Here is a 111,479-nt window from a genome sequence, read left to right on the forward strand (position 1 = left end):
GGCCAGCGCCCGTGCCGCGGCGACCATGGTGGCGGTGGCTCCGACGCTGGACGCCAGGTCCCAGCTGTCCGCCTCGGATCGCGTCATCGTCAGGCCTCCTTCAGCACACCGCTCACGTACTGCAGTTCGCCGAAGTGGGCCGCGTCCTCGTTGTCGGCGACGATCGGCGGCAAGCCGTTGGCGGCGAACAACTCCCCAACGCTGCTCCGGCTGATCCGCCAGCCGTGGTCGGCCAGGTAGGCGGCCGCCTCATTGCGATCGCCGAGGTAGATCAATTCGGCGAAGTCGAGGTCGAAGCCGTGGTCGCGCCACTGCGCGGACGCGGCCTGCATGCGCTGGATGGCCGCTTCGTGGTCGTCTGGGTTGATGTTCGGCACACTTTCCACCGCTACCCGGCTTCCGGGTGCGCTGAGTTCGGTGATGGTGTCCAGCAGTCGGTCCTGCGCGTCGGGTGGCAGGTAGCCGAGCAGGCCCTCGGCGCTCCACGCCGTCGGTTGGTTCGGGTCGAAGCCCTCTTCGATCAGTGCGGACGGCCAGTCGTATCGCAGATCCATCGCGACTGTTCGGCGGTTGGCGGTCGGCTCGGCGCCCAAGTCGGCGAGCGTCTTCGTCTTGAACTCGATGACCTCGGGTTGGTCGATCTCGTATACCGTCGTCCCCGCAGGCCACGCCAGCCGGTAGGCGCGGGCGTCCAGCCCTGAGGCGAGAATCACCGCCTGCCGGATGCCCGTTTTGGTAGCGGTCAAGAAGAACTCGTCGAAGAACTTGGTCCGTACCGCCATGTTGTCGGTCATCCGCTGCATGCCGACCGTCTCATTGTCGCTGTCGAGGTGCTCCGGGCGAAGCTCACCGGTGACGAGGCGGGTGAAGAAATCCACGCCGACCGCGCGCACCAGCGGATCGGCGAACGGATCGTTGATCAGCGGATTGTCGGCCGCGGTTGCCATCGCGCGGGCTGCTGCCACCATGGTGGCGGTCGCGCCCACGCTGGTTGCCAAATCCCACGTGTCGTTGTCCGTACGTGCCATTCCCTCGACCCCTATCGACATGTTCCACAGTCGTTACTTAGGTGATGTAACGACCAGGCGCCGACTGTACGCTCCGATCCTGAATGCCCGCTTGTACGCGGTTGCCCGCAAGCGATGCGGGCCGGGCGAACCTCAACTGTTAGTCTCGTAGACTGTTTGACGCGTGACTTCGCAGGCTGCGCGCCTGTATATGGTCCGCGCAGGACTTAAACCAAGACGCTGGTCAGACCAGCCCCATTCGCACGCCGGGATCTACAGGTCGGCTGCGCAGGAGGAAGAGTGCTCTCGGCTTTCATCTCTTCGCTCAGGACAGTCGACCTGAGGCGAAAGATCCTGTTCACCCTGGCCATCGTGATCCTGTACCGGCTCGGTGCCTCGATCCCGTCGCCAGGCGTCAACTTCCCGAACGTGCAGAAATGCGTCGCGCAGGTCAGTGGCGGGGACTCGGCCCAGATCTATTCGTTGATCAACCTGTTCTCCGGTGGTGCGCTGCTGCACCTGACGGTGTTCGCGGTCGGCGTAATGCCCTACATCACCGCAAGCATCATCGTGCAGCTGCTGACCGTGGTGATTCCGCGCTTCGAGCAGCTACGCAAGGAAGGCCAGTCGGGTCAGGCGAAGATGACGCAGTACACGCGTTATCTGGCGATCGCGCTGGCAATTCTGCAGGCCACCAGCATCGTGGCGCTGGCCGCGAACGGCGGGCTGCTGCAGGGCTGCACCCTCGACATCATCCAGGGCCAGAGCGAGGGGCTGAACATCTTCACGCTCGTCGTCATCGTGCTGGTGATGACCGCAGGCGCGGCCCTGGTGATGTGGATGGGCGAGCTGGTCACCGAGCGCGGCATCGGCAACGGCATGTCGCTGCTGATCTTCGCCGGTATCGCGGCGCGCATCCCGGTCGAGGGCAAGACGATCCTGGACAGCCGCGGCGGCCTGGTCTTCACCGCGGTATGCGCGGCCGCACTGGCGATCATCATCGGCGTGGTGTTCGTCGAACAGGGCCAACGCCGCATCCCCGTGCAGTACGCCAAGCGCATGGTGGGCAGGCGGATGTACGGCGGCACGTCGACTTATCTGCCGCTGAAGGTCAACCAGGCCGGCGTCATCCCGGTGATCTTCGCGTCCTCGCTGATCTACATCCCGCACCTGATCACTCAGCTGATCACGAGCGGAAACCCGAATGCGAGCAACGGTTGGTGGTCGCGGTTCGTCGCCAACTACCTGACCAACCCCGCCGACCCGGTCTACATCGCGATCTACTTCGGGCTGATCATCTTCTTCACGTACTTCTACGTGTCCATCACGTTCAACCCCGACGAACGTGCCGACGAAATGAAGAAGTTCGGCGGCTTCATTCCTGGCATCCGCCCCGGCAAGCCGACCGCCGACTATCTGCGCTATGTACTGAGCCGAATCACCCTGCCAGGCTCGATCTACCTGGGCGTGATCGCCGTGCTGCCGAACCTGTTCCTCGAGATCGGAAACGGCGGCGGCGTGCAGAACTTGCCGTTCGGCGGCACCGCGGTGCTGATCATGATCGGCGTCGGGTTGGATACGGTCAAACAGATCGAGAGCCAGCTGATGCAGCGCAACTACGAAGGGTTCCTGAAGTGAGACTCGTTCTACTCGGGCCGCCAGGTGCAGGCAAAGGCACGCAGGCGCAGAAGCTGTCCGAGAAGCTCGGCGTCCCGCAGATCTCAACCGGCGACCTGTTCCGCAAGAACATCAGCGAGGGCACACCGCTCGGTGTCGAGGCCAAGCGCTACCTCGACGCGGGCGACCTGGTGCCCGCGGAGTTGACCAACAAGCTGGTCGAGGACCGCATCGAGCAACCCGACGCCGCCGACGGGTTCATTCTCGACGGCTACCCCCGCTCGGTGGAGCAGGCCAAGGCTCTCGACGAGATGCTGAAGAACCACGACACCAAGCTGGACGCGGTGCTGGAGTTCGCCGTTTCCGAGGAGGAACTGCTCGCAAGGCTGAAGGCACGTGGCCGTGCCGACGACACCGAAGAGGTCATCCACAACCGGATGCAGGTGTACCGGGACGAGACCGAACCTCTGCTGGAGTACTACCGCCACAACAACCTGCAGACCGTCGACGCCGTGGGCGCACTGGATGAGGTGTTCGCCCGAGCCCTGCGGGCGCTCGGTCGGTAGCACCGGATGATTGGCCTTCCCGGGCTGCGCAACCGAAAGGTCGTCGCGCAGCGCACCGCCGCTGAACTCGACGCGATGGCAGCGGCGGGTTCGCTGGTCGCCTCCGCGCTACTGGCCGTTCGGCAGGCCGCCGCGCCCGGGGTGTCCACGCTGGCGCTCGACGAGATCGCGGAATCCGTGATCCGTGACGGCGGCGGAATTCCGTCGTTCCTCGGCTACCACGGCTTCCCTGCCAGCATCTGCGCATCGGTGAACGACCGTGTCGTACACGGCATTCCGTCGGCCAGCGAGATACTCGCGGCGGGCGACCTGGTCTCGATCGACTGCGGCGCGATCCTCGACGGATGGCACGGTGACTCCGCGCTCACGTTCGGCATCGGCGCACTGATTCCCGTCGACGAAATGTTGTCCGAGGCGACTCGGGAGTCCATGGAGGCCGGGATCGCAGCGATGGTGCCGGGTAACCGGTTGACCGACATCTCCCACGCCATCGAGGCCGGTACTCGCGCCGCCGAGGCTCGCTATGACCGCAAGTTCGGCATCGTTGCAGGCTACGGGGGGCACGGCATCGGCCGACAGATGCACATGGACCCGTTCCTGCCCAACGAGGGTGCGCCTGGCCGTGGGCCCTACCTCGCGCCTGGCTCGGTGCTGGCCATCGAACCGATGCTGACCCTGGGCACCACGAAGACCGTTGTATTGGACGACGAATGGACCGTCGTCACCGCCGACGGTTCCCGCGCCGCGCACTGGGAGCACACCGTCGCCGTCACGGACGACGGACCGCGAATCCTCACCCTCTGACTTTTCGCGCCATCGCGGGTATCCACGCCACATTCGCCAAACGGCCGCCGGCACACGTCAACCGGCGTAGTAATGAACCCGATCGCCGCCGACGTCGTGTCTAAGACGGAGGTTGGTAGTGGACGATCCAGAGGCCGCCATGATGCGGGTGCTGTATGACGAGCACGCCGCCGCTTTATGGCGATATGCCCTGCGGCTTACCGGCGATCAGGCACGCGCCGAAGACGTGGTGCAGGAGACGCTGCTGCGGGCATGGCGTCATCCCGAGGTGACCGACGACGTCGAGCGGTCGGCACGGGCATGGCTGTTCACGGTGGCGCGAAACCTCATCATCGACGAGCGTCGCAGCGCGCGATACCGCAACGAGGCGGGCACACCAGACCTGGAGCAGGTCGCCGACCGCGCGGCACCCGACGAGGTGGACTCCGCGCTGGACCGCCTGCTACTGGGCACCGCATTGAGCCAACTGTCAGAGGAACACCGCGCGGTGATCCGCCGGTCCTATTACCAAGGGTGGACAACAGCACAGATCGCCGCCGATCTCCAGATCGCGGAGGGCACGGTGAAGTCCCGGCTTCACTACGCGGTTCGGGCATTGCGGCTCAATCTGCAGGAAGTGGGGGTGACACGATGACACAATTCGGTTTTCCCCTAGGCGGTGATCTGTTGAGCGGCGATCGCTACGTGACCTGGGACGCGGCCTACGTCCTTGGTTCGCTGACGAGCAACGAACGCCGCGAATACGAGGCCCACCTGGAAACCTGTGAGCGGTGCCGGTCGGCGGTCGCCGAGATCAGCGGCATCCCAGCGCTGCTTGCGATGCTGGATCTCGAGGATGTGCGCGCGCTGGACGAGGAAACCCCGGAAACCCCGCCACTTCGGCCCCAGGTACTCGAGTCGATACTCGACAAGGTTCGGTGGCGCCGTAGGCGGTCGCGGTGGTTGACGTCGGCCGCGGTGGGAGTCGCCGCCGCGCTGCTGGCGGTCGGAGCGGTGATCGCCATCCGTCCGGAGATCGTGGGTCTGGAGAACTCCACACCGCAGCCAGTGACCCAGGCGTTGGAGATGGCCAAGGTCGCCGATACGCCGATCAATGCCTCGATCACGCTCACCGGCTACGGGTGGGGCACGCGGATCGACATGGCGTGCTCCTACGGCGAGTGGGGCCAGAGCGCCAGCATCCCTCCGCAGAACCTGGGCATGGTCGTGGTGGGCCGTGACGGCAGCCATACCCAGGTGGCGACATGGCTCGGCATATCGGGCGCGACTGCGCTGCCGAGTGCGACCACGCCGATGCAAAAGGACGATATCGCTGCGGTGCAACTGGTTTCGCCTGAAAACGGAAAGGTCCTTCTCGAGAAGCATCTGTGATCCGGCCACCCGGTGAACTCAACTCCGTTCGGAGTCGTGTCACTAGGAGGTCGGGGAGAAGCGAGTGAGGATGATCAGCAGGCATCGCGTCGTCGATCACATCGTTGCGCAATTGGCGGCGAGCGGCGTCCGATACATCTTCGGTGTCGACGGCGCGAACATCGAAGACCTTTATGACGCCGCCTTTTTCCGAGACGACATCACCGCCGTGCTGGCGAAGCACGAATTCTCCGCTGCCACAATGGCCGACGGCTACAGCCGCAGTGGCGCCGGCCTCGGTGTGGTTGCCGCGACGTCCGGCGGTGGCTGTCTGAACACTGTGCCGGGCCTGGGCGAGGCGTTCGCTAGCCGAGTGCCGCTGCTGGCGCTCATCGGCCAGCCGCCGACAGCCCTCGACGGCCGCGGCTCATTCCAGGACACCAGCGGCCAAAACGGCGCGCTGGACGCGGAGGCGCTGTTCTCGGCGGTGTCCGTGTCCTGCCGACGCGTCGCCCGGCCCGAAGACATCTTGACCGCGTTGCCAGAGGCTATCGCCGCGGCGCGCACCGGCGGGCCCGCGGTCCTGTTGCTGCCCAAGGATATTCAGCAAGCAGCTGTGGGTCCCAACGGTGCCGGGAGCGAACCGGCCGCGATAGCGTCGGGCGATCCCGAGGTGATCGCGTCCGCGCTGCGCAGCGCGGACGGCTCGGTCACGATTATCGCAGGCGAGCAGGTGGCTCGGGATGACGCGCGCGCGGAGCTCGAAGAGCTACGGGCGATGTTGCGCGCACGCATCGCCACGGTGCCCGACGCCAAGGACGTCGCGGGCACACCGGGCATGGGCTCGTCGTCCGCCCTCGGTGTCACCGGCGTGATGGGTCACCCGGGAGTCGCCGACGCCATTGCCGAGAGCGGCGTGTGCCTGCTGGTCGGTACGCGGATGAGCGCGACAGCGCGCGCCGGCCTGGACGATGCGCTGGCCTCGGTTCCCGTGCTGTCCATCGGGTCGGCGGTGCCGTACGTGCCGTGCACCCACGCCCACGCGGACGACCTGCGGGCCGCACTGACCCAACTGGGAATTCGCTTGTCGCAGAATGGGAAGCCGCTGAGTGTGCGAGTGGCCGACAATGCCCCGCGACGGGAGCTGCAGCCGCCACCGTTCAACGGCCCCGGGATTCGGTACCGCGACGCGATGACCGTGTTGGATTCGGCGCTGCCGAACGGCACAGACATCGTCGTCGACGCGGGAAACATCGGCGCATCGGCGATTCACTACTTGCCTGCCCGGCGCGACGGCCGGTTCGTGGTCGCACTCGGTATGGGCGGCATGGGATACAGCTTCGGCGCCGCCCTCGGCATGGCCTTCGGGCGCGGGCGCCGAACGGTGGTCATCGCGGGCGACGGATCCTTCCTGATGCACGGCATGGAGGTTCACACCGCGCTGCACTATCGGCTGCCCGTGACATTCTTGATCTTCGACAATCACGCGCACGCGATGTGTGTGACACGCGAGCAAGTCTTCTACGGCGACCGCTACAGCTACAACCGCTTCGGTCCTAGCCGGTTCGGCGCGGGCCTGGCCGCGATGTTCCCCGGCCTGCCCGCCGTCGATGTCGACGACCTCGAAAACTTGGTCAACGCGTTGCCCGATGCGCTCGGCGCCGACGGCCCTTCGATGGTCAGCATCGAATGCTCACCCGACGAAATACCGCCATTTGCAGCATTTCTCAGCAAAACCGCTCAGAAGGAGAACCGTCCCAATGTCACTACCCGCCCTTGACGACATCACCGCCCACCGGGGGACTGCGGAACCGCTCGACGACGTGATCAGGATCGAGACCGCGCCGCGTGAGAAAGCGACCCCGATCATCATGGAGATGATGCGCTCGGTGTATCCGCACGACCAGGTGTTCGGCGAATTCTGCACCGTCAACAGCTATATCGAGTGTCCGCCAGATGAACTGTTCGACTACATGTCCGACACCCGGTGTCTGGAGGAATGGACGTACAGCCTGCGCGGTTTCACCCCAACCGAGGAGCCCGGGCTGTGGCTGGCCTATGACCGGTTGGGTTCGGAGACACAGATCTTCACCCGCACCGTGGCGAACAAGGCTGCGATGACCGTGGACTATCACTGCGCGTGGGACCAAGGCAAGCACCTGTGGATGATCTACCTGATGCGAATCGTGGACGCGCAGAATGTGTTCGACAAACCAGGCTCGGTCGTGTTGTGGACCAATTGCCACCATCCGTTCTACGACCGCAACCCCTATCCGGAGTCGGCGCCGCCAAAACGTCCCGTGTGGGTCGGCGATTTCTGGGACATGTTCGGTCCCGGCCACCTGCTGGAACTGAAGAACCTCAAGGCGATCGCCGAATACCGCCACCTCAACGGTTTGCCGGTCACGCCGGCCTGGATGAAATGAGAATGCAGTGACCGTAAGCCTGATAGACGTCTCGACTTATCTGCCCGGTGAGCCGATCAGCGCCGACTACTATGCCCAATTCGCCGAGTCCGACGATTTGCGCGACAACTTGATGTTCCGGGCCCCCAAGTTCCGCCACCACGTGGCCGAGGATGAGACGGCCATCGACATGGTGGAACGTGCCGCCGCTGGGTTGGTCGAACGCCACGGTCAAGATGTGATCGCGAACGTCGACGTGCTGATCACCCACACCCAGGTGCCCGATATGCCGTTCTACGGCGGCGGCGGGGGAATGGCTCATCGCCTTGGCATGAAACCGAATTGGGTGCTCGACGTCCACAACGGGGGATGCGCGGCATTCGTGCTGGGCCTGCAGATGGCCCGGCAGTTACTGTCGTCGGGCGCCGGGAAGACCGCACTGATCGCGATCGCGCAGAACGCCGCGGGCCAGGTGTTCGACCAACAAACCGTCCGCCCGAAAGCACAGGCCGCGGTGCCCGGCGACGGTGCGGCGGTCGGCCTGGTCACCTTGTCGGACCAGTCCCCGATCCTCGACGTCGAGTGCCGGACCTACGGCGAGTACGCGGGCGAGATGACGATCATGAACGACCCACCGCGAAAGTGGTGGCAAGCGGGCCCCGGTGAGCACTACATCGGCTTCACCGAGAGCAAGATCACCAAGGTGCTCGCCAGGGGCAACCGTCAGGTACCTGAGGTGGCGTACGCGGTATGCGACCGAATCGGGATGCAGCCCAAAGACCTTGACGTGCTCGTCACCAACCAGCCCAACCGGGTGTTTCTGCGGAACTGGCGCGAGGCGCTGGAGTTGCCCAAGGAGCGCCATGTCGACACGTTCGACAACTGCGGAAACCTCTTCGGCGCAGGCATTCCCGTCAACCTGGACCGGGCCATCTCGACCGGCACGCTGAATAAGGGCGACGTGGTGTTGATGGCGGCGTTCGCGCACGCCGGCGACTTCGCCGGGGCCGCCGCGGTCAAGTGGGGCGGCCGCTGATGGGCACGCTCAAGCGCGAGGCGGCCGAAGCCGTCGGCGCACTGCCCAGTGCACTGAACCCGCTGGCGTTGTCGCTGAACGAGAATCCGTTTCCGCCGCTGCCCACGGTGCGCTCGGCGCTGATCGCATCGATCGATGCGGCCAACCGTTATCCGGAGTTCCTTCCAGAAAAGTTGCGCTCGTTGATCGCCGGACGGGTCGGTGTCAGCGATGAGCAGGTGGTGATCGGCGCGGGCGCGACGGGCGTGATCCTGCAAGTGCTGCATGCGGTCAGCAGCCCTGGCGAGAAGATGGTGATGACGTCGCCGACGTTCGACGGTTACCCGATCTTCGCTCAGATGGCGCGCTTGGAGTCGGTCACTGTGCCATTGGATGCGCACGGCCATCACGACCTAGACGCGATGGCCGACGCCGCGACGGAGGCGCGCGTGGTCGTCATCTGCCGACCGCACAATCCGACCGGCACATTCGAGCACGCCACCGAGATAGAGCGGTTCTTGCGTCGAGTCCCTCAAGGCACGGTGGTGCTGCTGGACGAGGCGTACGTGGAGTTCCTGTCACCCGAGTGCCGGATCGATGCACCCGCGCTCGTCGAGCGCTATCCGAATGTCGTAGTGCTGCGGACATTTTCGAAGGCATACGGTTTGGCCGGACTGCGGGTCGGTTACGGTTTCTGCGCGGCGGACCTGGCGCGTTCGTTGTGGACCATGCAGCCGCCGTTCGGCATCGGGATCACCAGTCTGGTTGCGGTGGCCGCCTCCTACGACGCGGAAATTCAACTACGCCAACGTATCCGGATGATCGCGTCAGAACGCCGCTATCTGCGCATGCGGCTGAGGGCGATGGGCGTGTACAGCGCCGACACGCACGCCAACTTCGTCTACCTGCCCAGTCGGCAACAACCGTGGCGGGAGGTGTTCGACGGGACCGGTTTACAGGTTCGTCATTACGCCGATGGCGGCGTGCGGATCAGCGTCGGCAACCGACAGTCCACCCGCGCAGTGCTGGCCGCGGTGGCACCGCTGGCCGCCGCCGGCTGACGACCTCGGCGCCATTTGCCGACCGCCGGCCTGCGCGTGCGGTAAGAAGAGGCGTGCCCTCGGAATCCGATAAGCGTGATCCGATCGCGCTGGCGCGCGCCAATTGGCAGCGGGCGGGCTGGGGTGACGTCGCCGACGGCATGGTCGCGGTGACGTCGGTGATGCGGGCCCACCAGATCCTGTTGGCCCGCGTCGAGACGGCGCTGCGCCCGTACGACTTGAGCTTCTCCCGCTATGAACTGCTGCGACTGCTGGCGTTCACCCGCTCCGGCGCGTTGCCGATCACCAAGGCCTCCGACCGCTTGCAGGTTCACGTCACCAGCGTCACGCACGCGATCCGACGGCTGGAAGCCGACGGGCTGGTCGAGCGGATACCGCACCCGACCGACGGCCGCACCACACTGGTGCAGATCACCGATCTCGGCCGCTCCACTGTCGAAGACGCCACCGTCACGCTGAACAACGAGGTGTTCGCCGACATCGGGATGACCGATGAGCAGTCGCGGGCGCTTGCAAGATCGATCGAGACGTTGCGCCGCAATTCCGGCGATTTCTAGTCCGGTGACGACGGCAGCGGAATCGTCGCCGTCACAGCGGTCCCTGAGCCGGGCCGCGAGCGGATGTTGAGCCGGCCGCCGACGATCTCGGCGCGTTCGGCCATCGACAGCAGGCCGTAGCCGCCCATTTCGTCGCCGCCCAGCGGATGCTCGAACGTGTCGAAACCCACGCCGTCGTCGACGATCTCGAGGCGGGCCGCGTCGTTGCCGGCGAAGAAGGTGAGCCGCGCCCGCTTGGCGTTGGCGTGCTTGACGACGTTCTGTAGGCACTCCTGCGCGATGCGGTACAGCGCCAATTCGATGTGGTCGGGCAACCGGGTGTCGTCGAGGTCGACCTCGATGTCGAGCTGCGGGACGGAGCGGGCCAGGCTGGCCAGCCCGCCGGACAGACCCAGGTCGTCGAGCACCGGCGGCCGCAGACCGCTGATCGCCGCACGGGCTTCCTGCAGGGTCAGATCGACCAACTCGCGGGCCTTGCTCAGTTGTTCCGCCATCATCTCCGGATCGTCGACGGCCCGGGTCGCCGCGTCCAGTCGGTACGACAGGGTGACCAGACGCTGCGAGATGCCGTCGTGAATGTCGCCTGCGAGCCGGCGCCGCTCGATCTCCTGCGCCTCGATGACCTGCTCGACGAAATTCTCGTGCGCGCGTTCGCGGGCGACCAACTGCCGGTGCAACCGCGCTTGGTGCAACGCGCCCGCAATCAGCCTGCCGATCACCAGCAACAGTTCGACGTCGCGATCGGTGAACTCACGACGCTCGACCGTGTGGACGTTGAGCACGCCGACAAGGCCTCCGGGGTCCGTCTCCATCGGCACCGACACCATCGACGTGAAATCCTTGCCGCGCAACGACTCGAAGGGCATGTATCGCGGATCGGCTTCCTTGTCGTGACTGATCACCACGGGTTCCCGGTGACTGGCCACCCAACCCGAGATGCCCTGCCCCAGCGGCAGCCGCACCTCGCCGACCGCGGCGTCGAACGGCGGCGTCGCCCCGGCCAGCGTCAGCGACCGTTCGGTGTCGTCGAGCACGTGCACGAAGCACACGTCGCTGGCGGTGGCGGCGGTGATCATTCGCGCGGCGGCCGCGGCCAGCGGTTCGACGCCGGGCCCCTTCGAGGCTGCCTGGATCAGCTCGCGCAGCAGGGCTAGCTCGCGGTCGGCATCGACGAGGTCTCGAACATTGGCGCCGGTGCTGGGTGGGTGCGGCTTCATCACTGATAGATCCCCTCCCGCAACGCGGTTGCGACGGCGCCGGTGCGGTCGCTGACGCCGAGCTTGCGGTAGATCGATCGCAGATGAGACTTCACGGTCTCGTCGCCGATCACCAGCTTGGTGGCAATGGCCCGGTTCGACAGGCCGTTGACGACGAACGACAGGATCTCGCTCTCACGCTGGGTGAGGCCCTGCCGTGCGCCGGGCCAGAACTCGTCGCGCTGCAACCTTGCCGCAGTGTCGACGGCCCGCGCGGCCATCCCCGGATCGATCGCTGTCTCACCGCTGTGCACGAATTCCAGCTGGCGGACGAGTTCGTCGCTGCTGATGCTCTTGAGCAGATAGCCCGACGCGCCGACCCGCAACGCCTGGAACAGGTACTGCTCGTCGTCGTACACCGACAGCATCACGACCTTGCGCTTCGGGTCAGTCTCGCGGAGCTTCAGGCACAGATCCAAACCGCTGGCGCCCTGCATGCGTACGTCGCACAACACGATGTCCGGGTCGAGCTCCTCGATCACGCTGAGCGCCCGCTCAGCGCCGACGGCATGGCCGACCACCTCGACGCGGTCGGAGAACGCCGCAAGCATCGCCTTGAGGCCTTCGATGACCATTTCGTGGTCGTCAACCAGCACAAGCCGCACTGGAGCCCCAATGGAAGTCATGGCACCACCTTAGAGCTGGCATTTCCGGAGGTAGAACAACTTGGCCTGCCCGATCCCCCAATTGGGGGACGACCGACGGCTGTGATGTGCGACACCCTATCCGCATGCCTATGACGCAGGAGAAATCGTGGCGTGCCGGTCGCTTCTGGTGGGATGCCAGCGCGCCGGCACGAAGCGCGGTGTATCCGCTGCGCGCCGTGATCTTTGACCTCGACGCGCTGACCGACATCGAGTGCGACGGTCACCGGGTGGCGTTCAACGCCGCGTTCGCAGCGCATGGCCTGGACGTCGAGTGGACACTCGCCCGCTACCGTCAGCTTCTGGCCCTGCCCGACGAGCGGCAGCGCGTCTCAGCAGAACTGCGCAAGCGCGGAATCGCCACCGAATCCGATGTGCTGACCGCGCTGCTCGCCGACGAGATCTGCTCGACCAAGACGATCATGTTCGACGAGTTGATCCACGACGCCGACCTGGTGCCGCAGCCCGGCCTTGTCGACCTGGTGATGGATGCGTTCGCCGCAGGCATCTGGGTGGGGGTCGTCGCCAACGGAGCCCGTCGTTGGGCTGAGCCGCTGATCCGGCAACTCGTCGGCGACGGGTTGGTGGAGACGGTGGTGACCACTGACGACGTGAAGAAGCCGGTTCCGGACCGCGAGGCCTTCCAGAGCGCGCTGTGGGAGCTGGGGATACCCCCGGAGAACGCGTTGGCGATCACCGGGTCCGCGTCAGGGCTGCGCTCGGCGACATGTGCCGGCCTCGCCACGGTCGTCGTCACCGGCGACGGCACCCCGGACATCCCGGCGGCGGTAGCCGTCCGTAGCGACTACGCCGGCGACACGCCATTGCGCATAGCCGATTGCCAACGCCTTCACGGCAGCTGGTGGGCTGCCCAGAAGAGATCCGCCGCCTGACTTCGCGCACAGTCGGCGCGATTAGTATTCGCGCTGACATGGCTGCAAGACTCAAGATCTCGCCCGAACTCATCGGTGGTGACGCCGACGAAGGCTACGGAAAAGTCGCCGACGCGTTCCGCCGCAATCTGCTCAGCGGTCGAGAATTCGGTGCGGTCGTCGCGGTGTACCACGAAGGTCGCAAGGTGGTCGATCTCTGGGGTGGTTACCGCGACGCCACCGCGCGGGCGCCATGGGAACGCGACACGCTGGTCACGGTGTTCTCGGCCACCAAGGGGGTCTCCGCGCTGACCATCGCGGTCGCGGCATCGCGTGGGCTGATCGACTACGACGCCAAGGTGGCCGAGTACTGGCCGGACTTCGCACAGGCCGGCAAGGGCGCAATCACTGTGCGGCAGTTGCTTTCTCACCAGGCCGGTCTGGTTGTCATCGACCCCCCGCTGACGTTTGCCGACCTCACCGACCCCGTGGCGATGTCGGCCAAACTCGCCGCACAAGCCCCACTGTGGTCACCCGGCACGCGGCATGGCTACCACGCGCTCACCCTCGGGTGGTATGCGTCGGAACTGATTCGCCAGACGGATCCGCGTGGCCGTACGATCGCGCGGTTCTTCGATCAGGAGATCGCGCAACCTCACGAGTTGGACTTTTACATCGGCTTACCGCCCGACATCGGTCGGGACCGGGTGGCAGACATGGTCACGCCGACCAAAGCCACGGCGCTCAAACAACTGATCAAGTTGTCGCCGAGTCAGGTTCTCGCATTGGTGAATCCGTTCGGCTTGAGTAAACGAGCCATTGCGCTCGCGGAGGGCTACGAGGACGTCGACATCAACAGCAACGAGATACGCGCGCTGGAGATCCCGGCGGGCAACGGCACCGGCACCGCGCGGTCTCTCGCCAAGCTCTACGGCATCGCAGCGACCGACGGCGCGGAATTGGGGTTGACCGCTGGCGTCCTCGATGCGTTGAGGGCACCGGCGGTGATGCCCACCGGGGGAGCGCGTGACTTCGTGAGCCGCGCCGAGACGTCGTACTCGCTCGGTTTCAACAAGCCGACGTCCGAATGGGTGTTCGGGTCGTCGAGCACCGCGTTCGGAACACCCGGCGCGGGAGGCTCTTTCGCGTTTGCCGATCCCGACACCGGAGTCGGGTTCGCCTACCTGATGAACCGGATGAATGTGTACCCGTTCAGCGACCCGCGTGAGCTGACCCTGCGCCAGGCATTGTTCCGCGATGTGCTCGGCGTGCGCGAGCAACACTGAGCTGGTCATTCCCACCCGCAGCGATCGCGGTGTAGCTACCATCGCCGGGCATGGGCGGCCGAATCACGATCTCGCCGGACCTGATCGGCGGCGATGTCGAGGAGGGCTACGGTCCGGTTGCCGATGCGTTTCGGCGCAATCTGAGCGGCGGCACCGAGATCGGTGCCGCTGTCGCGGTCTATCGCGACGGCCGCAAGGTCGTCGATCTGTGGGGTGGCTACCGTGACAGTGGCATTCGGGCGCCGTGGCAACAGGACACCATCGTCACCGTGTTCTCCACCACGAAAGGTGTCGCCGCGCTTGCCATCGCGGTCGCCGCATCGCGTGGGGTGATCGACTACGACGCGAAGGTGGCCGACTACTGGCCTGAGTTCGCGCAGGCCGATAAGGGTGCGATCACCGTGCGACAGTTGCTTGGTCATCAGGCTGGGCTGCCCATCATCACGCCGCCGCTGACCCTTGCCGACATCGCCGAACCGGAGAGGTTGTCGAAAAGGATTGCGGCTCAGACTCCTTTGTGGCCGCCCGGCACCCGGCACGGCTACCACGCGATCACGCTCGGCTGGTATGAGTCCGAACTCGTGCGACACGCGGATCCCCAGGGGCGCACACTGGGCCGGTACTTCGCCGACGAGCTCGCAACCCCACTCGACTTGGACTTTCATATCGGGCTGCCCTCGTCTGTGGACCGCAACCGCGTCGCGGTGTTGCACCCGTTCGACAGCCTTGACACGCTGAGGCATCTCAGGGCTGTGCCGCCCCGGCTCGCGGCTGGGTTCGTGAACCCGCGGAGCCTGGTCAGGCGTTCGTCGACGCTTGCCGCCGACGTCAAGGACTTGGGTGAGTTGAACCGACACGAGTTGCGGACGCTCGAAATGCCAGGAGTGAACGGCATGGGGACCGCGCGGTCGATCGCCAGGCTCTATGGCGTCGCCGCAACCGGTGGATCCGAACTCGGCTTGAGCCCGGCCGTCCGTGAGGCGCTTGAAGGCCCCGCAGTGCCACCGACGATGGGCGCGCGGGACAAGGTGATGCACTTCGACACGTCGTACTCGCTCGGGTTCGGTAAGCCCACATCCACATTCGTGTTCGGCTCCTCAGACAAGGCGTACGGATGGCCGGGCGCCGGTGGATCATTCGGCTTCGCCGATCCGGACACGGGTATCGGCTTCGGATACGTCATGAACAACATGCGGTTTGCCCTGTTGGACGACCCACGGCACGTGGCCCTGCGTCAGGCACTTTTCCGCGACGTGCTCGGCGCGCGGCCGCAGCGCTGAAGCGGGCACTCAGCGCTTCGCGTCGCGCCAGTCGACCAGTTTCTCCACCATGCTGAGGTCGTACTTGCCCTCCGACGCGCGCACCTCGGTATGGAACAAGGTGGCGCCTGCGGCCAGGTAGGCGTCGGCCGACTGCGGATCGGCCCACAACGTCGAACGCTCGATATCGCTATCGGCACGCCCGAATCCGGCGGCCAACTCGCCGAGGCGAGCACTGGCCTCGCGGTAGGAGTCGATGGGCAGGAAGGTGTGCCAGATGTCGGCATGGCGTGCGACGGCGGGCAAGGTCCGCTTGGGGCCCGATCCGCCGATCAGGATCGGTATCTTGCGCAGCGGCGCCGGTTGCAGCAGGTCGAACCGGCGCTCGATGCGTAGCAACCCGTCGTCGAAGAGGTCTGCCCGCGATTTGACCGTTCCGTATTCGAAACCGTAACTGGTGTAGTCCTTCTCGTACCAGCCGGCTCCGACGCCGAGGATGGTCCGGCCGCCGCTGATGTGGTCGACGGTGCGCGCCATGTCCGCGAGCAGATCGGGGTTGCGATAGCCGATGCCTGCCACCAAAAGACCGATTTCCGCACGAGTGGTGATCTCGCCCCAGGACGCCAGCGCGGTCCAGCCCTCGAAGTTGTTCACATCCGGCTGCACCTCGGCTAACACTGGCTTCGCATCCGCGATCGACTCGATGAACGGCGCATGGAAGTGGTCATAGCCGAAGATGACATCCACCCCGATGGCTTCGGCATCCAGCACAGCCTGCCGCCAGGTGGCGTAGTCGGGGGTATCTGCGGGCTGAATCTGGACGGCAACACGCACGGGAAAGGTCACACACGCGACAAGCAAGGCTCACCGCGATTTATTCCGAACCGGCGTTGTCAAGCCCAAATATGTTGAGGGACAGAATCTGTGGATGAACACGTGACTGTGGACAACTTTCCCGGATGGTCGATGGTCGGTGGCATAGTCGCACGTATGTTCGGCACCGAGTTCTCGACGGCGGATGACGCGACGGTCGTCGCCGCCATCGAGGAGGGCGCGCGAGCAGAAGCCGCTGCCGGGGCTCGTCGGCTGGCCGCCATCGCTGAGCTCGCCCGTCGCCGGGTGGATGACGATGACGAGCGGACGAATTGGGCGTTCGACGGCTGGGCTTCGGCGGCCGCGGAGGTGGCTGCCGCCATGACGGTGGGACAGCGTCGGGCCTCTGCGCAGATGCGGATCGCGGTCGCGCTGCGTGACCGTCTTCCCCGCGTGGCGGCGCTGTACTGGCAGGGCGCGCTCAGCTCGCGGGTGGTCGCCGCCATCACCTGGCGCACGCAACTCGTGGAAGACCCCGACGCGCTGGCCCTCATCGACGCCGCCCTTGCGGAGGGGGCGACCAATTGGGGGCCGCTCTCGGAGGAGCGGCTCGGTCAGGTGATCGACGCGTGGATCTTCCGATTCGACCCCGCGGCGGTGCGCCGCTCTGAATCCTCCACGCGCAGTAGGGACTTCTTGATCGGAGACCTCGACGATCCGGCGGAAACCACCTCGGTGTGGGGCCGGCTATTGGCCACGCACGCCGCCGTGCTCAAGCGTCGCGTCGCGCAGATGGTGCAGGGAGTCTGCGACAACGATCCTCGCCTCATGGGCGAGCGCCGCTCGGATGCGGTCGGCGCCATCGTGACAGGCAGTTTCCATCTGGCGTGCCAATGCGGTTCAAAGACGTGTCCAGCAGGCGAACCACCGACTTCCTCCAACGTGGTCATCAGGGTCCTGGCGGATCAATCAACGATTGACGCGGCAACTGGGTCCACCGACGCTGCAACGGCGGTCGACACCGACGCTGGCGCTACCGCAACGCCTGCGGTGGCGCCGCCCCCGGCTCTGATCGTCGGCGAAGGCGTCGTGCCGGCGCCGTTGCTGGCACAGCTGATCCGCGGCGGCGCCAAGGTCCGCCCTATCACCATGCCCAGCGACGAGCCAGAACCCCACTATCGACCGTCGGCGGAGCTGGCCGAGTTCGTGCGGATGCGCGATCTGTACTGCCGCGCGCCCGGCTGCGACGTGCCAGCCGATCGTTGCGACCTCGACCACACCATCCCCTATCCGATGGGGCCCACCCATCCGTCAAACATCAAGTGCCTGTGTCGAACCAATCATCTGATGAAGACGTTCGGCGGATGGCATGACATTCAGTTGCCCGATGGCACGGTGATATGGATTTCGCCGAGCGGCAGGAGATACATCACCAAACCTGGCAGCAGGCTGTTCTTTGAAACATGGGACACCACTACCGCCGACCTTCCTCCGCCGTCGCTCGTGGTGCCGACTACCGGCGATCGCGACCTGATGATGCCCCGGCGACGACGCACCCGCGCTGCCGAACACGCCGCATGGGTCAGGGCCGAGCGCGCGCGTAATGAAGCGCTCGCACAGGCTAACCCTTACGGATCAATTCGATGACCGCGCTGAAGTCTTTGTCGGCGTGATCGGCGGCGAACTTGGCGTAGATCTCGGCGGCGTGGCTGCCTAACGGCGCCGATGATCCGGTCGACTTGACGGCGTCCATGGCCAGGCCGATGTCCTTGTTCATCAACGCCGTTGCAAAGCCGGGCTTGAAGTCGTTGTTGGCCGGCGACGTCGGAACAGGGCCCGGTACCGGGCAATTCGTATGGATGGCCCAGCAGTTCCCGGTCGCTCCGGTGATCACATCGAACAGCGACTGCGCGGACAAGCCCAACTTCTCGGCGAGTACGAACGCCTCGCCCGCCACAATCTGCTGCACAGCCAACACCATGTTGTTGCACAGTTTCGCGGCCTGCCCGGTGCCTGAGGCGCCACAGTGAATGATCTTGCCTGCCAAGGGCTCCAGCACAGGACGCGCACGTTCGACCGCCTCATCCTCACCGCCGACCATGAACGCAAGCGTCCCCGCTGTCGCGCCCTTCACGCCGCCGGAGACCGGGGCGTCGAGTTGGGCCAATCCACGTTCGGTCGCCTGCGCGTGGATCTCGCGGGCATCGTCGACCGAGATGGTCGAGGTGTCGATGAACAGTGTGCCTTCTCGGGCCGCGGGCACCACCTCCGCGTACACCGCCTTGACGATGCCGCCGTTGGGCAGTGAGGTGATCACCGCCTCGGCTTCAGTGACCGCCTCGGCGCCACTGTCGAAGACTTGTGCGCCCGCCTTGGCGGCGGCGTCCTTGAGCGCGGCAACGGGATCGAAGGCACGCACCGTGTGCCCCGCCGCGACGAGGTTCGCCGCCATCGGACCGCCCATGTGGCCCAACCCCAAGAACGCAATATTCATCTGATCTCCTAGGACGCGCGGGCTGCTGCTGTTGAAATGCGAGCTCGGCCCGCCACAGCCCGACCGATCACCACGCGCATGATTTCGTTGGTTCCCTCGAGGATTCGGTGCACCCGCAGATCGCGGACGATCTTCTCCAGCCCGTACTCACGCAGATAGCCATAGCCGCCGTGCAACTGCAGCGCCTGATCGGCCACCTCGAAGCAGGCGTCGGTGACGTAACGCTTGGCCATCGCGCACAACTCAACCTTGTCGGGGTGGTTGTTGTCGAGTGCGGTTGCCGCGCGCCACAACAGCGTTCGCGACGTCTGCAACGCTGTTGCCATGTCGGCAAGGGTGAACCTGATGGTGGGTTCGTCCAGCAACGCACCGCCGAACGCCTGCCGGTCCGCCAGATAGCTGACCGCTTTGTCATAGGCGGCCTGCGCACCGCCGAGAGAACACGCGGCGATGTTGATCCGGCCGCCGTTGAGCCCGTTCATCGCGATGCCGAATCCAGTGCCTTCACCCTCGGCACCGCCGAGCATCGCGTCGGCAGGGACCCGGACACCTTCGAAGACGACCTGCGCCGTGGGTTGCGCGTTCCATCCCATCTTTTGCTCGTCGGCTCCGAAACTGACTCCGGGCGTGCCTTTTTCGACGACGAACGCCGAGATGCCGCGCGGCCCCTCGGCGCCGGTGCGGGCCATCACGACGTAGACGTCGGACGTCCCGGCGCCGGAGATGAACTGCTTCACCCCGTCGATGACGTAGTCGCCACCTTCGCGGACCGCCTTGGTGCGCAAGGCACCGGCGTCGGAACCGGCACCCGGTTCGGTCAGGCAGTAGGACGCGATGGCCTCCATCGACGCGAGTCGCGGTACCAGCGATTTACGTTGCGCGTCGGTACCGAAGGTGTCGATCATCCACGCGCACATGTTGTGGATCGACAGGAACGCCGCGATGGTCGGATCGGCCTTCGCCAGTTCCTCGAAGATGCGCACGGCGTCGAGTCGCCGCAACTCGCTGCCACCGACGTCGTCGCGGCAGTAGATGGCGGCCATGCCGAGTTCGGCGGCCTCACGCAATGCGTCGGTGGGGAAGTGGTGCTTCTCGTCCCACTCCAATGCGAAAGGCGCGAGGCGCTTCTCGGCGAACGCGGCCGCCGTCTCGGCGATCACGCGCTCGTCGTCGTCGAGCCCGAAGTAGTCCATTTATTTCATGGTCGGGATGACGAACTCCGCACCGTGGCTACCCGCGGGCCAGCGCTGCGTCACCGTCTTGGTCTTGGTGTAGAACATGATCGACGCCGGGCCGTGCTGGTTGAGGTCACCGAACCCGGACCGCTTCCAGCCGCCGAAGGTGTGGTAGGCCACCGGAACCGGAATCGGCACGTTCACGCCGACCATCCCGACCTGGACGCGGGACACGAAGTCACGCGCGGTGTCACCGTCGCGGGTGAAGATCGCCACACCATTGCCGTACTCGTGTTCGGTCGGTAGCGCGAGGGCCTCCTCGTAGTCCTTTGCCCGAACGATGCACAGCACCGGTCCGAAGATCTCGTCGGTGTAGATCGACATGTCGGGGGTGACGTGGTCGAACAGGGTAGGGCCGATGAAGTACCCGCCCTCGAGGCTGTCGTCGCCGAATTGCAGGTCATCACTGGCACGTTCGCGCCCGTCGACGACCGCTTCGGCGCCGGCCTCGATGCCCTGGGCGATGTAGTCCTTGACCCGGGCCAGGGCGGCCTCGGTGACCAGAGGGCCATAGTCGGCCTTCGGGTCGAGGCTGTGACCGACGCGCAGACCGTTCACGCGCTCGATCAGCCTGGCGCGCAGCCGGTCTGCGGTCTGCTCGCCGACCGGAACGGCAACGCTGATCGCCATGCACCGCTCACCGGCGCTGCCGTAGCCCGCGCCGATCAACGCGTCGACCGCGTTGTCCATGTCGGCGTCGGGCATCACGATCATGTGGTTCTTCGCGCCGCCGAAACACTGCGCGCGCTTGCCGTTGGCCGCGGCGCCGGAGTAGATGTACTGCGCGATATCGGAGCTGCCGACGAACCCGACGGCCTGGATGACCGGGTGCTCGAGGATCGCGTCGACGGCTTCCTTGTCGCCGTGCACCACCTGGAATACACCCGGCGGCAGGCCCGCTTCGAGGAACAACTCGGCCAGTCGCACCGGCACCGACGGGTCGCGCTCGCTGGGCTTGAGGATGAACGCGTTGCCACACGCCAGCGCGGGGCCTGCCTTCCACAGCGGGATCATCGCCGGGAAGTTGAACGGCGTGATGCCTGCGACCACGCCAAGCGGCTGACGCATCGAGTACACATCGATGCCGGGGCCCGCGCCCTCGGTGTACTCGCCCTTGCTCAGGTGCGGGATGCCGATCGCGAACTCGATGACCTCGATGCCGCGCTGGATGTCACCCTTGGAGTCGGCGACCGTCTTGCCGTGCTCGAGCGACAGCATCTCGGCCAATTCTTCGACGTTCTGGTTGACCAGGTCGATGAAGCGCATCAGCACGCGCGCCCGGCGCTGCGGATTCCATGCCGCCCATTCCTTCTGCGCCTCGGCTGCGCCCGCGACCGCGGCGTCGACATCGGCCGCCGAAGCCATCGGCACCTTGGCCTGCACGGCACCGGTACTGGGATTCATCACGTCGGCGGTGCGCGCGGATTGGCCCGCGGTGCGCTTGCCGTTGATGAAGTGCGAAATCTGTGTGGTCATGAGCCTGTCCCTCGCCCGAATCGCTGAATACTAGGATATCCTAGTAACTGGGCGACGCGCTTGGCAAGAGACGTGGCCCTGCCCGCCGCTAGAACTCCAGGCGAGTGATGAAGTCTTGGGTCGCGTCCCAGGTGGGCAGTAGTCCCTGTGCCTGCACCTGCTCGAGTGAGGGCGCCTCGCGGTCGCGGTCGGACATGATCGGGTCGCCGTGCACCGCGGGCCATGCGATGTCCAACGCCGGGTCGAGGGCGTTGATGGTGTGCTCGCGGCCCGGCGCGTAGTCCGCCGAGCACAGATACATCACCGTCGAGTCATCGTCGAGAGCGAGGAAGGCGTGCCCAAGGCCCTCCGACAGGTAGACCGAGCGACGGTCGCGCGGGTCCAGCATCACGGCGTCCCACTTGCCGAACGTCGGCGACCCGACCCGAATGTCGACCACGACGTCGAACACCGACCCCGATAGGCAGGTGACGTACTTGGCCTGGCTGGGCGGTAGTTGCGCGAAGTGCACTCCGCGCAGCACGCCCGCGGCGGACACCGAACAGTTGGCCTGCCTCAAATCGAGGCGGTGCCCTGCGAACTCGGTGAACGCCGAGTCGGTGAACCACTCGAAGAACAGCCCCCGCGAATCGGTGTGCATCTGCGGGGTGATCTCCCACGCGCCCGCGATGGACAGTTCGCGAACCTTCATTGACCCCGCTCCTCGTAGCCGGCTTCAACGGCATCTTTCAGTGGGCGCCACCAGGATTCGTTATCGCGGTACCACTTGATGGTGGCGCGCAGGCCTTCTTCGAAGTCGGTGTGTTTCGGACTCCAGCCCAGTTCCTGGTACAGCGGCGTCGGATCGATCGCGTACCGCAGATCGTGTCCGGCGCGATCGGTGACGTGGTCGAAGTCGTCGGGTTCGCGGCCCATCAGCCGCAGAATCGTCTGCATCACGGACAGGTTGTCCCGTTCCCCTTCTGCGCCAATGAGATACGTCCGACCGATCTGGCCATCGGTGAGGATCCGCCATACCGCGCTGTTGTGGTCGTCGACGTGTATCCAGTCGCGAACGTTGGCACCAGCGCCGTAGAGCTTTGGTCTGCGCCCGGACAGCACGTTGGTGATCTGTCGGGGGATGAACTTCTCCACGTGCTGATATGGCCCGTAGTTGTTGGAGCAGTTCGAGATCGTCGCGGCCACGCCGTATGACCGGACCCAGGCGCGTACCAACAGGTCGGCCCCAGCCTTGGTCGACGAGTACGGGCTGGACGGGTTGTACGGCGTGGACTCGGTAAACCGTTGTGCCGAACCGAGTTTTAGGTCGCCGTACACCTCGTCGGTCGACACGTGGTGCAGGCGCACACCGTGTCGCCGCACTGCCTCGAGAATCGTGAAGGTGCCGACGACGTTGGTGTGCACGAACGGCTCGGGATCGGCCAGCGCGTTGTCGACGTGGGTCTCCGCGGCGAAATGCACAACGGCATCGGACTCGGCGACGAGCTTGGACACCACATCAGCGTCGGTGATGTCGCCCTGTACCAGTCGGATCTGGTCCTCGACCGCGGCCAGCGATTCGCGGCTGCCCGCGTACGTCAGCGCATCCAGCACCGTCACGCGGTTCTCACGCGCGGTACCATGCACGAAGTTGGCGCCGATGAAGCCGGCGCCCCCGGTGACCAGCAACCGCATGGATAGAACCCTAGCGGGCCCGCCGCGGATGCCTAGCGGGGACGGCCATGCCTGACCGGAATGCGGACAGGGCCAGGGCTCGACGGTGGATCAGTCACACGCGCCTTATCCCGCAATGCCGCGTAAGCGGCCATTATCCGTCGGAGCTTTTCGTCCGCGGCCGGATCCGGGGGCGTTGCGGCGTCCCTGGTGTCGGGATGCAGGGCGCGCAGCTTGCGGCGATAGGCATGAGTGATCTGTTCCCGGCTCGCCGTGGCCGGCACGTTCAGGATCGCGTACGGATCAAAGGCCTTGTCGTCCACGATGTCACTCTTTTGCGCTGACGCAGTTGACCCAAGACATGTTGGGCGCGCCCCGGCCGATGGTTGCGCGGCCGGGGCCTCGCCTAGTGAGAAGCTCGCGTGCCAAGGCCTGTGCCACTATCGCTGGCTCGCGTCCGTCTCTTCGGATGACGACCTCGCTATCGTTCAAAGGCCTCTAGCACAGCGGATTTGGTGAACATGACGTGTTCCTGCGTGCATCACCTCCAGCGGTCGAAATCTCGGATCTCTGTCTGGTGCTATAGATTTGTGATAGCACTAGCGCCAAGTCTTGGCAAGGGAGGTGTCGGCATTGAGAGCCGACACCGCCGCGCTCGCGGCGGGTCGCCTGCGCTCAGCCCTTCAGCCCGAGCGGACCCGCCAGTTCGGTCAGCGACGGCAACAGCTTGTCCGGCCCGCCGAGCACCTGGATCAACACGGAATCGGCACCCGCATCCAGGTGTTCGTTGAGCCGCTTGGCGACGTCGTCGGCGCTGCCGTGGGCCACTACGGCGTCGATCAGCTTGTCGCTGCCGGGCTTCGCGATGTCCTCGTCGGTGAACCCCAGTCGCTTCCAGTTGTTCAGGTAGTTGCTCAAATTCAGGTAGAAGTCCACCGTTTCGCGGCCGATCGCCCGGGCCTGTTCCGCGTCCGTGGTCAGCACGACTTTGTGCTCAGGTGCCAAATACACGGTGGGACCGATCCATCCGCGCGCCTGGGCGGTGTGCTCGGGCGTCGTCAGGTAGGGATGCGCGCCCGCGCTGCGTTGCGCCGCCAACTCGTGCACCTTCTTGCCAAGCGCGGCGACTACGCGTCGGCTGGTCGGCACCTTCTTGGCGTCGAGCGCGTCGAGGTATTCCACCAGCGCGTCGTAGGGCTTGCGGTACTCCTGCGTGTGTTCCGGGTGACCGACACCGACACCGAGCAGGAAGCGGCCGGGGAACGCCTTCTCGATGCGGTGATACGAGTCGGCGACCTCGTTCGCGTCGGCCGTCCAGATGTTGACGATGCCGGTGGCAACCTGCAACGTCTCCGTCTGTTCGAGGATCGGCTCGACGAACGCCAGATCTGCCGCGGGGGAGCCGCCGACCCACAGTGCGCCGTAGCCGAGCTTCTCGATTTCGGCGGCTTGTTCCGGCCCCGGTGATCCGAAGGTCCAGACGCCGTAGCGGCCGAGGTCAGGCTTCAATTCCGTCATGCGAATTCCCCTTATGTCTGCTGCGGCGTCTATTTCAGGCCGAGCGGCCCGGCCAGTTCGGTGAGAGCAGGCACCAATTTGTCCGGCGATGTCAGCACCTGCACCGGAACGTGGTCGGCTCCCGCATCGAGGTGTTCTTTCAGTCGCGCCGCAATCGCGTCGACCGTGCCGTACGCGACGACCGCGTCCACCAGACGGTCACTACCCGGTTTGGCGACCTCTTCATCACTGAATCCCAGACGTTTCCAGCTGTTGAGATAATTCGTCAGGTTGAGGTAGATCTCCAGCGCCTTGCGCCCGACCGCCCGCGCCTTCTCGGCGTCGGTGGTCAGCACCACCTTGTGCTCGGGTGCGATGAACGCGTCGGGGCCCAGCAGTTCGCGCGCCTGCGCGGTGTGCTCGGGCGTCGTCAGGTACGGGTGCGGTCCGGCGGCGCGACGCGCGGAGAGCTTGAGCACCCGCGGACCCAGTGCCGCGACCACCCGGCGGTCTTTCGGCACTCCATGCTCGTCGAGCTTGTCGAGGTACTCCGCCAACGCATCGAAGGGCTTGCGGTACTCGTGGCCCGCTTCGGGGTGGCCGACGCCGATGCCCAACAGGAAGCGTCCGGGATAGGCCTTCTCGATGCGGTGGAAGGAGTCCGCGACCGGGCCGGCGTCTGCCGTCCAGATGTTGACGATGCCCGTGGCGACCTGCAGGGTGTTGGTCGGCTCCAGAAGCGGCTCAACCCAGGACAATTCCGCTGCGGGCGATCCGCCAGCCCAGATCGCTCCGTAGCCGAGGGCTTCGATGTCTTGCAGTTGCTGTGGGCTCAGTTGTTGCCACATCGAATGGTGGCCGAATACGCCGTAGGGGCCGAGGCTGGGTTTCGTCATGGTTCGGTCAACTCCGACCTGTGTCGCGGGTATTCCTACCTACGCCGTGCCTAATTCCATGCCGGCAGGAAGTTCGGTGGGGGTCGGCAGCTCGGGAGCGGGCGCCTGCAGTGGCAGCGTCACGATGAACTTCGTCTCACCGGGCCGTGACTCGACTCGCAGATTGCCGTGGTGCTTCTCCACCACGATGCGCCACGCCAGATCGAGGCCGAGGCCAGTGCCTTCGCCGAACGGTTTCGTGGTGAAGAACGGGGTGAAAATCCGGTCGATGATGTCGTCTGGGATGCCGGGGCCGTCGTCACCGATCTCGACGCGGATCATGTCGTCGCCCTCGCGCGCGGTTCGCAGCGTCAGCGTGCCGTTACCGTCCATCGCCTGGATCGCGTTGTCGATGATGTTGGTCCATACCTGGTTGAGATCGCCTGGGTAGCAAAGCAATTCGGGCAGCGACTTGTCGAGGTCCTTGACGCATTTGATCGGGCCCTCTTTGTTGTTGATCTTCTCGCCGAACATCATCAGCGTGCTCTTCAACAGATCGTGGATGTCGGCCGACTGATACGGCGCCCTGTCCATCTGCGAGTACTGCTTGGTGCCCGCCAGCAGCGCCGAGATCCGCTTGCTCGCCTCGGCGATCCGGTTCACCGAGAGTTCGGTGTCAATGGTGTATTTCAGCCAGCCGATCGCGCTTTGCAGCGTGGCAGAACAGTCGACGTCGTCGATCGACGCTTCGACCCGCTCCAGCCAGTCGATGTCAAGGCCGGCTTCCACGAATGTCGGCGCGTAATCCCATCCGCTGGCGATGCCGTGATCTTCGAGCCACTCGCCGATCTCGTCTTCGCGGTCCGAGGTCTCCAGCGGACTGAGTTCGTGCGTCTTCGCCTTGGCGACTTGTTCCGCCACCTCGTCCTGGATGCTGATTAGCACCCGCAATGCCTCCGGGGTGAACTTGCCGTCGGCGAGCATCGACAGCTTGTGGCGCATCTTGCCGACGTTCTCACGTAGGTCTGAGACGTCCCTCGAGATGGCGGCGGCCGGGTTGTTGAGCTGATGTGTCAGTCCCGCCGTGATGGTGCCGAGCGCGAGCAACTTTTCACGCTGGCCGATGATCTGGCGCTGTCGAAGTCCACCGACCATGTGGCCCTCGAGGAGATGCACCGCCATGGGGAACTGGGTCTTCATGAAGGTGGCGAACGCCTCCGCATCGAGCACGAAAAATCGCGACGGCTTGGTTACTCGTACCGATGCCTCATAGAGGTGCTCCTCCGAGGGGACGTATGCCGACCAGGCACCGCAATAGACGCCGCGCTGTGAGGTTCGGCCGGTGACGATATCGACGCCCGCTGACCGCTTGGACATGATCAACTCGCCGTCGAGAAGGACGTAGAAGCACGTGGCTGGCTCGCCTTCGACGACGATTGGGCCGGGCTCGAAGGACTGGATATGGCCGTTCTCGCAGAGCATCTGCAACTGCTCGTCGTTCAGCGCCTCGAACAGGAAAAGGCTCCGCAGTTCGTCAGGCAGGCATTTCTCGCCCATGTCAGCTTCTCTCTATGCTTCCGCCAGGTAGCGGTGCACCAACATCACCGCCATCGACCCTTCGCCGACGGCTGCTGCCACCCGTTTCGCGGATTCGGCTCGCACGTCCCCTGCAACAAACACACCGGGCACACTTGTTTCCAGATGGTGCGGCGGGCGATCGAGTGACCAACCGGAGACGTCCTTGAGGTCTGGGCCGGACAGGATGAAACCGTGGTCGTCCTTGGCCACCACGTCGAGCCAGTCGGTGCGCGGCTCGGCCCCGATGAAGCAGCACAGCCGGTCGCAGTTGACCGTCTCGTTCTCGCCGCTCTGTTTGTTGTGCAGCACCAGACCGGTCAGATGATCGTCCTCGCCGATGGTGTCGACGACCTCGGTGCACACGCGAACGGAGATCTTGTCGTTCTTCTCGATCTGTTGGATGAGGTAGTAGGACATCGACGCCTCCAGTGATGGCCCGCGCACCAGCAGCGTCACGTGTTTCGCCGAGCGGGACATGAACATCGCCGCCTGTCCCGCCGAGTTCGCCCCGCCGACGATGTAGACGTCCTCGCCGGCACATTCCGAGGAATCGGAAACCGATGCTCCGTAGAAGACCCCGCGGCCGATGTAGTTGCAGGTGTCGTCGTCGGGGTCGTCCCAGCAGCCGGGAACGTTCTGCAGCTGACGGTAGGAGACGCCCGTGGCAAGAATCACCGCCTGCGCAGCGATCGTGCTGCCGTCGGCGAACTCGATGGTGCGCGCGGTGCCGCTGTCGCCGGCGTGCAGCCTGACCGCCTTGCGAGTGGTGATGACTTCTGCTCCGAAGCGCTCGGCCTGGCGACGCGCCGAAGTAGTCAGCTCCGCACCCGAAATGCCCATCTCGAAGCCCAGGTAGTTCTCGATCCTCGAGCTGCGACCGGCCTGCCCGCCCGTGGTCGTCTCCTCGATCAGCACGGTCTTGAGGCCTTCGGAAGCGCCGTAGACGGCCGCGGCAAGGCCCGCGGGACCGCCACCGATGACCGCCAGTTCGTACATTTCCAGCGACGGGGTCGTGGACAGGCCGAGCATGCCTGCGAGTTCGGCGTCGGTGGGTTCGACGAGCGTCTCGCCCTGCTCGGTGATCACCACGGGAAGCTGGAAGCCGTCCAGACCCGCCGCGTCCAGGAGTTGTCTGCCCTTTGGCTCGTCCGCGTTGAACGAGCGGAATGAGTGCTGGTTGCGGGCCAAGAACTGGCGCACTTCCCACGACCGCTCGTTCCAGCGATGGCCGATCACCTTGGTGTGCGGGATCGCGCGGTCGCCGGTGGCATGCCAGGCCTCCAGCAGGCCGTCGATCACCGGGTACAACTTCTCCTCCGGCGGGTCCCACGGCTTGAGCAGGTAATGGTCCAGATCGACGACGTTGATCGCGTCGATCGCGGCATGGGTATCGGCGTACGCAGTGAGCAGCACCCGGCGGGCCAGCGGGTAGATGTCCATCGCCTCTTCGAGGAACTCGATGCCACTCATCTGCGGCATCCGGTAGTCGGCGACGAACACCGCGACGGTGTCGCCGCGCAGCTTGAGTTCGTTGAGGGTTTCCAGGGCGTCCGGGCCCGATTCCGCCCGGACGATGCGGTAACGGTCGCCGTAGTGGCGGCGCAGGTCGCGAGCGACCGCGCGGGAGACCGCGGGGTCGTCGTCGACGGTCAGTATTACGGTTTTACGCGGAGCAGAGACTGGTGCAGTCATCGGTTATCAGTATGCTCCCGTCGTCCAGCGGATATCGGACTAGGATGGCGGCGCTGGCCTGGCCCTTCGGCGATTTTGGGGCACGCCGCCGAACGGGTATCATAGATCGACGGTGCGGTTCACGCGCCGGCTCTTGCGTGCTCTCTGTCCTCGAACGCTGGAATTTCTGGCTACAGGCCCACGTTTTGTAGTCGGACGATAGCTGCGCTTCGATAGTTTGTCGCCGCTCGCGGCGACGCAGGCGCCAACGATCTACAGGACACGGAGGATCTCCGAAAGATAATGGCCAAGAAAGACGGTGCCATCGAGGTCGAGGGCCGCGTGGTCGAACCTCTGCCCAATGCGATGTTCCGCATTGAGCTGGAGAACGGACACAAGGTGCTCGCCCACATCAGCGGCAAGATGCGGCAGCACTACATCCGCATCCTGCCCGAGGACCGTGTCGTGGTGGAGTTGTCTCCCTACGACCTGTCCCGGGGCCGCATTGTTTACCGATACAAGTAACCAACAGAGCAAGAAGGATCGACGACAGCCGTGAAGGTGAACCCGAGCGTCAAGCCCATCTGCGACAAGTGCAGGGTGATCCGTCGGCATGGGCGGGTCATGGTGATCTGCTCAGATCCGCGCCACAAGCAGAGGCAAGGCTGAGCCAGGGCTCGGATCGCGACCGACAACTCAATGATGAAATCCCAGTACCACTGAGCGGATTGGCTGCTCAACAGCGATGAGCGCTCGCGCGAAGAGCATCATCCAACGTTCGGCACGGAGGCCGGACCCTGCGCAGCAGGAACGGACTGGGACCAGACCTCCGCATAGAAGAAGGAACACCGCCTGATGGCACGCCTCGTGGGCGTCGATCTTCCGCGCGATAAGCGCATGGAGATCGCGCTGACCTACATCTACGGCATCGGCCGTACCCGCTCCCAGGAAATCCTGGAAGCCACCGGCATCGACCGGAACCAGCGCACCAAGGACCTGACCGACGATCAGGTGACCCAGCTGCGCGACTACATCGAAGCCAACATCAAGGTCGAGGGCGATCTGCGCCGCGAGGTGCAGGCCGACATTCGCCGCAAGATCGAGATCGGCTGCTACCAAGGCCTCCGGCACCGCCGTGGCCTGCCGGTGCGGGGCCAGCGGACCAAGACCAATGCGCGCACCCGCAAGGGCCCGAAGCGCACCATCGCCGGCAAGAAGAAGGCCAGGTAACCCGAGATGGCTCAAGCCAAGAAGGGCGCGCCCAAGAAGGGTGCCGCCAAGACCCGCCGCCGGGAAAAGAAGAACGTCCCGCACGGCGCCGCGCACATCAAGAGCACGTTCAACAACACCATCGTGTCGATCACCGATCCGCAGGGCAACGTCATCGCCTGGGCGTCGTCGGGTCACGTCGGCTTCAAGGGATCGCGCAAGTCGACCCCGTTCGCCGCACAGCTGGCCGCCGAGAACGCCGCCCGCAAGGCGCAGGAGCACGGCGTGAAGAAGGTCGACGTGTTCGTGAAGGGCCCGGGTTCGGGCCGTGAGACCGCCATCCGGTCGCTGCAGGCCGCCGGCCTCGAAGTCGGCGCCATTTCCGACGTCACGCCGCAGCCGCACAACGGTTGCCGTCCGCCGAAGCGGCGCCGGGTCTAGGTCTAGGAGGAGACAGAACTCATGGCTCGTTACACCGGACCCGCGACCCGCAAGTCGCGCCGTTTCGGCACCGACCTGGTCGGTGGAGATCAATCGTTCGAGAAGCGCCCCTACCCGCCCGGCCAGCACGGCCGTGCCCGGGTCAAGGAGAGCGAGTACCGCCTGCAGCTGCAGGAAAAGCAGAAGGCTCGCTTCACCTACGGCGTGATGGAGAAGCAGTTCCGCAAGTACTACGAAGAGGCCGTGCGCCGTCCGGGTAAGACCGGTGAGGAGCTGCTGCAGATCCTCGAGAGCCGGCTCGACAACGTCGTGTACCGCGCGGGCCTGGCCAGGACCCGCCGGATGGCGCGTCAGCTGGTCAGCCACGGACACTTCACCGTCAACGGTGTCAAGGTGAACATCCCTAGCTACCGGGTGTCTCAGTACGACATCATCGACATCAAAGACAAGTCGCTCAACACACTGCCTTTCGAGGTGGCGCGGGAGACCGCGGGCGATCGTCCGATCCCGGGCTGGCTGCAGGTCGTCGGCGAGCGCCAGCGTGTGCTGGTGCACCAGTTGCCTGAGCGCGCCCAGATCGACGTGCCGCTGAGCGAGCAGCTGATCGTCGAGTTCTACTCGAAGTAAAAGCTTCCCGGCCGTCCGGATGACGGCAGGGGGTGCGGCATCAAATAGCGGGTGCCGTGAAGGAGGAAAGAAAAATGCTGATTTCTCAGCGACCCACTCTGTCCGAAGAGGTCAAGTCGGAGAATCGGTCCCAGTTCGTCATTGAGCCGCTGGAGCCCGGTTTCGGTTACACGCTTGGCAATTCGCTTCGGCGCACGCTGCTGTCGTCCATCCCGGGCGCTGCGGTCACCAGCATCCGGATCGACGGTGTGCTGCACGAATTCACGACGGTGCCCGGAGTCAAGGAAGACGTCACCGACATCATCCTGAACCTCAAGGGTCTGGTCGTGTCGTCCGAAGAGGACGAGCCGGTCACCATGTACCTGCGTAAGCAGGGCCCGGGCGAGGTCACCGCGGGTGACATCGTGCCGCCTGCCGGTGTGACGGTGCACAACCCCGAGATGCACATCGCGACGCTGAACGACAAGGGCAAGCTCGAGGTCGAACTCGTCGTCGAGCGCGGCCGCGGTTACGTGCCTGCCGTGCAGAACAAGGCTTCGGGTGCCGAAATCGGCCGTATCCCGGTCGATTCCATCTACAGCCCGGTGCTCAAGGTGACCTACAAGGTGGAGGCAACCCGTGTCGAGCAACGCACCGACTTCGACAAGCTGATCCTCGACGTCGAGACCAAGAATTCGATCACCGCTCGCGATGCTCTGGCGTCGGCAGGTAAGACGCTGGTCGAATTGTTCGGTCTGGCACGCGAACTCAATGTCGAGGCCGAAGGCATCGAGATCGGCCCGTCACCCGCCGAGGCCGATCACATCGCCAGCTTCGCGCTGCCGATCGACGACCTGGACCTCACGGTGCGGTCGTACAACTGCCTCAAGCGCGAGGGTGTGCACACGGTGGGCGAGCTCGTCGCCCGCACGGAGTCCGATCTGCTGGACATCCGCAACTTCGGCCAGAAGTCCATCGACGAGGTGAAGATCAAGCTGCACCAGCTGGGTCTCTCGCTCAAGGACAGCCCGGCCACGTTCGATCCGTCCGAGGTCGCCGGCTACGACGTTGCCACCGGCACCTGGAACAGCGATGCAGGCTACGACCTGGACGACAACCAGGACTACGCCGAAACCGAACAGCTCTAAAGCGGAGTCATTCCCACCCAGCTCCGCCCCGCCCGATCCGTCCCGGCCCTACCTGATACGGGGGCCGGCCCCATATAGGAGAAGTCGCAATGCCCAAGCCCACCAAGGGCCCTCGCCTCGGCGGGTCGTCCTCGCACCAGAAGGCGATCCTGGCCAACCTGGCCACGTCGCTGTTCGAGCACGGCCGGATCAAGACGACCGAGCCCAAGGCGAGGGCATTGCGGCCCTATGCGGAGAAGCTCATCACGCACGCCAAGAAGGGTGCGCTGCACAACCGGCGTGAGGTGATGAAGAAGATCCGCGACAAGGACGTGGTGCACGCGCTGTTCGCCGAGATCGGGCCGTTCTTCGCCGACCGCAACGGCGGCTACACCCGCATCATCAAGGTCGAGAACCGCAAGGGCGACAATGCCCCCATGGCGGTCATCGAGCTGGTTCGGGAGAAGACGGTGACTGACGAGGCCAACAGGGCCCGCAGGGCCGCCGGTTCGAAGATGTCCGAGCAGAAGTTGGCGGCAGCCGCCGCGCCGCAGGCCGCGGTCGAGCCGGAGGCTGCGGAAGGCCCGACCACCGACGAGGCCTCGGCCGAGGAGCGGACAACCACCGACGAGGCCTCGGCCGAGGAGCAGACAACCACCGACGAGGCCATCGAGGACGCGAAGGCCGAGGATTCCGCCATCGAGGAGGCGCAGGACGCTGAGGCTGCCGAAGAGGTCGCCGAGGAAGCCGACGCCGACAAGGATGACGACAAGTCCTGACGACGCTGTGAACGAACCCGCCATCGATACCGGTGGCGGGTTTGTTCGTCTTCGGCTCGACATCGCCTACGATGGAACCGAGTTCGCCGGCTGGGCCCTTCAGGCCGGACAGCGGACGGTGGCGGGCGTGCTCGACGACGCGTTGTCTACGGTGTTCCGCGTTCCAGTGCAACTGCGTGCGGCGGGCCGCACGGATGCGGGTGTACACGCGACAGGACAGGTGGCGCACGTTGACATCCCAGCGGATGCGTTGCCGAATGCGTACCCGCGAACGACGCGCGAGGGGGATAGCGAGTTCCTTCCGCTGGTGCGTCGCCTTGCCCGATTCTTGCCGTCCGACGTGCGGGTACTCGATATCAACCGTGCCGCAGCGGGTTTCGACGCCCGTTTCTCGGCGCTGCGCCGCCACTACGTCTACCGGCTTTCGACCGCCGCGTTCGGCGTTGAGCCGCAGGAAGCGCGGTTCGTGACGGCATGGCCGCGAACGCTCGACGTCGAGGCGATGTCGGCGGCGTCACGACACTTGGTGGGATTGCACGACTTCGCCGCCTTCTGCCGTCACCGTGAGGGCGCCACCACAATCCGCGACCTGCAGCGGCTTGACTGGATCCGCGACGGCGACCGGATCACTGCGTACGTCAGCGCTGACGCGTTCTGTTGGTCGATGGTGAGGTCAGTGGTCGGCGCGCTGCTGGCCGTCGGCGAACACCGGCGCGAACCCGATTGGTGTGCAGGATTATTGACCGCCACACAGCGTTCCAGCGATTTCGCGGCGGCCCCGCCGCACGGGCTGACATTGATCGGTGTCGATTATCCGTCGGACGATCAACTCGAAGCGCGTACGGCAATCACGCGCGATCTGCGCGTCATCGACTAGATCCGGCCCGCGACGAAATCCGCGGCTTGATTCGCCATGCCCGCGCCGATGTACGCGTTGGCGAGGTGGGCGGGCCAGTTGTCCTGCCACGTGTTGGGGTCGGCCGGATTGCAGATCGGGTCGGCACCGTGGCACAACTCGATGGTCCTGTCGCGGTAGATCGGATTGAAGTTCGTGATGGGCCCAACCCACGCGACGCCGTTGCCGAACAGCGCGACGGCGGCGATGTGCTGATCCGCCCCGGGGGGCAGTGGGTTCTTGAACCCGAAGAAGTCGAACGGCACGGCGAGGATGACGTCCGTGACGGCCGCGCCGAGCGAGTAGCCCCCCAACACCAACCGGGTGTCCGGGCAGTTGTTCATCATCGACTGGATGTGGGCGCTCATGTCGTTGGCACCGACGTCGATCTGGTTGTCGGCGGGATACTGCACCGCGTACACGCCGATGTTCTTGTTGGCCTTGGCCCGCAGCGCGCTGACGAACGCGTTTCCGAGGACGCCGACGCCCGGCGACTCCAGTCGGCCGCGAGCGAAGACCACCTCGACCGCGGGACAGGCCGCTGACGCCGACGGAACGGCGCCACGCATCGGCACCGATGCCGGCGCGACCACGGCGGCGGCAGCGACAATCACTGCGCCGGAAAGCATTAGACCTCGTCGGAACCACCGGCGAGGGTCAAGATCAATTCCCACTTAGCCGATCCTAACCGAGAGTTGGCACGTTCACGTCAATTCATGAGCGGTTGCTCACAGCAACCGCGCGACGAAGTTTGCCGCCTGGTTGGTCGGACCGCCAGGGTAGGCGCGATGCGCCGCGACGCTTTGGCCGTCGGTCTGGCAGATCGGGTCATTCGCATTGCACAGGTCGATGGCCCTGCCGCCCCAGGTCGGGCTGACGGTAAGCGGAAGGCCGAGTTTGGCCGACGGGTTGCCGAAGGCGGCAATGGCCGCGACATGGTCGGGCACGTCCTGCGGAAGCGGGTTGTTGAAACCCAGCACCGGCATCGGCACCGCACTGATCACGTCGATCACGGCCGCGCCCTGCGAATAGCCGCCGAGCACCAGCCGGGTGTTGGGGCAGTTGTTGACCATGTACTGGATGTGGGCGCTGGCGTCGTTGGCGCCGTCGGCCGCCGCGAGGAAGTCGTAGTTGGCGGGATAGTTGACCGCGTAGGCGCCCACCGATCGACCGCCGACCTCATCGCGCAACGCAGAGACGAATGCGTCACCGACATTACCGAGGCCGGGTGCATCGTTGGTGCCACGCGCGAAGACAACTTCGATGTCGGGGCAGTCGTCGGCTGAAGCGACGCCAATTGGCATGGGCAACAACGTCGTTGCGAGAACACCGGCGCAGGCTGTCAGAACAGCGGATGCCGTAACCACGGCGAAGCGGCGAATTCGATTCACAGGCACAACAAATGATAGCGAATAGGCAGGCTAAATGATGCCCGCGACGAAATTGGCGGCTTGGTCTGTCAATCCCGCGGTCACGTAATCGCTGTGTGCGAATGGGTTCCGGCCGCGCGAGCAGATGGGGTCGCCGTCCTTACAGAGGTCGATTGCACGGGCGCCGAAGACCGACGAGGTGATCGGATTGCTGAACTTCGTCGCCGGGTTGCCGAACACGGCGACCGCGGCCACGTTCGGCACCAAGTTACTCGCCAGCGGAGGCGCGGACCCGATGTCACCGATCTTGTTGCCAAGGGGTGGCACTCCCGCCAGCATGTCGACCACGGCCGCGCCCTGCGAGTAGCCGCCGAGGACCAGCTTCGTCGATGGGCAGGACGCGGCCATCGTCGCGATGCGGTTGGCCGCGTCAGTGGCGCCCGTTGCCGCCTCGAGGAAGTCGTAGCTGGCCGGGTAGTTCACCGCGTAGGTGGTCATGGTGCGGCCGCCAACCAGGCCTCTGAGCGTGTCGGCGAACGCCTGCCCTGGGTTTCCCAGCCCCGGCGCGTCATGTGTCCCGCGGGCGAAGATGACCTCGATGTCGGGGCAGGGATCCGCCACTGCGGTCGGCGCGACCGCCAGGGTCGTCGCCGCACCGACGAGGGTGGAGATGATCGCGGCCAACCGGGCCGGTATCCGGAGCGAAGTCACGCCGGTCATCTTCACATATCTCGATCAGCTGCGGCTAACCGTTTGCTCCGAACTCGCTCCGCTGACGGGAGCGTCAGGCCAGGAGGCAACTGCCAGCTTCTCGGTGCGATCACCCTGACGGGCCAGGGTCAGCCCGATGAGCACGACGACGCCGCCGACCGCCTGGGTGAGCGTGATGGCCTCGCCCAGCAAAACCCATGCCGCCAGCACGGCGAACATCACCTCGGACAACCCGACCAGCGACGCGAACCGAGGCTGGAGTCGAGCGATGCCCATGATGCCGAGCGTGTACGCGATCGCCGTCGGAATCAGCGCCAACGCGATGACGGGCACCAACCACGACGTCGTCCAACCGGCGACCACCGCCGAGGTGGTGGTGAAGGTCAGCGGCATCACACCAGTGACGCCAAGAACCGCGACCGCGACCGCGCCGACGACCAGACCTGCCGTCGACAACGTGATCGGGTTGAGCCCGTCGCCGTCCGTGGCGACCGACGAAGACATGACGAAGTAGCAGGCCGCACACACGGCGGCCGCCAGTGCCCACCCGACGCCGATGAGGTTGATATGGGCTCCCGAAAAGACGTTCAGCACCAACATGATTCCCGCGAGGGCGAGTGCCACGCCGATCAGTGTCAGGCTGCTCGGCCGATTCCGCGTTGTCGCCCACACCCAGCCGACGACCAGGATCGGCGCGGTGTATTCCAGTAGCAGTGCGACACCGACAGACAGGTGCGCAACCGCATTGAAATAGCACAGCTGCGCACCGGCGATCGGGATGATGCCGTATGCGAAGACGGTCTTACCGTGTCGCAGCGCCTCGCGAAGCCAGTCGCGCTTGACCGCCGTCGCGAAGATCGCCATCAGCAGGGCTCCGCCCGCGAGCCGCGCTGTGACCGCCGCGGTCGGGCTCCAACCGGACTCCATCAGCGACTTGGCGAACGGCCCGGAACAGCCGAAGGCGAAGGCAGAGCCAACCGCGAGCAACAATCCGAGCCGGAAGTGGTCGACCGTCGACTGAGTTGTCGCCATGGCTGCACCTCCGGTATGTAACGAGTAAAATGTGCTTTGCTCGTGACGCTACGCGGACAAGGGATCATGGGTCAAATGCTTTTCAGTCATGACACCGAGCTCACGCTGCGGGCGGCATGTGGGCTGGTCAACACTGATCGGGTGGACGGTGAGCGGCTCGGTGACTTGGCCGCCCTCGACACCTTCCTCGACGGCTATGGGTGGACGGGTCGACGTGACCACGACGATGCCGAACTGGCTTCGGTTCATCGGTTGCGGACACGACTCGGCAAGATCTGGGACACCTCTGACGCCGAGGTCCGCACCGTCGAGCAGGTGAATGCACTACTCAGCGACACCAAGGCATCGCCGTGGCTGACCCGGCATCCCGAGCAGCCGGAGTGGCATCTGCACTTGGCGTCGGTGCACGATCCGCTGTGGCAACGCATGGGCGCGGAGATCGCGATGGCGCTGGCCGACCTGATCCGCGTCGGCGAACTGCGGCGGCTCAAGGTGTGCGCGGCGCCGGACTGCGAGGCCGTGCTGATCGACCTGTCGCGCAACCGGTCCGGCAAGTTTTGCGACACGGGCAACTGCGGCAACCGTCAGCATGTGGCGGCGTATCGCGAACGTCGCGCGAAAGAGTCGTAACGCGCCGTCATTGGTGCGGGGGACCCAGGTACGGAAATTCGGCGAGCGTGTCGGTGTGGGGGCTCAAGCCAGATGGTGGACATTCGCCCTTGGTCAGGAACGCCAGTCGGTAATCGATGACATCGTCGGTGAAGACCCTGCCGTTCGGATACTTTGCCGGCTTGGACGGATTGAAGGTCAACATGTCGGGCAAGATGCCCTCGTTGTCGATGGCCTCGATAGCCTCCTCACGCGAGTAACCGCCGGTGTGGCCGAGTTGGTGGATGAACATGTCGATCCACCGCTCCCTGTCGTTCACCGGTTCGGTGGCGTTGTACTCCTCTTTGGTGTCATCGGTGTTGAAGAAGCTGCTGACCGATGGGTGGCCGGCGCGGTCCACATGCACCAGCTTGCCGTCCTTGCGCACGCTGCACCGGCCCCAGATCCTGATGTCGGGGGCCGCGCCGAGGAAGCTGGTGGGCATCTCGATGACGGTGGAGAAGACGTTGGCTCGGATGTTGGAATCGACACCGGTCCACGGTGATTCGCCGGGCAACGTCAGGTCGGTGAAGTTCCTCCTGCCCGACGTGTCGAAGAGATTCTTGATGCCGTCATAGTCGAAGAAGAACGCATCACTGCGGGCGCCTGCGAAGAATATGAAGTCGCCGGAGGTGGCGATGTGCGGCTCATCACCGACGAACGACACCGGCACACTGGAGAAAATCCTCTCACCTACGGCCTCCGGTTCCTCGGCTTCGTCGTTGGCTGCCAGGTAGACGTCGACGGTCTGCTTGCCGCCGACGGGTTCAGAGAACACATAGCTGAACGCGATGTCGTTCAAAAGGTCTCCGTCGTTGTCGATCGCCACTCGGTAGATCGCGTCCGGGTGCAGCGCATCGGCGAGTGGGTTGGCGTTCAGGATGATCACCGTGCGAGTCGGGTCGGACGGCGACACGAACGCGAGGAGGTCGCAGAGATCCAATCGCTGGTCTCCAAGCGGTGGTCCCAGGCTCAGCCCGGTGAAGTGGTTGGACATGTTCCGCAACGTACATCGGGCCGTCGCTGCCCGCGACATATCGGGAAAGTTCTTCAGGCCTGCGCAGCCAATTTCGTTTCGGTTGAACCGATGTCGATGTGACTTCGTGTCAGAGGGTGAGGTTCAGCACACAGCCGCGACATCGGAACTCGACACCGAGCAGCTGGGGAGGACCGTCGTGATGACTCGGTCGCATTCTGCGTCAGAACGCAAACGAAAGATCGGAGCGGAGGCACTCGAGGCGGTCGGCCGCCAACAGTGGCTTGACCGCCCGGGCTATCGGCTGGAGCACGTGCTGGCGGTGGCTTTCGCTTCGTTCGGGCGCAACCGGGACCGGGTGAGCAACGCGCTACACGGCACCTGGCTGGGGCATCCGCTGCATCCAGCGTTGACCGCGCTACCCACCGGCGCGGTGGCGACGACGCTGGCATTGGACGCTGCCAGCGTCTTACCCGGTCACACGGCCGGGCTGCGCGACGCATCGAGACTTGCGCTCGGCGTGGGAATCATCGGGAGCCTGGGGGCCGCCGCGACCGGCGCGACGGACTGGCAACACACGCACGCTGAGCCGCGCAGGATCGGGATCGTGCACGGCTTTCTGAATGTCGTCGCGACCGCGCTCTATTCACTGTCGTGGTGGGATCGCCGTCGCGGCCGTCATCTGCGCGGAATGGCGAAGTCGGCGCTGGGCTATGGGCTGACGTTGGGCAGCGGTTACCTTGGCGGCGCCTTGGTGTTCGGATCCGGTGTCGGCGTCGATCAATCCGGTCCCCGGGTGCAGGCCGATGAGTGGACGCCGGTGCTGCCGGTGGCCGAGCTGAACGGCAGGCCGCAGCGGGTGGAGATCCACGGTGTCGGCGTCGTCCTGCACTGCGACGGTGACGGAGTGCTGGCGGTCGGTGAGTACTGTCCGCACCTGCGGGCCCCGATGTCGGACGGTTGGGTTGATCATGGGCGCGTCGTATGCCCCTGGCATGGTTCACGGTTCGAATGCCGCACCGGCGACGTGTTGAAGGGTCCTGCAACCGCATCGCTGCCGAGTTACCCCACCCGGGTCCGGGGCGGAATGGTGGAGGTGTATGCGCGATGAACGCCTTCGACGTGCTGTTCGACCACCACAACACGCTGCGTGGATTGTGTAAACAGATCACGGCGCTGCCGCCCGGCTCTGACGAACGGCGCAAAACCCTTGACGAGTTCCTGGTCGAACTAGACATCCACATGCGCATCGAGGACGAACTGTTCTATCCGGCGGTACAGGCGGCCAGCAAGCTGGTTGCGATCGCACACGCCGAGCACCGGCAGGTTTTCGACCAGCTGGCTGTCGTCCTGCGCACGCCCGTTGATGCCCCTGATTATCAACAGGAATGGGAATCGTTCGTCACTGTGTTGGATGCGCACGCCGACGAGGAGGAACGCGATCTGTGCCCGCCGCCGGTTCAGATGAGCGAAGGTGAGCTCAACGCTCTGGGGGATCAGATGCGCCGGCGGATGGCGCAGCTGCGTGAGTCGACATTCGAGAAGCTCTATCTGAAGGGCCGAACCGCGTTGCTCCGGACGTTCTAGCCGAAACAGCGACATCCGCTTGCTCCGGCCGCCATTAGGCTGGTTCGGGGGGACGTATGGCTGGGCACTCGACGAAGCTGCAGATCAGCGGATACCGGTTCCTGCTGCGCCGGATGGAACACGCGTTGGTTCGCGGTGACACGCGGATGGCTGATGATCCTGTTCGCGCGCAATCACTTTCGTTCACCGCTGGTGCGGTGGTCGCGATGATCGTCGCCGCGCTCTGCGTCGTGCTTGCCTTCCTCCGGCCGCCAGGTGCGCTCGGCGACGCGCCGATCGTCATCGTGCGCGAATCCGGGGCTCTCTACGTTCGTGTCGGCGATGTCGTGCATCCTGTGCTGAATCTCGCCTCGGCACGGTTGATCGTGGGCACTGCGGCGGACCCCGAGGCGGTGTCGGCTTCGGCGGTCAACAACGCCAAGCGCGGTCCGCTGCTCGGCATTCCCGGTGCGCCCGCCGACGTTACGGTACCCCTCGGTCAGGCCGAATCGGGCTGGGCCGTCTGCGACGAGAAGTCGAAAACGACCGTGGTCGCCGGCACACTGCCCGACGGCGCGACGACGTCTGCCGTTCTCGTCACGCCGCGGTCGGAGAGCGCGGCGCTCACCTACCTGCTGTACGACGGATGGCGCGCTCAGGTCGATCTACGTGACCGCGCGGTGGTGCGGGCGCTGCGGCTGGACGGCCATGTGCCCCGGCCTGTTTCGCGTGTGCTGTTGGATGCGACGCCTGAGGCGCCACCCATCAGGGCGCCCCGCATCGTCGGTGCAGGCTCACCAAGTCCGCTGCGCGGATCGCCGGTCGGAACCGTGGTGCGGGTCATCCGCGCTGATGCTGAGGAATACTACGTCGTCCTTGCTGCCGGCGTGCAGCGGATCGGTCGGGTCGTCGCAGACCTCATCCGGTTTGCCGACTCGCAGAATGACCGGGACATCGCCACCGTGTCACCGGATTCCATCGCGGCCATGCCGATTCTCAGCATGCTGGCCGTTGCAGCGTTTCCTGAACAAAGTGGTGTCGCCGATGACGCCGTCGTGTGCACGCGATGGAATGCCACCGAGAACGGAGTCAATACCAGCGTGGTGTCGACCAATTCGCATTCAATGGGTGCCGCGGTGACGCTGGCCCAGGCCGACGGCGATGGCCCGTCCGTTGACGCCTTTGCCGTCCCGCCTGGGCGCTGCGCGTTCGTTCGGGCAGTCGAAATCGGCGGCGGCGACGCCGACTCCGGTGCGCTGTACTTCATCAATGATTCCGGTGTGGTCTTCGGAATTCGCGACGGAGACAGCGCGAAACACCTCGGTCTCAGCGGCGCGCCCGTTCCCGCACCGTGGCCGGTGCTGTCGTGGTTGCCGCGCGGACCCGAACTGAGCAAGAACGCCGCGTCAGTCGCGCGGGACAGTGTCGCGGGATCGCCGTAGCCGCGCTGCCGACGCCGTCGCCACGATGGTCGCTGTGGACACGGCGAGGCAGACCGCGGCGCCGCCGACCGCGAACCGCAGACCCTGACCGTCGGCGGGTTTTGCGGTCGGGTACTGCACCGGTCGCTGCGGGGTCTGCAGCACCGGAGTGGTCGCACCAGCGCTGACCGCGGCGAGCGCGTCGATGACGCCGTGCCCGACGACCGGATCCCATCCCGCGGTCGGGCGCAATGCGGTCGCCTCGATACGTCGCATGACTTGCCGTGCAGTCAGTTCCGGTGATCGTGACCGCACCAGCGCGACGATGCCGCTCACCACCGGCGCCGCGTAGCTGGTGCCCGAGATGCGGTCACCGGATGCGGACAGGCTGCTGACCAGACCCTCCCCATCGGGGTCCAAGGAAACGACGTCCTCGCCCGGCGCTGCGACGTCCACCCATGGCCCGGTGAGGCTGAAGGACGACGGCGTCCCATGGGTGTCGACCGAACCGACGGTCAACACGTAGTCGTCGTACCAGGCCGGACTGACCACCACGCTGAGGTGATCCCAATCCGCTTGGCCGGGTCGCATGGGATCGGTTGCGGGGTTCTGCGTCGGACACTGGCCGGCACCGACGTTGCCCGCTGCCGCCACCACAACGGCGTTCTTGGTGTCGACGGCGTACGCGAGTGCGGCGCCAAGCGGGCGGTCGTCCAACCCACCCTGAGCGGGTAGGCACGCGACCGACGACACGTTGATCACCGTCGCCCCCAAGTCTGCGGCGGTGCGGATAGCGCGCGCAAGGGTATCCACGTCACCGACCCCGGTTCCGGACGGATCGTCTGATGCCCGGAACTTGTTGCTGGACTGTCGAATACTGACGATGGTGGCTTCGGGTGCGATACCGCTGAACGCCGAACCGTCGGGATCGGGATCCGCCCCGATGATTCCTGCGACTACCGTGCCGTGGCCGTCGCAGTCAACGGTTCCGTCCGAGGCGTGGACATAGTCACCGCCGGGAACGAGGTGGCGCAGCAGCCGATGCCGGACCACACCGGTGTCGATGACGGCGACGGTCTGGCCCGCACCTCGGCTCAGTTTCCAGACCTGTTGCAGATCCAGACCTTTCAGCCGGCTCGGCTCCCCGGTGGCCGCCTGAGCGAAAGTCGCTGTGACACAACGCTCTCGCTGCTCCGTCGGCTGCGGCGGAGTTGGCGGGCCTGGTTTGGGCAACATCGACATGTCCACGGCGGGCGGAGTGACCGCGGCCGCGGGCGGTGCGCTGCACACAGGGAACCCGGCGAGTACACCGGCGGCGCAGAGCCTTGCGATTCGGTTGATGAACGTCGTCACGACAAGCTGACCCCACGGATCAACGCGTATACGCCGCTGACCCAACACGCAACGGGGACCACGGCGGCAAGCGCCGCATATTCCAATACATCGACTGCGCGGTGCACAAGAGGATTGCTGGCCGCCCCAGACGGATGGCTGAGCATGCTGACCACGGCCACCGGGGCGAGTAGGCACACCCATTGGGCGCGGTGTGGTGCCGATGCCACCACGATGGCGCATCCAACGGCGAAAGATGCCAGGCCGAACACGATCAGGCCGGCGCGGCGGCGAGCGTCGACGTGTGTGCGCGCCCGCAAGGCCAGCACCAGCGCGACCACCAACGCGAAGACGACGCCACCAGGCCTGCCGTTCGGAAGGCAATCCCAACCGACCAACGCGGCCCCGGCCACCGCGGCGGCGGCTGAACCCAGCACGAACCCAGTCAGCGCACGATGGGCGGCGAGCGCCTGCGACGCGACGGTGGCGCCATCATACTCGAAGTCTTCGTCCGGATGTCCCATGACCGGCGCCAAACCCGTTGCGGCGACCGAGAATCTGGCTGCCACCCCGAGCGCGGCCAGCGCCAATGTGGCAAGCGCAGCACCGACGGTACAGATCGGCAACGTCCACCCGACACCGCACGCCGACGCCACGCTCGTCAGGGCGCCCAGCGTGGCCAACGCCGATAACGACGTGTCACCGCGGCGTGTGAGACGGCGCAGCAGGATTGCCATGGTGGTACCGACGGCCGCCGCGAGCAGCAGACTGGCGATGCGCGAGCCTTCGGCGGCCGCGAGAAAGCCTGCGGCAGTGCCGAACATGACTGCGACCGCAGACAACGCGATACTGTGTAGCGGATCTCGATGCGTCCACCGCAGCACGACCGCGCCGAACGCCGCCGCGGCGGCGGTGGCGGCGGTGGCGACGACGTGTCCGGTCGCATGGCTGACCAGGCCAGCCCACAATGAGGCCGCAGCACCGAGCACCCCTGTGCACAGGACTGTCGCCGTCGCGGTGACGCTGTGCGGCATGGTGCGGTGGCCTCCCGCAGCGATGATCGCCTGCGCTGGCTCATCGGGCAGTTCGGCGGGCGGCGGTACGTTGGTGGTGGTGAGCAACAGCAGGTCGCCGTCGTGAACGGCGTTGTCGCGCAGACTCATCGCCTCGTCCAGCCAGGGCTGCCCCACCCGCGAGAGATGCCATCGCCGGGCCTCGACCGAAGTGCTCATATCGGGGTCGACGAGCTCGACCACCGCGGGCAGCAGCAGACCGACTGGCGCATCCATCGGCAGTGCGAGGTCTATGCAACGTGATTCATGCGCAACGGCTAACCGACACATCGAGTCATGCATCACACACCCCCTGGCCCCGTGTGATTGCACCGTAACGGGCGGCAGCCACCTGGCGGCGCGGCAATTCGGTGACCTGTGGATGGGAACGGCGCCGAAGTGCGCAGCGTCCATCAGACGATGGAGTTCTTTCGCGAGTCTCGACTGCCCGCGCCCCCGATGGCCAACGGCGACATCGCCGTGGACCCACCACCTCAGATTCCGAAAGCGGTGCCTGCGAACGTCATAGCGCGGCTGTTGCCGGTGGCCATGCTCGTCGCGGCGGGCGGCATGATGGTGCTGTACTTCACCATGGGCGGTGCGGCGGGCGGCCAGCCGATCGTCCGTGGTCCGATGTTCATGTTCTTCCCCGCCATGATGGCCGTCTCGGTGCTCGGCTCCGTTATGCACAACACGCGCGGCGCCAACCACACCGCGCAACTCAACCACGACCGACGCGGTTATCTCAGCTACCTCGAGGCGCTGGATCAAACCCTTGCCGCAACTGCGGCGCAGCAGTATCGCTCGCTGCACTGGACGCATCCTGATCCGACGGCGCTGTGGACGCTCGCCGGTGGTCGACGCATGTGGGAGCGCACGCGGGACGACCCCGACTACTGTCAGGCCCGGATCGGGATTGGCAGCCAACCGTTGTGCACTGCGCTCGTTTGCCCACCGCTGGATCCGATCGAGACGCGGGATCCGGTGACGTCAGCAGCGGTGCGTCGGTTGGTCCGGCGTAGGGCTCTCGTCACCGACGTGCCTGTCGCCGCGGCATTGCACAGTGTCTCGGCGCTCACTGTGGACGGTGATCCGGCGACGGCCCGCGCGTTGTTGCGCGCGATCGTCTGTCAACTGGCCGTCTTGCACAGTCCCGAAGACGTTCGGATCGCCGCGGTGGTGGCTCCTTCGTCGGCCGGCGAATGGGACTGGTTGAAATGGCTTGCTCACCATCACCATCCACAGCTCGCCGACGGACTCGGACCGGCAAGGATGACATACCACAGCCTGGCGGAGGCCATCACCGCGTGTCGCCCGTCCGACGAGGGGCCGGCGCCGCATGTGGCGATCGTCGTCGACGACGGCTCGATGCCACTGCTCGAACAACCCTTCACCACTGGACCACGGCTCTCGGTCGACGACACCACCACTCGGTTGGACGGCGTGACGCGCCATCAGGCGACCGTGTGCGCTCGACGACTGGCGCCGTACCGGCACATCTCACACGACACCAACGCGACCGCGACCGTGGGTTGGCTCGACATGATGGGCCTCGACGAAGCCGACGGCTTCAGTGCCGCTGACGAATGGGGCAGACTCCATGGGCCGCAACGGCTGCGAGCGCCCATCGGAGTATCCGACCGCGGTGAGCCGGTGGTGCTCGACATCAAGGAGGCCGCCAAGGGCGGCATGGGGCCGCACGGGTTGTGCGTCGGCGCTACCGGCTCGGGAAAGTCGGAATTCCTGCGCACCCTGATTCTGGGCATGGTGGTGGCGCATCCGCCTGATGTTCTCAATCTCGTCCTTGTCGACTTCAAGGGCGGAGCCACGTTTTTGGGCATGGACCGGGTGCGTCATGTGTCGGCGATCATCACGAATCTGGCCGAGGAAGCCCATCTCGTCTCGCGGATGCGGGATGCGCTGGCAGGCGAGATGAACCGCAGGCAGGAAGTCCTGAGGGCGTCAGGGGGATTCGCGAGCGCAGCCGATTACGACCAGGCGCGCCGCCGCGGGCTCGGACTGCCACCGTTGCCGGCGCTGTTCATCGTCGTCGACGAATTCTCCGAGCTGCTCGCCCAGCACCCCGAGTTCGCGGAACTGTTCGTCGCGATCGGCAGACTTGGCCGGTCGCTGTGCATGCACCTGTTGTTGGCCAGCCAACGGCTCGATGAAGCGCGGTTGCGCGGGCTGGAGAGCCACCTGTCGTATCGAATATGCCTGAAGACGTTCTCGGCCAGTGAATCCCGCGCCGCGCTCGGGATACCGGACGCATACCACCTGCCCAGCTCGCCTGGGGCCGCATACTTGAGGACCGCCGATTCAGTGACGGTCCGCTTCCAGACCGCATACGTATCGGCTCCGCAACGGATGCCGCCGACCCCCACCGGTACCGGTGCAGCGCTGGGACCACAGCCCTTCACCGCGGCCACCGCCGGTCGGGTGAGCGCGCGGCCGACGGTGTCACCCGATGCGACCGCCACGTCGGCTCCAACGCTGATGGACCGTGTGCTGGACCGGTTGGCCGGCCACGGTTCGGCGGCGCATCAGGTGTGGCTGCCACCGCTGCGGCAGTCGCCGACGCTGGATGCTCTTCTCGCCTGCACACCGAAGGTTCACCCGCTGTCGGTGCCGATCGGTCTGATCGACGCTCCTTTCGAGCAGCGGCGCGACGTCCTGATGGCTGAACTCGACGGAGCGGCAGGAAACGTCGCGATCGTAGGGGCACCGCAATCCGGCAAATCCACCACACTTCGGACACTGCTGACGGCCGTCGCGGCGACCAACGACGCATCGGTGGCCCAGTTCTACTGCCTGGACTTCGGCGGCGGCGCCCTGACGTCGCTGGGTCCGATGGCCCACGTCGGTGCGGTGGCGGGGCGCTCCGAAGCAGAACTGTGCCGACGCATCATCGCGGAGATGGAGGGGGTCATGCGGTCGCGAGAGGCACGATTCCGACGCTCGGGCATCGATTCGATGGCCGACTACCGCCGGATGCGTGCCGACGACGATCCGTTCGGTGACGTGTTTCTGGTCATCGACGGCTGGTCCACCTTTCGACAGGGATTCGACGCGCTTGAACCGACCGTCATCGGCATTGCCGCGCAGGGACTTTCGTTCGGCGTGCACATCGTGATCACCGCGTCGAGATGGGCAGAGATCCGGCCTGCGCTCAAGGATCAGATCGGCACCCGAATCGAACTACGGCTCGGTGACCCCGCGGACTCGGAGATGGACCGCAAGCGGGCACGTCAGCTGAGCCATCTGCCACCGGGCCGGGGCATCACCCGCGAGGGGAAGGAGATGGCGATCGCGATGCCTCAGCATGCGGCGGGCGCTACCAGCGCTCACGGGTCCGGGCGACGTGCGCCGCGAATCGAGCTTCTTCCGTTGCATGTTCCGCACGACCGCGCCAATGCTGCGGCGGGGATCGTGCTCGGGATCGGGGAAACCGACCTGCGGCCGGTCGTATTAGACTTCGCCGAACAGCCGCACTTGGTTGTGCTGGGTGAGGCCGAATGCGGCAAGACGGCGACTCTGCGTCTGCTGTGTCGGGAGATCATGCGCGTCAACACATCCGATTGTGCACAGATCGAGATCGTCGATTTTCGAAGGACACTGCTCGGTGAGGTGGAGTCGGCCCATCTCAGCGGTTACTCGATATCGGCCCCGACGTTGACGGCGCGGGTCCCGGTCCTGCTCGAGCGGTTGCAGGCGCGCATGCCCGGCGAGAATGTGACGCAGCAACAACTGCGCACGAGGTCGTGGTGGTCCGGTCCGGAGGTCTACCTGGTCGTGGACGACTACGACTTGGTCGCCGGTGCCACTGGCAACCCGTTGACGCCCCTTGCCGACTTCTTGCCACACGCCAAGGACATCGGACTGCATGTCATCGCGGCCCGCCGGTCAGGCGGCGCGGCGCGTGCGATGTTCGATCCGGTGCTGGCCCGACTGCGCGATCTCGGCTGCATGGGGTTGGTGATGAGCGCCAGCGTCGACGATGGTGTGCTGCTGGGTTCGGTCCGTCCGACGGCGCAACCGCAGGGGCGGGGCACGCTGCTCACTCGCGGGGGTCGCGACCAACTGATCCAGGTTGCGTGGACCGAGCCGCCGCGATGACGACCGTCGTCGAGGTGGGCCCGGCAACGGTTCGCGGTCCGTATCCAGCCGAACCACAGTTGGTTTCGGCGGCTCTGGAGGGCATCGATGACCAACTGGTGCTGATCGACGACCATCCTGCCGATGTGGCGGATGTCTGGCGCACGATCATGAGCGACGTCGTCGGCGAAGCGGTCGACAGTGTCGTGCTGGTGTTTCCGACGTGGTGGTCGTCGGCGCGTGTGCAGCGGGTGAGTGGCGTCGCAAAGGCCTTGGCGGGCGATGTGATCGCGATGCGGCGGGCGCAGGTGCTTCGCGATCACCGCTCGCTGTTGGTGGAGCTCGGACCTGAGTTCTTTGTTGTGTCGTCCTCGACGGGCGTGGTCGCGGTGGTCAGTCATGGCGACGTGGAGATGCTCGTGGCGAGCACCCGGATGTGTACTGCGGTCGTGGTGGACGACTCAGAGGACGCGGGGCCGCAAACAGCCTCGATCGCCGATCGGCTGCGCGCCGCCGGCGTCGCCGTCACGGTCGCCGAAACAGGCTGGGTCAGTGCAAGCATTGCGCAGAAAGGACCGGACGCGCCGGAACCACCGCCGAAGAAAAAGCGCGCTGTGACAGCCGTTTTGGCTGGCGTCCTGGTGTCGGCCGCCGCGCTGTGCGGCGGATACATCGCGAGTCCCAGTGCGCACCCGCCGTCGTCTGCGCTGCCGACGACGCTGTTGGTCGAGGGACGGCTGGGGGTGATGGTGCCCGCGCAATGGGCCGTTCAGCGCGTGACCTCAGGTCCCGGATCCTCACGGGTGCAGATCGTTTCACCGGAAGACGACGCGGTAGCGATGCATCTCACGCAGTCCAGGTTGGCGCCGCAGCAATCCGGACAGGATGTGGAGCACGCGCTGCGTCGGGCGCTCGACGAGACACCCGACGGAGTGTTCGTGGGCTTCGATCCCGCGGGCAGTCGCGCGGACCGGGATGTGCTGACATACCGCGAGATCCGCGCAGGCCGCCACATCCAGTGGTTCGTATTCGTCGACGGGTCGCTGCGGATCGCGATCGGGTGCCAGAGTGCGCCTGGCCGCGACCAGGCGGTGCGGGAGCCCTGCGATCAGGCGATTCGATCCGCGCACGCGGTGTTCTGAGTGAAATCGCAGCCGATGGAACCGAGGCCGGCGGGTCGGCGTCCAATCTCGTAGATGGCTCGAAACGACCTGAAGGGATGCTGATGACGACACCCGGGGGCGGACCGCTCACCACCGATTTCGACCTCATGACGGCCGTCGCCGGCAAGACCGATAGCCGAAATGAGGAGATCCGGGCGATGCTCCAGTCGTTCATCGGCCGGATGAACAGCGTGCCGCCGTCGGTGTGGGGAGGGGTCGCCGCCGTGCGGTTCCGCGACGTCGTGGAGAGGTGGGACACCGAGTCGATAAGGCTCCACGCTGCCCTGCAGCGGATCGCGGAAACCATTCGCTTCAACGAACGCACGTTGCGCGAAGCCGGCGAAAGCCATTCGCACCAAATCAGTTCCGCGGCGACCAACCTCTAGGGAGCACACCACATGGATCACGTGTTGTCATACAACTTCGACGAAATCGAATACACGGTGCGGCAGGACATCCACACGACGTCGGCTCGGTTGAATGCGGCGCTCGATGAGCTTCGAGCCCAGATCGCGCCCCTGCAACAGGTGTGGACGCGGGAGGCGGCCGAGGCCTACCGCGTCGAGCACACGCGGTGGGAACAGGCCACTGCGGCGCTCAACGACATCCTGATCAACCTGGGCAATGCCGTCCGCGACGGCGCAGATGAGGTTGCGGCCACCGACCGCCGCGCCGCGAACGCGTGGGGTTACTGACGCCGCACGTCACAGGACTCTGTGCGGTCTCACTTGGAGGGGAGCCGAGTGGGACCGCACAGTTCTGTCAGGATTCGCAGGCGATTCCGTCGTGGTCGCGATCGCCGCCATCCCAGTAGTCCGGGTCGCCCTGTGGGATGTCCCAGCGGCCGTCCTTGTGCGCTTGCGTGCAATTTGCGTACGGGCCGCTGGCAATCGCCACCGGCGCCGCGCCGACTGCGGCCGCCACGCAAACAAAACCTGCAGCGATGAAGACACGAAACATTGGCACTCCGTGGTGGTCTTGAACTTCGGGGAGACGGTCCAGGAAACTCCGGAGTCGTCACAACGAAAGCTAGGTTCATTCCCTCTGCAAGGAATCAGGTGTTTCCCTATGTTTGCCGTCCATGCGGGGCCATAAGTCTCTGCCCCGATCCTCGGCATTGGGCTATCGTGGCGCCCACGCGTGCGAGGAGCGTGACGGCCGGTGAAAATCTCGAAGACATCGAGCGGCCGGGCATCGGCCCGGCTGTCGTCGAAGTCGTTGCGCGCCGTCCATGAGCTTTTCGTCTCCGGCCAGGTCGATCTCGACTCCACGCCGGTACGACGCGTGGTCGCCGAGAGCTGGCGACGCAGCCTGGCGACCGGCGTCGACCCAGACCTCGCAGGTGCCAGGCCCGCCGCAGAAATTGCCCTCGACCGCATGCGCTCCTCGCATCCGTTGGCGCCGGCCCTACCCGTCATCCGCCGACTACTGGTCAACGACGCGACGGATGCCGGTGTCGTCGTCGCCGTCTCCTCGGCCGACGGCACGCTGCTCTGGGTCGAGGGTGATCTGAAAGCCTGCCGCAAGGCCGAGCGGATGAATTTCGTGCCAGGCGCCGACTGGAGCGAACAAGGTGCCGGAACCAACGCCCCCGGTACGGCGCTCGCACTCGATACCGAACTGCAGATCTGCGGCACCGAGCATTTCTCGCGCATCGTCCAGCCGTGGAGTTGCACCGCGGTGCCGGTGCACGATCCCGGCACCGGTGTGCTCATCGGTGCGATCGACCTCACCGGAGGAACCCAGGTTGCTTCGCCGCAGACGCTTGCCTTGGTCCGCGCGACCGCTGTCGCCGTCGAGAACCATCTCGCACTGTTACAGCTCAACCGGCCGACCGCCGACGCGCAGGCCACCGCGCGGCTGACGGTGCTCGGTGCCGATCGGCCGCGCTGGCGAACGGAGACCGAGACCCGCGCCCTGACGGGTCGGCACGCCGACATCCTGGTACTGCTTGGCCGCCATCCCGAAGGTCTGAGTGCCGATCACCTCGCGGTGCTTCTCGACGACAAAGACCTCGACGTGGTGACGATTCGCGCTGAAATGTCGAGGCTGCGTCGCGTCATCGGGGCCGACTACACCGATTCCCGGCCGTACCGCCTTCTCAAATCGATCGCCAGCGACTACCAGGACGTATGCGATGCCCTGCATGCCGGTGATGTGGACCGCGCCCTGGCGCACTACACCGGTGAGCTACTTCCGCAGTCGGTTTCGCCCGGGGTCGCGCGGCTGCGTACCGAGCTGAGTGCGAGCGTGCGCGGCGCGGTACTCGCGTCGGGAAACCTTGCGCTGCTCCGTCGTTGGCTCGAGCTGCCGCAGGGCCGCGACGACCGCGACTGCTGGCGGGTGCTGTACAACCACGCCACGCCGGGCTCCGCCCTGCGGTCAGAGGCTCGTGGTCATCTCGCTGGGTTGGATCTCGACCTGGCCTAGCCTCGCAACGTCGTGCAACCGTGCTGCAACGGTCGCGAACCTACCTTCAGTGACGTCCGACACATTCACGTCGCGAAGGGATGAACGCCATGACGGTGTACGCACGACCCGGTGCCGAAGGCTCAGTGATGGCCTTTGATGCCCGGTACCAGAACTACATCGGCGGGGAGTGGGTCGCGCCCGTGGCGGGCCGATACTTCGAAAACGCCAGTCCGGTCACCGGTCAGCCGTTCTGCGAAGTTCCGCGCTCTGACGAGGCCGATATCGACAAGGCGCTCGACGCCGCGCACTCGGCGGCGCCGGCCTGGGCCAAGACGACGCCCGCAGAGCGGGCGGTGATCCTCAACAAGATCGCCGACCGCATAGAACAGAACCTGGAATCGATCGCGGTTGCCGAATCGTGGGACAACGGCAAGCCGGTGCGTGAGACGCTGAACGCTGATATCCCGTTGGCTGTCGACCATTTTCGGTACTTCGCAGGCGCGATCCGCGCACAGGAAGGATCGCTGTCGCAGATCGACGACGAAACCGTCGCCTATCACTTCCACGAACCGCTGGGCGTGGTCGGCCAGATCATCCCGTGGAACTTCCCGATATTGATGGCCACTTGGAAGCTGGCGCCGGCGATTGCGGCGGGAAATGCGGTGGTGCTCAAGCCCGCCGAACAGACACCCGCGTCGGTGCTCTACCTGTTTTCGTTGATCGGCGACCTGCTTCCACCCGGCGTGGTGAACATCGTCAACGGGTTCGGCCTCGAGGCCGGTAAGCCGCTGGCGTCCTCGAAGCGAATCGCCAAGATCGCGTTCACTGGCGAGACCACCACCGGCAAGTTGATCATGCAGTACGCGTCGCAGAACCTCGTCCCCGTGACGCTGGAACTCGGAGGCAAGAGCCCGAACATCTTCTTCAACGACGTTCTTGCGCAGAACGACGACTACCAGGACAAGGCGCTCGAAGGGTTCACGATGTTCGCCCTCAACCAGGGCGAGGTCTGCACCTGCCCGTCGCGCAGCCTGATCCAGGCCGACATCTTCGATGAGTTCCTCGAACTCGCGGCCATCCGGACCAAGGCCGTCCGGCAGGGCGATCCGTTGGACACCGAGACCATGATCGGTGCCCAGGCGTCCGAGGATCAGATGGAGAAGATCCTTTCGTATATCGAGATCGGCAAGAGGGACGGCGCAAAGCTCGTCACCGGCGGCGAGCGCGCCGAGCTCGGCGGCGATCTGAGCGGCGGATATTACGTCACCCCAACGGTTTTCACGGGTGACAACAAGATGCGCATCTTCCAGGAGGAGATCTTCGGGCCGGTGGTCGCGGTGACGTCGTTCACCGATTACGACGATGCGATCGACATCGCCAACGACACGCTGTACGGCCTCGGTGCCGGGGTGTGGAGCAGAGACGGCAACGTCGCTTACCGCGCGGGCCGCGATATCAAGGCGGGCCGGGTGTGGACCAACTGCTATCACGCCTATCCGGCGCACGCCGCATTCGGCGGCTACAAACAGTCCGGCATCGGCCGTGAGACCCACAAGATGATGCTCGACCACTACCAGCAGACCAAGAACCTACTCGTTTCCTACAGCAACAAGGCCCAAGGCTTCTTCTAAGCCGGGACCAAAGACCCTTCAGAACAAGCCCTTTTCACGATTGGAATGATGAGGTGACCCAGACTTTAGGCGCGAGCGCCGCGCCCGAGAGCACCGATACCATGCGCGCTGCCGTCGTCACCGAGTTCGGCCGCCCGCTGCAGGTCGAGGAACTCGACCTGCCGACTCCCGGCTACGGCGAGGCGCTCGTCAAACTCGAGACCTCCGGCGTGTGTCACACCGATCTGCATGCCGCACATGGAGATTGGCCCGTCAAACCGCAACCGCCGTTCATTCCGGGACACGAGGGCTACGGCACCGTTGTCGCGGTCGGTGACGGCGTCGACGACCTCGAGGTCGGTGACAAGGTCGGCAATGCCTGGCTGTGGTCGGCGTGCGGGACGTGCGAATACTGCCGCACCGGCTGGGAAACGTTGTGTGAGAGCCAGAAGAACGGCGGCTACAGCGTCAACGGCAGCTTCGGCAGCTACATGCTGGTGAATGCCGCCTACGCGGCCCGAATCCCCGAGGGAGCCGATCCTCTCGAGGTCGCACCGATCCTGTGCGCGGGCGTCACCGTCTACAAAGGCCTCAAGGTGACCGACAGCCGGCCGGGGCAGTGGGTGGCGATCTCCGGCATCGGCGGACTCGGCCACGTGGCGGTGCAGTACGCCCGCGCGATGGGACTGCGCGTGGTGGCCATCGACATCGACGACGCCAAACTCGCGCTGGCCACTCGCCTCGGTGCGGAGGTCGCCGTGAACGCCCGCACCAGCGACGTCGTCACCGAGGTGCAGAAGGCCACCGGCGGCGTGCACGGGGTGCTCGTCACCGCGGTGCACCCGCAGGCGTTCGGCCAGGCGATCGGGCTGAGGCGCGGCGGCACGATCGTGTTCAACGGCCTTCCGCCAGGCGACTTTCCTGCGCCGATCTTCGACATCGTGCTGAAGGGTTTGACGATTCGCGGGTCGATCGTCGGCACTCGCCAAGACATGGCCGAGGCGCTCGACTTCTACGCCCGCGGGCTGATCCATCCAACGGTCGAGAGCGCACGGCTCGACGACATCAATGAGGTGTTCGGCCGGATGGAACGCGGGCAGATCGACGGCCGAGTCGTCATCGACTACCGCTGACCAAGCCAAGGCCTATTTGACGACAGAATCAGACTTCGCTGGGGTCGGTTCATCATCGCCGGCGATGCGTTCGACCGCCCCGGTGGCATGTTCATGGGAACGTTCGGTGACAGTGCCACCACCTCACCGGCGACGATAAGTCGGGACAGACAGCCTTCAACGGGACGTTGAACCTCGCCGACGGCTAGCCCGACGAACGCGTTTTGACCTGCGAGGACGCCGACAGGTAAGCTGCTCCGTTGGCGTGCGGTGACGCACGGGTCCTCGGGTCAACGTCGGTCGCCGAGGCACCCCACCGCGAATGCCTGACCGGCACCCGGGTCACACCGGGATCCAACCCGAGATTAGAGAAGGTAGACGCTGTGCCTACATACGCGCCGAAGGCGGGTGACACCACGCGGTCGTGGTATGTCATCGACGCCACCGACGTGGTGCTCGGCCGGCTCGCCGTCGCGGCAGCCAACCTGCTGCGTGGCAAGCACAAGCCGACATTCACGCCGAATGTCGACGGTGGCGATTTCGTCATTGTCGTCAATGCTGACAAGGTCGCCATCAGCGGCGACAAGCTCCAGAACAAATACGCCTACCGCCACTCGGGTTATCCCGGCGGTCTGCGCAGGCGCACCATCGGTGAGCTGATGGACAAGCACCCCGACCGGGTCGTCGAACAGGCGATCGTCGGGATGATTCCGCACACCAAGCTCGGTCGTCAGATTCGCAAGAAGCTGAAGGTCTACGCCGGGCCTGACCATCCGCACGCCGCTCAACAGCCGGTGCCGTACGAGATCAAGCAGGTGGCGCAGTGACCGAGATCGTGGAGACCACAGAAACCGTGGCCGAGACCGAGGCGGCTCCGCGCGAGCCCGTCGTGATCGACCGACCCATCCAGACTGTCGGCCGCCGCAAGGAAGCCGTGGTGCGGGTGCGCCTCGTGCCGGGGACCGGCCAGTTCCACCTGGACGGACGCACGCTGGAGGACTACTTCCCGAACAAGGTGCACCAGCAGCTGATCAAGGCTCCGCTGGTGACCGTTGACCGGCTGGACAGTTTCGACATCTATGCCCACCTCGATGGTGGCGGCCCGTCCGGCCAGGCAGGCGCGCTGCGTCTGGCCATCGCCCGGGCCTTGATTCTGGTGCAGCCCGAGGATCGGCCTGCCCTGAAGAAGGCCGGCTTCCTGACTCGTGACCCGCGGGCGATCGAGCGCAAGAAGTACGGCCTCAAGAAGGCTCGTAAGGCGCCTCAGTACAGCAAGCGCTGACGGATTGATCGAAACGCCGGGTGTGCAGTTTGCACGCCCGGCGTTTCGCCTTTTGTCCAGAAGAATCGGTCACAGCGGGTTTGAGACTCTTCATGATCGGGGAGCCCTCACGTCGGAAGCGCGGGCGCTGAGGCGTTCGGCAGACCGAATCTGCCGCCGATACGGGTCACTCAGCCAGCTCGTTGGGGGATCGGCCGACGCTTCCTGACTGAAAGGGATAGATAGATGCAAAACCGTGTGAAGCTTGCGTCCGCGGGCGCCGTCCTGGGTGGAGCCCTATTGGCTGCCGGCGGCCTTGGACTCGCGCACGCCGCTCCGCCGGCAGAGTCCGTCGCCAATGACGGCAAGGTCAACATCAGCGTGACCGCGGGCGGCCAGCAGGTCGGCACCCTCGAGGACGCCTCACTGGCCAACGCGGAGGCCCTCGCCGCCTCCGCCTGCCCCAGCGCCGGAATCAACGCTGAGGCGATCAGGGCGCTCGACGCCAACGGAACGCCGGTGCCAGGCACCTGCGCAGGGCCTGAGGGCGGCCTGACGTTCACCTTCGCCCAGAACGGTGCGGGACAGTCTGAGAACGCGCCGGGTCAGAGCCCGGCCACCACGCCGTCCAGCTCGACGACGACTCCGAGCAGCACCACGGCCAGGTAGTCCCACGAGCGATCTCACCGCCCGCGCCCACCGGGGTGCGGGCGGTGAGTCGTATTGGGAGGCAGGCCGATTCGTTTTGCGTATAGGGCCGAGAACATTTTTTTCTTGCTTCAGTAAACACTGGCAAGATGCGCCGACCAGCAAAGTATTGACATATGAGCTAATTAGACTGCGGGCAGTATTGACGCGGCCAGCAATTCTTTGAGCGATTTTCGGTTTGGATCTACGTCTGATCGAGGAAAGGCCGTTTGCGGAAGCAAGGGTGCTAATCGCGCAGGCGAGGCGCTCCCACTCCGGTGCGACGCACGGAGCTGGTCGGGGGACCGGATCACCACTGGCTTCCCCGAACAGGAAAAAGGAGTATCTCTATGACGTCACGGCTGATGCGGCTGCTTGCTCTCGTAGTCGCCGTCGCTACCCTAGGGCTCGTCGGAGGTATCGGAGCCGGCATGGCTGGCGCGGCACCTCCCGAGGTAGTGGGCAAGAAAACGGTGCAGGTGCGCGGGACGGCCGACGACGGGTCGAAATTCAACGGCCAGTTCACGGTCACGCAATTCCGGCAGGCCGCTGCCGACGCAAGGACACCCGTGGAGGCGGTCGGAGACCTCACAGGCAAGCTGATCCACCCGGGTCAGGGCGCCGCAGCCGAGGATGTGTCGAAGTCCGGCGTTGCAATGCCCGCCGCAGTGGCACAGGCCAGCTGCCAGATTCTCGACCTCGTTCTGGGGCCGCTGACCCTGGATCTGCTGGGACTCCAGGTGCACCTTGACACTGTTCATTTGAACATCACGGCGGTTCCTGGTGCAGGCAACCTGCTCGGCAACCTGCTGTGTCAGGTGGCGGGTCTGCTTGATCCGTCGGGTGCCATCACGAATCTGCTTCAGTTCGTGAACCTGCTGAACCAGCTGCTCGGCTTGCTCGGCTAACGCGAAGGACCCTCACCGCCCGCATCACACCCGAGTGCGGGCGGTGAGTCGCGTCGGCCCGGCGGTTGGCTCTTTTGAGGGCATCTATGAGAAGTTTGTCGGCATGGCCCGACTGTTCGGCACCGACGGAGTGCGCGGCGTCGCCAACCAGGACTTGACCGCTGAGCTGGCTCTTGGCCTTGGCTCGGCGGCCGCCCGCCGCCTCGGCAGCGTCGGGGGGCATGCCCGCCGCATCGCCGTGGTGGGCCGCGACCCACGGGCCAGCAGCGAGATGCTCGAGGCGGCGGTGATCGCAGGAATCACCAGTGAGGGCGTCGACGCGCTGCGAGTCGGTGTCCTTCCGACGCCCGCGGTGGCCTACCTGACCAGCGCGTACGACGCCGACTTCGGCGTGATGATCTCGGCGTCCCACAATCCGATGCCCGACAACGGCATCAAGATCTTCGGGCCCGGCGGCCACAAGCTCGACGACGCCGCCGAGGACCGCATCGAAGAACTCGTGCACCAGGGCCCCGGGAGCCGGCCGACCGGCGCGGGCATCGGCAGGGTCGTCGACGCCGAGGACGCGCTGGACCGCTATCTGCGTCATGCCGCCAAGGCGGTGACCACTCGGCTGGATGGTCTGACTGTGGTCGTCGACTGCGCGCATGGCGCGGCGTCTGCCGCCGCCCCGAGGGCCTACCGCGCGGCGGGTGCCAACGTGATCGCGATCAACGCCGAACCCAACGGGCTCAACATCAACGAGGGCTGCGGTTCCACGCACTTGGAGCAGCTGCAGGCCGCGGTGGTGTCGCACGGCGCCGACCTCGGATTGGCGCATGACGGCGACGCCGATCGGTGTTTGGCGGTCGACGCCACCGGCCGCGCCGTCGACGGCGACGCCATCATGGTGATCCTCGCCCTCGCGATGCGCGACGCCGGCGAGCTGGCGTCGAACACATTGGTGGCGACCGTGATGAGCAATCTGGGGCTGCATTTGGCCATGCGCTCCGCGGGCATCGAGGTCCGCACCACAGGCGTCGGCGACCGTTACGTTCTGGAAGAGCTCCGGGCAGGCGAGTATTCGCTAGGCGGTGAGCAGTCGGGTCACATCGTGATGCCCGCGCTCGGCACCACCGGCGACGGAGTGGTGACCGGATTGCGGCTGATGTCGAGGATGGCACAGACGCGTTCGACTTTGGCGGCGCTGGCCGAGCCGATGCACACCCTGCCCCAAGTGCTGATCAATGTTCAGGTGGCGGACAAGGCGACTGTGGCGGACGCCCCATCCGTCCGTTCAGCAGTGGCCGAAGCACAGGCGCAACTCGGCGATACCGGTCGAATCCTGTTGCGGCCCTCGGGAACTGAGCAGGTCGTTCGCGTGATGGTGGAGGCGGCCGACGAAGACACCGCCCGGCAGGTGGCCGTTCGGGTCGCCGAATCGGTCAGCGACCACCGCTGATATTCGTCGGAACCGACGGGCGTCCACAGGCGTCTGAGCCTGTATGGGACAAGCCGAGGCCGCCGCTGTCGACATCGCGGCGCTGCACGCCATCGCGCGCCAATACGAGGCGGTAGCCGACGCCGTCGAGAGCGCTGTGCGTACACATTTGAGCGGATTGATGTTCGGTGGCGCGACGGCGGGCCGAATGCACGTGGCCCGCGGTGACGCCCTACGTGCGTCCGTAGATCGCGTCGTCGAGCAACTTATGCAGTGGTCTCGCGCGGCGACGGAGATCGCTGTGTCGGTGCGTACCTCGGCCGACCGGTACGCGGAAGCCGACGCCATCGCGGCCAGGCGACTGGGTTAGCGATGTCTGAGAAATACGATGTCGCAGCGAGATTGGCGGAGGGATTGCCTGCCGTCGACAACATCCAGGCCTATGTGTGGGCATGCCACGTGCTCGGCTATGCGAATCCGGACCTGACGCTGCATGCGTCGCAGATCCACGACTGGTACGGCAGCGAGGACGGACTGGACCTACGGGCGCTCGACGCGGATTGCGCAGCCCTGGAGTCGGCGGTAGCTGCTACGGAAGATGCTGTGGCGCGCCAGCATGAGCAACTCGGCGCGTTGTCGGCCGCGTGGCGAGGTGGCGCCGCGGATGCATCGAGGGAGTTCCTGCGTCGCCACGGCGAGGCATCTGCTGCCGTGGCCGCCGCAGTGCGGACGTCGGCGGATGCCTTGGCCACGCTGCGGGACAACTTGTGGCAGGCGGTCGACGGGAAGGTGGCCGCGGCGATCGCGGCCGATGAGGGTACGCCCGACGACTGGCTGGTCGCGGCGCATACAGTGACGATGGGCTCGGGTGATCGGGCGGCCGCCAGTGAGCGGGTCCATCGCGACGTCAAGCCGTTCGTGGACAGCGCTATTCGGGATGGCTGGCTGACGGCAATGCGATCGGCGACGGCCGCGGTGACGAAGGTCTACGATGTTGCGACCGCTGAGGTTGCCGGCGAACCCGAGGTGAATTTCGATGTGCCAGCCGGTCTCGGCCCGGTGTGGATGCCGGCTGCGCGCGCCGATGGGGCCGCGACGGCGCCCGCTGCGGCGACTGCCGTGCTGCCGTCAGCTGCTCCCGCACCACAATGGACGGCGGCGCCCGCGCCGCCACCGATGCCCGGACCGCAGCCGCCTCTGCCGGTTTCGGCGCCGTTGCCCGTTGATCCGGCCGCGGCCGCACCCGCCATGCCTGCGCCACCGTCGGCGCCCTCCATGGGCGCGATGCCGGATTTCGGCAGCGGCCTGACGGGATTCGGTCAGCAGCTCGCCGATGCGTTCGGCAGCCTGCTGGGAACGGCGGATGAGGGCCTGGATACGCCCGAGGTCGACCAGCCCGACATCGACGACGAGCCGAAAGACGAGGAGGCTGAGGATGACGAATCTGCCGATCCTGCAGTGCATCCCGACGACGAGCCTGCCGTCGAGGAATCCGTCGAACCCGCTTCGGCCGACCAGACGTGCCAACCGGTTGAGGAAACGGTTCCGGTCGAGCCGCCGCCGCCACCGCTCGCCGAGCCACCGCCCACCCCTGTGCCGCCGCCACCTGAAGTCGCCTCGGCGCCGCCACCCGAACCCTTGGCTGCCGAGACGCCGTGCGAGATCGCGGCCGACGAACTACCGCAGGTGGGGCAGTGAATGCACAAGCGACAGTTGGCCACTGAGCTCAACACGCTGGCTGAGAACCTCGAAGGGATCCGTGCAACTACGTCAAAGAAGCACCGGGCTGGCAGGTGTCGACCAGCGAGGACCACGGCACCCACACCGCTGATTTCCGCACACCCACCGACGCCACCTACCGTTCGACCGCGCCACCACTGCTCGGCGCGCCGATGATCACCATCAGCGATAGTCGAGGCGCTGCTCGCGGCGGCTGGTGTGTTCCGCTATGCCGACGACTCGGACTCGCTTTCGGGGGTGGCGCCGTGGCTGCCCGCGCTGTATTTCGCGTTCGGCGTCGTCGTTGGCGTGCTCGCCGAAATCGCCGCCAAGGATCGGCAGCCGACCTTCACACGGTCTGCGCCCGGCACGCCAGCGCCGCGCTGACGAAGGCGTCCCGGGCCCGGTTATCCGTCGCCGCATCCCAGATCAGCGTGACCTTGCTCGGGCCGAGGTCCTCGATGGGCAGTACTGTCACATCCGGCCTGCGGTAGAACGCCGTCGTCGATTGCGGCAGAATCACGAAACCCTCACGCGCAGCGACACGTTCGAGCTTTTCCTCCACGGTGTGCGCCGTTTGACTTCCGCGGCGATATTCTGGCAAGGCGATCTCGTACCACTCCGGCACAGTGGCCGGATCCTGCAGCAGTCGCCGGGAAGCCAGATCGGCCAATCGCACAGAACGCTTCTCGGCGAGTGGATCGCCGGCAGACAACACGACGACTCGCGGCTCTTCCAGAAGCGGCACGCTGCCAAGTCCGCTGTGGTCGATGGGTTCACGCGCATACACCACGTCGACTTCACCGCGGCGAATGACGTTGATCTGTTCTGCCCACCCGACCTGGATGACGACGGCGCGCCGCGTCGGGTCTTCGGCCTCGAATGCGGCCGCGGCCGCAGTCGCCAATAGGCCGGGCATCACGGCCACCGTCACGGTCACCGTCTGGTCAGCGACCCGAGAAAGCCTCTGCTGCAACGCCTTCGTCTCAGCGAGCAGAAAGCGCGCGTCGTCAAGCAACTGCTTGCCCGCGATGGTCAACTGTGTTCCCCGCGAGTCGCGCACGAACAGTTGCACGCCGAGTTCGCCTTCGAACGAGCGAATCTGCCGCGACAACACCGGCTGGGCGATATGCAGCCGATCGGCGGCGCGGCCGAAGTTCAGTTCCTCGGCCACGGCCACGAAGTAGCGCAACTTGCGCAGGTCGAGATCGGGCGCGGCCATACCACAAGGGTATCGCCAGGCGACGAAAAGAGTCTTGGACGCCGCCACGAGACATCGAGACAGTGGAGACATGAGCTTGAAGAACGCAAGAGTCCTCGTCATCGGCGGCACGTCCGGCATCGGCCTGGGTGTCGCGTCCGCGGCGGCCGAACGCGGCGCGACCCCGATCGTCGTGTCTCGCCAGCAGTCCAGCGTCGACCGCGCGCTCGGTCAACTTCCAGAAGGGGCCCGCGGCGCGACCGTCGACCTCACCGACCCGGATTCGCTCCGCCGGCTCGCCGCCGACGTCGGCGACATCGAGCACCTGGTCTTCACCGCCGGCGAGTCGCTGGCCTTGGTGTCGTTCGACGACCTGACTCCCGACATCATCGACCACTACTACCGGACGAGGTTGAGTGGCGCGCTCAGCGCGATCCGGGTTTTCCGCCCCCTCATCACCGCTGGCGGCTCGATCACGCTCACCAGTGGGACCGCAGGCGAGACACCGAGTTTCGGTGCCATGCCCGTCAGCATCTGCGGTGCGATGAATGCGTTGACAAAGGCACTCGCCTTCGAATTGGCGCCGATCCGGGTCAACGCCGTCGCCCCTGGCGTCGTGCGCACGCCGTTGTGGGACTCCTTCAGTGAGACCGACCGCCAGACCCTTTATGACCAGACAGCGCAACAGCTTCCCTTGGGCCGGATCGGGGAGGTCGCCGATACGGCGCTCGCCTATCTGTACTGCATGGAGCAGGAGTGGGGCACCGGCGTCGTGCTGACTGTCGACGGTGGCACATTGCTCGTTTGAGGCGAGGCATCGCGCCTAGAGCAACCCCTGCAACTCCTCGACGAACCGCACTGATTCGCGGCGGTCGCCCGAAAGTGGCTGCAGCAGAAGCGTCGTGGCACCACCCTCGGTGAACGCGGCCAACCGCTCCTTGACGTAGCCGCGTGGGCCCACCAACGAGACACTGCGCACCAGTTCGTCGGGGACCGCCGCGATGGCCTCTTCCTTTTTGCCGCCGAGGTACAGGTCCTGAATATGATTGGCCACCTCGCCGAACCCATAGCGGGTTGCCAGGTTGTGGTAGAAGTTGCGGCCCCTGGCGCCCATGCCGCCGATGTAGAGCGCCAGTTGCGGTTTGACCCAAGCCAATCGGTCATCGACGTCGTCCCCGATCGCCAATGGCGCACTGACCATGATGTCCAGCGGACCCAATGACGGATCCCGCTTCGCGAACCCCGCGCGCAACGATTCACCCCATACGTCGTCGGCCTTCTCCGGATAGAAGAACACCGGCTGCCAGCCCTCGGCGATCTCGGCGGTGAGCTGAACGTTCTTCGGGCCGAGTGCGGCAATGGTGATCGGGATGCGGTCACGGACCGGATGATTGATCAGCTGCAGCGGCTTGCCCAGACCCGTGCCGCGGTCGGCCGGCAGCGGCACCTGGTAGTACTTCCCGTCATAGGTGACGCGTTCGCGGCGCCACACCTGCCTGCAGATGTCGACCACCTCACGCGTGCGGCCGAGCGGCGCGTCGAACGGCACGCCATGGAAGCCCTCCATCACCTGCGGCCCGGACGTGCCGATGCCCAACCGGAAGCGGCCGTCGGAGACGTAGTCGAGGCCCGCCGCGGTCATCGCGAGCAGCGACGGCGTGCGGATGTAGATGGGCACGACGCCGGTGCCGAGCTCGATCGTCGACGTCCTGGCCGCCAAAAAGCCCAACTGGCTGATCGCGTCGTACGAGTAGGCCTCGGCCACCAGCGCGATGTCGACGCCGATCTTCTCCAGTTCGACGACCTGGTCGACCGCCTCGAGAAAGCCGCCCGCGTAGTTGAGAAAGATCCCTGTCCGCATCACGAAGTTATACACCCAACCGGTTGGTTGGCCGCGCTCAGGGTTTCAAGAGCGCGACGACCTTGTTTTCCATGTCCACCGGATCGTCGGCGAACGGGTCGACCGCCGGCGCCTTCGGCAGGTCGGCTTCGGCGTCGGCGAAGTCGGCGTAGGCCTTGTCGCCGGTCAGCGTGTGCAGCAGGTAGCCGGTGAGCAGCGCCCGCACCACCTTCTGCGTGCTGCGGTCGGCCCCAGGCAGTCCGACGACGCGCGCCAGTCGCCTGCCTTCGATCAGACCGCCCGCCTTGGCCTTGTGTACGGTGCGAAGCGTTGCGCCCTGCCAAACCCGGGCCAATTCAACGGCGTTGGAGCGCAACGTCATCGGGTCACCCGGCGCAGTGAGCACCAGCCCGGAGACTTTCAGCGACGCCGCGGGCTCCTCCGCGGGCGGCTTCGTGACGGTCGGGAACAGGGCCGCGACGGCTTTCGGCCCACTGGGCAGCCCCGCGGCCGCGAACACCGCCGCCGATCCGCCGAAACCGTGCCCGACCACGCCGAGCTTGCCCGGATGCACGCTGATCTTTCCCGACCCCAACCGCACCCCCGCGACGATGTCCAACGTGGTGCCCAGGTCGAACGCCAGATTCAGCGCCGACGGTGCCACGCTTCGCTCGGTATCAGGTGCGGCGGCGACGATGCCCCACGACGCCAGGTGCTCGAGGGTGCCGTCGTAGCGGTCGGTTCTGGCCAGCCAGTCGTGAGCGAATGCCACCCCCGGCAGATTGAGCCCGGACTCCGGCGTGTAGACAGTGCCGGGCATACCGGCGAAGGCCAGGTCACCGCGCAGAACGCGGTGCGGTCCGCGGCGGGTCAAAGCGCTGAAAAGCTTCTTCGTGCGGGCCACCATCGAACCGTAGCGCAGCAGGTCTGCCGCGACTCTTGCACTACCCTGGATCGCTATGTGCGGAATCGTCGGATACGTCGGGCAGCGCCCTGCCTGTGGCATCGTCGTCGACGCACTGCGCCGCATGGAGTACCGCGGCTACGACTCGGCCGGGGTGGCGCTGTTCGACGGCCGCGGCGGCATGACCGTGCGGAGGAAGGCCGGTCGGCTCGCCAACCTGGAAGCCGCACTCGCCGATACGGACGACGGCTGTCTGGCAGGCAGCACCGGCCTCGGCCACACCCGCTGGGCCACCCACGGCAGGCCCACCGACCGCAATGCCCACCCACACCGCGACGCCGCTGGCAAGATCGCCGTCGTCCACAACGGGATCATCGAGAACTACGCGCCGTTGCGTGCGGGGTTGGAAGCCGCGGGTGTCGAGTTCGCCAGTGACACCGACACCGAGGTCGCGGTGCACCTGGTCTCGCGGCAGTACGACGAGGGGGACACGGCAGGCGACTTCGCCGCCTCCGTCCTCGCGGTGCTGCGCAGGCTCGAAGGCCACTTCACACTTGTCTTCGCCAGCGCAGATGCGCCGGGGATGATCGTCGCGGCCCGACGCTCCACGCCGCTGGTCGTCGGCGTCGGCGATGGCGAGATGTTCATCGGCTCCGACGTCGCCGCATTCATCGAGCACACCCGCAGCGCGGTCGAACTCGGCCAGGACCAGGCGGTGGTGATCACCGCCGACCGTTACGAGATCTTCGATTTCGACGGCAACCCGGACGAGGCCAACGCGCGTCCGTTCCACATCGATTGGGACCTGTCCTCCGCCGAGAAGGGCGGCTACGAGTACTTCATGCTCAAGGAGATCGCGGAACAGCCCGCCGCGGTCGCCGACACCCTGCTCGGCCACTTCGCAGGTGGCCGCATTGTGCTCGACGAGCAGCGGCTCTCCGACCAGGAACTGCGCGATATCGACAAGGTCTTCGTCGTCGCGTGTGGTACCGCGTATCACTCCGGGCTGCTCGCCAAGTACGCCATCGAGCACTGGACGCGGCTGCCCGTCGAGGTCGAGCTCGCCAGTGAATTCCGCTATCGCGACCCGGTTTTGGACAGCCACACGCTGGTGGTCGCCATCTCACAGTCCGGCGAGACCGCTGACACGCTCGAGGCGGTGCGGCACGCCAAGGAGCAGAAGGCCAAGGTGCTCGCCATCTGCAACACCAACGGCAGCCAGATTCCGCGGGAATGCGACGCGGTGCTCTACACCCGCGCCGGTCCGGAGATCGGCGTCGCGTCGACCAAGACGTTCCTTGCCCAGATCGCGGCGAATTACCTTGTCGGGCTTGCCCTAGCGCAAGCCAGAGGCACCAAGTACCCCGACGAGGTGGAGCGCGAGTACCGCGACCTGGAGGCGATGCCGGAATTGGTCTCGCAGGTGCTGCAGACCGCCGAACCGGTCGCCGCGCTGGCACACCGGTTCGCGCAGTCATCGGCGGTGCTGTTCCTCGGCCGCCACGTCGGCTACCCCGTCGCCCTCGAGGGCGCGCTCAAACTCAAGGAATTGGCGTATATGCACGCCGAGGGCTTCGCCGCCGGTGAGCTCAAACACGGCCCGATCGCACTGATCGAAGACGATCTGCCGGTGATCGTCGTGATGCCGTCGCCCAAGAACTCCCCGACGCTGCACGCCAAGCTGCTGTCGAACATCCGGGAGATTCAGGCTCGCGGCGCCATCACCCTCGTCATCGCCGAAGAGGGTGACGACACCGTGCGCCCCTACGCGGATCACCTGATCGAAATTCCCGCGGTGTCAACGCTGTTCCAGCCGCTGCTGTCGACAATCCCGTTGCAGATCTTCGCCGCCGGTGTCGCGCAGGCCCGTGGGTACGACGTGGACAAGCCCCGCAACCTGGCGAAGTCGGTCACCGTCGAGTAGTGCCCATGTGGCGGAGCAACATCGGTGCGCCCGCGGCGATGTTCCCGCCCGTCCCTGATGCGCTTCAACGTCGAGTGTTCAGTTGGATGAGCGGCGCCCGAGTAGCGCTGTGGCCGGCCGCATCGCACGCGATCGATGGCGAGTTTCCTGCTGACATCGCGGAAACCGCGGCGGCGTTCTGGGACGGCGTGTCAGCCGATGAGGTACCGATCGAGGAACGGGCGGACCAACGCGACCACCTCGGCCAGCCTGCTCTCCAGCAAGAAGTGACCGCCGTCGAGCAAGTTGATCTCGGCGGCGGGCAGGTCGCGCTCGAACGCCAATGCCCCGTCCGGCCCGAAGATCTGGTCATTGCGGCCCCATACGGCCAGCAGTGGCACCTGCGAGTTGCGGAAATATTCATGCACGCTCGGGTAGAGGTCGACGTTGGAGCTGTAGTCGGCGAACAGTTCGAGCTGTGCGGCCACCCGCTGTGGAGTGCTCGCCACCGCCCAGTGCGCCGTCACCCAGGCATCGGGATCGAGCACCGACGGGTCCGAAACACCATGCGTGAATTGCCATTTCACTCCCTCGGAGCTGATGAGGTCCAGCAATGGTGCGGCGTTGGCTTCGGAACGTTCCCTGCCGTAGGCGAACAGTGGCTCCATCACATCGCCGACAAACCCCTCGACGTAGGCATTGCCGTTCTGTGTGATGATCGCCGCGATGCGTTCGGGGTGGCGCAAAGCCAACCGCCAGCCCACTGGCGCGCCGTAGTCCTGGACGAAGATCGCATACCGCCGCAAACCGAGGTGATCCAGTAGCGCGTCGACATGGTCCGCGAGGTTGTCGAAGGTGTACTCGAAGTCGTCGACATCAGGCACTTCTGACTGTCCGAAGCCGGGATAGTCGGGGGCGACGACCTGATAGCGGTCCGCGAGTGCCGGAATCAGATTGCGGTACTGGCTCGAACTGTTCGGGGTGCCGTGCAGCAGAACGACGGCGGGCGCCGACCGCGACCCTGCCTCACGGTAGAAGACCCTGCGACCGGCGATCTCGGCGGTGTGATGGTGCGCCATTTCTAACCCCTTAAATCCAACATAACAGTTAGCAATAGTAGACACGCTTGAACCTAACCTGTCAAAAGTTTTATGATGGTTAGCATGGCTGCGATAGCGGATTGGCAGACGGTGCTGCTGGACCTGCTCAACACCACGCCCGTGATCGACGGCCAGATGGTCGATCAGCTCGACGGCCGCTGGCTCCGCGCGCACGGCGGCCCCAAGGACGTCGATGATGCTCGAGCAGTGCGCGACGACTTGCAGCGAGTCGTTCGAATGGAAGCGGACGCGTCGGTGCTGCGCCGCTATCTCTCCGACACCCGCAAGGTGCCCGACATCGGGGCCGACGGGGTGGCATGGTCGCTCGAAGCCGATTGGCAGGCGCGCGTGGTGCTGGCCTGGGGCGAACTGGAACGAGAGATGCCCGGCCGCTTGCGGCCGTGCGCCAACGATGACTGCCGGCTATTCCTCATCGACCGCTCCCGCGCCGGAACCGCGCGGTGGTGCTCGATGAGCGGGTGCGGCAATCGCATGAAGGCCCGCCGCCACTACAGCAGGACCCGCAGGGGCTGAAACGTCGCTGTCAAAGTCCCAGTCATGGAATCCTGGCTGGGATGCGGCACTACTACACCGCCGACGAGATCCGCGAAGCCGAAGCGCCGCTACTGGCGTCGCTGCCCGACGGTGGCCTCATGCGGCGGGCAGCCTTCGGGTTGGCAAGGGCGATCGCCCGCGAACTGATGCTGCTGACCGGAGGCATCTCGGGCCGCCGGATATGCGCGGTGGTTGGTTCCGGCGACAACGGCGGAGACGCGCTGTGGGCCGCGACGTACCTGCGTCGGCGCGGGGCCGCCGCCGCCGCGGTGCTGCTGAATCCGGAGCGCGCGCACAAGGCCGCGCTGGCCGCGTTCCGCGGAGCCGGCGGCAGATTGGTAGAAAGTGTCCCGGAGACAACCGATCTGGTGATCGACGGCGTAGTCGGCATCTCGGGGTCCGGGCCCTTGCGACCCAACGCGGCCGAGATCTTCGCCGATGTGCGCGCTCCGGTCGTCGCGGTCGACATCCCCAGCGGAATCAACGTGCAGACCGGGGGCACCGACGGACCGCACGTGCATGCCGCGCTGACCGTCACCTTCGGCGGTCTGAAACCGGTTCACGCGTTGGGGGATTGCGGCCGCGTCGAACTGATCGACATCGGGCTGGACCTGCCGTCCTCCTCTGAGATGCTCGGATTGGAGGCCGCCGACGTCGCCGCCCTTTGGCCCGCACCGGGACCGAAGGACGACAAGTACACGCAGGGCGTCACGGGCGTCCTGGCCGGTTCGGCCACATATCCCGGCGCGGCGGTGCTGTGCACAGGCGCTGCCGTCGCCGCCACGTCCAGCATGGTGCGTTACGCGGGATCTGCGGGGCCGCAAGTCCTTTCGCAATGGCCGGAGGTCATCGCCGCACCGAGTCCGCAGGCGTCGGGTCGCGTGCAGGCATGGGCCGTCGGCCCCGGACTGGGCACCGACCAAGCCGGCGCGGCCGCGCTGTCGTTCGCCTTGGCCACCGATCTGCCGGTGATCGTCGATGCCGACGCACTGACCATCCTCGCCGCACATCCGGACCTGGTCGAAGGTCGCACAGCGCCAACCGTTTTGACGCCGCACGCAGGTGAATTCGCACGGCTCGCCGGTGCTCCGCCAGGCAACGACCGTGTCGCCGCCACGCGCAAGCTGGCCGACCGACTCGGTGCCACCGTGCTGCTCAAGGGCAACGTCACGGTCGTCGCCGAACCAGCGGGACCGGTTCACCTCAATCCGGCGGGCCAATCGTGGGCCGCCACCGCGGGATCCGGTGACGTGTTGTCGGGCATCATCGGGGCGCTGTTGGCTGCCGGGTTACCGCCAGGGCGGGCAGCCGCCGCGGCCGCGTTCGTGCACGCGCGTGCCGCCAACTTGTCGGCAGCAGATCCAGGCCCGCGTCCCGCGCCGACGTCCGCGTCACGCATCCTCGCTCATGTTCGTGCCGCAATCGCATCGCTATAGAAAGGACTTGTTGTGCCGCGCAAGCTGACTCATGCCCCGAGCATCACCCCGGCCTACACCGGGCGGTTGTCGATGGCGCCGGTGCCGTCGCTGAGACTGCCCGACGACGCGATGGATCCCGATGCGGCATACCGCTTCATCCATGACGAGTTGATGCTGGACGGGAGCAGCAGACTGAACCTCGCGACGTTCGTCACCACCTGGATGGACCCCCAGGCCGAGCGGCTGATGGCGGAGACGTTCGACAAGAACATGATCGACAAGGATGAGTACCCGGCCACCGCCGCGATCGAGCAGCGCTGCGTCTGCATGGTGGCCGATCTGTTCCACGCCGAGGATCTGCGCGACGACGACCCGTCCAGCGCCGTGGGCGTTTCCACGATCGGGTCGAGCGAGGCGGTGATGCTCGCAGGCCTTGCAATGAAGTGGCGCTGGCGCGAGAAGGTGGGCAAGGACTGGAAGGGCCGTACACCCAATCTGGTGATGGGCGCCAACGTGCAGGTGGTGTGGGAGAAGTTCTGCCGCTACTTCGACGTGGAACCGCGCTACCTGCCGATGGCCGACGACCGCTACGTGATCACCCCCGAACAGGTGCTGGACAACGTCGACGAGGACACCATCGGTGTGGTGGCGATCCTGGGCACCACATTCACCGGTGAACTGGAGCCGATCGCCCAGATCTGCGCTGCGCTGGACAAGCTCGCGGCCAGCGGCGGCTGCGACGTTCCTGTGCACGTCGACGCGGCCAGCGGCGGTTTCGTGGTCCCGTTCCTGCATCCCGATCTGGAGTGGGACTTCCGGCTGCCGCGGGTGGTCTCGATCAACGTCAGCGGGCACAAGTACGGCCTGACGTATCCGGGCATCGGATTCGTGGTGTGGCGCAGCAAGGAGTATCTGCCGGAGGATCTGGTGTTCCGGGTCAACTACCTGGGCGGCGATATGCCGACGTTCACCCTGAACTTCTCCCGGCCAGGCAACCAGGTGGTGGGGCAGTATTACAACTTCCTTCGACTCGGCCGCGAGGGTTACAGCCAGGTGATGAGCTGCCTGTCGTCGACCGCACGCTGGCTGGGTGACCAACTCCGCGCGAGCAAGCACTTCGAGGTGGTCTCCGACGGTTCGGCCATCCCGGTGGTCAGCTTCCGGCTCGCCGGTGACTTCGGCTACACGGAATTCGACGTCTCACACGCGTTGCGTGCCTACGGCTGGCAGGTGCCCGCTTACACCATGCCGACCGGTGCCGAGGACATCACGATGCTGCGCGTCGTGGTCCGGGAGGGATTCTCAGCGGATCTGGCCAGAGCCCTTCACGACGACACCATCACGGCGCTCAACCACCTTGACGAGCTCAAACCCGGCGGCCATTACGACGAGGTGCAGCCGTTCGCGCACTAGACCTCGACGGTTTCGCCGGGCCGGGGGCGCATCACGGCGGGCCGCCACCGGGGCGGCAGCGCGAACAGCGCGGCGGCGAGAAGCGCCACCACAGCGATCGCGATCCCGCCGATCACCGGTGCTGATGCCGCGCGGAAGACGTTCTCGAGCAGCAGGTAAGCACCGAAGAACAGGAACAGCCCGGCGGCGACGAGCTGGATGGCGCGCTCGGGAAGATGTTTGCCCGCGACCGCGCCGACCACAATTGCGAGTGCGTCCGCAGCCACCATGCCGAGCGTGGAGCCGATCCACACGCCCACCCAGTCGTGGTCCGCGGCAAGGGTCACGGTCGCCAGCATCGTCTTGTCGCCCAGCTCGGCAAGCAGGAAAGCCGACGTGACCGCGAAGAACGCGGGCGCACTGGAGCGCTGTGCACGGGTGGCCTCGTCGTCAGAAAGGCTGTCGCCGCGCAGCGTCCACAAGCCGAACAGGACGAACGCGACACCGGCCAACAGGCTCAGGAGGTGCGTCGGTAACGCCGCGCCCAGATAATGGCCGACCGCCACGGAAATCAGGTGCACCGCGGTGGTGGCGACGGTTATCCCGGCGAGCACCACCCACCAGCGATGTCGCAGCGCAAACGTCATCGCCATCAGCTGCGACTTGTCGCCCAACTCCGCCACGAAGATGACAGCGAAGCTCAACAGCAAGGCGGCGAACACCAAGAACTCCTCGGTCGGTGGCTGACGCCCGGAGGAATCAGGACAGCCCTCCGGCCGACAACCGAAACGGTCATCCGGCCGAAGGTCTCGCCTACCGGCTGTGTCACCGGTCCGGGTGACCGGGCCGCGAGCCGAAAGCTGCGGGGCCAGTATGTCGATCACCCGATTCGGGGCTACTCCCCTTCGTTGCGGCCATGCTACGCAGGCCGAAGCCATCCGTGCAACTCGGACAGCGCGAAAACCATGCGGGGCCAATAAGTTTGGACGTCGACGCGAAAAAGTTTGGATACCCTCACTCTTTCGTCAGCTAGACGCCAGTTTCGCTGACGGCCCTCCGGAGGCGGCGGCCGATGCCAGGGGTCTGGGACAATGGCGGTGATGACGCAAACGACCGGGATTTCGCTGGCTCCGACGGCGGCCGCCCAGGCCGTCGTCGATCTTGAAGCGGTCGCCCACAACGTGCGACTACTACGTGAGCGGGCCGGGTCAGCGCAGGTCATGGCGGTTGTCAAGGCCGACGGCTATGCACACGGCGCAACCCAAGTCGGCCGTGCGGCGCTGGCCGCCGGTGCGGCCGAACTGGGGGTTGCCACCATCGACGAAGCGCTGGCCTTGCGCCGCGACGGCATCACCAGCCCGATTTTGGCGTGGCTGCACGCGCCGGGCGTCGACTTCGGTCCCGCGCTGCGCGCGGACGTCGAGATCGCCGTCTCCTCGGTGCGCCAACTCAACGACCTCCTGGACGCGATCGAGAGAACGGGCCACACCGCGACCGCTACCGTCAAGGTCGACACCGGCCTGAGTCGTAACGGCGCGAGCCCGGCAGAGTACGCGCAGGTGCTGCCCTTACTTCGCCGCGCACAGGCCGACGGCGCGGTGCGGATACGGGCCATCATGTCGCACCTGGCGCACGGCGACGATCCGGACAACCCGTTCAATGACCTCCAGGCGCAACGCTTGACCGATATGGTCGCGCAGGCGCACGGGCAGGGGGTGGACTACGAGATCGTGCACCTGTGCAACTCGCCGGCCGCGCTGGCCCGTCCGGATCTGGCCTTCGACATGGTCCGGCCTGGCATCGCGGTGTACGGCCAGACGCCCATTCCCGAACGCGGCGATATGGGGTTGCGGCCGGCGATGACATTGAAATGCCCTGTCGCGCTCGTCCGTTCGGTGCAGGCTGGCGACGGCGTGTCCTACGGTCGCACCTGGGTCGCGGAGCGCGACACCACCCTGGCGTTGTTACCGATCGGCTACGCCGACGGGGTGTTCCGGACGCTGAGCGGCCGCATCGATGTACTGATCAACGGTCGACTCCGGCGAAGCGTCGGTCGCATCTGTATGGACCAGTTCGTCGTCGATCTCGGTCCCGGTGAGGTCGACGTCGCTGAGGGCGACGACGCCATCCTGTTCGGCCCGGGTACCCAAGGTGAGTCGACCGCACAGGACTGGGCCGATCTGCTCGGCACCATCAACTATGAAGTGGTCACCAGTCCTCGCGGCAGGGTCACCCGGACGTATCGTGGATCGGTGGGCCAAAGTCGTTGAGAGACAACGAGACTGATCGAGCACCGGACCGACGGTCCCATGCGCCGTGGCTGGCGGGCGCGGCCGGGATGACGGCGGTCGGCACCGCGGCGGGGGTATCCGTGGCCAGGTCGCTGCGTCGGCGGGTCAGCACCGAAGACCCCTACCAGAACGAGGACTTCGAACTGCTCGAGGCCGACCGCAGCCACATCGTCACCACACCCGACGGTGTCGACCTCGCGGTCCGCGAAGTCGGCCCGCAGGACGCCTTTCTGACGGTGGTGTTCGCCCACGGTTTCTGCCTGCGGATGGGCGCCTTCTACTTTCAGCGCGCACTACTTGCCGACCAATGGGGTCGCCAGGTCCGCATGGTGTTCTACGACCAGCGTGGTCACGGCCATTCGGGTGAGGCGTCCCCGGAGTCCTACACCGTCGAACAACTGGGCAAGGACCTGGAAACCGTGCTGGCGGTGATGGCGCCGCGCGGCCCCGTGGTGTTGGTCGGGCACTCGATGGGCGGCATGACCGTGCTGTCGCACGCCCGGCAGTTCCCGCACCGATACCCGACCCGCGTCGTGGGTGCGGCGATCATCGCCTCAGCGGCTGAAGGGGTTTCGCGATCCCCGCTCGGTGAGATCCTGAAGAATCCCGCACTTGAAGCGGCGAGGTTCGCCGTGCGCTACGCCCCGAAGACGGTGCACCGCACCCGCGGCGTGGCCAAGTCGGTGATCGCACCGATCCTGCGGGCGGCCTCCTACGGCGACGAGGAGATCAGCCCGAGCATCGTGGCGTTCTCCGAGAGGATGATGCACGACACCCCGATCGCCACGCTGGTGGAGTTTCTGCACGCGCTGGAGGTGCACGACGAGACCGCAGGGTTGGCGACGCTGGCGAAGGTGCCCACCTTGATCGCCTGCGGAGACCGCGACCTGCTCACCCCGATGGAGTACTCGCAGCACATGGCTGCCGCGCTGCCGAAGTCGGAGCTGGCGATCGTCGGAGGCGCAGGACATTTGGTGCAGCTAGAGCAGCCGGAGGCGATCGACGACGGTTTGGTCCGGCTCGTCGAGCGCGCCACCCCGTCGAAGCTGGTCGCGCTCACACGCCGGGTGCGGGAACGGGTGCGCAACCATGGGTGAGCGCACCTCCGGGACAGCTGAACTCGCCACCGCCGACGACACCATCGCACTGGGCGCGCAACTCGGCAAACACCTGCGCGCAGGCGACGTGGTGGTGTTGTCCGGACCGTTGGGGGCGGGGAAAACGGTGCTGGCCAAGGGAATCGCGCAAGCGATGAATGTAGAAGGACCGGTCATCTCGCCGACGTTCGTGCTCGCCCGCGTGCATCGCGCCCGTACGCCCGGCGCCCCCGCGCTGATCCACGTCGACCTGTACCGGTTGCTCGACCATGGCTCCGTCGACCTGCTCGCCGAACTCGATTCGCTCGACCTGGACACCGATCTCGACGACGCCGTCGTTGTGGTCGAGTGGGGTGAAGGTGTGGCGGAACGACTTTCGGACAGCCACCTCGACATCCGGCTCGAACGCGGATCCGACACCGAGGCGCGAACCGCGATATGGCAGTGGAGCCGACAGTGACGACCATCCTGGCCATCGACACCGCAACGCCCGCGGTCACTGCCGGGGTGGTGCGGCTCGATGGCTTTGAAATTCTTGGCGAACGAGTCACCGTCGACGCCAGGGCGCACGCCGAGCAGCTGACGCCCAACGTGCTCGGCGCGCTTGCCGATGCCGGTCGAACCGTCGCCGACCTCGATGCTGTCGTCGTCGGTTGCGGGCCTGGACCTTTCACGGGGCTGCGGGTCGGGATGGCAACTGCGGCGGCATATGGTCACGCACTCGACATTCCGGTGCATGGGGTGTGCAGCCTGGACGCGATCGGTATCGACACCGTCGGGGATGCGCTCGTGGTGACCGATGCCCGGCGTCGAGAGGTCTATTGGGCTCGTTACCGCGACGGTGTCCGTGTCGAGGGTCCTGCCGTCAACGCGCCCGCCGATGTGCCAGGCGCGGAACAGCAATTGACCCGCCCGCCTGCCTATCCGACGGTGTCGGGTCTGGTGCGGGCGGTCGCCGACTGGGCGGGCGAGCCCGCGCCGCTGGTACCGCTGTATCTGCGCCGTCCCGACGCCAAACCGTCGGTGGTGACCAAGTGAACATCGTCTACACCGGGTTGACCCGAGAGGACGCGGCGCGCTGCGCGGAGTTGGAAGCCCAGTTGTTCGCGGGCGACGATCCATGGCCAGCCCGTGCGTTCATCGCCGAATTGGCGGCCGAACACATCCGCTACGTTGCCGCGCGCGCAGATGACAAACTCGTCGGCTACGCTGGAATCTCCCGACTTGGGCGAAAGAAGCCGTACGAGTACGAGATTCACACGATCGGCGTGGATCCGGCTTATCAGGGGCAGGGCATCGGCAGGCGGATGATGACCGAACTGCTCGACTACGCCTCGGATGGAACGGTTTTCCTCGAGGTGCGCACCGATAACGAGCCCGCCATCGCTTTGTACCAGAGCCTTGGCTTCGTCAATGTCGGCTTGCGCCGTCGGTATTACCGCGCCAGCGGCGCCGACGCCTACACCATGAGACGGGATCCGCGATGACGATCATCCTGGCCATCGAAAGCTCGTGCGACGAAACGGGTGTCGGCATCGCGCGCCTTGACCGCGGGGGCACGGTGACGCTGCTCGCCGACGAGGTGGCGTCCAGCGTCGACGAACACGCGCGGTTCGGCGGGGTGGTACCCGAGATCGCGTCCCGAGCTCACCTCGAGGCGCTCGGCCCCACCATGCGGCGCGCGCTGGCGGCCGCGGAGATCGACAAACCGGACATCGTCGCCGCGACCATCGGCCCCGGACTGGCGGGCGCGCTGTTGGTGGGAGTGGCTGCGGCCAAGGCCTATTCGGCCGCCTGGCAGGTTCCGTTCTACGCCGTCAACCACCTCGGCGGCCACCTGGCGGCCGATGTGTACGATCACGGCCCGCTGCCCGAGAGTGTCGGCCTGCTGGTGTCGGGCGGGCACACCAACCTGCTGCACATCCGGTCGCTGGGGGAGCCGATCGCCGAACTCGGCAGCACCGTCGACGACGCCGCGGGTGAGGCGTACGACAAGGTCGCGCGGCTGCTCGGTCTTGGCTATCCCGGCGGCAAGGTGCTCGACGACCTTGCCCGACAAGGTGACCGCGACGCCATCGTGTTCCCGCGCGGCATGACCGGGCCCCGCGACGACCCGTATGCGTTCAGCTTCTCCGGGCTCAAGACTGCGGTGGCCAGATATGTGGAAAGTCATCCCGACGCGCCGCAGGCCGACGTTGCGGCTGGTTTCCAGGAGGCGGTGGCCGACGTGCTGACGCTGAAGGCTGTGCGCGCCGCGAAGGAACTGGAGGTCTCGACACTGTTGATCGCGGGCGGAGTGGCCGCGAATTCGCGTCTGCGTGAACTGGCGGAGAAACGATGCGCGGCCAACGGGTTGACGCTGCGGGTTCCGCGGCCGCGGCTGTGCACCGACAACGGCGCGATGATCGCATCCTTCGCGGCGCATCTGATCGCGGCGGGAGCATCACCGTCGCCGTTGGACGCGGCCAGCGACCCCGGCCTGCCGGTAGTGAAAGGACAAGTGGCTTGATCGAGGACAAGCTCGCCATCACCGAATTGCTCTATCGCTACGCCGAGCTGATCGACGCAGGAGACTTCGACGGTGTGGGCCGGTTGCTGGCCCGCGCAACTTTCGCAGGCACCAGGTCGCGCCGGAGCCGCGCAGCCGGCGACATTCAGCCGGGGACGTCGGGCGCCGAGGCCATCGCCAAGTTGTTCGGCGCGACTACCCGTCGTCATCCCAGTCACGGCAACACACCGCGCACCCGGCACCTGGTGCTCAACCCGATTGTGGAGATCAGCGGCGAGCGAACAGCCACCGCCAGGTCGACCTTCTGCGTCGTCCAGAACACCGAGACCGTGCCGCTGCAGCCGATCGTGGTCGGCCGCTATTTCGACACCTTCACCTGCGACGATGACGGGTGGTACTTCACCGGGCGTCAGGTCGACGTCGAGATGATCGGCGACATCTCCGCCCACCTGATGTTCGACCCGCGCGACTTTGACCGTTAGTACCGGGGGGACCTTGAGTGCTAGCACTCTCCTGTATAGAGTGCTAGGTGGCACGCGGCCAACCCCCTGCTCCGGCACCCGCGACGACGGCGCGAGGGCTCGGACGCTTGCCGAACACCTGTAATGCTGGCATCCGGGGATTGGCTCCGGATCAACAACCCGAACTACTGGAGGGCTCCATCGTGGCGAGCGTGAACATCAAGCCACTCGAGGACAAGATCCTCGTTCAGGCCAACGAGGCCGAGACCACGACCGCGTCCGGTCTGGTCATCCCCGACACCGCCAAGGAGAAGCCGCAAGAAGGCACCGTCGTCGCAGTCGGCCCCGGCCGGTGGGATGAGGACGGCGAGAAGCGGATTCCGCTCGACGTGTCCGAGGGCGACGTCGTCATCTACAGCAAGTACGGCGGCACCGAGATCAAGTACAACGGCGAGGAGTACCTGATCCTGTCGGCCCGCGACGTACTGGCAGTCGTCAACAAGTAGGCAAACGTGTCCCGCCCCGGAGATCCCCGTACTTGCGGGTGATGTCCGGGGCGGAGCGCGTCATACGGAGAGTCATCTATGAGCAAGCAGATAGAATTCAACGAAACTGCGCGCCGCGCAATGGAAGCCGGCGTAGACAAGCTCGCCGACGCGGTTCGCGTGACGCTGGGGCCGCGCGGTCGGCACGTCGTGTTGGCCAAGGCCTTCGGTGGCCCGCAGGTCACCAATGACGGCGTCACGGTCGCCCGCGAAATCGACCTCGAGGATCCATTCGAGAACCTGGGCGCCCAGCTGGTGAAGTCGGTCGCCACCAAGACCAACGACGTCGCAGGCGACGGCACCACCACCGCGACCGTGCTGGCGCAGGCGATCGTCAAGGCCGGGCTGCGGCAGGTTGCCGCGGGCGCCAACCCGATCGCACTTGGCTCGGGTATCAGCAAGGCCGCCGACGCAGTGTCGGAGGCGCTGCTGGCAGCGGCCACACCGGTGTCGGACAAGAAGGCCATCGCGCAGGTCGCGACGGTGTCATCGCGCGACGAGCAGGTCGGTGAGCTGGTCGGCGAGGCGATGACCAAGGTCGGTGCCGACGGCGTCGTCACGGTCGAGGAGTCCTCGACCATGAACACCGAACTGGAGATCACCGAGGGCGTCGGCTTCGACAAGGGTTTCATCTCGGCGTACTTCGTCACCGACTTCGACGCGCAGGAAGCCGTGCTCGAGGACGCATTGGTGCTGCTGCACCGCGAGAAGATCAGCTCGCTGCCCGATCTCCTTCCGCTGCTCGAGAAGGTCGCCGAGTCGAGCAAGCCGCTGCTGATCGTCGCCGAAGATGTTGAGGGCGAAGCGCTTTCGACACTGGTGGTCAACGCGATCCGCAAGACGCTGAAGGCAGTCGCGGTCAAGGCGCCGTTCTTCGGAGATCGTCGCAAGGCGTTCCTCGACGACCTTGCCGTCGTGACAGGCGGTCAGGTGGTCAACCCCGACGTGGGCCTGTTGCTCCGCGAGGCCGGTCTGGACGTGCTCGGCAGCGCCCGGCGCGTCGTGGTCGACAAGGACAGCACGGTGATCGTCGACGGCGCAGGCACCAAGGACGCGATCGAGGCACGCAAGGCGCAACTACGCTCGGAAATCGAGGCAACCGACTCCGACTGGGACCGCGAGAAGCTCGAAGAGCGGTTGGCCAAGCTGGCCGGCGGCGTCGCGGTCATCAAGGTCGGCGCGGCTACCGAGACCGACTTGAAGAAGCGCAAGGAAGCCGTCGAGGACGCCGTCTCGGCCGCCAAGGCTGCGGTTGAAGAGGGCATCATCACCGGCGGTGGAGCTTCTCTGGTGCAGGCACGCAAGGCGCTGTCCGCGGTGCGGGAATCCGTTTCCGGTGACGAGGCGGTGGGCGTCGACGTGTTCGACGCGGCGCTGTCGGCTCCGCTGTACTGGATCGCCGCCAATGCCGGGTTGGACGGCTCGGTGGTGGTGAACACCGTCGCCGGCTTGCCGGCAGGGCAGGGGCTCAACGCAGCCACGCTGGAGTACGGCGACCTGGTGTCGGCGGGCATCGTCGACCCGGTGAAGGTGACTCGCTCGGCGGTGCTGAACGCCGCGTCGGTGGCCCGCATGGTGCTGACCACCGAGACGGCTGTCGTGGACAAGCCGGCCGAGGAGGAAGACCACGGCCACGGCCACCACGGCCACGCTCACTAGGCACGACACGCGAAACACCCCCGGTCACCAGGCCGGGGGTGTTTTGTTTTGCCATGGACCGAATCTGGCAGTTGGCGTGGGATCGGTACAAGTCCAGGTATTCATGGGCATGCTGGGTTCTCACGCTTCCCCTGGCTCTCCCGGTTTATCTCGCGTGGTCGTTGGGCATCGTCGCGTTCGAGAAATCTGATCGCTACACCGAGGCAGCCGCGGTCACGGTGGTCGCCGTACTCGCGTACCTGTATGTCGTAATAGTTCCCGGCGGAAGGGAATCCCGCCTCATTGAGCGGTGGGCCGCGGGCGACGACGTCGACCGGGAGTCCGCACTGCGCGCCACTTACACCTATGGGCGAAAAGTCCTTGCCAGGGGCGTGGTCGTGAGCATGGTGTGGATCGCGGCGCTGTTCGCCGGTGTTGGAACGATCGCTGGAGCGAGCGGGACGCGGCTCATCGAATATGCGATTCTGGGCGCGGTCGCCGGAACTGCCGGCCAGTTGATCACTGTGCACAGCTATGTCGAAGCGACGTTGCGGCCCGCTCGGGCTGCAATCGTCTCGGCAACGCAGATCGGCGATTTCTTGCCCCGGTCCCGCCCGTCTTTCGCCACATGGACCAACGTCGCGATGCTTGCGGTGGGGTTCGCGTTCGCTGTCGCGGGCGCGATTCTTGGAGCCGTGCTGAACCTGGCCGCGCACGGCCCAGTGCTCGCCATGGTGATCGGTGCCGCACTGGTGCTCGTCATCGGGCCGTCGCTCTGGGCTGCGTATTCTCCACTGCTACAACCGATTCGCGACCTCGACGCAGGAACCGAGCGGGTTGCCGCCGGCGACTACGGTCAACGCCTGCCGGTGGTGCAGGATGACGATCTCGGCGTGCTGGCGGCCTCGTTCAACCGCATGCAGGCGGGTCTCACTGAACGGCAACGGCTTCACGCCGCGTTCGGAACGTATGTGGATCCCTCTCTTGCGGCGCGTCTGCTGGACCAGGGTGACGATGTGTTCACCGGTGAGCGTCGTGAGGTGACGGTGATGTTCATCGACATCCGGGACTTCACGCCGTTCGCGGAGGCCAATTCCGCCGAGGATGTCGTCGCGCGCCTCAACGCGTTGTTCGAGATCGTCGTGCCCGCCGTCGTCGATGCCGGTGGTCACGTCAACAAGTTTCTCGGCGACGGCGCTCTCGCGGTGTTCGGCGCTCCGAATGACCTTGCAGACCATGCCGATGCGGCGTTCGGCGCAGCGTTGTTGATCCAGCGTCTTGTCCGCGAGCGGTTCGACGGTGAGCTTTGGATCGGTATCGGGATCAACACCGGGGTGGTGATTGCAGGAACGATCGGTGGGGCGGGCAAACTGGAGTTCACTCTCATCGGTGACAGCGTCAACGTCGCCGCCCGCGTCGAGCAACTCACCAAAACCACCGGCGACGCGATCCTGCTCACGCAGCAGACCCTCGACTTCTTGGCGTCTCGACCGCGCCGCCTCATCGACCGGGGCGCATACGCGCTCAAAGGCAAGTCAGCCGAGACAAGGGTATTCGGGGTTTGGCTTGATCCCGGACCACCCAGAACGGCCGTGGTGGACAAGCCGGAAAAGCCTGCGGACGACGGCCATGGCCCACGGTCATCACATCACTGAGATCAACATTCGGACAGTTGAGCAGTTCCGGTTCTTGGCGCACGGCCACGGGCATCGGAACTGTTCTTTCTCATCGGATATCTCAGATGCGATCCTCGCCCGAGGCTTACGCTGCCAGTGGAATCGGGGAACCCCATGGCGAGGAACATGCCCATGATGCGATTGTCTCGGACAGCGGCCGGGTTGGTGGCTTTCATGGTCTCGATCCCGTTCTCGGCACTCGCAGGCGCTGACCCGCTTGACCCGATACCCAGCGACGGATTCTTTCTCGTCGGGCCCGACATTGCGCCGGGCCTCTACCACACGAACGGGACGGCTTCGACCTGGCAGGTCGTGATAAACGATGTGCCGACCGAAGATTCGATGTGTTTGTGGTTCACCTACAGCACGCCTGACGCGAACAAGGACCACGTGGTCGCGACGAATATGTCCGTGGGTCCGATGTACGCGACGATCAATTCGACGGTGAAGGCCTTCGAGTCGCACAACTGTGAACCGTGGACGCGGGTCACCTGAACCGGCATCCCACGGTGTTGCCTAAGTACTCGAGATGAGGGCAAAAGTCCCCTGATGCGGCCGCCGTCGGCGCAGCACACTTTCATTCATGGCGGTAACCCGACGCGTCGCCCTCGCCGCGTTAGGAGCACTGGCCGCTGCCGGTGTTCCAGGTCTTGGGTGTGCACGCCGACTCGTCGGTGGATCGGATGCCTGAGGTGTCCGACCCGCTGATGAGGCCCGGCCGAATTATGGGCCCGCACTGACGGTTCGCGGCCGGATCGGCACCAAGGATCCGCCAAGACGTCCAGTTCACTCTTCGAGACAACAGATCCCGGAGAGGACCAATCATGAAGATCAAATTGATCGCGGCGCTCTCGATCGCGACCGCCGCGGCCCTGCCCCTTGCGGCCACCGCATCGGGCTGCGGCGGAGGGGGCGACGTCCCGGTCGATTACCAGTTCATCACTCCGTCAGGGAACATCATATGCGACATCTACCCCGAGGGCTCGGGCGCCAATTGTGAAGTCCGCGAACACACTTGGGTGGCGCCACAGTCCACCAGCGGTCCCTACGGCAGAGCATGCGACTTCACCTTCGGCGGGCTGGAGTTCTACGTCAGCCATGGCGAGCCCGGGACCCTCGGGTGCTACGAAGGCGTCACCGCGTTCAAGCGGCCCAGCCCGCAGACGCTCGACTACGGCCAGACGTCATCGCTGGGATCGATCACATGCGGCAGTGAGCCGTCCGGTGTGAAGTGCACCGACACCGCCACCGGGCACTTCTTCCGCGTTTCACGCGATAGCTACGAACTGGGATAGCCCCTCAGGGTCAGCCGCGGTATTTGCCGGTACCGCTGTCTGTCCGGTCGGGACTGCGCCAGGCGCTAATCGGTGGCTACATGCGGCGGGTCGTAGATGACTAGGAAAACCAAGTCCTGGTCGCCGGCGTTCGTCAAGCTGTGCTCGGAATTGGCGGGCACCTTGACGAGCGTGCCCGGACTGACATCCCATCGCTGGTCGTCGATCCGCATGCATCCGATACCGGTCAAGAAGTAGAACGCGTGGTTGTAGTTGTGATGGTGCAGCGGGGATCCTCCGCCTGGGCCGAACTTCGTCAACTGGGCGCTGAACAGCGTCGAGTATTGGCTGCCGACCAAGTCATCGCTGATCCAAAACTTCTCGCCCAGGTCGGTGTTGTGCCAGACGATGTCCTCCGGTGAGAACACGTTCGGCAATGCGCTGTTGCTCATTGGATGCTCCTTTTGCGTTGTCCGCTGGGGATGCGGCTTACGATTACTGGAACGCTGTGGAGATCACCATCGTCATAATGTTTTGGTTATGGCGGATGGCCCGAGGATATGGAGTTCCTGTGCCGACAGTGTGGCAACTCAGGACCTTCATCGCGGTCGCCGAACATGGCGGTTTCAGCACCGCTGGCCGCCGCCTCGGACTGTCTCAGCCGGCGATCAGCCGAGCCATCGGCACGCTGGAGAAGGAGCTCGGGCTGCCGGTTTTCGTGCGCCGCCGAGACGGGCTATCGCTGACCGAAGCCGGTACCGTCGCGCTGACGCACGCGAGGGAAGCCCTGCGGCAGTTGACCCTGATGCGTACCGAGGTCGCCGGCTTGGCGGGTGATGTCACCGGGACGCTGAGCGTGGCCAGCCTGCCGACCGCCACCGCCACGTTCCTCGCTGCACAACTGCAGACGTTCGCCCGACGGCATCCTGCGGTCGGCATCCGGTTGCTCGAGGGCAGTGAGATAGAGGTCCGCGACTGGCTGGACCAAGGCGTCGTGGAGGCCGGGGTCGTAAGTCTGCCGATCAAAGGCCTTGATGCGGCCGCGCTCGGGGACCAGGTCTTGGTGGCGGTGCTGCCTGCCGACAGTCGGCTGGCCGCTGAGGAAACCGTCACCTACCCGGACTTGGCGAAGGAGCCGTTCGTTCGCGGGACAGGCGGTCTGGCGGATGTCTTCATGCCGGTCGCACGACAGGCCGGCGTCGAGCTCGACCTGGCCTTCGAGGCGCGGGAAATCGCGGCAGCCCTCGAGATCGTGCGGGCGGGCCTCGGGGTCAGCATCCTGCCGCGCGCAGGCTTACCCGAGGTGCCCGGTGTGGTGGTGCGCCCATTGGTCCCGCACACAGTGCGGCGGCTCGGCGTCGCCGTTTCCGCGAGCGCGTCCGCACCCGCACGGGCCTTCCTCGCCCAGATTGCTGAGCGCAATGTGAGCGAAAACACCGCGACCGCTGAGCAATAACCGGAACCATTGCCTCCGCGTGCACGTTGGCCCACGGAGTCATGTGGGAAATCGGAGGGAAGTGCAGTGCAGTTGACCCGTGGTCGCGCGGGCCAGCCATGGGGGGCCCGTCAGCGTGAGATCCTGCAACGAATCGTGCGGGAGACCGACCCGCCGACCGATACCCTCCCGAAAATCACCGAGCCCGCACCGGATGAGGGCGACCAGGCCTACCGCGAGCGTGTCGGCGAGGTGCTCGATCTAGCGGGCAACGTCGGGGCCATCCTGATGGCCTCCGGTACGCCAGCGACCGCCACCATGGATCAGGTCCGGGCCATCACCTCGGCGTACGGCATCGCCCGGTGCGAGGTCGACGTCATCAACACCACGATCCACGTGGCCGCGTACCGCGGGCCTACGTCGCCTGCGGCCAGCACGTTGCACATCGTGAGGTCGCGCTCCATGGACTTCACCCGACTCGCGGCCGTCGACCGGTTGATCGGACGGATTCGGGCGGGCCAGGTCGAGCCGTCGCAAGCCCGCGAGGAACTCGACGCCATCATCACCGCGCCACATCCCTACAAGCGGTGGATCGCCACCCTCGCATGGGGTGCGTTGGCGTTCGCCACGGCGGGCACCCTTGGCGCCGGCTTGCTGGTGTGCCTGGTCAGCGCGTTGAGCGCGATGACGATCGACAGGGTCAACCGCCGACTCAACAGGCACGGCCTCCCCTTCTTCTTCCAGTACGCCGTCGGTGGTGCGATTGCCGCCGCGCCGCCGATCGTGCTCTACGCGTTCAGCCCCAAGCTGGGCTTGCACTTCGACCCGACGGTGGCCATAGCTGCCGGCCTCGTCGTTCTGCTGGCCGGTCTATCGCTTGTCGGCTCCGTCGGCGACGTCATCAGTGGAGCGCCCGTCACCGCGGTCGGTCGGTTCTTCGAGTTGGTGATGATGACAGCGGCCACGATCGCCGGTGTGGCGGTCGTGCTGCACCTCGCGAACCGATTCGGTGCGCCGTTGGTCGCCATCAGCCCCGAACCACCGCCCGCCCTGGTCGAGTTCCCGGCGCGCGTCGCCTTCGGCGCGGCGAGCGCCGCGGCGTTCGCGTTGGCCTGTTATGCCGAGCGGACGGCGGCGATGGCCGCCGCATTCGGCGGCGCCGCAGGCACCATCGCGTTCCTGCTCGCGCAGGGGGCGGGCTTGGGCCCTGTGGTGGCGTCCTTCATCGCTGCGGTGCCGATCGGTCTCGTCGGCCGACTGATGGAGCGCCGCAACCTTGCGCCCCCTCTTGTTGTTTCGATCACCGGCATCGTTCCGCTGCTGCCCGGTCTGGCATTGCTGCACGGCATCTACGCGATCCTCAACGATCAGCACGCGGTCGGATTTGGCGCAGTGTTGGCGGCGCTCGCCATCGGCACCGCCCTCGCTGCGGGGGTCACGCTGGGCGAGTGGAGTTCGTGGAAGGTTCGGCGACGGCCTAGCTTGGGCCGTCGCGCAAAGCGGTAGCGATGTCGATCTCCGACACCAGGGTTTGGTTAACCGGGCACCGTTCAGCGATCTGCAGTAGCCGTTGCCGTTGATCGGCATCCAGGTCGCCGATGAACTCGACTTCTTTGTCGATGTGATCGATCATGCCCTTGGTGGTTTCGCAGTGAGCGCAGTCCTCGGCGTGAATGCGGCTGTGGCGCAACGTCACTCGGACATCCTCTAGCGGCCAACCCTTCCGGTCGGCGTACATCCGTACCGTCATGGATGTACAAGTGCCCAGCGCGGCCAACAGCAGATCGTATGGTGTCGGCCCAGCATCGGCGCCCACCGGTGCCGGTTCGTCGGCGACCAACTGATGGGATCCGGCGGTGATGTGCTGGGTGTAGGACCCCGCGCCGCTGCCGGTGACAGTCACGGTGCCTTCGGCAGAAGTTGCGTCGTGCGTCGTCATCCACTCTCCTTGATACGGAACCGTCGTCTCGTCACCAGCATCGCGCACATGGCGACGACCAGGGAACGATCCCGGCTGTCCGGGCAGAAATGGATTCCGGCAGTGCAGTCGTGGTCTGGAATTTCACCGGCGCGGTCGCATGGCCACCAGCATCAGGCCGCGCGTTGCGGCAACAACGACACGAAAAAGGCTCCAACCCGGATCACCGGACTGGAGCCGTCTCGCACCAACTCACGAGGCGCGCCGGATGCCCCGCTTGAGCAAAAGCTCACGCTCGGACTCGGACAGGCCGCCCCAGATGCCGTACGGCTCGCCAACGGCCAACGCGTGCGCGCGGCATTGTGCGACCACTGGGCACTGGCGGCACATCTCCTTGGCGCGCATTTCCCGCTGGGCTCGCGCGCGGCCACGTTCGCCATCCGGATGAAAGAACATGGCGGAATCGACGCCCCGGCACAGGCCGGACATCTGCCAATCCCAAATATCAGCATTGGGTCCGGGTAGCTGCTGCGGCTGTGGCATTGGAAAACCCCTCTCTACCCACCGATTTCGCACGTGAAAGGGTGCGTGAGTTGTGGAACCGATCCGAGCGCAAGTCGCCGATGACTACTCGTGCACACAAACTAGGGGCGCCCACGAAATTTCGTCAATAGCCCGAACATGTGCTCACCCGCATCGCCGCAGGCCCAGAATTTACCTCACGTTCATCATTGGTGCGCGCCGGCAACGGCGACGGTGGTAACAAGACGGCGTCGCCGCAACGACGACTTGTGTTTTAGCAGTTCGCTTCTCGCCTCACCGCAAACAAAGTCGGTCGGCGCGCGAGGCGCGTTGACATCGAATTAACATGGCTACCACCAACTGTTAACCATGTGGATTTCGCCATATCCCCAATGCATGCCCGGCGGTACCGGATATCGGTCGGCGTATCGATCGTCTTGATAGCGTCGCGATCCAAATGAGCATCGTTCTGGCCAGCGCCGCCTTCGGGGACGCGCAGGATCTCTGGCCGCTGCCGCCGGCGTTCACGCCGCGCGACCGGTGGCTGCGCGCTGTCGCCGCAGGCGGTCAAGGCCACTACAGCAGCGCGATGGCCGACCTCGACTCCCTGTGCCGAGGGCAGCGCGTCGGCCCGCTGGTGTCGCTGGCGCACAGCACCCGCGCGTCGTTCCTGCGCCAGCTGGGCTGGCATGACCGCGCCCGGCGCTGGGACGGCCTGGCGCTGACGCTTGCCGGCCGAGACGTCGAAGCCGGCGCCGACGCGCTGATCGGGCTGGCCGCCGACGCGCTGGGCGTTGGCCGGTTCGCGGCATCCGCAACGGCATTGCAGCGCGCGACGGCGGTGCTGGCGGAGCAGCCGCCCCCAAGGCTGCCAGTCCGGCTGTCCTGGGTCAGCGCCGAACTGGCGATGGCACGTGGCGACGGGCAAGCGGCTGTGTGCCACGCGGACCGCGCCGTCGAGTTGGCCGCGACGTTGGGATCGCCGCGGCATGTCCTGAAGTCCGACGTGATCAAGGCCGCCGCGTTGTGCAGCGCCGGGCACATCGAGGCGGCTCGGCGGACAGCCGACACCGCGCTGCAGGTGGCCGGCGGGCTGGGAATCGTCCCGCTGCGCTGGGCGTTGGCGTGCTTGCTGGCCGACATCGGCAGCGGTCGCCACGCCGCAGCAGACGTACTGGGAATTCGTAACGAATGCGCAGCTACGGTGCGTCGCCGGGGCGGGGACCTGGCGGATCGCTGAAAATGGTCACGCCATTGTGATCGTTATTGTTTAGCTGACGTCCACACTTCGGGGACGTGTCCCTCACGTAACGCTGGAGAAGCCAACCACGATGACATTTTCGGGAGAACGTCTCGATGCTGTCGTTGCTGAGGCGGTGGCTGGCAACAGGGACGCGCTCCGGGAGGTGCTGGAGATCATTCGCCCGATCGTGGTGCGGTATTGCCGAGCCCGGGTCGGGACGACGGAGCGAAGCGGTCTTTCAGCTGATGACGTCGCACAGGAGGTGTGCTTGGCCGCCATAACGGCGCTGCCGCGCTACGAGGATCAGGGACGACCATTTCTGGCCTTCGTATACGGCATCGCTGCGCACAAGGTAGCTGACGCTCACCGCGCGGCCGCCAGGAATCGTTCCGACCCGACGGATCTGGTGCCGGAGCGCTATTCGCTGGAAGCCGGTCCCGAGCAGATGGCACTGGACTCCGAGTCGGCAGCGCGGATGAACAAGCTGCTGTCGGTATTGCCTGAAAAGCAGCGCGAAATCCTGATCCTGCGCATCGTCGTCGGGATGAGCGCCGAGGAGACCGCGGAGGCCGTCGGCTCGACGCCCGGCGCGGTCCGCGTCGCACAGCACCGCGCGCTGGCACGGCTGAAGTCCGAAATCACTGCGACGGAGCGCGGCCATGCCTGACTTCGGACGCTGGAACAACGGGGGCGATCCGTCGCTCAACGAGATCAACCGCACGGACCGGTTCATCGACTCGCTGGCCTACCAGCAGCCGGTGTACTCGACCGATCCCAGTGAGGCCGAACTCGCGCAGCTGCTATCCGGATGGCGCGACGAGATTCGCACACCACCGCTGATGCGGCCCGTGACGCCGCGCGATGCCGCCGCGGCGCTGACCCGCGCGGTCGAAGCGCGCAAGCGCACCCGCACGTCGTTCGCGGTGGTCGGCTCCGTCGCTGCGGCCGTGTTGTGCATCGGCGGTTTCGGCGCGGTCGTTGCGGGTGCCGGACCCGGCGACGCGCTCTACGGTCTGCACACCGCGCTGTTCGGCGAGCAGACCCGCACCGATCAAGTGACTCTGGCCTCGCAGCAGCTGGCCGAGGTGCAACAGCTGATCGACGAGGGCCAGTGGCAGGCGGCCCAGGACAAGCTCCAGGCGGTCACCACCACTGTCGCGACGGTCGAGGACGTCGACCAGAAGCAGGAACTGGTCTCCCAGTGGCAACAGCTCACGGTGAAGGTGGACGCGAAGGACGCCAACGCGACGCTGCCGCCGGGCGAGCCCCCGCCCCCGATGCCCGAGCCCGTTGTCGTGGCGCCGGACTCCGGTACGTCGACGACGACGTCATCTGAGACGGGCAGCGAGACGACGTCGCCGCCATCGTCGACGTCGCCAACCACCACGACGTCGGCGCCGACGGACACCTCGTCTTCGAGCACGCCCACGAGTTCCGCGGCTCCGAGTTCGCCCACAGCTGAGCCACCCCCGCCGAGTGGCACGCCGACCACGACCACCCCGCCGCCGCCAACGAATACCAGCACGGCGACCACGACGACGCTTGCGGTCACGACGACCACCACGACCACTCTGCAGGTGCCGCCGGTCGCGGGACCGCCGCCTGCCGCTGGCGGCGGGCCGAGCGTCGTCGGTGATGCCCCGGCCGCCGGTGCCGGCGTCCCGCCCGCAGATGGTGCGGAGTCGCCCGTCGGTGGTGCGCAAGTCGCGACGCCGCCGACGACCGTGCCGCAGGAGGTGCCGCGTCAGCGCGGTCCGGAGCGCCCGCCAGTGCAGAGCCCGGTGATCGAGAACCCGGTGTCAGAGCCTGCACCTGCGGTGACCGCGCCGGTCACGACCACGCTGGAAATGCCGCAGCCGAAGAAGCGCGGAGGCTCCTGATGGAAGGTCCGAGTGGACGGTTTACCCGTCAGCGATATCCGTCGGTCTCCGACGTGGCTTCGTTGAGCGACGCGTCGGCGTAACCGCGGCAATAATCCCAGGTCACGTAGGCGTCGGGTTCAGGGTCGTAGGCCGGCTCGTGCGGACGGACGGTGCCGTCGACCAGCAGCTGCAGCAGGTTCGCGCGCAGCATGTCCCAGTCGTGGTAGTGATCCTGCTGGCATTCGTCGCAGCACACCACGAGACCGCGAATTCCCTTGTGCGCCAGAAGCGCCTCGTACACCGCGAGATCGGCGAGATCCGCCTCGACCGCGGTGCGCTCCTGCGGGTCCAGCGGTTGGCCCGGCTCGAGCGCATCAAGCGCTGCCGAGGGGTCGCACGGGTCATCGGCGAACGGATCGGGCGGCAAACCCGGTGGCAGGTGATCACGCACGGCTCCACACTACGCAGCGGCACTGGTATCGCGCTAGCCGTGGGCGGCCGCGTCGCGGCCCAACTTCTCGCTGCGCCAACGCGTCGGATCACCGGGGATCGTGCCCGATCTCCGCTGGGTGTACCGCGCCCCGCATGGCCTGCCAGCAACCCAGCGTCGCCTCCTGCTGACGCTGAGCCGCACGGTGTCCGAGGTGATCGGCCGATCGGGGGTGAGTCGAACAGCCGGAAGGAAGGACGCGCCAGCACCCATGCGCAGCGGTAGCCCCAATTCGGCTCGTGCGCAATATGTCCCGGCGGCGACATGTCGGGTATCGGCACGCCCTCGTGCCAACCGGGGTGCAGTCGAACTACGGCCGGCCACCGTTCGGCCCGGTGAGGCCGGGGGCAGGTCGTAGATGCCGATAAGATGGACATCTAGCTCGACGCTGATGGAAGGCCCGCCCATGTCGATTGCTGAAAGCAGCATTCCCATCGCCGTTCCGGTGCCAACCGGCGGCGATGACCCGACCAAGGTTGCCATGCTCGGGCTGACTTTCGACGACGTCCTTCTGCTGCCCGCCGCCTCCGATGTGGTGCCCGCCACAGCCGACACTTCCAGTCAGCTCACCAAGAAGATTCGATTGCGGGTGCCCTTGGTCAGTTCCGCGATGGACACCGTGACCGAGTCCAGGATGGCGATCGCGATGGCCAGGGCGGGCGGCATGGGAGTGCTGCACCGCAACCTGCCCGTCGCCGAGCAGGCCGGCCAGGTCGAGACCGTCAAGCGCTCGGAAGCGGGCATGGTCACCGATCCCGTCACGTGCTCGCCGGACAACACGCTTGCCGAGGTCGACGCGATGTGCGCGCGGTTCCGGATCTCGGGGCTGCCCGTTGTCGACGCCGACGGTGCGCTGGTCGGGATCATCACCAACCGCGACATGCGCTTCGAAGTCGATATGAGCAAGCCGGTCTCCGAAGTCATGACCAAGGCGCCGTTGATCACCGCGCAGGAGGGTGTCTCGGCCGAGGCGGCGCTAGGCCTGTTGCGCCGCAACAAGATTGAGAAGCTGCCCATCGTCGACGGGCACGGCAAGCTGACGGGGCTGATCACCGTCAAGGACTTCGTCAAGACCGAGCAGTTCCCCCTGGCCACAAAGGACAGCGACGGCAGGCTGCTGGTCGGTGCCGCCGTCGGGGTCGGTGACGATTCGTGGACGCGGGCGATGACGCTCGTCGACGCCGGCGTGGACGTGGTGATCGTCGACACCGCCCATGCGCACAACCGTCTGGTGCTCGACATGGTGCACCGGCTCAAGACCGTGGTCGGCGACCGCGTCGAGGTGATCGGCGGGAACGTCGCCACCAGGGCTGCGGCCGCCGCGTTGGTGGACGCGGGTGCCGACGCGGTCAAGGTCGGGGTCGGCCCCGGCTCCATCTGCACCACGCGGGTGGTCGCCGGCGTCGGCGCACCCCAGATCACCGCGATCCTCGAGGCCGTGGCCGCCTGCTCACCCAAGGGAGTGCCGGTGATCGCCGACGGCGGGCTGCAGTATTCCGGCGACATCGCCAAGGCGTTGGCGGCCGGTGCGTCCACTGCGATGCTGGGCTCGCTGCTGGCAGGCACGGCCGAGTCGCCCGGCGAACTGATCTTCGTCAACGGCAAGCAGTTCAAGAGCTACCGCGGCATGGGATCGCTCGGTGCGATGCAGGGCCGCGGCGGAGCCAAGTCCTATTCGAAGGACCGCTATTTCCAGGATGACGCGCTGAGCGAGGACAAGCTGGTGCCGGAGGGCATCGAAGGCCGGGTGCCGTTCCGTGGCCCGCTGTCGACGGTGATCCACCAGTTGACCGGCGGCCTGCGCGCCGCAATGGGGTACACCGGTTCGGCGACCATCGAGCAATTGCAGCAGGCGCAGTTCGTGCAGATCACCGCGGCGGGGCTGAAGGAAAGCCATCCGCATGACATCACGATGACGGTCGAGGCGCCCAACTACTACACCCGGTAGAGAGTAGGCATCCTTATGATTGGCCGTTCCCAGGCGTCGGCGCGCGCCGAAATGTACGTTTTGCACGTCGCTACTCGAACTTTCCGTACAAAAGGTGCATTTCGCGAGAGCAGGCCCGAATAGTCATGCGCGACATGGTTGAGATCGGCATGGGCAGAACCGCCCGCCGCACCTATGAACTCGGCGACATCAACATCGTGCCGTCGCGGCGTACCCGGTCCAGCCAGGACGTGTCGACGGCTTGGCAGCTGGACGCGTACCGGTTCGAGACCCCGGTGGTGTCGCATCCGACCGACGCGTTGGTGTCGGTGGAGTTCGCCATCGAACTGGGCAGGCTGGGCGGGCTCGGCGTGCTCAATGGCGAAGGGTTGATCGGGCGGCACGCCGACGTCGAGGAGAAGATCGCACAGGTTCTCGAGGCCGCGGAGAAAGAGCCGGAACCGTCGGCGGCCATTCGGCTTCTGCAGCAGCTGCACGCTGCGCCATTGGATCCCGACTTGCTGGGCGCCGCGGTGGCGCGAATCCGTGAGGCGGGCGTGACGACAGCGGTACGGGTCAGCCCGCAGAACGCGCAGTCGCTGACGCCGGCCTTGGTGGCCGCGGGCATCGACCTGTTGGTCATTCAGGGCACCATCATTTCGGCCGAACGCGTCGCACAGGACGGCGAGCCGTTGAACCTGAAGACCTTCATCTCCGAGCTGGATGTGCCGGTGGTCGCCGGCGGTGTGCTCGACCACCGGACCGCGCTGCATTTGATGCGTACCGGCGCGGCGGGTGTCATCGTCGGTTACGGCTCGACATCGGGCGTGACGACCACCGACGAGGTGTTGGGCATCAGCGTGCCGATGGCGACGGCGATCGCCGACGCGGCGGCCGCTCGTCGCGAATACCTCGACGAGACCGGCGGCCGCTACGTACACGTGCTTGCCGACGGCGACATTCACACGTCCGGCGACCTGGCCAAGGCCATCGCATGCGGCGCGGACGCGGTGGTGCTCGGCACCCCGCTGTCGACGGCCGCCGAAGCGCTCGGCGGCGGCTGGTTCTGGCCTGCCGCGGCGGCGCATCCCTCGCTGCCGCGCGGTGCGCTGCTGCAGGTGGCGGTCGGCGAGCGGCCGCCGCTCGACCAGGTGCTCAATGGCCCGTCGGACGACCCGTTCGGCTCCCTCAACCTGGTCGGCGGACTCCGCCGGTCGATGGCCAAGGCCGGTTATTGCGACCTCAAGGAATTCCAGAAGGTCGGCTTGACGGTCGGTAGCTGATTTCCCACCGCGAGCGAGGGCGAGCAGACACAGAAACGTGTAATCAGCGCCGGTTTCGCACGTTTCTACGTCTGCTCGCCGGTTAACGCGGCCGCCCACGCCGGAGCGCAGGCGCTTTACAAATTAGGCGTACCTGTCTAGAAGTGTGCGAGCGCTAAGGCCATACTGGGGTGCATGAAACCTGACTATGACGTTCTGATCATTGGTTCGGGGTTCGGGGGGAGTGTCACCGCGCTGCGCCTGACCGAGAAGGGCTACCGCGTCGGGGTGCTGGAAGCGGGCCGCCGGTTCAACGACGAAGACTTCGCCAAGACCTCGTGGAATCTGCGCAAGTTCCTGTGGGCGCCGAAGCTCGGTATGTACGGCATCCAGCGGATCCATCTGCTGCGCAACGTGATGATCCTGGCCGGCGCGGGCGTCGGCGGCGGATCCCTGAACTACGCCAACACGCTGTACGTGCCGCCGGAACCGTTCTTCAACGACCCCCAGTGGAAGTCCATCACCGACTGGCGGGCGGAGTTGATGCCGCACTACGACCAGGCGCAGCGGATGCTCGGCGTGGTGCAGAATCCGACGTTCACCGACGCGGATCGCGTCATGAAAGAGGTCGCCGATGAGATGGGCGTTGGCGATACGTTCGTGCCGACGCCCGTCGGCGTGTTCTTCGGCCCGAACGGCGAGAAGGCGCCCGGCAAGACGGTGCCCGACCCGTTCTTCGGTGGTGCGGGTCCGGCACGCACCGGTTGCATCGAGGTCGGCGAATGCATGACAGGCTGCCGTCACAACGCCAAGAACACGTTGGTGAAGAACTACCTCTACCTGGCGGAGAAGGCCGGCGCGGAAGTGATGCCGATGACCACCGTCACCGGATTCGAGCAGGGCTCCGACGGGGTGTGGAAGGTCAAGACGGCCCGGACGGGTTTGCTGCCTTTCAAGCGGCGCACGTACACCGCTACGCACGTCGTCTTGGCGGCGGGCACCTATGGCACACAGAAACTCCTGTTCAAGATGCGGGACAAGGGCAAGCTGCCGAAGCTGTCCGACAAGCTCGGTGTGCTCACCCGCACCAATTCCGAATCCATCGTCGGCGCAGGGCGATTCAAGGTTTCATCCGACTTGGACCTGACCCATGGCGTTGCGATCACCTCGTCGATCCATCCGACGTCGGACACCCACATCGAGCCGGTCCGGTACGGCAAGGGCTCAAATGCGATGGGACTGTTGCAGACCCTGATGACCGACGGTGACGGGCCGGAGGGCAGCTCGGTGCCGCGCTGGAAGCAGTTGTTCCTCAATGCGCGTGAGGATCCGCGGGGCACAGTGCGGTTGCTCAACGTGCGCCGATGGAGCGAACGCACGCTGATCGCTTTGGTGATGCAGCATCTGGACAACTCGATCACGACGTACACCAAGCGCAACAAGTTCGGCATCCGGCGCTATCTGAGCAAGCAGGGCCACGGTCAACCCAACCCGTCGTGGATCCCTGCGGGCAACGAGGTGACCCGCCGGATCGCCAAGAAGATCGACGGTGTTGCAGGCGGCACGTGGGGCGAGTTGTTCAACATCCCGCTCACCGCCCACTTCCTCGGTGGGGCGGCGATCGGCGACAGTGCCGAGCACGGCGTCATCGACCCGTATCAGCGGGTGTATGGCTATCCCACCCTGTCGGTGCACGACGGGGCCGCGGTTTCAGCGAATCTCGGTGTCAATCCGTCACTTTCAATCACTGCGCAGGCCGAACGGGCGGCATCGCTGTGGCCGAACAAGGGAGAGGCGGACCAGCGTCCAGAGCAGGGGCAGCCTTACAAGCGGCTGGCGCCGATTCCACCGCAGCACCCTGTGGTGCCCGCCGATGCGCCCGCGGCGCTGCGGCCGTTGCCCATCCAGCCTGTGAGTTCAGCGGGCTGACAGCAAGCTCTACGTAACACCGCACCGGTGGTTCTGGCGGTGCTCGGCTGCGTACAGGTATGAATCTCGCTGTCGTGTCGTGATTTTGCGAGGAAAGCGAGATTCCGTTGTCGTTGACCACTGCCCACATTCGTAAGCGGGCATCTCTGGCGTGTGGTGTCGCCGCCGTTGCCGTCGGCATGCTGTCGGTGGCGTGTAGCTCCGGCAAAACGCCTGCGCCCACCACGACCTCGACGACGGCCACCACAACATCCTCAGCGAGCCACCACGACAAGCATGAGTCGTCCGGCGGTGGCGGGGGAGCGGCGCCCGTGCAGACGGAAACCGTGGCACCCAGCACTGTCACCAACACCGAGACAGACGTGCAGACGACGGTGCAGACCTCGGTGGCCACCCAAACCCAAACGGTGACAGCCGCTCCGACATGGCAACCGCGTGATCAGAACGGGCGCAACGACAATCGGGATCAGTTCGGGTCCCGCCAGGGTCACTGATCTCGTTACCTGGCAGGTAACCGACTTGCGGTGGGCGAGCGGTCAGCATCGAAGCATGCCACGGATGCTGACCACCGACCGAGCCGACCTCTTCTACTCCGATCAGGGCGACGGGCCCTGCGTCGTGTTCACCCACTCCTGGGCGCTGAACTCCGACCAGTGGCAGTATGTCGTCGCGCATCTGCTGGACAAGGGGCACCGCTGCGTCACCTATGACAGGCGCGGGCACGGCCACTCCGACCACCACGGCGGAGGCTGGAGCATGGACCTGCTCGCCGACGACCTCGCGCAACTCATCGCGCATCTCGATCTGAAAAGTTGCACGCTGGTGGGACATTCGATGGGGTGCAGCGAAATCGTCCGGTACGTCACCCGCCATGGTGACGCCCCGGTCTCGGGCGCCGTGTTGCTCGCACCGATCCTGCCTTTGCTGGTGAAGACCGCCGACAATCCCGACGGCGTCGACCCTGCCTACCTCGATGCGTCGCTCGATCTGCTCAGGCGCGATGTGCCGCAGTGGTGTGCCGACAACGCGCCGCCCTACTTTGGTGTGGACGCCGATTCTCCCCAGGGATGACCGAATGGACGACCAGGCAGATCGTCGACACTGAAGTCAGGACGCTGCTCGACACGATGAGGATGGGAGCCGAGACGGACTTCCGGGACGAACTGCCGGCATTCGGCGTGCCCACCCTGGTGATGCACGGTGACGCGGACGCGTCGGCGCCGATCGAGATCACCGGGCGTAGGACCGCAGAGCTGCTGTCGGACGCGACGTTGATCGAACTGCAAGGGGTGGGCCACGGCTTGTACGTCACGCATGCACCGCAGATCGCCGACGCGATCGCAAAAATCGTCCTGTCCTGACGTTTGCGGCCGCGCCCGGCGGGGTACCTGAGGGTGCCGACGACGACGCCGGTGGTTTGACCTGCGGAGGTAACGCCATGCGGACGATGTATTACGAAGAATTATCCGCGCTGTGCGCCCGGGTCGGCGAGATGTGCAGGTTGGCAGGCGATGCGATGGAGCGCGCGACGCAGGCACTGCTCGGGGCGGACCTGTCCGTCGCCGAACAGGTGATCGCCGACCACGAACACATCGTCGCGCTGAGCAAGCAGACCGAGGCGTCCGCTCTGAAGTTGCTCGCCTTGCAGCAACCGGTGGCAGGAGACTTGAGAAGCATTGTGACCGCGATCCACGTCGGCGCCGACACCGAGCGGATGGGCGCACTGGCGGTGCACGTCGCAAGCATCTCGCGGCTGCGTCATCCCGAATGCGCGTTACCTGACGAAGTGCGGGCGAGTTTCGCTGAGATGGGCTCGAGGGCAGTGAAATTGGCCAGGACGGCGCAAGGCGTGCTGGAATCGCGCGATCCAGCCGAGGCCGCGCGCCTGCGTGAGGACGACGACGCCGTCGACGCCGCGCACCGCCACCTGTTCACTCTGCTGATCGACCGCACGTGGCAGGACGGGGTGTGTTCCGCTGTCGACGTCGCACTGCTCGGCCGGTATTACGAACGGTTCGCCGACCACGCCGTCGAGATCGGTAAGCGGGTGGTCTTCGAGGCGACCGGTGGCGTGCCCGACAGCAAGAAGATGGCCTAGTGCCGCTTCAGCGACTCCCAGTCGTGGCGGTCCTCGAGATGGGCGATCGCTTTGGCGGTGCGTTCGCGTAGCAGCAGCGTCAAGCCGATGCCGATTAGCACCGCCACCAACAGCGCCACCCAGGAAAATCGCGACAGCCATTTCTCCGCGGCCAGGCCCAGGTAGTACACCACCGCGGTGGTGCCGCCAGCCCAGAACAATGCGCCGGTGGCGTTCGCGGCCAGGAACCGCGGGTAGCGCATCTTCAGCGCACCTGCGAGCGGGCCGGCCAGGATGCGCAGCAAGGCGATGAACCGCCCGAAGAACACCGCCCACACCCCCCATCGGTGGAACAACTGTTTGGCCAGGGCGACATGGCCCGTGCCGAAATGTTTGGGGAAGCGGTTGCTGAGCCGTTCGAACAGTGCCATGCCGTAGCGGTGGCCGATGGAATAGCCGATCGTGTCGCCGACGACGGCGCCGATCGTCGCTGACGCACCGACCGCGACCGGGTTGATGTCGAAGGTGTGGCGCGACGCCAGCAGGGCGGCACTGACGAGCACGATCTCTCCCGGCAGGGGGACGCCGAGGCTCTCGACGCCGATCACGGCGCCGACGAGGAGATAGATGGCGATCGGTGGGATCGTCTGCAGGATCGCGTCGACAGTCACGCCGCTAAGAATGCACTATTTCGCGCGCGTACTGGTCGTCGCCGGCACCAGTGGGTCAGTAGGCGTTCGACGGCGCGGCATGTCGACACGGTGGTGGCGCTAGAAATCTCGTTCGTCGGGGCGGTCGACGCTGCGCGGAGTCAAGCCGAGACCCCGGACATGTGAAGCGATTTCGTTGAGGCTGGCGACCCAGACGTCGTCGTGGGAACACACGTAAGAGATCAAGCCGTCCAACGCTTTCGCCCGCGACGGGCGTCCGGACAGGAACGGATGATTGGTCAGCACGAAGCACGCGCCTGCCTCCCGCACCGCATCGAATTCCAACCGCCACATCTCGATCGCCTTGACTGGGCTTTCGATCAGTCCCGATCCGGAGAAGTCGGGCACGTAGCAATACTGCTCCCAGTCGTCGAGCGCCCATTGAATCGGGATCTCGACCAACGACGCGCCGCCTTCGACGGCGAGTTCATAGGGGTGGTCGGTGTCCATCAAGCTGCTGTCGTAGGTGAATCCCCTGTCGCGCAGTAGCTTCGGTGAGTGCCAGTTCAGCTCCCACATCGGTGCGCGGTAACCGGTGGGCCGCACCCCCGCGACGGCGTCCAGCGCCTCAAGGCCGCGGTCCAATATGGCCGCTTCTTGGTCCGCCGTCAACCCGAACATCGCCTCATGCAGATAGCCGTGGTGCGCGATCTCGTGCCCGGCGCCTGCGATCGCCTTGATCACCTCGGGGTAGCGCACCGCGGTGTAGCCGGGGACGAAGAACGTGGACGTGACACCGTGTCTGGCGAGGACGTCCAGTAGCCGTGGCACCCCGGTGAGCGGCCCGTAGGCTTGGTGGCTGATCGCCGACATCCTGCTGGCGTGTGTGGTGGACACCCCCAGCATGGCCGATTCGGCGTCGACGTCGAAGCTGAAGGAGGCCGCGCAGCGTGCGCCGTTCGGCCACACCACGGGCGCCGCGGGAACGCTCATCGGCTGGCCTTCTGCGCCAACAGCGATACGAATTCGTAGGCCAGATACGCCGCGGCGATACCGGTGATCTCCGCGTGGTCATAGGCGGGCGCCACCTCGACGATGTCCGCCCCGACGAGATTGAGTCCCTCGAAACCACGGACCAGCCCGAGCAATTCGCGACTGGACAGCCCGCCGATCTCGGGTGTGCCGGTGGCGGGGGCGTGGGCGGGATCGAGCACGTCGATATCGATCGACACGTACAGCGGGTGGTCGCCGACGGTCTGGCGAAGTTGCTCGACGACGTCGCTGACGGTGCGCGACTGGAATGCCGAACACCCCACGATGGTGAACCCCAGTTCCGCGTCGTCATCGAGATCGTCGGGCGTGTACAGCGCACCCCTGATGCCGACGTGCGCGCTGTGGCCCGCTACGAACAGGCCCTCCTCGGCGGCACGCCGGAAGGGTGTGCCGTGGGTCAAGGGCGCGTCGAAATACGTGTCCCAGGTGTCGAGGTGGGCGTCGAAATGCACCAACGCCACTGGACCGTAACGTCGATGGTGCGCGCGCAGCAGGGGATAGGCGATGGTGTGGTCACCGCCCAGGCTGACGATCTTGGCGCCGCTTTCGATGAGCGCCGAGGCTTGCTCTTCGATCTGTCGTACCGCAGCCGCGATGTCGTAAGGGGTGCAGGCGATGTCACCGGCGTCCACCACCTGTTGGCTGGCGAACGGCGATACGTCCAGTGCGGGGTTGTAGGGCCTCAGCACGCGGGAGCACTGCCGAATGTGGGCCGGGCCGAATCGGGCGCCCGGCCGGTAGCTGACGCCGGTGTCGAACGGGATGCCCACGACCGCAACGTCGCAACCGTCGACGTCTTCGATCCTCGGCAGTCGACCGAATGTCGTCAGCCCGGCGTACCGGGGTACCACGCGACCGTCGACCGGTCCGATGGGTTCACTCATGCCCTACTCCTCGTCGATCCGCCGTTGACCTGGACCGTCTGACCGACGAATGCGCCAAGGTCCTTGCGCGCCAAAAGCGCGACCGCCGAGGCTATTTCGTCCGCTCTCCCGATCCGTCCGACCGGTATGCCGCGGCTGTAGATGTCGTGCATCTCAGCCAAGCTCACTCTAGCGCTGTCCGCATCCACCTGAAGTTGCGGTGTATCGATCACCCCCGGCGCGACGGCGTTGACGGTGATGTTCTCCGGAGCCAGTTCTCGCCCAAGCGTTTTCGTCAGCGCGATGAGTCCCGCCTTGGATGCGGAGTAGGCGCTCGCCTCCGGCCAGCCCGTGACACCCCATTCCGAAGTGATGATGACGATGTTGCCGCCACCGGACCGGCGCATCCCGGCCAACACCGCCTGGATCAGGTAGACCGTGCCGGCGAGGTTGGTGTCGATGATCTTCCACCAGTCGTCCTCGTCGTGATCGACGAACGGTGCCATCGTCATGTAGGCGGCGTTGCACACCAGGACGTCGATCCCGCCGTGTGTCGCCTCGATGTCACCGATCAACCGGGATACTGCGTCGGGGTCGGACACGTCGGATACCGCACGGAAACCACCGGTGTCCGTGACGACGGCGTCCATCCGCTCATCGTGTGCGCGACCGTTGATGCCGACGGTCGCGCCGTCGCGTGCCAGTCTGCGTGCGATCGCCGCGCCGATCCCTTGGGTGGCGCCGGTGACCAGCGCGATGCGTCCGTGTTGTGTGCCGGGCATCGGTCAGATCACCGCCCCACCGTTCGGCGAGAGAACCTCGCCGACACAGAAGTCGCTGTCGTCGGCGAGCAGGAACCGGATCACTTCGGCGATCTCGTCGGGCCTGGTGAGCCGTCGGTTGGGGATGGTTGCCAGGTATTCCGGTGCACGCCAGGGGGAGTCGGCGGCGAGCAGGGGAGTGTCGGTGGGGCCTGGTGCCACCGCATTGACGCGGACACCGCGGCCCGCGACCTCGGCGGCCAGGCTACGCACCAAACCGATGATCGCGCCCTTGGCCGCGGCGTAGTGCGCGTCGCCGTCACCGCCACCGACCGCCAGTTCCGACGTGATCGCGACGATCGAACCGCGGCCCCGTTCCAGCATCGACGGCAGCACGCTGCGCGCGATGTTGCGCAGGCCGCCGAGGTGAACGCGCAGCATGCGGTGCAACTGTTGGCGGGTGATGTCCGCGATCGGCACCATCTCGTAGTGGCCGGCCGCGGACACCACGGCATCGACCGGTCCGATCTCGTCGACGACCCGCGCCACCGCGGCGGGGTCCGATACGTCGACGACATATGGTGCGGCCGAATCGATGTCGATTCCGGCGACGGTGTAGCCGTCCTTCTGGAGTGTCGCGGCGACGGCGGCCCCGATGCCGGATGCCGATCCGGTGACGATGGCAGTGCGGGTCACGAAGCGTCCGCGCCCAATCGGTGCGCGATGGGATCCTCGATGCGATTTCGCACCGTGAGGAAGATGATGAGACCCAGCACCGCCAGCGCCGCGGTGGTCAAGACGCTGGCCCAGCTGATGTACCACGGCTGGTCTGGCTGGGTGCGCGGCCAGGCGACGTTGACGGTCTCGAAGATGATCCACAACGAGGCCACGTAGGTCACCGGCGCGCCCCACCGGCCGAGGTTGAACGGGCCCGGCTGCCATTTGCCGGTCAGCCGCGCGATCGCGGCACCGATCACCGGTACGCCGAACGCGATGTAGAAGCCGATGATGTTGAAGTTGACCAACACGTTGTAGAACTCCGTACCCGCGAGCAGAACGAACACCACAGCGACGATTCCGGTCAGTGCGATGGCGTATACGGGCAGCCGTTCGGGGCCCGCCAGTCCGCCGAGAATTTTCGAACCAGGCAGGCTGCGATCGCGTGCGGCACCCCAGATGCACCGTGACACCGCGGCTTGCACAGCGAGAAAACTTGACACGAAACCGATCACGAACATCGCGAGCAGTGGCTTGGTGACACCGCCGCCTAGATGCGCGGTCAGGGTGTCGGCCACCACGTCACCAGATTGGGCCTGCACCACCGACGTCAGATCGGGAATGGACAGGATCAAGGCCGCGCTGGAGAACATCACGACCAGACCTACCAACAGCAGCCCCAAGATGATCGCCTTCGGCACATTGCGTTCCGGTTGATCGACCTCCTCGGCGATCGAGCCCGCGGCCTCGAATCCGAGAAAGGACCAGCCGACGTAGGCGATCGCGAGCAGCATCGGTCCGGATGTCCATGCGTCGGCACCGGGAATGCCTGCGCTGGAGAACAGCACGGAGAACGGGTTTTCGCGATAGAACAGCAACAGGATCGTGCCGAGGCCCAGCGAGCCGACGATCTCGCACGTAATGCTGATCGCCACAACGACTTTCAGGCCCGTGCGGCCTACCATGTTGATCAACGTGCCGACCGCGATGATGCAGATGGCGACGATGGCGATCTGCAGCCGGCCGGGCTGTGCGACTCCGAAGATCTGCAACAGGAACCCGCTGGCGGCATACGACAGCGTGCCGAGCGCCAACGTCAATCCCCACATGTACGCCCACGCGGCGGCCCAGCCCCAACTGGTGCCGCGGACGTGGCGTGACCATTGGTAGACGCTGCCCGCATACGGCCATCGGGAGGCCAGCTCGCCGAAGACCGCCGCGACCAGCAGCTGTCCGATCAGCACGATTGGGAAGGCCCAAAAGAACTTGGGGCCCGCGGCGAACAGCCCGAGCGTGAAGATCGCGTAGACCGCGGCGATCGGTGACACGTCGGCGAATGCCAGGGAAAGTGCCGACCGGAAGCTGAAGCCGCGCAGCAACTGCGGCGGGCTGTCATCTGAGGCTGGTTGGGTGTCCAGCGGCTGCGCCATATCGGCCTCCCGTGGTTAGTGGTAGCCGTCACTGTGAGCCTGATACGTCCAGAACAGAAGTAGTCGTTCGTATAGACAGAGTGCTCAAAACTAGATGATGATCTAACGTTGACCCGTGACGAGCGGACGTGTTCGCAAGGGACGCAGGCCTGCATACGGCCTGAGCAGGCAACTTTCCTGACATGCCCTGCCGCGACGGCCACGTAACCGCATATTGCGCTGACGTGAAACTTGTCGGAAGGCGGTGACATCGATGGCCTACCGCGTTGCGGACCTGGTCGACACCCCGCATCTGCGTGTACAGGTCCGTGCCGGTGCCGACGGGTTGGACCGGCAGGTCGCCTGGGCTCAGACCTCCGATCTGGAGGAGCCATGGTCGTACCTGGCGGGCGGCGAACTGCTGATGAAGAACGGCCAGACGCTGCCCGAGTCGGCGCGCGGCCAGACGGCGTTGATCAGAGGTCTCGCGGAAAAGGGCATGTGCGGTCTGGTGATCGGGTTGGACGCGGCCACGCCGGAACTGACCCCTGCGGCGATCGCGTTGGCCGATCAATTGCGCTTCCCCGTGATGGTGGTGCCGTACTCGATCGGCTTCGGCGCCATCGGTCGTGCGGTGGCCGACGCCGATGCCGACAGCGGGCGGGTGGTCACCACCGAACGCGTGTACAACGTCATCCGCCAGTCCGTGGCGCAGTCCACTCGCTCGAACGTGTTCAGTCAGTTGGGCCGTGACCTGTCCTGTCGGCTGGCGGTGCTCGACGCGGCGACAGGGGAGGTGGCCCTCGACGGCTCCAGACCGGTACCTGCGGAATTGCGCCGGGCCGTCATCGACGAAATCGCGAACCGGCGGGGCGCCATCCCCGGCGTTCTGCACGTCACCACCGACGGCACGCGTGCGCTTGTGGTCGAAGTCCCCGACGAGGAGCCGACGGTGCTCGTCACCTACGACTTTCACGGTCCCACAGTCGATCTCGTCCACTTGCAGCACCTCGCATCGGCGGTGGCCGTCCTGCTCGCCCAACAGAACGTGCGACTCGAACACGAACGGCGGATCGGCGCCGAAGTGATGGCCCAGCTGTGTGACGGCAGGCTGGCCGCACGAGAGGCCGAGCGCGAGTTGGTCGAGCGTGCGCTGCGGCCATCGGAATGCTCGATCGTGGCCGCGGGCGGTGTGCTGCCTGCCGGAGAGCGGCAATTGCACCTCAACCTGGGTCGGCGGGCGGTGCCCCATTTGTTGCTCCGGCGCGGCGACCTGCTGTACGCGCTGATGCCCGTGACAGATCAGTCGTTGCCGGCGCTGCGACAGCGGCTCGGGGCCCAGGCGACGGTGGGGATCAGCGACCCACTCGGCCGACCGGGTCGCGCCCCGACGGCGGTGCGGGAAGCGACCTGGGCAGCGCGGGTCGCCCGAACAGCGCCCGACCGCATCGCCCGGTTCGCCGAGGCCACCATGTTCTCCGCGCTGCGCGACACCGACGAGGCTCAAGTCGTCGTCGACCGGGTGCTCGGCCCGCTGATCAGCTACGACGCGCGGCACTCCGGCGAGATGGTCAAGACCTTGGACACCTATCTGCAGTGCGACAGATCGTGGGTGCAGGCGGCGGCCGCGTTGAACGTGCACCGGCAGACCGTCGTGTACCGGATCCAACGCATCGAGCAGATCACCGGCCGCTCGATCTCCGAAACGGCGGCCATCGCCGAGTTCTGGTTGGCGTTGCGCGCACGAGACCTGCTCGCGTTGCCGCGGCCGTAGGGAAACGTCGTCGGCAACTAGACTGGACCAGTGGAACCAGCATCGCCCCGCCCCGTCCTGGTGGTCGACTTCGGCGCCCAGTACGCCCAGCTGATCGCCCGCCGCGTGCGCGAGGCACGGGTGTATTCAGAGGTGATCCCGCACACCGCCAGCGTCGAGGACATCAAGGACAAGGATCCGCAGGCCATCGTGCTGTCCGGTGGGCCTGCCAGCGTCTACACCGACGGTGCGCCGCAGTTGAATCCGGCGGTGTTCGACCTCGGTGTTCCGGTGTTCGGCATCTGCTACGGCTTCCAGGCCATGGCGCAGGCACTCGGCGGCACGGTCGCCAGGACCGGCACCAGCGAGTACGGCCGCACGGAGCTGAATGTGTCCGGCGGACAACTTCATTCGGATCTGCCCGCGACGCAGCCGGTGTGGATGAGCCACGGCGACGCCGTCACCGCCGCGCCTGACGGGTTTGACGTGGTGGCCACCAGTGCAGGGGCGCCGGTGGCGGCCTTCGAGAACCGGGCCCGTCGACTGGCCGGTGTGCAATATCACCCCGAGGTGATGCACACGCCGCACGGCCAGCAGATCCTGAGCCGATTCCTGCACGAGTTCGCGGGCATCGACGCGTCCTGGACACCCGCGAACATCGCCGACTCACTGGTCGAGCAGGTCCGCAACCAGATCGGCAACGGCCGGGCGATCTGCGGACTGTCGGGCGGGGTGGACTCCGCGGTGGCCGCCGCGCTGGTGCAGAGGGCCATTGGCGACCACTTGACCTGCGTGTTCGTCGACCACGGACTGCTGCGAGCCGGCGAGCGGGCGCAGGTGCAGCGCGATTTCGTCGCCGCCACCGGGGCCAATTTGGTCACCGTCGACGTGGCCGACCGCTTCCTCGAAGCGCTGTCGGGGGTGACCAACCCGGAAGGCAAGCGCAAGATCATCGGTCGCCAATTCATCCGTGCCTTCGAAGGCGCGGTTCGCGACATCGTCGGCGATGGTGGCCCCGAGGTCGACTTCCTGGTGCAGGGCACGCTGTATCCGGACGTGGTCGAATCCGGCGGTGGCACAGGGACGGCCAACATCAAGAGCCACCACAACGTCGGCGGCCTGCCCGACGACCTGAAATTCAAGCTCGTCGAGCCTCTGCGGCTGTTGTTCAAGGACGAGGTGCGCGCGGTCGGCCGAGAGCTCGGCCTGCCTGAGGAAATCGTTGCGCGCCAACCTTTTCCGGGCCCTGGCCTCGGTATCCGCATCGTCGGCGAGGTCACTGCCGACCGGTTGGAGACGCTGCGCCGCGCCGACGCGATCGCCCGCGAGGAGCTCACGTCGGAGGGTCTGGACCACCAGATCTGGCAGTGCCCCGTCGTGCTGCTTGCCGACATCCGGTCGGTGGGGGTGCAGGGTGACGGCCGCACGTACGGGCATCCGATCGTATTGCGGCCGGTGTCCAGTGAGGACGCGATGACCGCCGACTGGACGCGGGTGCCCTACGAGGTGCTCGAACGCATTTCCACCCGCATCACCAACGAGGTGCCCGAGGTGAACCGGGTGGTGCTGGACATCACCAGCAAGCCGCCCGGCACCATCGAGTGGGAGTAGTTCTCAGCCGCGTGGGCCCACCTCGCCGGGGTCTGTCGCGACGTAGTCGGCGAGGATTTGGCTGACCAGGTCCTCGATCGTCGACTCGATGGACGACGTCAGCGTCGCGGTCACCGCCGCGACCGCCTGCGTCCGGAACCGCACCAGCATCGTGATCAACTCGGCGACCTCGGTGTCGTCGGGCAGCCCGACACCGGGTTTGATCCGGTCTTGCACGTGTTCGGCGCCGGCCTGCACCAGGATCGCACTGATCTGGTCGACGAGCGGCAGTACCTGCTCGTGGATGTCGATCAGCTTGTCGATGGACACACCGAATTCACGGATGTCGTTGAAGGCTTCGATCAGCTTGGGCCGCACCACAATTGCCTCGTCGTCCTCGAGGCGAACCAAGCTCGACGCGACCAGCCGGTCGAATGCGGCGTCGTCGTCGATCAGCGCCCGCGCGTTGGCAACGGGCATCGCTTGCGGCTTCTCCGCCGCCCACGTGCCCGCGATCGCCGACTCCAGCCCGAGCACCGAGCCCAAATCCTTGCCCTGCTCCCACGCGCTGAGCATCTCGTGCACGTGGGCGATGTTGTAGCCGCGGTCCAGGAGTGAGGTGATCAGTCGCAGCCGGGTCAGGTGCGTGTCGTTGAACAAAGCGATCCGGCCGACGCGCAGTGGAGGGTGCAGCAGCCCCCGGTCGCGGTAGACGCGGATGTTGCGGGTGGTGGTGCCTGCCAGCCTGGCCAGGTCATCGATGCGGTACTCGCCGGATGCCGCCACGCCGTGCGGATGCACCGCGGCGTCGAACAACTGCGCCACCGCCGACTCGATGACGTCGCGTGAGCCACGCCGAACGCGTCGGCGAAGGCCGTTCAACACGGTCGAGATTGCACCGGGCTGCTGCCGCGGCCCGGCGGTCATGCCACTGCGGCGTAGTCGGCGTACCGGAAGTCCCGCATCTGACGAAGATACTGCGTCGCGGTACCGGGGTACATCGCCGCGTTGAAACCGTCGGCAGTCAGGTACCAGCTGGTGCAGCCCGACATCCATGTCGTCTTGGTCAATCGTTTCTGGATGTGTTCGTTGTAGCGCCGCTGCACGTCGGCGCGCACGTCGAGGTAGCGCAGATTGTTGCCGAGGATGGTCCCGATCGCGCGGACCGCGTAGTCGATCTGGCCTTCGACGTAGACCAGCAGCGAGTTGTGCCCGGGACCGGAATTGGGTCCCGTCATGAAGAAGAGGTTGGGATACCCGTTGGCGTTGATGCTCTTGTAGGCCTGCGCCCCGGCGGCCCACTCCTCGCGAAGCGTGCGGCCGGCGAGGCCGGTGACCGGGTACGGTAGGCCGGTCAGGTGGACGTTGTAACCGGTGGCGAAGACGATGCAGTCGAGGTGATGCTCGATGCCATCACTGGTGCGAATTCCGGCCGGGCTCATGGTGGCGATCGGCCAATCGATGAGCTTGCAGTTGTCCCGTTGCAGCGCAGGGTAGTAGTCGCTGGAGACCAGCATCCGCTTGCAGCCGGGCGTAAGATCCGGTGTCAGCTGGCGCCGTAGCCACGGGTCCTTGACCTGGAGGCGAAGGTGCGCCTTGCCCAGTCGGGCCACCAGCCCGGTGAGCGGAGTGTCCCAGACCAGTGCGGTCGCCGAGATCTCGTGCCCCAAGAACAACGCCCGCCTGGCAACCTCCTGCGCGGCAGGCACTTTCGCGAACAGCGTCTGGGCGGCAGCAGGCACTGCGGTGTCGAGACGGGGCAGCACCCAACCAGGCGTGCGCTGGAACACCTTGACGAAGTCGGCCTTCTTGACGAGTTCGGGGATGATCTGGACTGCGCTGGCGCCGGTGCCGATGACCGCGACCCGCTTCCCGGTGAAGTCGTAGCCGTGGTCCCACCGGGCGCTGTGGATCTTGTGCCCCTCATAGGTGTCCAGGCCGCGGATGGCGGGCCAGTCGTGGTCGGGGAGCGGGCCCGACGCCAACACCACGGTGCGAGCATGAAAAGTAGTGGAGCGTTTTCCTTTCGTCTTCACGGTCCAGACGCCCCGGGTCTCGTCGAACTCGAGGCCGTTGACCTCCACCCCGAACCGGATCCGACAGCGCAGGTGGTACGCGTCGACCATGTCCTCGATGTGTTTGCAGATCTCCTCCGCCGGTGAGTACGCGCGTGACCACGTCGGGTTCTTCACGAACGAGAACGAGTACAGCAGCGACGGAATATCGCATGCCGCACCGGGATACGTGTTGTCTCGCCAGGTGCCGCCGACCCGGTCGCTGCGGTCGAGGATGACGAGGTCGTCGACGCCGGCCTCGGTGAGTTTGATGGCCGCGCCGACGCCGGTGAATCCCGCGCCGACAATGAGGGTGTCGTAGGCCTTCACGTCAGGCCGCCGGCTCGTGGGTGACCTCTTTGACCCAGCTTGGTATCGACGGCAACAGTGGCCGCGGGTACCGGTCGGACAGCCACACCATCGAATTGGCCAGCAGGTGATAGGGATGCCGTGGGTTGGTGACCACCCCGGCGTACCGGCGTAGGAACCGGTACGTTGGCACCCGCTTGGTGTATTCGCCACGATCGCCGAGCTCCTTGAACCGCTTGACGGCCCGGTAGAGACGCTCGGGCTCCATGCCCATCGCGGTGATCTCGTTGCGGATCCGGTTGATCAGCGGGGCTCCCATGACCGCGCCGATGATGAGGCCGGGGGTGGCGTGGTGGCCGACGAAGTCGATCAACAGCCGTCGGGCCTTGGCATGCCCGATCATGTCGAGGACTTCGAAATCGACCACCAAATGCCGTGATTCGTCGTTGTTGATCCTCTCGAAGACCTGGTGGCAGACCGGGTCTGCGACTTCGTCGAGGAGGAACTTCAGCAGTGCACCGTCGAGGGCGACTTCGAGCATCGGGATGACGGTGCCGAGCAGCGACAGCGGCATGTCGTCGGCCCAGCGGTCCAGCCAGTCGATGGCGAGCCGGATGTTGACGTTGGGTTCGGGGACTTCGCCGTCTTCGAGCATGCCCCATCGCTTCATCAGCGCCAGTTCGGCGTTGGCGTGCCGTTGTTCTTCTGCGTGGAAGTAACGGTATATCTCGGCGATTGTCGGCGTCGGCGCCTTCTTGGCCAGCGCGGCGAATCCGCGGGCGCCGATGTTCTCGATCCAGCACAGGTCCGCCATGAACGCCTTCAGTTCCGGTCGCTGTTCGTCGGTGATCGTCTCGGCGCCGGGCGCATCCCAGTCGATGTCGGCCAACGCCCACTGGCGGTCCTTGATCTTGGCGAGCATCGCATCCATGTCGATCATCGGGACCTCCTACGTCGTCAAACGATTGGCGAAGCCGGCGGCGCGGGTGTACACCGTCGGGGTGAAACGCTTGATACTCCAACCGATCCGGGCGTCGGGTTGCGGCATGCAATACTGGCCGCCCCGGTCATGGGTGTCCAGGCACATCCGGGCCACCCGCTCGGGTGCGAACCCGGCCCAGCGCATCAGCCGGTCGGCCAGCTGGCTGGATTGTGCGGTGATGCGGCCGGATTCGACGATATTGGTCTTGACGAACGTCGGGCACAGCACCGTCACGTGTACACCGGTACCGCTCAACTCCGCGGCCAGTGTCTCGGACAGGGACAGCACACCGGCTTTGCTGACGTTGTAGGCGGCCATCCCCGGTGCGGCGCCGAACGCCGCGGCCGATGCGACGTTGATGATGCCGTCATATCCGGCTTCGCGAAGAATCGGTGCGAACACGTGACAGCCGTGGATCGGTCCCCACAAGTTGATGCTCAGCACCCAATTCCAGTCGTCGAGGTCCGTCTCACCGATTGGCTTGCCGCCTGCCCCGACCCCAGCGTTGTTGATGACCAGAGTCGGTGGGCCGTCGAACCAGGCCTGCGCCTTGGCGGCAAGCCCGTGCACATCTTCGATCTGGCTGACGTCGCAGCGGACGGCCAGGGCGGTTCCGCCGTCGGCGATGATCGCTTCGGCCGTTGCACCGGCGGCGGTCTCGTCGATGTCGCTGCACACGACCCGGCCGCCGCGCCGGGCCAACTCCGCCGCGAAGGCCGCGCCGATGCCGCTGCCCGCGCCGGTGATGACGGCCGCAGCATCGCGGCTGCGCTTCCTCGACGATCCGAACAGACCCATGATCACCCCGCGGCCCGGTCCGCGACCTGGCGGCCGAGGACATGTGTGATGAACCCGGCGATGTGCCGCATGGCCGGTCTGGCCTCGGGGCTGATGCGCGGCAGGGCTTGGAAGACGTGCACCTGGTCGGGCCAGATCTGCAACTCGCACTGTCCGCCCGCCGACTGGATCTGGTCGTCGAGCGCGATGGCATCTGCGGCCAGCATCTCTGCGCCGCCCGCCTGGATGAGCGTCGGCGGCAGGGCACGGCCGGTTGCGACGTCGAGTTTCAGTCGTGGATGTGAGGAATCGATTCCCGCGCAGTACAACTCGAGCAGACGAAGGGCGTCGCGGGAGCGGACGGCCGGATCGGGGCGGAGCCGTTCGCGGGTGCGCGCCAGCGTGAACGTCAAATCCAGTACCGGGGAGAGCAGCACCGCGCCCGCCGGGTGTCTCACGTCGGACTGCAGCAGAAGATCGACGGCGAGGTGCCCACCGGCGGAGTCGCCTGCGATCACCGTCCGCTCGGGTGCCAGCCCCCTGTCACCGATGAGCCACTCCCAACCTGACCGGACATCGTCTGCGGCAGTGGGGAATCGGTACTTGGGCGCCAACCGGTAGTCGATGCTGAACACCGGCAGACCGGTCAAGCGGGAGAGCCACGAGGTCAACCGGCGATGGGTCTGTGGCGAGCACAGGACATAGCCGCTGCCATGGACGAAGTAGATCGCGGCATCTGTCCGATCACGGGGCACCCCAACGCCGTGCACCCACTCGCCGACGACGCGGCGGCCGTCGGAGGTTCGGGTGTCGACAGGGGTGACGCGGGTGCCTGCGAGCGACGGACCGAACGTGTCCATGACGCTGGCGATGATCTGGCGGGAGAGCCACACCCCCCATGCCGGCTCGGAGGGAATCACGGCGGCGATCTGCCGGAGGGTCAGGCTGCTGAGTGCTGCGGCCCCGCGGGAACGTAACGAACCGCGCTCGTCATTGAGCATCGCTGGAGTACAGCACCAAATGATGACATTTGTCAATGTCACCATCGATCAATGAAAACGTCTCGGGCTGTCCCGGCCGCTTGACGGTGTCGGTGGGTGGGTGTTTACTCGGGGCATCGAACATACATTCGAAAATAGAGTGATTCTGATGATGCAGGAGGTGCTGCTGTGACAGTAGCCATGAGCCTGGAACAGCGCCGGCTTGACCGCGCTGAACAGGTGGAACACCTGCGTCGCAAGATAGCAGCAGTGTCCGGCAAGGTCGGTGCCGGGCGCCGGGGACCAGCGCCGACGGCCGACCCGCTCCCGGCCACGGAATCTTTGCTGCCGGTACCCGAAACGCTGGCCGAACTTCTTCCGGCGTCGTTGCCGCGGGGGTCGGTGGCGGTGGTGTCGGGCGCCCGCTCGCTGTCGCTGAGCATGGTGGCTGCGGTGACGGCGGAAGGCGGACACGCCGCGATCGTCGGCCAGCCCGACGTGGGTCTGCTGGCGGCCGTCGAGATGGGTGCGGACCTGAGCAGGATCGCGGTCATCCCCGAACCCGGCGC

The 111,479-nt window shown here is 65.9% G+C and carries 117 protein-coding genes (2 of these 117 running past the window's edge); 73 read left to right on the forward strand and 44 right to left on the reverse strand.

Annotated features, from left to right (window positions below; genetic code table 11):
• Together ACGFK1_RS06220 and ACGFK1_RS06225 are read right to left on the reverse strand one after the other, a co-directional pair.
• Positions 1 to 87, reverse strand: the beginning of a protein-coding gene (locus ACGFK1_RS06220) for a class I SAM-dependent methyltransferase (protein WP_393427218.1). 816 nt of this gene lie to the left of the window's left edge; the window shows 87 of its 903 coding nt (coding positions 1-87); its start codon is at positions 85 to 87; the stop codon falls past the left edge of the window.
• A 2-nt stretch (positions 88 to 89) separates the two neighbouring features.
• A complete protein-coding gene (locus tag ACGFK1_RS06225) occupies positions 90 to 1,028 on the reverse strand; it encodes a class I SAM-dependent methyltransferase (protein ID WP_393427221.1) in 939 nt (312 codons plus the stop codon).
• Between the two features lie 279 nt (positions 1,029 to 1,307).
• Between ACGFK1_RS06225 and secY the strand changes: the two genes are divergently transcribed.
• From secY to ACGFK1_RS06275, 10 genes are all read left to right on the forward strand, one after another.
• Positions 1,308 to 2,645, forward strand: coding sequence for a preprotein translocase subunit SecY (gene secY, locus ACGFK1_RS06230; protein ID WP_393427224.1), 1,338 nt, complete (start codon positions 1,308 to 1,310; stop codon positions 2,643 to 2,645).
• Positions 2,642 to 3,190 (forward strand): adenylate kinase, encoded by a 549-nt coding sequence (locus tag ACGFK1_RS06235; protein ID WP_393427227.1) that lies wholly within the window; start codon positions 2,642 to 2,644, stop codon positions 3,188 to 3,190. The genes secY and ACGFK1_RS06235 overlap by 4 nt, the downstream gene beginning before the upstream one ends.
• Before the next feature lie 6 nt (positions 3,191 to 3,196).
• Positions 3,197 to 3,994 carry a type I methionyl aminopeptidase gene (gene map / locus ACGFK1_RS06240; RefSeq protein ID WP_393427230.1) on the forward strand — a complete coding sequence of 266 codons (798 nt, stop codon included), beginning with the start codon at positions 3,197 to 3,199 and terminating at the stop codon, positions 3,992 to 3,994.
• Positions 3,995 to 4,133: 139 nt separating this feature from the next.
• A complete protein-coding gene (locus ACGFK1_RS06245; RefSeq protein ID WP_393427865.1) occupies positions 4,134 to 4,628 on the forward strand; it encodes a sigma-70 family RNA polymerase sigma factor in 495 nt (164 codons plus the stop codon).
• A complete protein-coding gene (locus tag ACGFK1_RS06250) occupies positions 4,625 to 5,365 on the forward strand; it encodes an anti-sigma factor family protein (protein WP_393427233.1) in 741 nt (246 codons plus the stop codon). Before ACGFK1_RS06245 ends, ACGFK1_RS06250 begins: the two co-directional genes overlap by 4 nt.
• A gap of 70 nt (positions 5,366 to 5,435) precedes the next feature.
• Positions 5,436 to 7,124 (forward strand): thiamine pyrophosphate-binding protein, encoded by a 1,689-nt coding sequence (locus ACGFK1_RS06255; protein ID WP_393427236.1) that lies wholly within the window; start codon positions 5,436 to 5,438, stop codon positions 7,122 to 7,124.
• On the forward strand, positions 7,105 to 7,770 hold the full coding sequence (locus tag ACGFK1_RS06260; protein ID WP_393427239.1) for an SRPBCC family protein: 666 nt from the start codon (positions 7,105 to 7,107) through the stop codon (positions 7,768 to 7,770). The genes ACGFK1_RS06255 and ACGFK1_RS06260 overlap by 20 nt, the downstream gene beginning before the upstream one ends.
• Positions 7,771 to 7,777: 7 nt before the next feature.
• Positions 7,778 to 8,785, forward strand: coding sequence for a 3-oxoacyl-ACP synthase III family protein (locus ACGFK1_RS06265; RefSeq protein WP_393427242.1), 1,008 nt, complete (start codon positions 7,778 to 7,780; stop codon positions 8,783 to 8,785).
• On the forward strand, positions 8,785 to 9,825 hold the full coding sequence (locus ACGFK1_RS06270) for a pyridoxal phosphate-dependent aminotransferase (RefSeq protein WP_393427245.1): 1,041 nt from the start codon (positions 8,785 to 8,787) through the stop codon (positions 9,823 to 9,825). Before ACGFK1_RS06265 ends, ACGFK1_RS06270 begins: the two co-directional genes overlap by 1 nt.
• Positions 9,826 to 9,878: 53 nt before the next feature.
• Complete coding sequence (locus ACGFK1_RS06275; protein ID WP_393427248.1) at positions 9,879 to 10,382, forward strand: MarR family winged helix-turn-helix transcriptional regulator; 504 nt, start codon at positions 9,879 to 9,881, stop codon at positions 10,380 to 10,382.
• Here ACGFK1_RS06275 and ACGFK1_RS06280 read toward each other — a convergent pair.
• Both ACGFK1_RS06280 and ACGFK1_RS06285 read right to left on the reverse strand, forming a co-directional pair.
• Positions 10,379 to 11,599: a GAF domain-containing protein gene (locus ACGFK1_RS06280; protein WP_393427251.1), complete on the reverse strand. Its 1,221-nt coding sequence runs from the start codon at positions 11,597 to 11,599 to the stop codon at positions 10,379 to 10,381. The genes ACGFK1_RS06275 and ACGFK1_RS06280 overlap by 4 nt on opposite strands.
• The gene (locus tag ACGFK1_RS06285) at positions 11,599 to 12,264 is read right to left on the reverse strand and encodes a response regulator (protein ID WP_393427254.1); all 666 of its coding nucleotides are present in this window, start codon (positions 12,262 to 12,264) and stop codon (positions 11,599 to 11,601) included. The genes ACGFK1_RS06280 and ACGFK1_RS06285 overlap by 1 nt, the downstream gene beginning before the upstream one ends.
• 104 nt (positions 12,265 to 12,368) lie before the next feature.
• Between ACGFK1_RS06285 and ACGFK1_RS06290 the strand changes: the two genes are divergently transcribed.
• Genes ACGFK1_RS06290 through ACGFK1_RS06300 form a run of 3 tightly spaced genes read left to right on the forward strand, consistent with a single transcriptional unit; the run spans position 12,369 to position 15,720 of the window.
• Positions 12,369 to 13,175 carry an HAD family hydrolase gene (locus ACGFK1_RS06290; RefSeq protein WP_393427257.1) on the forward strand — a complete coding sequence of 269 codons (807 nt, stop codon included), beginning with the start codon at positions 12,369 to 12,371 and terminating at the stop codon, positions 13,173 to 13,175.
• A gap of 38 nt (positions 13,176 to 13,213) precedes the next feature.
• The gene (locus ACGFK1_RS06295; RefSeq protein WP_393427260.1) at positions 13,214 to 14,440 is read left to right on the forward strand and encodes a serine hydrolase domain-containing protein; all 1,227 of its coding nucleotides are present in this window, start codon (positions 13,214 to 13,216) and stop codon (positions 14,438 to 14,440) included.
• Positions 14,441 to 14,490: 50 nt separating this feature from the next.
• Positions 14,491 to 15,720: a serine hydrolase domain-containing protein gene (locus ACGFK1_RS06300; RefSeq protein ID WP_393427263.1), complete on the forward strand. Its 1,230-nt coding sequence runs from the start codon at positions 14,491 to 14,493 to the stop codon at positions 15,718 to 15,720.
• A gap of 9 nt (positions 15,721 to 15,729) precedes the next feature.
• On the opposite strand, the gene ACGFK1_RS06305 is transcribed toward ACGFK1_RS06300, so the two are convergent.
• Positions 15,730 to 16,545 (reverse strand): LLM class F420-dependent oxidoreductase, encoded by an 816-nt coding sequence (locus ACGFK1_RS06305; protein ID WP_393427266.1) that lies wholly within the window; start codon positions 16,543 to 16,545, stop codon positions 15,730 to 15,732.
• Between the two features lie 90 nt (positions 16,546 to 16,635).
• Between ACGFK1_RS06305 and ACGFK1_RS06310 the strand changes: the two genes are divergently transcribed.
• Positions 16,636 to 18,159: a DUF222 domain-containing protein gene (locus tag ACGFK1_RS06310; protein WP_393427269.1), complete on the forward strand. Its 1,524-nt coding sequence runs from the start codon at positions 16,636 to 16,638 to the stop codon at positions 18,157 to 18,159.
• Here ACGFK1_RS06310 and mmsB read toward each other — a convergent pair.
• From mmsB to ACGFK1_RS06360, 10 genes are all read right to left on the reverse strand, one after another.
• Positions 18,134 to 19,006 (reverse strand): 3-hydroxyisobutyrate dehydrogenase, encoded by an 873-nt coding sequence (gene mmsB / locus ACGFK1_RS06315; RefSeq protein WP_393427272.1) that lies wholly within the window; start codon positions 19,004 to 19,006, stop codon positions 18,134 to 18,136. The two genes, ACGFK1_RS06310 and mmsB, sit on opposite strands and share 26 nt — an antisense overlap.
• An 8-nt stretch (positions 19,007 to 19,014) precedes the next feature.
• Positions 19,015 to 20,199, reverse strand: coding sequence for an acyl-CoA dehydrogenase family protein (locus tag ACGFK1_RS06320; RefSeq protein ID WP_393427275.1), 1,185 nt, complete (start codon positions 20,197 to 20,199; stop codon positions 19,015 to 19,017).
• Complete coding sequence (locus ACGFK1_RS06325; protein ID WP_393427278.1) at positions 20,200 to 21,717, reverse strand: CoA-acylating methylmalonate-semialdehyde dehydrogenase; 1,518 nt, start codon at positions 21,715 to 21,717, stop codon at positions 20,200 to 20,202.
• An 88-nt stretch (positions 21,718 to 21,805) separates the two neighbouring features.
• Positions 21,806 to 22,408 carry a dTDP-4-dehydrorhamnose 3,5-epimerase gene (rfbC, locus tag ACGFK1_RS06330; RefSeq protein WP_393427280.1) on the reverse strand — a complete coding sequence of 201 codons (603 nt, stop codon included), beginning with the start codon at positions 22,406 to 22,408 and terminating at the stop codon, positions 21,806 to 21,808.
• Positions 22,405 to 23,391, reverse strand: coding sequence for a dTDP-glucose 4,6-dehydratase (gene rfbB / locus ACGFK1_RS06335; protein ID WP_393427283.1), 987 nt, complete (start codon positions 23,389 to 23,391; stop codon positions 22,405 to 22,407). The genes rfbC and rfbB overlap by 4 nt, the downstream gene beginning before the upstream one ends.
• A gap of 32 nt (positions 23,392 to 23,423) precedes the next feature.
• Positions 23,424 to 23,693: a J domain-containing protein gene (locus tag ACGFK1_RS06340; RefSeq protein ID WP_393427286.1), complete on the reverse strand. Its 270-nt coding sequence runs from the start codon at positions 23,691 to 23,693 to the stop codon at positions 23,424 to 23,426.
• Positions 23,694 to 24,045: 352 nt separating this feature from the next.
• Positions 24,046 to 24,888, reverse strand: a complete 843-nt coding sequence (locus tag ACGFK1_RS06345) for an LLM class F420-dependent oxidoreductase (RefSeq protein WP_393427289.1) — start codon at positions 24,886 to 24,888, stop codon at positions 24,046 to 24,048.
• 29 nt (positions 24,889 to 24,917) lie between these two features.
• Entirely contained in the window at positions 24,918 to 25,763 is an 846-nt protein-coding gene (locus ACGFK1_RS06350; RefSeq protein WP_393427292.1) for an LLM class F420-dependent oxidoreductase, read from the reverse strand.
• A gap of 39 nt (positions 25,764 to 25,802) precedes the next feature.
• The gene (locus ACGFK1_RS06355) at positions 25,803 to 27,299 is read right to left on the reverse strand and encodes an ATP-binding protein (protein ID WP_393427295.1); all 1,497 of its coding nucleotides are present in this window, start codon (positions 27,297 to 27,299) and stop codon (positions 25,803 to 25,805) included.
• 12 nt (positions 27,300 to 27,311) lie between these two features.
• Complete coding sequence (locus ACGFK1_RS06360; RefSeq protein WP_393427298.1) at positions 27,312 to 29,012, reverse strand: FAD-dependent oxidoreductase; 1,701 nt, start codon at positions 29,010 to 29,012, stop codon at positions 27,312 to 27,314.
• 282 nt (positions 29,013 to 29,294) lie between these two features.
• On the opposite strand from ACGFK1_RS06360, the gene infA reads away from it, so the two are divergent.
• From infA to truA, 8 genes are all read left to right on the forward strand, one after another.
• A complete protein-coding gene (infA, locus tag ACGFK1_RS06365; protein ID WP_003418601.1) occupies positions 29,295 to 29,516 on the forward strand; it encodes a translation initiation factor IF-1 in 222 nt (73 codons plus the stop codon).
• A 30-nt stretch (positions 29,517 to 29,546) separates the two neighbouring features.
• Complete coding sequence (rpmJ, locus tag ACGFK1_RS06370; RefSeq protein WP_003879483.1) at positions 29,547 to 29,660, forward strand: 50S ribosomal protein L36; 114 nt, start codon at positions 29,547 to 29,549, stop codon at positions 29,658 to 29,660.
• A 186-nt stretch (positions 29,661 to 29,846) separates the two neighbouring features.
• Complete coding sequence (gene rpsM, locus ACGFK1_RS06375) at positions 29,847 to 30,221, forward strand: 30S ribosomal protein S13 (RefSeq protein WP_393427303.1); 375 nt, start codon at positions 29,847 to 29,849, stop codon at positions 30,219 to 30,221.
• A 6-nt stretch (positions 30,222 to 30,227) separates the two neighbouring features.
• Positions 30,228 to 30,641: a 30S ribosomal protein S11 gene (gene rpsK / locus ACGFK1_RS06380; RefSeq protein WP_043405918.1), complete on the forward strand. Its 414-nt coding sequence runs from the start codon at positions 30,228 to 30,230 to the stop codon at positions 30,639 to 30,641.
• A gap of 21 nt (positions 30,642 to 30,662) precedes the next feature.
• Positions 30,663 to 31,268, forward strand: a complete 606-nt coding sequence (gene rpsD, locus ACGFK1_RS06385; RefSeq protein WP_393427306.1) for a 30S ribosomal protein S4 — start codon at positions 30,663 to 30,665, stop codon at positions 31,266 to 31,268.
• Positions 31,269 to 31,342: 74 nt separating this feature from the next.
• A complete protein-coding gene (locus ACGFK1_RS06390) occupies positions 31,343 to 32,395 on the forward strand; it encodes a DNA-directed RNA polymerase subunit alpha (protein ID WP_015305088.1) in 1,053 nt (350 codons plus the stop codon).
• 89 nt (positions 32,396 to 32,484) lie between these two features.
• Positions 32,485 to 33,153: a 50S ribosomal protein L17 gene (rplQ, locus tag ACGFK1_RS06395; RefSeq protein ID WP_393427310.1), complete on the forward strand. Its 669-nt coding sequence runs from the start codon at positions 32,485 to 32,487 to the stop codon at positions 33,151 to 33,153.
• On the forward strand, positions 33,092 to 34,030 hold the full coding sequence (truA, locus tag ACGFK1_RS06400; protein WP_393427866.1) for a tRNA pseudouridine(38-40) synthase TruA: 939 nt from the start codon (positions 33,092 to 33,094) through the stop codon (positions 34,028 to 34,030). Before rplQ ends, truA begins: the two co-directional genes overlap by 62 nt.
• Here truA and ACGFK1_RS06405 read toward each other — a convergent pair.
• The 4 genes from ACGFK1_RS06405 to ACGFK1_RS06420 form a co-directional block, all read right to left on the reverse strand.
• Positions 34,027 to 34,677 (reverse strand): cutinase family protein, encoded by a 651-nt coding sequence (locus ACGFK1_RS06405; RefSeq protein WP_393427313.1) that lies wholly within the window; start codon positions 34,675 to 34,677, stop codon positions 34,027 to 34,029. The genes truA and ACGFK1_RS06405 overlap by 4 nt on opposite strands.
• Positions 34,678 to 34,776: 99 nt before the next feature.
• Positions 34,777 to 35,352 (reverse strand): cutinase family protein, encoded by a 576-nt coding sequence (locus ACGFK1_RS06410; protein ID WP_393427316.1) that lies wholly within the window; start codon positions 35,350 to 35,352, stop codon positions 34,777 to 34,779.
• Between the two features lie 117 nt (positions 35,353 to 35,469).
• Positions 35,470 to 36,138 carry a cutinase family protein gene (locus ACGFK1_RS06415; RefSeq protein ID WP_393427319.1) on the reverse strand — a complete coding sequence of 223 codons (669 nt, stop codon included), beginning with the start codon at positions 36,136 to 36,138 and terminating at the stop codon, positions 35,470 to 35,472.
• 15 nt (positions 36,139 to 36,153) lie between these two features.
• The gene (locus tag ACGFK1_RS06420; protein ID WP_393427322.1) at positions 36,154 to 37,161 is read right to left on the reverse strand and encodes a DMT family transporter; all 1,008 of its coding nucleotides are present in this window, start codon (positions 37,159 to 37,161) and stop codon (positions 36,154 to 36,156) included.
• A 75-nt stretch (positions 37,162 to 37,236) separates the two neighbouring features.
• Here ACGFK1_RS06420 and ACGFK1_RS06425 point away from each other — a divergent pair, with 75 nt between their 5' ends.
• On the forward strand, positions 37,237 to 37,791 hold the full coding sequence (locus ACGFK1_RS06425) for a CGNR zinc finger domain-containing protein (RefSeq protein ID WP_393427325.1): 555 nt from the start codon (positions 37,237 to 37,239) through the stop codon (positions 37,789 to 37,791).
• A 7-nt stretch (positions 37,792 to 37,798) separates the two neighbouring features.
• On the opposite strand, the gene ACGFK1_RS06430 is transcribed toward ACGFK1_RS06425, so the two are convergent.
• Positions 37,799 to 38,806, reverse strand: a complete 1,008-nt coding sequence (locus tag ACGFK1_RS06430) for a DUF4331 family protein (protein WP_393427328.1) — start codon at positions 38,804 to 38,806, stop codon at positions 37,799 to 37,801.
• A 181-nt stretch (positions 38,807 to 38,987) separates the two neighbouring features.
• Between ACGFK1_RS06430 and ACGFK1_RS06435 the strand changes: the two genes are divergently transcribed.
• Genes ACGFK1_RS06435 through eccB form a run of 3 tightly spaced genes read left to right on the forward strand, consistent with a single transcriptional unit; the run spans position 38,988 to position 41,793 of the window.
• Complete coding sequence (locus ACGFK1_RS06435; RefSeq protein ID WP_393427867.1) at positions 38,988 to 39,896, forward strand: Rieske 2Fe-2S domain-containing protein; 909 nt, start codon at positions 38,988 to 38,990, stop codon at positions 39,894 to 39,896.
• Positions 39,893 to 40,372 (forward strand): hemerythrin domain-containing protein, encoded by a 480-nt coding sequence (locus ACGFK1_RS06440; protein WP_393427331.1) that lies wholly within the window; start codon positions 39,893 to 39,895, stop codon positions 40,370 to 40,372. The genes ACGFK1_RS06435 and ACGFK1_RS06440 overlap by 4 nt, the downstream gene beginning before the upstream one ends.
• A 56-nt stretch (positions 40,373 to 40,428) precedes the next feature.
• Positions 40,429 to 41,793 carry a type VII secretion protein EccB gene (eccB, locus tag ACGFK1_RS06445; protein ID WP_393427334.1) on the forward strand — a complete coding sequence of 455 codons (1,365 nt, stop codon included), beginning with the start codon at positions 40,429 to 40,431 and terminating at the stop codon, positions 41,791 to 41,793.
• On the opposite strand, the gene mycP is transcribed toward eccB, so the two are convergent.
• Positions 41,758 to 43,125: a type VII secretion-associated serine protease mycosin gene (gene mycP, locus ACGFK1_RS06450; RefSeq protein WP_393427337.1), complete on the reverse strand. Its 1,368-nt coding sequence runs from the start codon at positions 43,123 to 43,125 to the stop codon at positions 41,758 to 41,760. The genes eccB and mycP overlap by 36 nt on opposite strands.
• Positions 43,122 to 44,570, reverse strand: coding sequence for a type VII secretion integral membrane protein EccD (eccD, locus tag ACGFK1_RS06455; RefSeq protein ID WP_393427340.1), 1,449 nt, complete (start codon positions 44,568 to 44,570; stop codon positions 43,122 to 43,124). The genes mycP and eccD overlap by 4 nt, the downstream gene beginning before the upstream one ends.
• A 6-nt stretch (positions 44,571 to 44,576) precedes the next feature.
• Here eccD and eccCa point away from each other — a divergent pair, with 6 nt between their 5' ends.
• The 4 genes from eccCa (at position 44,577) to ACGFK1_RS06475 (ending at position 50,109) form a co-directional block, all read left to right on the forward strand.
• Positions 44,577 to 48,272, forward strand: a complete 3,696-nt coding sequence (gene eccCa / locus ACGFK1_RS06460) for a type VII secretion protein EccCa (protein WP_393427868.1) — start codon at positions 44,577 to 44,579, stop codon at positions 48,270 to 48,272.
• The gene (locus ACGFK1_RS06465) at positions 48,251 to 49,393 is read left to right on the forward strand and encodes a type VII secretion-associated protein (protein ID WP_393427343.1); all 1,143 of its coding nucleotides are present in this window, start codon (positions 48,251 to 48,253) and stop codon (positions 49,391 to 49,393) included. Before eccCa ends, ACGFK1_RS06465 begins: the two co-directional genes overlap by 22 nt.
• Before the next feature lie 83 nt (positions 49,394 to 49,476).
• A complete protein-coding gene (locus ACGFK1_RS06470; protein WP_393427346.1) occupies positions 49,477 to 49,800 on the forward strand; it encodes a WXG100 family type VII secretion target in 324 nt (107 codons plus the stop codon).
• A gap of 12 nt (positions 49,801 to 49,812) precedes the next feature.
• On the forward strand, positions 49,813 to 50,109 hold the full coding sequence (locus ACGFK1_RS06475) for a WXG100 family type VII secretion target (protein ID WP_393427349.1): 297 nt from the start codon (positions 49,813 to 49,815) through the stop codon (positions 50,107 to 50,109).
• 67 nt (positions 50,110 to 50,176) lie between these two features.
• On the opposite strand, the gene ACGFK1_RS06480 is transcribed toward ACGFK1_RS06475, so the two are convergent.
• Positions 50,177 to 50,338, reverse strand: a complete 162-nt coding sequence (locus ACGFK1_RS06480; protein ID WP_393427352.1) for an excalibur calcium-binding domain-containing protein — start codon at positions 50,336 to 50,338, stop codon at positions 50,177 to 50,179.
• 237 nt (positions 50,339 to 50,575) lie between these two features.
• Between ACGFK1_RS06480 and ACGFK1_RS06485 the strand changes: the two genes are divergently transcribed.
• The 11 genes from ACGFK1_RS06485 (at position 50,576) to ACGFK1_RS06535 (ending at position 60,930) form a co-directional block, all read left to right on the forward strand.
• On the forward strand, positions 50,576 to 51,844 hold the full coding sequence (locus tag ACGFK1_RS06485; RefSeq protein WP_393427355.1) for a GAF domain-containing protein: 1,269 nt from the start codon (positions 50,576 to 50,578) through the stop codon (positions 51,842 to 51,844).
• 89 nt (positions 51,845 to 51,933) lie between these two features.
• Entirely contained in the window at positions 51,934 to 53,457 is a 1,524-nt protein-coding gene (locus ACGFK1_RS06490) for an aldehyde dehydrogenase family protein (protein WP_393427358.1), read from the forward strand.
• 53 nt (positions 53,458 to 53,510) lie between these two features.
• Positions 53,511 to 54,569: an alcohol dehydrogenase AdhP gene (gene adhP, locus ACGFK1_RS06495; protein WP_393427361.1), complete on the forward strand. Its 1,059-nt coding sequence runs from the start codon at positions 53,511 to 53,513 to the stop codon at positions 54,567 to 54,569.
• Between the two features lie 362 nt (positions 54,570 to 54,931).
• Positions 54,932 to 55,375, forward strand: coding sequence for a 50S ribosomal protein L13 (gene rplM, locus ACGFK1_RS06500; RefSeq protein WP_393427364.1), 444 nt, complete (start codon positions 54,932 to 54,934; stop codon positions 55,373 to 55,375).
• A gap of 5 nt (positions 55,376 to 55,380) precedes the next feature.
• Positions 55,381 to 55,830, forward strand: a complete 450-nt coding sequence (gene rpsI, locus ACGFK1_RS06505; RefSeq protein ID WP_393427869.1) for a 30S ribosomal protein S9 — start codon at positions 55,381 to 55,383, stop codon at positions 55,828 to 55,830.
• Between the two features lie 225 nt (positions 55,831 to 56,055).
• A complete protein-coding gene (locus ACGFK1_RS06510) occupies positions 56,056 to 56,478 on the forward strand; it encodes a hypothetical protein (RefSeq protein WP_393427367.1) in 423 nt (140 codons plus the stop codon).
• Between the two features lie 368 nt (positions 56,479 to 56,846).
• Entirely contained in the window at positions 56,847 to 57,404 is a 558-nt protein-coding gene (locus tag ACGFK1_RS06515; protein WP_393427370.1) for a hypothetical protein, read from the forward strand.
• 103 nt (positions 57,405 to 57,507) lie between these two features.
• Complete coding sequence (gene glmM / locus ACGFK1_RS06520) at positions 57,508 to 58,845, forward strand: phosphoglucosamine mutase (RefSeq protein WP_393427373.1); 1,338 nt, start codon at positions 57,508 to 57,510, stop codon at positions 58,843 to 58,845.
• A 43-nt stretch (positions 58,846 to 58,888) separates the two neighbouring features.
• Positions 58,889 to 59,194, forward strand: coding sequence for a type VII secretion target (locus tag ACGFK1_RS06525; protein WP_393427376.1), 306 nt, complete (start codon positions 58,889 to 58,891; stop codon positions 59,192 to 59,194).
• 2 nt (positions 59,195 to 59,196) lie between these two features.
• Positions 59,197 to 60,522, forward strand: coding sequence for a hypothetical protein (locus ACGFK1_RS06530; RefSeq protein ID WP_393427378.1), 1,326 nt, complete (start codon positions 59,197 to 59,199; stop codon positions 60,520 to 60,522).
• 240 nt (positions 60,523 to 60,762) lie between these two features.
• The gene (locus tag ACGFK1_RS06535; RefSeq protein ID WP_393427380.1) at positions 60,763 to 60,930 is read left to right on the forward strand and encodes a hypothetical protein; all 168 of its coding nucleotides are present in this window, start codon (positions 60,763 to 60,765) and stop codon (positions 60,928 to 60,930) included.
• On the opposite strand, the gene ACGFK1_RS06540 is transcribed toward ACGFK1_RS06535, so the two are convergent.
• Entirely contained in the window at positions 60,893 to 61,765 is an 873-nt protein-coding gene (locus ACGFK1_RS06540; protein ID WP_393427382.1) for a LysR family transcriptional regulator, read from the reverse strand. The genes ACGFK1_RS06535 and ACGFK1_RS06540 overlap by 38 nt on opposite strands.
• Before the next feature lie 70 nt (positions 61,766 to 61,835).
• Between ACGFK1_RS06540 and ACGFK1_RS06545 the strand changes: the two genes are divergently transcribed.
• Positions 61,836 to 62,552: an SDR family oxidoreductase gene (locus ACGFK1_RS06545; protein WP_393427384.1), complete on the forward strand. Its 717-nt coding sequence runs from the start codon at positions 61,836 to 61,838 to the stop codon at positions 62,550 to 62,552.
• Between the two features lie 15 nt (positions 62,553 to 62,567).
• Here ACGFK1_RS06545 and ACGFK1_RS06550 read toward each other — a convergent pair whose 3' ends face one another.
• Positions 62,568 to 63,605 (reverse strand): LLM class F420-dependent oxidoreductase, encoded by a 1,038-nt coding sequence (locus tag ACGFK1_RS06550; protein WP_393427386.1) that lies wholly within the window; start codon positions 63,603 to 63,605, stop codon positions 62,568 to 62,570.
• A 37-nt stretch (positions 63,606 to 63,642) separates the two neighbouring features.
• Entirely contained in the window at positions 63,643 to 64,488 is an 846-nt protein-coding gene (locus tag ACGFK1_RS06555) for a dienelactone hydrolase family protein (protein ID WP_393427388.1), read from the reverse strand.
• A gap of 55 nt (positions 64,489 to 64,543) precedes the next feature.
• Between ACGFK1_RS06555 and glmS the strand changes: the two genes are divergently transcribed.
• Entirely contained in the window at positions 64,544 to 66,412 is a 1,869-nt protein-coding gene (gene glmS / locus ACGFK1_RS06560) for a glutamine--fructose-6-phosphate transaminase (isomerizing) (protein ID WP_393427390.1), read from the forward strand.
• A 191-nt stretch (positions 66,413 to 66,603) separates the two neighbouring features.
• Here glmS and ACGFK1_RS06565 read toward each other — a convergent pair whose 3' ends face one another.
• Positions 66,604 to 67,470 carry an alpha/beta fold hydrolase gene (locus tag ACGFK1_RS06565; protein ID WP_393427392.1) on the reverse strand — a complete coding sequence of 289 codons (867 nt, stop codon included), beginning with the start codon at positions 67,468 to 67,470 and terminating at the stop codon, positions 66,604 to 66,606.
• Positions 67,471 to 67,554: 84 nt separating this feature from the next.
• Between ACGFK1_RS06565 and ACGFK1_RS06570 the strand changes: the two genes are divergently transcribed.
• The 3 genes from ACGFK1_RS06570 to ACGFK1_RS06580 are packed head-to-tail and all read left to right on the forward strand — an operon-like array spanning position 67,555 to position 70,877.
• Positions 67,555 to 68,025, forward strand: a complete 471-nt coding sequence (locus tag ACGFK1_RS06570) for a CGNR zinc finger domain-containing protein (protein WP_393427394.1) — start codon at positions 67,555 to 67,557, stop codon at positions 68,023 to 68,025.
• Positions 68,026 to 68,066: 41 nt separating this feature from the next.
• Positions 68,067 to 69,482: an NAD(P)H-hydrate dehydratase gene (locus ACGFK1_RS06575; RefSeq protein WP_393427396.1), complete on the forward strand. Its 1,416-nt coding sequence runs from the start codon at positions 68,067 to 68,069 to the stop codon at positions 69,480 to 69,482.
• Between the two features lie 12 nt (positions 69,483 to 69,494).
• Positions 69,495 to 70,877, forward strand: coding sequence for a glutamate decarboxylase (locus ACGFK1_RS06580; RefSeq protein WP_393427398.1), 1,383 nt, complete (start codon positions 69,495 to 69,497; stop codon positions 70,875 to 70,877).
• Here ACGFK1_RS06580 and ACGFK1_RS06585 read toward each other — a convergent pair.
• Entirely contained in the window at positions 70,874 to 71,578 is a 705-nt protein-coding gene (locus ACGFK1_RS06585; protein WP_393427400.1) for a TMEM165/GDT1 family protein, read from the reverse strand. The genes ACGFK1_RS06580 and ACGFK1_RS06585 overlap by 4 nt on opposite strands.
• Positions 71,579 to 71,956: 378 nt before the next feature.
• On the opposite strand from ACGFK1_RS06585, the gene alr reads away from it, so the two are divergent.
• The 12 genes from alr to ACGFK1_RS06645 all read left to right on the forward strand — a co-directional run bounded on the left by alr (position 71,957) and on the right by ACGFK1_RS06645 (position 82,368).
• The gene (gene alr / locus ACGFK1_RS06590; protein ID WP_393427402.1) at positions 71,957 to 73,126 is read left to right on the forward strand and encodes an alanine racemase; all 1,170 of its coding nucleotides are present in this window, start codon (positions 71,957 to 71,959) and stop codon (positions 73,124 to 73,126) included.
• A gap of 68 nt (positions 73,127 to 73,194) precedes the next feature.
• Positions 73,195 to 74,244 carry an alpha/beta fold hydrolase gene (locus ACGFK1_RS06595; RefSeq protein WP_393427870.1) on the forward strand — a complete coding sequence of 350 codons (1,050 nt, stop codon included), beginning with the start codon at positions 73,195 to 73,197 and terminating at the stop codon, positions 74,242 to 74,244.
• Complete coding sequence (gene tsaE / locus ACGFK1_RS06600) at positions 74,237 to 74,704, forward strand: tRNA (adenosine(37)-N6)-threonylcarbamoyltransferase complex ATPase subunit type 1 TsaE (RefSeq protein ID WP_393427404.1); 468 nt, start codon at positions 74,237 to 74,239, stop codon at positions 74,702 to 74,704. The genes ACGFK1_RS06595 and tsaE overlap by 8 nt, the downstream gene beginning before the upstream one ends.
• Entirely contained in the window at positions 74,683 to 75,282 is a 600-nt protein-coding gene (gene tsaB, locus ACGFK1_RS06605) for a tRNA (adenosine(37)-N6)-threonylcarbamoyltransferase complex dimerization subunit type 1 TsaB (protein WP_393427405.1), read from the forward strand. The genes tsaE and tsaB overlap by 22 nt, the downstream gene beginning before the upstream one ends.
• Positions 75,279 to 75,731, forward strand: coding sequence for a ribosomal protein S18-alanine N-acetyltransferase (rimI, locus tag ACGFK1_RS06610; RefSeq protein WP_393427407.1), 453 nt, complete (start codon positions 75,279 to 75,281; stop codon positions 75,729 to 75,731). The genes tsaB and rimI overlap by 4 nt, the downstream gene beginning before the upstream one ends.
• A complete protein-coding gene (gene tsaD, locus ACGFK1_RS06615; RefSeq protein WP_393427409.1) occupies positions 75,728 to 76,753 on the forward strand; it encodes a tRNA (adenosine(37)-N6)-threonylcarbamoyltransferase complex transferase subunit TsaD in 1,026 nt (341 codons plus the stop codon). The genes rimI and tsaD overlap by 4 nt, the downstream gene beginning before the upstream one ends.
• Entirely contained in the window at positions 76,750 to 77,235 is a 486-nt protein-coding gene (locus ACGFK1_RS06620; protein WP_393427411.1) for a nuclear transport factor 2 family protein, read from the forward strand. The genes tsaD and ACGFK1_RS06620 overlap by 4 nt, the downstream gene beginning before the upstream one ends.
• Positions 77,236 to 77,417: 182 nt before the next feature.
• Entirely contained in the window at positions 77,418 to 77,720 is a 303-nt protein-coding gene (gene groES, locus ACGFK1_RS06625) for a co-chaperone GroES (protein WP_015305122.1), read from the forward strand.
• A gap of 78 nt (positions 77,721 to 77,798) precedes the next feature.
• Positions 77,799 to 79,418, forward strand: a complete 1,620-nt coding sequence (gene groL / locus ACGFK1_RS06630) for a chaperonin GroEL (protein WP_393427413.1) — start codon at positions 77,799 to 77,801, stop codon at positions 79,416 to 79,418.
• A 53-nt stretch (positions 79,419 to 79,471) separates the two neighbouring features.
• Positions 79,472 to 81,052, forward strand: a complete 1,581-nt coding sequence (locus tag ACGFK1_RS06635; RefSeq protein WP_393427415.1) for an adenylate/guanylate cyclase domain-containing protein — start codon at positions 79,472 to 79,474, stop codon at positions 81,050 to 81,052.
• 147 nt (positions 81,053 to 81,199) lie between these two features.
• Positions 81,200 to 81,568 carry a hypothetical protein gene (locus ACGFK1_RS06640; RefSeq protein ID WP_393427417.1) on the forward strand — a complete coding sequence of 123 codons (369 nt, stop codon included), beginning with the start codon at positions 81,200 to 81,202 and terminating at the stop codon, positions 81,566 to 81,568.
• Between the two features lie 329 nt (positions 81,569 to 81,897).
• Positions 81,898 to 82,368 carry a hypothetical protein gene (locus tag ACGFK1_RS06645; protein WP_393427419.1) on the forward strand — a complete coding sequence of 157 codons (471 nt, stop codon included), beginning with the start codon at positions 81,898 to 81,900 and terminating at the stop codon, positions 82,366 to 82,368.
• Positions 82,369 to 82,433: 65 nt separating this feature from the next.
• On the opposite strand, the gene ACGFK1_RS06650 is transcribed toward ACGFK1_RS06645, so the two are convergent.
• Positions 82,434 to 82,799, reverse strand: coding sequence for a cupin domain-containing protein (locus tag ACGFK1_RS06650; protein ID WP_393427421.1), 366 nt, complete (start codon positions 82,797 to 82,799; stop codon positions 82,434 to 82,436).
• Between the two features lie 119 nt (positions 82,800 to 82,918).
• Between ACGFK1_RS06650 and ACGFK1_RS06655 the strand changes: the two genes are divergently transcribed.
• Together ACGFK1_RS06655 and ACGFK1_RS06660 are read left to right on the forward strand one after the other, a co-directional pair.
• Positions 82,919 to 83,803, forward strand: coding sequence for a LysR family transcriptional regulator (locus ACGFK1_RS06655; protein WP_393427423.1), 885 nt, complete (start codon positions 82,919 to 82,921; stop codon positions 83,801 to 83,803).
• 66 nt (positions 83,804 to 83,869) lie between these two features.
• Positions 83,870 to 85,288, forward strand: a complete 1,419-nt coding sequence (locus tag ACGFK1_RS06660; RefSeq protein WP_393427425.1) for a threonine/serine exporter ThrE family protein — start codon at positions 83,870 to 83,872, stop codon at positions 85,286 to 85,288.
• On the opposite strand, the gene ACGFK1_RS06665 is transcribed toward ACGFK1_RS06660, so the two are convergent.
• Positions 85,260 to 85,721 (reverse strand): OsmC family protein, encoded by a 462-nt coding sequence (locus ACGFK1_RS06665; protein ID WP_393427427.1) that lies wholly within the window; start codon positions 85,719 to 85,721, stop codon positions 85,260 to 85,262. The genes ACGFK1_RS06660 and ACGFK1_RS06665 overlap by 29 nt on opposite strands.
• A gap of 231 nt (positions 85,722 to 85,952) precedes the next feature.
• Entirely contained in the window at positions 85,953 to 86,243 is a 291-nt protein-coding gene (locus tag ACGFK1_RS06670) for a WhiB family transcriptional regulator (protein ID WP_015305128.1), read from the reverse strand.
• Positions 86,244 to 86,679: 436 nt separating this feature from the next.
• Here ACGFK1_RS06670 and ACGFK1_RS06675 point away from each other — a divergent pair, with 436 nt between their 5' ends.
• From ACGFK1_RS06675 to ACGFK1_RS06685, 3 genes are all read left to right on the forward strand, one after another.
• Positions 86,680 to 87,462, forward strand: a complete 783-nt coding sequence (locus tag ACGFK1_RS06675) for a hypothetical protein (RefSeq protein WP_393427429.1) — start codon at positions 86,680 to 86,682, stop codon at positions 87,460 to 87,462.
• 91 nt (positions 87,463 to 87,553) lie between these two features.
• On the forward strand, positions 87,554 to 88,132 hold the full coding sequence (locus ACGFK1_RS06680) for a sigma-70 family RNA polymerase sigma factor (RefSeq protein ID WP_393427431.1): 579 nt from the start codon (positions 87,554 to 87,556) through the stop codon (positions 88,130 to 88,132).
• Positions 88,125 to 89,345 (forward strand): anti-sigma-D factor RsdA, encoded by a 1,221-nt coding sequence (locus tag ACGFK1_RS06685; protein ID WP_393427433.1) that lies wholly within the window; start codon positions 88,125 to 88,127, stop codon positions 89,343 to 89,345. The genes ACGFK1_RS06680 and ACGFK1_RS06685 overlap by 8 nt, the downstream gene beginning before the upstream one ends.
• Positions 89,346 to 89,373: 28 nt before the next feature.
• Here ACGFK1_RS06685 and ACGFK1_RS06690 read toward each other — a convergent pair whose 3' ends face one another.
• Both ACGFK1_RS06690 and ACGFK1_RS06695 read right to left on the reverse strand, forming a co-directional pair.
• Complete coding sequence (locus tag ACGFK1_RS06690; RefSeq protein WP_067226169.1) at positions 89,374 to 89,778, reverse strand: DUF5319 domain-containing protein; 405 nt, start codon at positions 89,776 to 89,778, stop codon at positions 89,374 to 89,376.
• Positions 89,779 to 89,811: 33 nt separating this feature from the next.
• Positions 89,812 to 90,225, reverse strand: coding sequence for a hypothetical protein (locus ACGFK1_RS06695; protein ID WP_393427435.1), 414 nt, complete (start codon positions 90,223 to 90,225; stop codon positions 89,812 to 89,814).
• Between ACGFK1_RS06695 and guaB the strand changes: the two genes are divergently transcribed.
• The 7 genes from guaB to phoU all read left to right on the forward strand — a co-directional run bounded on the left by guaB (position 90,224) and on the right by phoU (position 97,033).
• Positions 90,224 to 91,765 (forward strand): IMP dehydrogenase, encoded by a 1,542-nt coding sequence (gene guaB, locus ACGFK1_RS06700; protein ID WP_393427437.1) that lies wholly within the window; start codon positions 90,224 to 90,226, stop codon positions 91,763 to 91,765. The genes ACGFK1_RS06695 and guaB overlap by 2 nt on opposite strands.
• Before the next feature lie 134 nt (positions 91,766 to 91,899).
• Complete coding sequence (locus ACGFK1_RS06705; RefSeq protein ID WP_393427871.1) at positions 91,900 to 93,027, forward strand: GuaB3 family IMP dehydrogenase-related protein; 1,128 nt, start codon at positions 91,900 to 91,902, stop codon at positions 93,025 to 93,027.
• 174 nt (positions 93,028 to 93,201) lie between these two features.
• Complete coding sequence (locus ACGFK1_RS06710) at positions 93,202 to 94,935, forward strand: GMC oxidoreductase (protein WP_393427439.1); 1,734 nt, start codon at positions 93,202 to 93,204, stop codon at positions 94,933 to 94,935.
• Between the two features lie 107 nt (positions 94,936 to 95,042).
• Positions 95,043 to 95,429, forward strand: a complete 387-nt coding sequence (locus ACGFK1_RS06715) for a hypothetical protein (RefSeq protein WP_393427441.1) — start codon at positions 95,043 to 95,045, stop codon at positions 95,427 to 95,429.
• Positions 95,430 to 95,484: 55 nt separating this feature from the next.
• The gene (locus ACGFK1_RS06720) at positions 95,485 to 96,006 is read left to right on the forward strand and encodes an alpha/beta fold hydrolase (protein ID WP_393427443.1); all 522 of its coding nucleotides are present in this window, start codon (positions 95,485 to 95,487) and stop codon (positions 96,004 to 96,006) included.
• Positions 96,003 to 96,296 (forward strand): alpha/beta fold hydrolase, encoded by a 294-nt coding sequence (locus tag ACGFK1_RS06725; RefSeq protein ID WP_393427445.1) that lies wholly within the window; start codon positions 96,003 to 96,005, stop codon positions 96,294 to 96,296. Before ACGFK1_RS06720 ends, ACGFK1_RS06725 begins: the two co-directional genes overlap by 4 nt.
• 77 nt (positions 96,297 to 96,373) lie before the next feature.
• Positions 96,374 to 97,033, forward strand: a complete 660-nt coding sequence (phoU, locus tag ACGFK1_RS06730; RefSeq protein ID WP_393427447.1) for a phosphate signaling complex protein PhoU — start codon at positions 96,374 to 96,376, stop codon at positions 97,031 to 97,033.
• Here the strand turns inward: phoU and ACGFK1_RS06735 are convergent.
• From ACGFK1_RS06735 to ACGFK1_RS06760, 6 genes are all read right to left on the reverse strand, one after another.
• Positions 97,030 to 97,683, reverse strand: coding sequence for a DedA family protein (locus ACGFK1_RS06735; protein WP_393427449.1), 654 nt, complete (start codon positions 97,681 to 97,683; stop codon positions 97,030 to 97,032). The genes phoU and ACGFK1_RS06735 overlap by 4 nt on opposite strands.
• A 99-nt stretch (positions 97,684 to 97,782) precedes the next feature.
• The gene (locus ACGFK1_RS06740) at positions 97,783 to 98,655 is read right to left on the reverse strand and encodes a polysaccharide deacetylase (protein ID WP_393427451.1); all 873 of its coding nucleotides are present in this window, start codon (positions 98,653 to 98,655) and stop codon (positions 97,783 to 97,785) included.
• On the reverse strand, positions 98,652 to 99,599 hold the full coding sequence (gene speB / locus ACGFK1_RS06745; RefSeq protein WP_393427453.1) for an agmatinase: 948 nt from the start codon (positions 99,597 to 99,599) through the stop codon (positions 98,652 to 98,654). Before speB ends, ACGFK1_RS06740 begins: the two co-directional genes overlap by 4 nt.
• Positions 99,596 to 100,360, reverse strand: coding sequence for an SDR family NAD(P)-dependent oxidoreductase (locus ACGFK1_RS06750; RefSeq protein ID WP_393427455.1), 765 nt, complete (start codon positions 100,358 to 100,360; stop codon positions 99,596 to 99,598). The genes speB and ACGFK1_RS06750 overlap by 4 nt, the downstream gene beginning before the upstream one ends.
• Before the next feature lie 3 nt (positions 100,361 to 100,363).
• A complete protein-coding gene (locus ACGFK1_RS06755) occupies positions 100,364 to 101,035 on the reverse strand; it encodes an SDR family NAD(P)-dependent oxidoreductase (RefSeq protein WP_393427457.1) in 672 nt (223 codons plus the stop codon).
• On the reverse strand, positions 101,032 to 102,486 hold the full coding sequence (locus ACGFK1_RS06760; protein ID WP_393427459.1) for an amino acid permease: 1,455 nt from the start codon (positions 102,484 to 102,486) through the stop codon (positions 101,032 to 101,034). Before ACGFK1_RS06760 ends, ACGFK1_RS06755 begins: the two co-directional genes overlap by 4 nt.
• Before the next feature lie 253 nt (positions 102,487 to 102,739).
• Between ACGFK1_RS06760 and ACGFK1_RS06765 the strand changes: the two genes are divergently transcribed.
• Entirely contained in the window at positions 102,740 to 104,239 is a 1,500-nt protein-coding gene (locus ACGFK1_RS06765) for a PucR family transcriptional regulator (RefSeq protein WP_393427461.1), read from the forward strand.
• 30 nt (positions 104,240 to 104,269) lie between these two features.
• On the forward strand, positions 104,270 to 105,829 hold the full coding sequence (gene guaA, locus ACGFK1_RS06770; protein ID WP_393427463.1) for a glutamine-hydrolyzing GMP synthase: 1,560 nt from the start codon (positions 104,270 to 104,272) through the stop codon (positions 105,827 to 105,829).
• Between the two features lie 3 nt (positions 105,830 to 105,832).
• Here the strand turns inward: guaA and ACGFK1_RS06775 are convergent, their stop codons facing one another.
• From ACGFK1_RS06775 to ACGFK1_RS06795, 5 genes are read right to left on the reverse strand one after another with little or no spacing between them, the layout of a single operon-like run.
• Positions 105,833 to 106,735 (reverse strand): MerR family transcriptional regulator, encoded by a 903-nt coding sequence (locus tag ACGFK1_RS06775; RefSeq protein ID WP_393427465.1) that lies wholly within the window; start codon positions 106,733 to 106,735, stop codon positions 105,833 to 105,835.
• Positions 106,732 to 108,192, reverse strand: a complete 1,461-nt coding sequence (locus tag ACGFK1_RS06780; protein WP_393427467.1) for a flavin-containing monooxygenase — start codon at positions 108,190 to 108,192, stop codon at positions 106,732 to 106,734. Before ACGFK1_RS06780 ends, ACGFK1_RS06775 begins: the two co-directional genes overlap by 4 nt.
• A gap of 1 nt (position 108,193) precedes the next feature.
• Positions 108,194 to 109,111, reverse strand: coding sequence for a ferritin-like domain-containing protein (locus ACGFK1_RS06785; protein WP_393427469.1), 918 nt, complete (start codon positions 109,109 to 109,111; stop codon positions 108,194 to 108,196).
• 9 nt (positions 109,112 to 109,120) lie between these two features.
• Complete coding sequence (locus ACGFK1_RS06790; protein ID WP_393427471.1) at positions 109,121 to 109,951, reverse strand: SDR family NAD(P)-dependent oxidoreductase; 831 nt, start codon at positions 109,949 to 109,951, stop codon at positions 109,121 to 109,123.
• Between the two features lie 2 nt (positions 109,952 to 109,953).
• On the reverse strand, positions 109,954 to 110,931 hold the full coding sequence (locus tag ACGFK1_RS06795; protein ID WP_393427472.1) for an alpha/beta hydrolase: 978 nt from the start codon (positions 110,929 to 110,931) through the stop codon (positions 109,954 to 109,956).
• Positions 110,932 to 111,111: 180 nt separating this feature from the next.
• Between ACGFK1_RS06795 and ACGFK1_RS06800 the strand changes: the two genes are divergently transcribed.
• Positions 111,112 to 111,479 carry the 5' portion of a hypothetical protein gene (locus ACGFK1_RS06800; protein ID WP_393427872.1) on the forward strand. 304 nt of this gene lie beyond the right edge of the window, so 368 of the gene's 672 nt are visible here — the first part of the coding sequence; the start codon lies at positions 111,112 to 111,114; its stop codon lies beyond the right edge, outside the window.

Source organism: Mycobacterium sp. NPDC048908, from assembly GCF_043197955.1.
Classification (GTDB): Bacteria; Actinomycetota; Actinomycetes; order Mycobacteriales; family Mycobacteriaceae; genus Mycobacterium.

Excerpts from the sequence above, each read along its gene's own strand:
- ACGFK1_RS06785 (WP_393427469.1), bottom strand. The coding sequence starts at position 109,111 with ATGATCGACATGGATGCGATGCTCGCCAAGATCAAGGACCGCCAGTGG.
- ACGFK1_RS06355 (WP_393427295.1), bottom strand. The coding sequence starts at position 27,299 with ATGGGCGAGAAATGCCTGCCTGACGAACTGCGGAGCCTTTTCCTGTTC.
- ACGFK1_RS06280 (WP_393427251.1), bottom strand. The coding sequence starts at position 11,599 with ATGAAGCCGCACCCACCCAGCACCGGCGCCAATGTTCGAGACCTCGTC.
- tsaB (WP_393427405.1), top strand. The coding sequence starts at position 74,683 with ATGGCAGTGGAGCCGACAGTGACGACCATCCTGGCCATCGACACCGCA.
- tsaE (WP_393427404.1), top strand. The coding sequence starts at position 74,237 with ATGGGTGAGCGCACCTCCGGGACAGCTGAACTCGCCACCGCCGACGAC.
- ACGFK1_RS06635 (WP_393427415.1), top strand. The coding sequence starts at position 79,472 with ATGGACCGAATCTGGCAGTTGGCGTGGGATCGGTACAAGTCCAGGTAT.
- ACGFK1_RS06680 (WP_393427431.1), top strand. The coding sequence starts at position 87,554 with ATGACATTTTCGGGAGAACGTCTCGATGCTGTCGTTGCTGAGGCGGTG.
- ACGFK1_RS06540 (WP_393427382.1), bottom strand. The coding sequence starts at position 61,765 with ATGGCCGCGCCCGATCTCGACCTGCGCAAGTTGCGCTACTTCGTGGCC.
- ACGFK1_RS06285 (WP_393427254.1), bottom strand. The coding sequence starts at position 12,264 with ATGACTTCCATTGGGGCTCCAGTGCGGCTTGTGCTGGTTGACGACCAC.
- eccD (WP_393427340.1), bottom strand. The coding sequence starts at position 44,570 with ATGGACGCTGCGCACTTCGGCGCCGTTCCCATCCACAGGTCACCGAAT.
- ACGFK1_RS06670 (WP_015305128.1), bottom strand. The coding sequence starts at position 86,243 with ATGCCACAGCCGCAGCAGCTACCCGGACCCAATGCTGATATTTGGGAT.
- ACGFK1_RS06710 (WP_393427439.1), top strand. The coding sequence starts at position 93,202 with ATGAAACCTGACTATGACGTTCTGATCATTGGTTCGGGGTTCGGGGGG.
- ACGFK1_RS06595 (WP_393427870.1), top strand. The coding sequence starts at position 73,195 with ATGACGGCGGTCGGCACCGCGGCGGGGGTATCCGTGGCCAGGTCGCTG.
- ACGFK1_RS06675 (WP_393427429.1), top strand. The coding sequence starts at position 86,680 with ATGAGCATCGTTCTGGCCAGCGCCGCCTTCGGGGACGCGCAGGATCTC.
- ACGFK1_RS06740 (WP_393427451.1), bottom strand. The coding sequence starts at position 98,655 with ATGAGCGTTCCCGCGGCGCCCGTGGTGTGGCCGAACGGCGCACGCTGC.
- ACGFK1_RS06795 (WP_393427472.1), bottom strand. The coding sequence starts at position 110,931 with ATGCTCAATGACGAGCGCGGTTCGTTACGTTCCCGCGGGGCCGCAGCA.
- rfbB (WP_393427283.1), bottom strand. The coding sequence starts at position 23,391 with ATGCGGTTGCTGGTCACCGGGGGCGCCGGCTTCATCGGCGCCAACTTC.
- ACGFK1_RS06420 (WP_393427322.1), bottom strand. The coding sequence starts at position 37,161 with ATGGCGACAACTCAGTCGACGGTCGACCACTTCCGGCTCGGATTGTTG.
- ACGFK1_RS06425 (WP_393427325.1), top strand. The coding sequence starts at position 37,237 with ATGCTTTTCAGTCATGACACCGAGCTCACGCTGCGGGCGGCATGTGGG.
- ACGFK1_RS06570 (WP_393427394.1), top strand. The coding sequence starts at position 67,555 with ATGGCTGCGATAGCGGATTGGCAGACGGTGCTGCTGGACCTGCTCAAC.
- ACGFK1_RS06470 (WP_393427346.1), top strand. The coding sequence starts at position 49,477 with ATGACGACACCCGGGGGCGGACCGCTCACCACCGATTTCGACCTCATG.
- ACGFK1_RS06510 (WP_393427367.1), top strand. The coding sequence starts at position 56,056 with ATGCAAAACCGTGTGAAGCTTGCGTCCGCGGGCGCCGTCCTGGGTGGA.
- rpsM (WP_393427303.1), top strand. The coding sequence starts at position 29,847 with ATGGCACGCCTCGTGGGCGTCGATCTTCCGCGCGATAAGCGCATGGAG.
- rpsD (WP_393427306.1), top strand. The coding sequence starts at position 30,663 with ATGGCTCGTTACACCGGACCCGCGACCCGCAAGTCGCGCCGTTTCGGC.
- ACGFK1_RS06705 (WP_393427871.1), top strand. The coding sequence starts at position 91,900 with ATGGTTGAGATCGGCATGGGCAGAACCGCCCGCCGCACCTATGAACTC.
- ACGFK1_RS06725 (WP_393427445.1), top strand. The coding sequence starts at position 96,003 with ATGACCGAATGGACGACCAGGCAGATCGTCGACACTGAAGTCAGGACG.
- ACGFK1_RS06410 (WP_393427316.1), bottom strand. The coding sequence starts at position 35,352 with ATGCCAATTGGCGTCGCTTCAGCCGACGACTGCCCCGACATCGAAGTT.
- ACGFK1_RS06405 (WP_393427313.1), bottom strand. The coding sequence starts at position 34,677 with ATGCTTTCCGGCGCAGTGATTGTCGCTGCCGCCGCCGTGGTCGCGCCG.
- ACGFK1_RS06270 (WP_393427245.1), top strand. The coding sequence starts at position 8,785 with ATGGGCACGCTCAAGCGCGAGGCGGCCGAAGCCGTCGGCGCACTGCCC.
- ACGFK1_RS06225 (WP_393427221.1), bottom strand. The coding sequence starts at position 1,028 with ATGGCACGTACGGACAACGACACGTGGGATTTGGCAACCAGCGTGGGC.
- ACGFK1_RS06530 (WP_393427378.1), top strand. The coding sequence starts at position 59,197 with ATGTCTGAGAAATACGATGTCGCAGCGAGATTGGCGGAGGGATTGCCT.
- ACGFK1_RS06720 (WP_393427443.1), top strand. The coding sequence starts at position 95,485 with ATGCCACGGATGCTGACCACCGACCGAGCCGACCTCTTCTACTCCGAT.
- ACGFK1_RS06645 (WP_393427419.1), top strand. The coding sequence starts at position 81,898 with ATGAAGATCAAATTGATCGCGGCGCTCTCGATCGCGACCGCCGCGGCC.
- ACGFK1_RS06640 (WP_393427417.1), top strand. The coding sequence starts at position 81,200 with ATGCCCATGATGCGATTGTCTCGGACAGCGGCCGGGTTGGTGGCTTTC.
- guaB (WP_393427437.1), top strand. The coding sequence starts at position 90,224 with ATGTCGATTGCTGAAAGCAGCATTCCCATCGCCGTTCCGGTGCCAACC.
- ACGFK1_RS06665 (WP_393427427.1), bottom strand. The coding sequence starts at position 85,721 with ATGACGACGCACGACGCAACTTCTGCCGAAGGCACCGTGACTGTCACC.
- map (WP_393427230.1), top strand. The coding sequence starts at position 3,197 with ATGATTGGCCTTCCCGGGCTGCGCAACCGAAAGGTCGTCGCGCAGCGC.
- ACGFK1_RS06515 (WP_393427370.1), top strand. The coding sequence starts at position 56,847 with ATGACGTCACGGCTGATGCGGCTGCTTGCTCTCGTAGTCGCCGTCGCT.
- groL (WP_393427413.1), top strand. The coding sequence starts at position 77,799 with ATGAGCAAGCAGATAGAATTCAACGAAACTGCGCGCCGCGCAATGGAA.
- ACGFK1_RS06750 (WP_393427455.1), bottom strand. The coding sequence starts at position 100,360 with ATGCCCGGCACACAACACGGACGCATCGCGCTGGTCACCGGCGCCACC.
- ACGFK1_RS06525 (WP_393427376.1), top strand. The coding sequence starts at position 58,889 with ATGGGACAAGCCGAGGCCGCCGCTGTCGACATCGCGGCGCTGCACGCC.
- ACGFK1_RS06390 (WP_015305088.1), top strand. The coding sequence starts at position 31,343 with ATGCTGATTTCTCAGCGACCCACTCTGTCCGAAGAGGTCAAGTCGGAG.
- ACGFK1_RS06575 (WP_393427396.1), top strand. The coding sequence starts at position 68,067 with ATGCGGCACTACTACACCGCCGACGAGATCCGCGAAGCCGAAGCGCCG.
- ACGFK1_RS06415 (WP_393427319.1), bottom strand. The coding sequence starts at position 36,138 with ATGACCGGCGTGACTTCGCTCCGGATACCGGCCCGGTTGGCCGCGATC.
- ACGFK1_RS06790 (WP_393427471.1), bottom strand. The coding sequence starts at position 109,951 with ATGGGTCTGTTCGGATCGTCGAGGAAGCGCAGCCGCGATGCTGCGGCC.
- ACGFK1_RS06345 (WP_393427289.1), bottom strand. The coding sequence starts at position 24,888 with ATGACGGAATTGAAGCCTGACCTCGGCCGCTACGGCGTCTGGACCTTC.
- ACGFK1_RS06565 (WP_393427392.1), bottom strand. The coding sequence starts at position 67,470 with ATGGCGCACCATCACACCGCCGAGATCGCCGGTCGCAGGGTCTTCTAC.
- ACGFK1_RS06650 (WP_393427421.1), bottom strand. The coding sequence starts at position 82,799 with ATGAGCAACAGCGCATTGCCGAACGTGTTCTCACCGGAGGACATCGTC.
- ACGFK1_RS06545 (WP_393427384.1), top strand. The coding sequence starts at position 61,836 with ATGAGCTTGAAGAACGCAAGAGTCCTCGTCATCGGCGGCACGTCCGGC.
- mmsB (WP_393427272.1), bottom strand. The coding sequence starts at position 19,006 with ATGAATATTGCGTTCTTGGGGTTGGGCCACATGGGCGGTCCGATGGCG.
- ACGFK1_RS06320 (WP_393427275.1), bottom strand. The coding sequence starts at position 20,199 with ATGGACTACTTCGGGCTCGACGACGACGAGCGCGTGATCGCCGAGACG.
- glmS (WP_393427390.1), top strand. The coding sequence starts at position 64,544 with ATGTGCGGAATCGTCGGATACGTCGGGCAGCGCCCTGCCTGTGGCATC.
- rpsK (WP_043405918.1), top strand. The coding sequence starts at position 30,228 with ATGGCTCAAGCCAAGAAGGGCGCGCCCAAGAAGGGTGCCGCCAAGACC.
- rplQ (WP_393427310.1), top strand. The coding sequence starts at position 32,485 with ATGCCCAAGCCCACCAAGGGCCCTCGCCTCGGCGGGTCGTCCTCGCAC.
- rfbC (WP_393427280.1), bottom strand. The coding sequence starts at position 22,408 with ATGAAGGTTCGCGAACTGTCCATCGCGGGCGCGTGGGAGATCACCCCG.
- ACGFK1_RS06435 (WP_393427867.1), top strand. The coding sequence starts at position 38,988 with ATGACTCGGTCGCATTCTGCGTCAGAACGCAAACGAAAGATCGGAGCG.
- glmM (WP_393427373.1), top strand. The coding sequence starts at position 57,508 with ATGGCCCGACTGTTCGGCACCGACGGAGTGCGCGGCGTCGCCAACCAG.
- ACGFK1_RS06300 (WP_393427263.1), top strand. The coding sequence starts at position 14,491 with ATGGGCGGCCGAATCACGATCTCGCCGGACCTGATCGGCGGCGATGTC.
- ACGFK1_RS06295 (WP_393427260.1), top strand. The coding sequence starts at position 13,214 with ATGGCTGCAAGACTCAAGATCTCGCCCGAACTCATCGGTGGTGACGCC.
- ACGFK1_RS06685 (WP_393427433.1), top strand. The coding sequence starts at position 88,125 with ATGCCTGACTTCGGACGCTGGAACAACGGGGGCGATCCGTCGCTCAAC.
- ACGFK1_RS06430 (WP_393427328.1), bottom strand. The coding sequence starts at position 38,806 with ATGTCCAACCACTTCACCGGGCTGAGCCTGGGACCACCGCTTGGAGAC.
- speB (WP_393427453.1), bottom strand. The coding sequence starts at position 99,599 with ATGAGTGAACCCATCGGACCGGTCGACGGTCGCGTGGTACCCCGGTAC.
- ACGFK1_RS06250 (WP_393427233.1), top strand. The coding sequence starts at position 4,625 with ATGACACAATTCGGTTTTCCCCTAGGCGGTGATCTGTTGAGCGGCGAT.
- eccB (WP_393427334.1), top strand. The coding sequence starts at position 40,429 with ATGGCTGGGCACTCGACGAAGCTGCAGATCAGCGGATACCGGTTCCTG.
- ACGFK1_RS06325 (WP_393427278.1), bottom strand. The coding sequence starts at position 21,717 with ATGACCACACAGATTTCGCACTTCATCAACGGCAAGCGCACCGCGGGC.
- ACGFK1_RS06775 (WP_393427465.1), bottom strand. The coding sequence starts at position 106,735 with ATGACCGCCGGGCCGCGGCAGCAGCCCGGTGCAATCTCGACCGTGTTG.
- phoU (WP_393427447.1), top strand. The coding sequence starts at position 96,374 with ATGCGGACGATGTATTACGAAGAATTATCCGCGCTGTGCGCCCGGGTC.
- ACGFK1_RS06550 (WP_393427386.1), bottom strand. The coding sequence starts at position 63,605 with ATGCGGACAGGGATCTTTCTCAACTACGCGGGCGGCTTTCTCGAGGCG.
- ACGFK1_RS06260 (WP_393427239.1), top strand. The coding sequence starts at position 7,105 with ATGTCACTACCCGCCCTTGACGACATCACCGCCCACCGGGGGACTGCG.
- infA (WP_003418601.1), top strand. The coding sequence starts at position 29,295 with ATGGCCAAGAAAGACGGTGCCATCGAGGTCGAGGGCCGCGTGGTCGAA.
- ACGFK1_RS06255 (WP_393427236.1), top strand. The coding sequence starts at position 5,436 with ATGATCAGCAGGCATCGCGTCGTCGATCACATCGTTGCGCAATTGGCG.
- ACGFK1_RS06440 (WP_393427331.1), top strand. The coding sequence starts at position 39,893 with ATGAACGCCTTCGACGTGCTGTTCGACCACCACAACACGCTGCGTGGA.
- alr (WP_393427402.1), top strand. The coding sequence starts at position 71,957 with ATGACGCAAACGACCGGGATTTCGCTGGCTCCGACGGCGGCCGCCCAG.
- ACGFK1_RS06760 (WP_393427459.1), bottom strand. The coding sequence starts at position 102,486 with ATGGCGCAGCCGCTGGACACCCAACCAGCCTCAGATGACAGCCCGCCG.
- ACGFK1_RS06360 (WP_393427298.1), bottom strand. The coding sequence starts at position 29,012 with ATGACTGCACCAGTCTCTGCTCCGCGTAAAACCGTAATACTGACCGTC.
- ACGFK1_RS06490 (WP_393427358.1), top strand. The coding sequence starts at position 51,934 with ATGACGGTGTACGCACGACCCGGTGCCGAAGGCTCAGTGATGGCCTTT.
- eccCa (WP_393427868.1), top strand. The coding sequence starts at position 44,577 with ATGGAGTTCTTTCGCGAGTCTCGACTGCCCGCGCCCCCGATGGCCAAC.
- ACGFK1_RS06765 (WP_393427461.1), top strand. The coding sequence starts at position 102,740 with ATGGCCTACCGCGTTGCGGACCTGGTCGACACCCCGCATCTGCGTGTA.
- ACGFK1_RS06695 (WP_393427435.1), bottom strand. The coding sequence starts at position 90,225 with ATGGGCGGGCCTTCCATCAGCGTCGAGCTAGATGTCCATCTTATCGGC.
- tsaD (WP_393427409.1), top strand. The coding sequence starts at position 75,728 with ATGACGATCATCCTGGCCATCGAAAGCTCGTGCGACGAAACGGGTGTC.
- ACGFK1_RS06290 (WP_393427257.1), top strand. The coding sequence starts at position 12,369 with ATGCCTATGACGCAGGAGAAATCGTGGCGTGCCGGTCGCTTCTGGTGG.
- ACGFK1_RS06350 (WP_393427292.1), bottom strand. The coding sequence starts at position 25,763 with ATGACGAAACCCAGCCTCGGCCCCTACGGCGTATTCGGCCACCATTCG.
- ACGFK1_RS06245 (WP_393427865.1), top strand. The coding sequence starts at position 4,134 with ATGATGCGGGTGCTGTATGACGAGCACGCCGCCGCTTTATGGCGATAT.
- ACGFK1_RS06475 (WP_393427349.1), top strand. The coding sequence starts at position 49,813 with ATGGATCACGTGTTGTCATACAACTTCGACGAAATCGAATACACGGTG.